Below are 115,343 nucleotides of genomic sequence, written 5' to 3'. Positions count from 1 at the left end.
CGATCATCTCGAACACGGATTCTATCCCTTTATCATAGAATTCCGTGACAAGTACGGTGTTCACGATGGCATCATTGCACATGACGGCGACATTACAGTTGCGTACGGCATATTCGCATCCGTTGAATGATATGGCTAATCCAGAACTGTCGTGAACGAGATCCATCGCGATATGATCGGTCATCGAACTTCCGATGTATGCTGTGGAGTCGAACTCGATGGATGTGTTGCGTCTGATCTCTAACGCAGAATACGATTTCTCGCGTGTGCCGATGGACAGTACATCTCTAAAATCCTCATAGATCTTCATCTTCGGGATCTCATCGAGGAATATCTCATCCAACCTGTTGACTATCGTCGCATCCTCATCCGATAGTATCTCTCCTTCTTCGAAGGTGTACTTCGTCTTCGGTACGCGAAGAGTGGATATCGAATTGGCGAAATCCCTCAATGCTCTGCATTCCTGTCTGTCGGAATCCTCGGAGTCGAACTCCACCTTCGTACAACTGATATTGGATGAAGGGAAACCCGTGATATCGCACAGGGCCATGGCCTGGTGTTCGAGTATGCCTGTGTTGATGAACGTAGGCATCAGCGAATTGAGATACATCAGACAACTGTCCGCATATGGTATCAATGTGAGATTCTTCTTCGCCTCTGAATAGGCAGCGAAATCGGTTAGACCGAACGCTTTCAGGAACGGAATCATCATCTTCACGGCGGTACCGTACTTCTCATCATCCCTTCCGAGTGCATTGGTCGTGATATCGAAGTATCTGGAGACGACGTCATGGAATTGGTCCCCGTTGCGTATGACGTATTTGCATAGGTCCCTGACGGAATCGTTGGATGTCAGTACGCCGCTACAGCTCATGAACAGTTGTGTTTCATTCCTGAGTCCGATCTCCTCTGACGGGTTGTATTCCATCTGACTCATCCCTCTATGTTCTTGTCGACCTGTTCACTTAGGTCGAACGGCCCTTCGAGACGGGTATCGCCTTTGTAGAGATTCTTCTCCTTGATGTGGACATTCCCGTCAGCGAATTGTCTGATGGTCTCCACTATCAATGGTAATTCGCGTTTCGCTCCATCCTCTCTGATCTTCTTGAAGAGAGGGAGTTCGATACCGATGTCGTCGATGATATCATCCAATGATCTATCCTTGAGTCTCTCATCGAGATCGGCCCAGAGTTCGTCATAACCCTTTCCGCGTATAGGGAATCTGCAGTATGTGAGCGCGGTGCCCCTGTCCCATTCCGGAGTGACTATATGCATCATAGCACCCTGTTCATCGGCACCCTCCCTTATCAGCTGCCAGATCACCTCTTGCCATGTTCCTTTCGGACCGGTAGGGAGTGCGGGATGCAGATTCATGAAATCATATTGCTCACAGGTCTCATCATCTATCCACAGCATATATCCGGCAAGGATTCCTAGGTCGAATCCGAGGTCCTGTATCCTCTTCCTTATCTCGATACCGTAGAGTCTCCTCCATTCCGATGGATCGGAATCCCACAGGTCGGGTCTGAACGTCTTCCATGATAATGTGATCAGCGGGATCCCATATCCTTCGACCATGTCGAAGAACATCTGTCTTTGATCCTTCTTCGGATTGGGTTCCTCGGTGTTGTCCCAATTACAGAATACGAATGAGAATTCAACATCGAGCGTACCATCATCCTTCCTTTCCATGACCTCACGCAGAAGATTGCGTGAACCGGGACCTCTTCCTGTTGAGAACCAACCGAGTTTAAGCATAGAAGGACGTATGCATCACCATTTATTAGGTATTCTCATACATCGAAGATGACCGTGACCGATGGTTCCTCTCTGTTGACTTCCATCATATGGTATGTCACAGCTTTGATCTCCGATCTGGCGTGATGCTTCTTGAGATCCAACGGTTCTCCGCGAGCGATGCATGATACGGAATCTCCCTTGAATTCGACATGGAACGAGTCGAATACGATGTTCTCGCAATCCATGATGAACAACAGTTCAGAGAGGAATGCGTAGAGTCTGTCGCAATCATCGCTCTCCCTAATCTCTATGGTACGTTCAACGACATCATCGATCCTCTTCACATCCACTATCTGATCGAACATGGCATAGGCAGCATTCTCGAAGCATTCCTCGAGGGTGGAACCGTTGCATTTGACCATGACATCCGCAGTGTGTTCGAGTCTCTGATATCTTTCAGACATACCGATCGGTCAGAGGGTATGTCCTGGTCCTTTATCATGTTGTCCGCATAGATGATTCTGGAATCTTGTCGCGAGATCGCGATTCTTAGGGCATCTTTATCTATTCATCATGCGAGTGATGTATCATGTATAGCTATACGATCAATCTGAGCGATGGGCTCATAGATATAGAGCATAGCTTCTGTTTCTGCGGCCCGATGGGGATACCGAAACACACGATGGCCGAGAATGTGATTGACGCATTGACCAATGTCTTCAATTCAGCGGTCGTGGAATGCACATATGATATCTCTGGGGAATGGATCGAGATCGTCGAGAACGAGACCGGTTCCGTGTACAGGCACATGATCACCAAGATCCAGGATTTCGATAGATTCCTCGGCGAGTTCGAATACAACGGGATCGAGATGATCGGTATCAAGGCGGATTTCGGCGAGTTGGATGACATTCCAACGGCATCAGGTATCTATGTGGCGAGGGCCGAATATCGTGATGATCCCCATATCTGGGGGCAGATGGAGAATCTCATCACCGATATCATGCCGTTGTACTACATATGCGGGACGATCGAGGAGTCATCCACCATGTAGGTGCATCTCTGATCATACGGGATCGTGTTGTTTAAAGAAAATCATATAAACAATGCAATGGAATAGACGGGCTATGCGCATCACAATCGTAGGTTGCGGGACAATAGGCTGTAAATTGGCCAGAGCAGCCGATAAGATGGATGAGGTCAAGAGGATCTACCTCATCGACATAGTGAAGGAGAAGGCAGAGCGTTTAGCTTCGCAATTGAACAAGGCGATCGTCGTGGAATCCGTTGAGGATGAATTATACCACTGCGATCTTGTGATAGAGGCGGCTAGACAGGACGCAGCGAGAGAGATACTCCTGAAGACAGCGTCACGCGGTGTGGACATAATGGTCACATCGGTCGGTGCACTCGTGGGAGATGATTTCAGAGAGATGATCTTCGAGAAGGCGAAGAGTTGCGACGCACGCATATTCATACCATCAGGAGCATTGTTCGGTACGGATGGACTGAGGGCGGCATCCAACGATGAGCTCGCACAGGTCAGCTTGGAATTCACAGCAGGAAAGGGTTCGCTCGCGCATGTCGAGTATCTCGAGAGCAATGGCGTGGATGTCAATAAGATCGACAAGCCGACAGAGATGTTCCGTGGGACCGCAAGGGATGCAGTGAAGCTCTTCCCTCGCAACGTCAACATCGCAGCCACCGTCGCCATTCTTGGAGTGGGTTTCGATAAGACAGAGGTCAGTATCGTATTCGATCCTGCTGCCGACACCAACACATACGTCCTGACGGTAGAGGGAAGGTTCGGAAAGGCTGTGAGCAAGACATCCAATGTCTATGCGCCTGATTCACCGAGTACATCCAATCTCTCATCATTATCCGCGATAGCGGCACTGAAAAGGATCGTAAGGAACGAGTGGGCAGGAATCTGATCAGACGTTCTGATATCATGAGCAGGGTCGAGAGGCTCATCGCCAATTCTGACGATGATGTGGACGTGATAGCCATAATGAATGGAGGGGAACCATTCCTGGACTCCACATTCTGGTACATCACTGAACAGTGTTCCGGTTGTTTCGAGGGTGCGATGGCATTCGTCAGCAGGGACGGCAGATTGGATGTCGTGGTCAGTCAGTTGGAGGCAGAGATCGCAAAAGGCGGAAAGGGTGATGTGCACGTCTATGCGACAGCCGAGGAACGCAATGATTACGTCAAGGATATACTGAAAGGTTGCAAGAAGGTAGGGATCAATTCCGATGCCGCTCTGTATTCCATGGTCAATTATTTCAAAAGGATGAATGATGGAATAGAGGTTGTAGATTCCCTTCCAGCCATCAACGCCACAGTGAATGTCAAGGAGAGGTCTGAGATAGATACGATCTCCAAAGCGTGCGATATCTCATCCAAGGTTGCATCCAAACTTCCGGAGATGATATTTGAAGGAGTATCCGAAGCCGAGGTCGCTTCGGAGATGGATGTGATGATGAGAAGATTGGGGGGTACGGGCAACGCATTCGATACCATCGCTGCATTCGGACCGTATTCTGCTGAACCTCACCACACTCCGTGCGATTATCGTTTGAAGAGAGGGGATGCCGCACTCTTCGATTTCGGTTCAAGATTCGGAAGATATTGTTCCGATCTCACAAGGACGATATTCTTGGGCGAACCGGTGGAGAAGCTGAAGCGCGCATATGAGATCGTTCTCAACGCACAGGAAGCTGGTATAGAGAGAATACGTCCTGGAGCGAAGGCATCCGAAGTCGATGCCGCAGCAAGGGAATTGATAGATTCCACTGAATTCAAAGGCCTCTTCATACACTCATTCGGCCATGGCATAGGGATGGATGTCCACCAGAACATCCATGTATCCCCAAGATCAGAGCATGTGCTTGAAGAAGGCAATGTGATCTCTGCCGAACCAGGGATATACATCCCCGGTGTCGGCGGTATAAGGATAGAGGATACGATCCTGGTGACTAAGGACGGATGCCGCAGACTCACGTCATACGACCATTCGTTCACTGTAGTCTAATTTCTCTGTTCTATCGTGATGCGTTGTCTGTCGCCTGCATCCTCCATCGAGGAGCAGTCGCCATCGATCCTCCCTATCTTTATGACAGGATATTTCGACACGGGTCTCCCATCATCCCCGCTCAACGGGGTGGGACCGAAGAACAGACATAACGCATGTGCTCTGGGCCAATATGCGATATCTCCTGCATCCAGAACGGTCACTTCCTCTCCTGATATGCCTATATCCGTCAGAGGGAATTCGAAATAGATCTCGCTGCCGAGCATGTTGGTGGTGGCGTGGAACGGTAATGACAGCCATATCGCATCCGATAGAGCGGAATCATCCAATGTGCCTGTGAACGAATCGTTCCTGGTCCTGATGACTATCTGTTTCATCCTCACTCCTTCCCGCCGAAGAACGTCTGCCTGACCCATCTGCCGACCTTCTCTATATCCTCGTCTGCATCCTTCTGTTGGAGGCCCCTCATTCTCTTGAGTCCGTTCCTGTAATCCTCCACCCACTCCTCAGCGAATTTACCTGATTGGATGTCATCGAGGATGGATTCCATTCCATCCCTTGTCTTCTCGGTGATGACGCGGTTCCTTCTGGTGAGTCCTCCGAACTCTGCTGTGTTCGATACGGAATTCCACATGCCGTTGATCCCTCTCTCCACGACGAGATCGGTCACAAGTTTCGTTTCATGCAATACCTCGAAATACGCCATCTCCGGAGGGAATCCTCTGCTGACGAGGGTGTCGTAGGCCATCTTGATCATCGCTGTGTAGCCTCCGCACAACACGGCTTGTTCTCCGAAGAGGTCGGTCATGGTCTCCTGTTCGAATCTTGCTTCGAACACACCTGGTTTGGTACAATTCATCGCTTTGGCCAATGCCAATGCGAGTGCTTTCGCATTCCCTGTGTGGTCGTGGTGTACGCAGATCAATGCAGGCACCCCATATCCGTTCTCGAACACCCTTCTGATCATCGGTCCAGGGCCTTTGGGGGCCATCATGATGACATCCACATCCTTTGGTGGGTGTATGAGGCCGTATGTGATCGCGAAACCGTGTGCGAACTCCAATGCGCATCCAGGTTTCAGATGATCCTTGATCTCCTTCTCATATATGTCCGCCTGTGCCTCATCCGGTATGAGCATCATGACGATATCTGCACCATCGGTGGCTTCGGATATGGACACAGGGGAGAATCCATCTTCCTTCGCCTTGTCGAACGATTTACCTTCCCTGACACCTATCGTCAGATCCAATCCTGAGTCACGGAAGCACAGTGCCTGCGCTCTACCTTGCGAGCCATATCCCAATACGGCGATCTTCTTTCCTTTGAGCAGACCTAGGTCCGCATCTGCATCGTTATAGATCCTCATCCGAATCCCTGATGGTGCGATTGAATATCGTTCGTTTATAATCTCTGTCCGTCGTCATGTGAAGAGCGTATGTCGCACGTATGTGTCGCAGGCGTTTGCGTACGATTATATCGTAGCGTGTGTTTAGGATGTCTAGGAGCAGATACCATGAAGGTAAAGGTCGGAATCAACGGATACGGAACAATCGGGAAGAGAGTTGCGACAGCCGTCAATCAGCAGGACGATATGGAGATAATCGGAGTAACCAAGACCAGGCCCACGTATGAGGCACAGCTTGCGATCCAGATGGGTTATCCGCTTTATGTCCCTGCGGATAAGGTCGATGATTTCAAGGCAGCAGGTCTTGACATCGCAGGTACCGTTGACGATCTCATCAGCAAGGCTGACATCATAGTGGACTGCACTCCAGGCAAAGTATCTGGAGAATACAAGGAGGCATACGCCAGGGCCGGCGTGAAGGCCATCTGGCAGGGCGGAGAGGATCATTCATTGACAGGCATCTCTTTCAATGCCGCCGCCAACTACAAGGAATCATGGGGCGCACAGTTCTCGCGTGTCGTCTCATGCAACACCACGGGTCTGCTCAGGACACTGTACCCGATCGACAAGAACTTCAAGATCAAGAACGGATACGTCTCGCTCATCAGAAGGAGTGCGGATCCGAACGATAGCAAAGCAGGACCGATCAATGCGATCGAACCTGTCGTTAAGATCCCTACGCACCATGGGCCCGATGTGCAGTCCGTATTGCCGTGGATAAGCATACAGACGATGGCTGTCAAGGTCCCTACCACACTCATGCACATACACACCGTCGTGTTGGAGCTTGAGAAGGAGACGACGACCGAGGAGATAATCAAACTCCTCAAAGAGACGCCTCGTGTCAAATTGGTCAAGGCGAAGGACGGCGTGAAATCAACTGCTCAGATCATGGATCTCGCAAGAGAGATCGGAAGGACACGCGGAGATATGTTCGAGATAGTCGTATGGGAGGACGGCATCAAGGTCGTTGGCAACACACTGTACTACTATCAGGCGGTTAATCAGGAGAGCGACGTCATCCCCGAGAACATCGATTGCATAAGGTCGATGTGCAAACTCGAGGAGGATCCCGCAAAATCCATCGCGAAGACGAACAAGGCGATGGGCATCTGAAAGTGATCTCATGAAGGATTTCCACACACTAGAGGATTTCAACTTCAAGGATAAGACCGTCCTGTTGAGGGTGGACATAAACTGTCCTCTCGACAGGGAGACGCTGAAGATAATCAACGATGCGAGGATAAGGCGCATCATCCCCACAGTGCGTGAACTGATGGGCAAGAGAGCTAAGGTGGTCATATTGGCCCACCAGAGCAGGAAGGGCAAATGGGATTTCACATCCTTGGAGCAACATGCGGAGAGGCTCTCGAAGAACCTCAACTACCCTGTGGAGTATGTGGATGATGTGATGGGCGATAAGGCTATGAAGGCGATAAGGGACCTTCAACCCGGTTCAGTCATCCTCCTCGGCAATGTGAGGGAATTGGATTCCGAGACCGCTAAATTGGATATGTTCGGACATGCCGAGGGAGAATTGGTCAAAGCACTCGTGCCCGTGATAGACTACTATGTGTGCGATGCGTTCGGTGCTGCGCACAGGTCGCAGTGCTCGTTGGTCGGTTTCCCGATCAAGGTGCCATCGGCTTCAGGCAGACTCATGGCAAAGGAGATCAGTGCTCTGAAGGCCATATTCGATGAACCGAGGAGGCCCTCAGTATTCATACTCGGAGGGGCCAAATTCGGTGATGCATCCGAGATGATCGATCATGTTCTCGGCACAGGTATGGCGGATACGGTAATGCTCGTAGGTCTCGCAGGGAACGCGTTCCTGTACGCACGCGGAACCAATCTGGGGGAGAGATCGCTCAACGTTCTCAAAGAGGAGTTGACGGATGAGAATCTTCAGGCCGCAAGGGACACGATGAGGAGATACGGACAGAGGATCCTTCTGCCATCGGATGTTGCGATCGAGAGGGATGGTGAGAGATTATCAGTCCTCGTAGGAGATCTTCCTGTGGATGAGCCCGCGATCGATATCGGTGATGCTACCATAGAGAAGTTCACTAAGGTCATCATGTCATCCAGGACATCATTCATGTCGGGACCGGCAGGGATGTATGAGAAGGATGGTTTCGGAGTGGGTACCAAAGCGCTCATGGAGGCGATGATAGACTCCAAAGGGCAATCGGTCATCGGAGGAGGTCACACCGTAGGCGCAGCGGATACGTTCGACCTAACAGACAGATTCTCCTATGTGAGTACTGGCGGAGGCGCATTGGAGACGTTCTTATTGGGACAGCCGTTGCCGGTAATCGATGCCCTAAAATATTCGTTCAATAAGTACCGATTCGATGACATTTGAGATCCACAATGTTGGAACTGTACTTGGCGGGGAGGCATTCCTCCTCGTCACTGAACAGAGTACTGCGTTGATAGATTCTGGTTTCGCATTCGGTGCGAAGGGCCTTGTGAAGAACATCGCCAAGATACTTGACGGCAGACCCTTGGATTACATATTGCTCACTCATTCACATTACGATCACGTATCGGGTGCTCAGGAATGTAGGAGGCATTGGCCTGATGCGAAGATCGTTTCAGCAGAACATGCTGCGAAAGTGTTCCAAAAACCGTCTGCCATAAAGACGATGATGAAGTTGAATCGCTCCGCTGCGAGGAACACGCATCACTTCCCGATATTCAAGGACAACATCTCAGGGATCAGCACGGACATGATCGTGAAGGACGGGGATGTCATAGATCTCGGTGACATGAAGTTGGAGGTATTGGAGACCCCTGGACACACATGGGATACCATAGCATTCTGGTCGGCCGAGGAGAAGTTGTTGGTCTCTAACGAGACCATCGGTGTCGCCGTGGATATCGATAACGTCACACCAGCTTGTCTCGTTTCATTCAAGAAGGCGGTGGAATCGATAGAGCGCGTAAGGGCACTCGCTCCGGAATCCATAGTCATGCCGCATTACGGTGTCGTCAGTGGCAGTGATGTATGCGCCAAGTATCTCGAGTCCGCTTATGCAGGTCACATGAGCTACAAGGATATGATCCTGGAAGCATATGATGGAGGTATGGAAGGCGATGACCTTCTCAAATACTCCAAGGACAGGCTTTGGGTCGGACCCATAAGGATCGGTCAACCAGAGGCGGCATTCGACCTCAATAACAAATACATCGTTCCTACGATAGTGAAGGAATTCCGTCAGTGATCATGTGTTGCCACGAAGTCATATGACTTCGTGGTACGCATCATCACTCTTTATCCACATCATCATCTCTCAACAGGCGTAGCCTTGTGTGTGCCCTAGTATAACATCTTGAGCCCTTTTGTCGCATCCATTCTAGATTATGCGAAACGATTATCGAGTACAGTCTTTGCCTGGTGACGTTTTGGTGATTTAATGGAACATATGTCTTATTCGATGAACGAGGGGATGGATCCTGTTATGAAAATGGAAAGGGAAAGGGAAGATGCCTTCTATAATCTGGATCGCTACGTGGACAGATTGTTGAACCGTGGGAGGAAGGAGACCACCATAACGTCCTATTATCAGGTCATACGCTCTCTGATCAATTTTCTAGCGAACAAACATCTTCATTGCTCTCCGAGATTGGTGGCCGAGAGGGAGATAATGGCAATCGTCAATGGATATCCGGTAGCGGATCTAAGCAAGAAGAGCTACCTGCAGGTATTTTCGAGATGGATGATGGTGATGGCGGACAACGATGTCGTCAGAAGGATGGATCTCCTGTGGCCTTCCTCCGACCGCCCCAGGAGGAAATGGGCTAACTATAACGAAGCTCTGAGGATGTTCAAGATCGAGGATGATCCGACAAACAGGATCATATTGGTCTTGGCGATGGATGAGGGCATGAGAGCGACCGAGATCGCTCACATGATGGTCGAGGACATAAACGAGAATTGGATAAGGGTCCGTGGAAAGGGACACAGGAATGGAAAATTCCGTTCGATACCAATATCCGATCGTGTCATCGAGACGATAGAGCAGTACATGGAGTATCGTAGCCGTCTGCTCATCGACAAGGAGGATTGCGGTTCCCTCATCTTAGGAAGGAATGGTATGCCTCTGACAGCACACGCCGTCACACAGCGCGTGATCCGTATGGCGAAGAAGAATGGTAATGATATCACAGCACATTCGCTCAGACGCAGATTCATAACGGATACATTGAACTCAGGTGTCAAGATCGAGGTGTGTTCGAAATTGGTCGGACATGAGAGTCCGATGGTCACCGCATCATACTATGACTGCGATCCCGAATTGTTATCGAATGCTATGGCGAAACGCCGTGAGTATCTGATGAGGGGCGGGATACAGAGCGAGAATTGGACTAAGAAAAGGAAGTGAGAGGGATGGGGTGACCCCCCATCACCTTCACTCAGACATCCAACGTGAATGTCTCGCCTGTGTTGGGGAGTATCACGTTGTAATCGGCGAGATCATCGAGGAACGATTCTCTCGTCTCGGAATGCATTATTATGACATTCCTCGGATTGCATGCTTTGACGAAATCCACGATCTCTCCATGATCAGCGTGTGCTGAGAAATCATATTTCTGGATCTCGCAGTTGATCTTCTGTATCTCTCCGTCGATCTTCACGCAACCCTCTTCCATGAGGAGTCTTCCGTTGGTGTCCTCTGCCTGATATCCTACGATGAGGACAGCGTTCTTCGGGTTGTCCTTCAGACGTTTCAGATATCCGAGTACAGGTCCTCCGTCGAGCATACCGCCTGTGGTCACAATGACTTCCGCCCTACCTGCGTCCTTCCTCATGTTGGCGTTGCGGACCTCGTTGAACTTCCTCTTCGCGACCTTCAGTGCCTTCGCATCAGCGAGATATTCAGGATAATCGAGGAACAGACGTGTGACCGAGCGTCCCATGCCGTCCACCCACATCTCATAACCAGCGTTCTTCAGGAGTATCATCAGTTCCTGTGTCCTGCCGACAGCGAAACTCGGGATCAGCACAGTTCCTCCGCGATCCACGACCTCAGCGACCTTGTTGAGGAATTCCTTCTCGACGCTCTTCCTCTCCGGGTGGTAGCGTCCGCCATACGTACCCTCGATGAATAGGTTCTCGCAATCGACGGGTCTAGCGCCGTCAACGAGCCTCTGCCTGAGCGTGTGTATGTCTCCCGAGTATAGGGTCTTCGTATCGACACCGAACTCGAACATCGCCGCACCTGGAACGTGACCCGCATGATGCATCGTGACCTCTATCTTGCCGAGCTCGAACGTGTCCCCGAATGTCATGGGCACGACGTTCTTCATCGTTCTCTCGATATCGCCTGTGGTGTATGGGAGAGGATAGTTCTCCGCTTTGGCGATCTTGAGCGAATCGTACATCATGATCTCTCCTACCTCTGCCGAGAGGGGTGTGGTGAAGAGTTCGCATCTGTCCCTTCCGCATATCTGAGGGACCATCCCACAGTGATCCAGGTGACAGTGTGTCAGGAGCATGTGGTCGATTCTCGTACTGATCGGCTGGGGGTACTCTGGCGGTTTGGTCGGACTCATCCCGTATTCGACGAGGAGGGTCTTTCCTGCCCCTTCTATGGTCATTCCCATGCGGCCTACCATCTCAGCACCGCCCAGGAATTTGAATTTCATTTCCATGGTATGTTCTCCTAATGGTTTATTGCCTCATTCGAGAGGACTTTGTGAAAAAGGATGAACAAGCCATCCTTTTGTACAGTGATTCGTGAATGCGCATATGCGTGGCGCGTGCGCTTTAATATGGTACGCGATGTATATTCTATATTTAAATCTAATATAGCAGATCTTCGCTGGATTGTTTAAATCGTTCTCAATAAAAGTTAAGCAGACGGCTTAAATATGAAGAATATCATAGTCTATCCGTCAGACGATCCTCTGGCAGGTGGGATGCATTTTGAGGATAACAGGTAGCGCTAGCCCGCGCAATGTGGGTGGTAAGATAAAGGGTGCAGCGGATACGATACTAGGTACTGGAACAGATACAGCTGATGTGGTCTGTGATACCCGTTCAGGAGCGCTATTGACATTCATCCTGTTATTCGTCGTAGGTTGGATCCCGACCATTGGACACATGGTGGCGGGTTATGTCGGAGGAAGGAGATCTGGTTCCCCGTATCGCGGGCTGTTAGCCACATCCGTTGCCACGGCATGCGTTCTGGTGATTTTGACACTGATAGCATTGTTCTTGGATTCCGTCAACGGTGCATTATCAGCGGATTATCAGGCAGCTATCGATTCCATCCGTGAGCAGTCGCCATTGTTGGCGGATCTTGCCGTACCTACCCTGGAATATCTCAGGGCGATGTTCGGCGGAGAGGGTCTTAAGATAGCGTACGCATCATATGCCATAACTCCTGTATTCGGTATCATCGGAGGTGTCATCTCCAATCAGATGCAGAAGGAATTGCGCTACATCATCCGTGTCTCAGGCGGAGCATCCAGTCAGCAGATCCGTTCCATGGAACGCCACAGACAGGGAAAGCCCATGGGATTCAATTATTCACAAGTGACCGCGCTCTCCACGGAACCATCCGTTCGTGCACCTGCACCGCAGGCGACGGCAGAGGTCATCAAGACACCCGATAACGTCAAGGCGAAGGTACAGACGCCGAAGGTAGTGGATACCACAGTGGATGCACAACCTGAGATGGCAAGCTCGACATCCGTGCAGAAGAGTAACCCGTTCGATTCGATCCTGTCTCTTCAGAAGAAGAAGATGGAACCCGTTGAGACGGCGAACACATCCACACTCGATGACGACCAATATCTCTGACAGCGACAGGTGTTGCCCATATATACGCGCACAATATTGTTTTATAGTCTCATTCGATAACCCCGTTATCAGAGGCGAATTAACTTGTTCTGTCCAGATTGCAAATCAATGGTCTTCCCCAAGGATGGAGGCTACTACTGTAAGAACTGCGATAAGCTTATCGAAGAGGAAGTCGAGAGTGAAGGATTCACGACCAAATCCAAAGCTAAGGAGACGGCCGTAGTATCCGATGGAGAGGCAGTACTTCCCAAGGCACGTGAGATATGTGCTAAATGCGGTAACACAGAAGCATACTACTACATGAGGCAGAACAGGTCAGCTGATGAGCCCGAGACGATCTTCTACCGTTGCACCAGGTGCAACTATCAGTGGAAGGTCTGAGGGAGAATAAGGAGACGGTGATGGAATGTTCAAGGCACAAATCAAAGCAGAGACATTGAAAGGACTTGTGAATGTCATATCTACCCTCATCGATGAGGTGAAATTCACCGTCGATCCAGAAGGAATGAGCCTGAAGGCTGTCGATCCTGCACATGTCGCCATGATCGAGCTCAGGATGGATGCTGGTGCATTCGAGAGCTATGAGGCGGACAATGTGGAGATCGGTCTCGATCTTGATAAGGTCAAAGAGGTCCTCAAGCTGTCCGGAGCGGGAGAGATAATCGCGATGGAGCTTGACGAGGAACGCGGAAGGCTCGTATTCAAAGTGGGCAACATAACGAGGCGCATGAATCTCGTGGATACCTCCAGCATGAGCGATCCCAAGGTCCCGCAACTCGAGCTTGCGGCGAACATCGAGGTACCTGTATCCGAACTCCAGAGGGGGATCAAGGCTTCAGAGAAGATCTCTGACCACATAACCCTGATCGCGGATACGGATTACTTCGAGCTTCTCTGTGAAGGGGACACCGATTCAGCGGATCTCAGGTTGGAGAAGGACAGTCTTGTCAGCATCAACGTGGAATCACAGGTCAGCAGTATGTTCCCGCTCGATTATTTCTCCAATCTGATCAAAGCGATGCCTTCGGACATCGTCGTCAAGATCGAATTGGATAACGACTATCCCGCCAAGTTCAACTTCAACGTTGCTGGTGACAAGGGAAGGGTCATGTATCTGTTGGCACCCAGAATCGAGAACGAATGATCCCTGGTGAGAGGATGGACAGCAAAGAGTTACAGAGGATGGCCAACAAGCTCAGGTTGCATGTCGTCGAGATGACATATGCGGCCAATTCAGGGCACCCAGGCGGTTCTCTGTCAGCAGCGGACATCATATCTGCTCTTTACTTCAAAGTGATGAGACATGATCCGAAGAACCCGAATTGGGAGGATAGGGATCGTTTCATACTGTCCAAGGGTCACGTAGCACCAGTCCTCTATGCGGCATTGGCGGAATCAGGCTATTTCCCGGTCGAGGATCTCATAACATTGAGGCAGTTGGGGTCCAAATTGCAGGGACATCCCGTACGCGGCAAGGTCCCCGGTGTGGAGATGTCCACCGGTTCACTCGGTCAGGGGCTCAGTATGAGCTGCGGGATCGCATTGGCTGGAAAGATGGATGGAAAAGATTACAAGGTCTACTGCATGCTAGGCGACGGAGAGCTTCAGAGCGGACAGAACTGGGAGGCTGCCATGTTCGCAGCCAACTACAAGCTCAACAACCTGATCGCGATAGTGGACCGCAACAGATTGCAGATATGCGGCGATACCGAAGAGGTCATGTCGCTGGAACCGTTGGTGGATAAATGGATGGCATTCGGTTGGGATGTCATAGAGACCGATGGTCACGATATCGACAAGGTGGTTGCCGCATTCGAGGAAGCGAAGGCGGATAGGGATTCGCCTGTCGTGATAATATTCAATACTGTGAAAGGCAAAGGCGTCTCATTCATGGAGAACAATCCGGGATTCCATGGTAAGGCCTGCAATGCGACAGAGTACAAGCAGGCTGTGGAAGAACTCAAGAAGGTGATCTGATGGGAGCCGCACAACGCAACTATTACGGTAAAGCACTCGCAAGATTGGCCAAGGAGAGGGACGATGTCGTCGTATTGGACGCCGACCTCGCAGGTTCAACGAAGACTTCAGAATTCAAGAAGGTCGCACCGGAGAGATTCGTGGAAGTGGGAATAGCTGAACAGGACATGATCGGTGTCGCATCAGGCCTCGCAGCATCAGGCAAGACTGTGTTCGCATCCACATTCGCCGTCTTCGCGACAGGAAGGTGCTGGGAGCAGATACGCTTGGCAGTCGCCTATCCGAAACAGAATGTGAAGATCGTCTCCACTCACTGCGGTATAAGTGTCGGTGAGGACGGAGCATCACATCAGGCATTGGAGGATATCGCTATCATGCGTGCCATCCCGAACATGGTGGTCATCTCACCTGCGGATGCACATCAGGCATACGCCGCTACGATGGCGATAGCTGAGGAGAGGGGACCTTGCTACATGAGGCTCGGACGTGCAGATTTCCCGCTGATATATCCAGAGAATGTGAAATTCGAGATAGGTAAGGCCGATATACTCAGGGAAGGTTCGGATGTAACACTCATCGGTACTGGACAGATGGTATCATACTGTCTTGACGCAGCCAAAGCACTGTCGGAGGAAGGCATATCTGCCGAAGTGATCAACATATCGACGATAAAACCGCTCGATGCGGATGCGGTCATAGGTTCCGTGAAGAAGACCGGTTGTGCGGTCACTGCAGAGGAGCATAGTATCATCGGCGGACTCGGATCGGCTGTCGCAGAGGCGATTTCCGTATCATGCCCTGTACCTCTAGTCAGAGTAGGTACGAAGGATACATTCGGTGAATCAGGCAAGGCTGAGATGCTGATGGAGAAGTATGGTCTTACAGCTAAGGATATCGTCAAGGCCGCCAAGGATTCAATTTCAAAGAAAAGGTGAATGTAATGAAGATTTTCATAGACACTGCAAATTTGGATCAGATAAAGGAGATCAACAGCTGGGGGATCGTTGACGGAGTCACCACTAACCCTAGTCTCATCGCTAAGGAAGGAGTGGACGTCAAGACAAGGATCAAAGAGATCGCAGAGATCGTGGACGGCCCCATCTCCGCAGAGGCCATGTCGATGACAGCTGACGAGATGGTGAAGGAAGGACGCGAGTTGGCCAAGATCCATCCCAATGTCGTGATCAAGCTCCCTATGTGCATCGAGACATTGAAAGCTACATCAAAGCTCAGGGAAGAGGGAATAAGAGTGAATGTGACACTCATATTCTCCGCACAGCAGGCATTGTTGGCAGCAAAGGCAGGTGCAGCATACGTGTCCCCATTCGTCGGACGTCTCGATGATATCGGAGAGTATGGTACGGATCTCATCTCCAACATCGTTCAGATCTACTCCAATTACGATTTCGATACAGAGATCATCGCAGCATCGATCAGACACCCCGTTCATGTGTTGGATGTATCGCTCGCAGGATGTGACATCGCGACCATCCCCTATGATGTGCTGAAGAAGATGGTATCCCACCCGAAGACGGATGAGGGTATACAGAAATTCATTGCTGATTACGAGAAATCGAAGAAGCAGTGATGTTATGTATGATGTCATCGTGGTCGGAGGCGGACCAGCCGGTACAATCACGGCTGACCTGTTGGCTAAGGATCATGATGTACTTGTCATCGAAGAACATGATGTGATAGGTAAGCCCGCACAATGTGCGGGTTTCCTATCCGTCGAGTGCGCGGATGCGTTAGGCATCGATGTACCGAAGTACAGTGTCATCGACGCATCCGATTTTATATTCCCTGACGGGAAGGTATTGACGATAGAATCCGATAGGCCGAGGATGATCGTCACCGATAGGGCAGTATTGGATCAGAGATTGGCTGAGAGGGCAGTAGGATCCGGTGCGAAGATATCTCTATCCACAAGATACATCTCCCATGCCGTGAAGGATGGTAAGGTCTCTGTGCAGACATCCAAGGGGATCATCGAATCGAAGATGATCATCGGTGCGGACGGACATTCGTCGAAGGTCGCATCGAGTCTCGGTAACAATGAACCGAAGGAGTACGTCAGAGGTATGGTCTTCGATATGGATCACAGATCCGAAGTGCAGAATAAGATCGATCTGCTTTTCGGGACGGATATAGCTCCAGGTTTCTTCGCATGGGTGATACCGTGCGGTGATTTCACACGTGTGGGTTTGTGCACGTCACGGAGTGCAGGTCCACCATCCGAATACATGAAGGTGCTTCTCAAGAGGTCCGGCCTGCAGGATGAGACGATCCTGAGGAAATACTGCGGGAAGATACCCATGGGCGGTCGGAGGACGACTTATTCTGATAATCTGATGTTGATCGGGGATGCTGCCGGCCAGATAAAGCAGATATCCGGAGGGGGACTCTCACCTATCGTCAGATCCGCACCCCATCTGAAGAGAATAGTCGATAAGGCATTCGAGAAGGATGATTTCAGCAGAAGGATGATGTCAGGATATGAGAAAGGTTGGAGATCGGAGATAGGCAAGGAGATCAGGAACGGTTGTCTCATGAGATCCCTGTACAAGAAGATGAACAACGATGATTTCTGCAAGATGTATCCTGCTTTCTCCGATGAGAGATTACGTCAGAGGATGAGAGACATTGATATAGACAACACGAGCAGTGTCGCCAAGTACGCTCTTATCAATCCGACGTTCATGAAGGTCGGATTACCGATAGGATTGAAGGTGCTGTTCAGATGAAGCTTGCGATGATCCCAGTGGAGGAGGCCTCGGAAACGATACCCCTCCTGATGAGGAAGGACCTCGTGAACCGCAATGCGAAGATATCGAAGGGCGATGGTTGTCGTTTGGTCCCGATACAGGATGGGAAAGAGGACATCGTATCGTCCATGGGTTATAGCATCACAGAAGGGGAAGCATACTCAAGGGATAGGATCCCGCCACAGGAGCGCATAAAGGCATCGTTATCGGATCTGCCGGAGGATGTGATCAGGGAACTGCCCATGAGGTGGGAGTATGTCGGTAGGATAGCGATCATAGTGCTGAAGGAATCCGCTGAACCGTATAAGGAGCGCATCGGTGATGTGTATGCTGAGGAACTCGGCATGGAATCCATATGCGTGGATCGTCAGGGCGTCACAGGAGAGTTCAGAAGACCTACCACGGAGATCATACACGGCGATAGGACAGAGGATGTCAGATTGGAGAACGGTGTGCTGTATGATATGGATGTGACCAAGGTCATGTTCGCCTCAGGGAATGTGGATGAGAGGGAACGCATGAAGGATCTGGATTGCAGCGGTGAGACGATAGTCGACATGTTCGCCGGTATCGGTTACTTCACATTGCCTTTGGCCAAGTTCGCTCATCCTTCGAAGATATATGCATGCGAGAAGAATCCGGATTCATATGAGTTCCTCGTAAAGAATGTCGAACTCAATGATGTGAAGGACATCGTCGAACCTATACTCTCGGATAATCGCGATCTCGATCTCGGGACACATTTTGCGGATCGCATATTGATGGGATACGTACAGATAACATCCGAATTCCTACCGAAGGCATTGGAGATGATCAAGCCTGGTGGGATGATACACTATCACGACACATTCTATGTGCACGAATATGAGGATAGGATCAAGGAGATATTCGACAGGGAATGCCCTGGAGGGTATGAGATCGAAAGTATCCACGAGGTCAAATCCTTCGCCCCGTCCGTATCGCACTATGTCGCGGATATCAGGATACTTTAGACGGATTCCCCGCAGCCCAATGCTGTGAGAAGCGTGTTCATCTTATCCCTGTAATCATCGCCTTCGGCTTTGATGAGCTGTTCGACGAATGGGAGCAGGAACTGTGAAAACTCTGCCTCATCATCCGTGTATTTGATCACATCGATGGATGCGATGTCACAGAATGCCTTGGCCATCGAACGCATCTTCTTGTCCTTCGGTACGATCTCGGATATGCATTCCTTCAGCATATCTGCGCCGCCGACCTTGTATGCCTTCGCATATGCATCCGCGTGTCTTGTTGCCTCCCCAGGTCTCTTGAACTCAGGGAGTTTGGACACCACATCATACGATATGTATTTCTGATGGGCTTCTTTGATAACCTGAGCAGGATTCATCTTCGAGGGATCGTTGAACGAGTTCGCGATGTCATCGTTGGTGAATGCCGCGATGATCCTGCGTGCATCACCCCATATGGAAAGGAGTGCATCGGATGCTTTGTTGTTCTTCGCGATGACGGATATCGAGGGATTCTCTGAGAGATATGTCCTGAGCGCGGTGATCTCGGCATCGCTCCCGACGAGATCGTTGAGGAACGATCCGACATCGGAACCGTAGTTCTTCGTTCCGATGATGTATGTAGCTGAATCCGAGCTCTTCAGTGAACCTATCTCGCCTCTCAATACCATATTCAACACATTCACATCGGTCATGATGCCGAGGGAGTATTTCTTGAGGTCATCGCCTTTGACAGGCGTTCTTCCTTCCGAACCTTCGCTGTGATAGCTGTGCTCCACGAACACCTCTATATCGTCGAGAGGATCCCCTCCGACGAACCTCGAGATCAGGAATTGGAGTGTGGACACGTCCTTCGCGCAATCCTTGCATATGCGGATCTCTGTATCCGCTGATTTCACTCTGATCACAAGTATGCCGTCAGAATCATGTCCGCAGGTTATCTCATCGTTATCGAATTCGTATGGGGTATCCCAGAATGTATCATAGATGTAATCCACAGGCATGTTCGGTTTCTTTGAACATACGATCTCGTCGCCGAAGGAATAGATGTGCAATCCTTTCCTCTTGGCTACACCGCTGTACATGAGAAGCCTGATCTTAGGGTCATTGTAATATTGCATGCCGATGAGCTTGTCATTGCCGACAGAGCCTCTCTGTGCATATGACACCTCCTCGCCTGCGAGTTTGGCCGTTGCTAGATAGGGTACGGATCCTGCGGCATAGAGCGATATCGTGGCGCAATACGCTTTGAAGATATCATCGTCACCTTTCGATGCCATCTTCACGAGGGCATCTGGATTGTCCTTGATCTTGTTGACCTTGGATATGGATGAGAACGTTCTATCGAACGGACAGAGGAAGCATTTCCCTGCACATTTCGGTCTTATCAGAGATGGATCCTCCCAAAGTGCCTTGGATCTTTCGATGATATCACTTTCGAGTCTCTTCGGTGTACGCTTTATGCCTCTGAGCCTCATCTTCTTTCCGGCCATAAGCGATGATATAGTAAATAATGATATAAATATGACCGATTGACGTTCAGGTCGTGTGAAGATGGCTTCGGATGAGATAGCAGCACACAGGAAGAAGGTCAGGGAGTTCATGGCCAGAGCACCATTCCATAGGAGGTCCCTGAATGAGGATGAGCTGTCATTGTATTGTTCCGCCTTGACGCATGACAGTTATTGCAGCGAGGCGTTGAATCTTCCGGAACCTGTTCTATTGCCATCGTACGAGCGTTTGGAATTCCTCGGTGACGCTGTCCTTGAGTTCATAGCATGTGAATTTGTTTACAAACACACGACATTGGAAGAAGGGAGCATGACCGATTTCAAGCAGGATATTGTCGCTAACAAGAAGATCTCTGACAGGGTGTTGTCATACGGATTGGATATCGATTCCGTTATGTTGGTGGGGCATGGTCATAGGAACGGCAGGAAGAACATCGTGGAGGAGAACATGCGGGCAGATTCTTTCGAAGCCCTCATCGGTGCGACATATGTTCTCTGTGGTATGGATGAGGCCAAGAGGATAGTGACGGAAGTCCTTGCGCCCAGCGTGGATTGATGTGGTCGAGCTTTTATATCACACAACCCGATGTGCGAGTATGGATGTTGAAGAGACCGCGAAGGCCATCAAGGATATGAGGATACGCGGAGCAGGCAGGATCGCAAGGGCCTGTGCATCTGCGTTGTATGAATTTGCGGATACATACAAAGGCGATGATAGGGAGACGTTGATGCATGACATCGAGGATGCTAAGGAGACGCTCATAGAATCTAGACCTACGGCGGTGTCCCTTTACAACGGTGTGATGGCATCGTTGAAGGGGATCGATAAGGAAACGGATGTCGATGCCATACTTTCGACCATCAAGGGTCGCGCAGAGGAATTCATAGACAATTCATACGAAGCGGTCAATTCGATCGCCGAATTGGGCTCCTCCATCATACGTGATGGCGATGTGATCATGACCCATTGTAACAGCAGTGCGGTCATATCCACACTGAAGAGGGCACACGAGCAGGGAAAGAACATCAAGGTGTTCGCCACAGAGACCAGACCATGGAGACAGGGTTTGATCACATCAAGGGAATTGGCGGATGCGGGCATAGATGTCACATTGATCGTCGACAGTGCAGCATGCCTCATGATGGATAACGTCAACAAGGTGTTCGTTGGTGCCGATACGGTCACCGCACAGGGTACGCTGGTGAACAAGGTGGGCACATCCCAATTGGCATTGGTGGCCCATGAGAAAGGGATACCGTTCTACGCATGTGCGGAGACATACAAGTTCTCCCCATTGACGCTCAATGGGGACGACGTCAAGATAGAGGTGCGTGACATAAGGGAGATAGCCAAGGAAGGCGAGGTGCCTGATACGGTGAAGATATACAACCCTGTGTTCGACCGCACGCTTGGAAGATACATAACATACTACATCACAGAGTTGGGGATGATATCCCCGTCATCAGCAAGGGAAACGATTGTAGAATTATTCAACGAGGATTGATTTGGAATGAAGACATATTCTTATCTCCATTTGGGAGAGGACATAGATCCGGATTCCTTCGTCATCTGCGATTACCGTGTCACCACGGAGATGCCGATGGAGAAGGCTGCAGAGGCTATCGCCGCGGAACAGTCCACGGGTACGTGGACAGGTATAACGACACTCAATGACGATGTGTTCGAGAAATATGGTGCACGCGTCAACAAGATCGGCAAGGATACGGTGCGCATAGCATATCCCGTGGCGGATTTCAGTCTCGAGGTGGGAGCGGTACCTCAGATCTTGAGTGTGATCGCAGGCAATCTCTTTGGATTGGAATCCATCGGCAAGCTCAGATTGGAGGATGTGTTCTTCCCGAAGTCCATGTTGAAGGAATTCAAAGGGCCCAAGTTCGGTATCGAAGGTATCAGGAAGGAATTGGACCGTCCGAAGAAACCGTTGGTAGGGACGATCGTCAAACCGAAGATCGGACTCCCTCCGAAGGAGTTCGCGGATTACGTTTATGAAGCCGGCAAGGGCGGATTGACCAATAGCAAGGATGACGAGACTCTTGTGGATCAGACGTTCTGCCCCATAGAGGACCGTACCGTCGCTGTAGCAGAGGCATTGGATCGTCTGGAGTCTGAGGGACACAAGATGATGCATGCGATAAACATCAGCACAGCGGGACACAAGATCCTGGAATTGGCTGACAAGGTACAGAGCTGGGGCGCGAGGGAGATCATGGTGGATGTCATCACCTGCGGATTCTCTGCGGTACAGGTACTGGCGGAGGACCCGTCGATAAAGGTGCCGATACACGTCCACAGGACGATGCATGGTGCGATGACGAGAGATCCGTTGCACGGAATATCCATGCTTCCGATAACGAAGATCGTACGTATGTGCGGCGGAGATGCATTACATATCGGTACGCTCGGGGTCGGTAAGATGTCTGGTGATCCGAGGGATCACCACAACCTCGATGCATGTCTCGATGACATCACCGTGCCTTATAGGACGGTGATGCCCGTATGTTCCGGCGGAGTTTACCCTGGTATCGTGGGCAGGATCATAGAGGCATCGGGTTTCGACGTTCAGATACAGGCAGGAGGAGGTGTCGCAGGACACCCCGGAGGCGTGATGAAGGGCGCCATGGCGATGTCACAGGCCGTGGATGCGGCATTCGAACACATCCCCGTAGAGGAATATGCGAAGGATCATGAGGAACTCCGCATAGCATTGGAAAAGTGGGGACAGAGATGAAGCTTATAGTCAACGCATACGATGTCGAATCCATAGAACCAAGGGCGATAATACACGATCGCGATTGTGTGGAGATCGGTGTCAAAGAGGGCGAACGCGTACAGATATGCGGTAAGAGGCAGTACGTCATGATCGCCAACAGGTCCGACAGTGTGGTCAAGAAAGGATGCATATTGGTCCCGAAGGACGTCATAGAGAAGATAGGTGCCTCCGAAGGGGACGAGGTCTCGGTGATGTTCTCGCCCAAGCCGGAATCCGTAAGGGGCATACGCAAGAAGATGGACAATCAGAAACTCACGAAGGATGAGATCAATTCCATCGTGGTCGATATACTTGAGAACAAACTCTCCAAGATCGAGATATCCGCATGGCTGACATCATTGTACATCAACGGCATGGATATCGATGAGATAGCTGATTTCACGAATTCCATGGTGGATACGGGTGAACGCATACAGTTTGAGCGTACACCTGTGTTCGATTTCCACAGTGTCGGAGGCGTTCCCGGTAACAAGGTCACGCCGATCGTGGTATCCATAGTGGCGGCCGCAGGCCTGATGCTTCCGAAGACATCTTCTCGCGCGATAAGTAGTGCGTGCGGTACATCCGATTTCGTGGAGACGTTCTGTAACGTCGAACTCGATGCCGATAGCGTCAAGAGGATATCGGAAGAAGTGGGCGGAGTTCTCGCATGGGGAGGTTCTATGAACCTCGCTCCCGTGGATGATATGGTCATAAGCGTTGAGAATCCGCTCGGCATCAATCCGAGGGCACAGATGTTGGCATCCATCATGAGCAAGAAGCTTGCGATTGGTGCTACACACCTTCTGGTGGATATCCCCACAGGCCCTGGTACGAAGGTCCCGACGATAGAGATGGCAAGGGCATACACACGCGATTTCATGGAACTCGGTGACAAGTTAGGTATGCATGTCGAATGCGCGGTCACGTATGGCGATCAACCTGTCGGCAGCGCCATCGGTCCGAATCTGGAGGCAAGGGAGTGCATACGTATCCTCGAAGGATGGGATCATCCATCTAGTGTGATCGAGAAGGCATGTGAACTCGCAGGCATCATATTGGAGATGGGTGGGATACCTAACGGTACGGAAGAGGCCGAGAGGATCCTGAAGTCCGGAGAGGCACTGAAGAAATTCAAGGAGATCGTCGTCGCACAGGGCGGTGACCCCAATCTCAAAGCCGATGATCTCAAACCCGGTAAGTACAAACTCGAGATCCTCAGCACATCCAGCGGATATGTCCATACGATAGATAACAAGGATCTCGTACAGATCGCCAGGGCTGCAGGCGCTCCAGGGGACAAGGGCGCAGGTCTGCTTATACTGAAGAAGAAGGGCCAGAGGGTCGAGAAGGGCGACGTGATCATGGAGATCTATGCCGATGTCGAATCCAAATGTCAGCGTGCCAAGGACATGTCGATAAGGCTCCAGCCGATCGATATCGAAGGCATGCTCATAGAGAAGGCTGGAAAGGCGATCAGATGAAGGCATTGTGCTTCACAGTCGATCTTGACAGGGATGTGAACATCCCTGTCAAAGGAAGACGCGAGGCAGGTTCCTTCGATAGAGGCAATGGTACACAACCAAGGTTCGAATCCACTGCTAGAGGGACAGAACTGTTGGTGGAGATGTTGGATTCGCTGCATATCGATGCGACATTCTTCGCTGAGGCGAGAGCACTCCACTCATCAGGAGCATATCAGCATCTGGATGGATATGAGGTCGCGATGCATGGCTTGGACCATGAGGATCTGACCGGTCTGAAGACAGGCATATCATTGGACTATGGGGAATTGAGGGAGATCGTGGAGAGATCTATCTCGATGATACGCGATTGCACGGGTATGAGTCCGAAAGGATTCCGTTCCCCCTACATGTTGGCGAACGAGGATCTCCTCTCATTCCTGCCTGAATACGGTATCACGTACGATTCATCATATTATGTGTATGCGGACAGTGTCGTCAGACCATATCGGTTGGATGGAGGTCTCTTGGAGATACCTGTCGTGAAGGCCAATGATGCTCTCGGTAATCCGATAACGTCATATCTTTGGCCTGTGCACGAGGGAAAGAGGCCCAAGGAGGACATCGTCTCAATGGCAAGGGGATTGGATGACGGTGTGTTCGTATTGGTGACGCATAGTTGGCATGTCTGTGAGACACAAGGTTCAGGGAAATTGGATGATGATAAGGTCAAGGAGAACATATCATCCATACGTTGGATCCTGGAGACACTGATAGATGAAGGATTCAGGCCGATGAGTATGGCTGAGGCAACTAGGACGATGTCGTGAATGTTCCGATCATATCAAGTCTTGATGGATCTTGATCATTTTCGAAGAAATGATGTTCTGTTTTGGTCTCTTCAGCGATTAGTGATAGGTTCATTCGTCGAATTCTCCGTTACGATATAATTTTTCGATGTTGTGACCTTTTCTTATCTCTCTTTCGGTGGAATCCGAGAATGATCTGATTCCATCCTTTCCTATGGTCATATAGCAGTCTGGGCGTAATATGTCATTACTGAGAAGTGCTGTGTTATTCGTTGTAAAGACGGCCTGGAAATCCATTCTCCCGGCAACGAATCTTAGCACATTCAATGCCATCTCATAGTGGTACTGTGCATCAAAGTCGTCCATATACAGGAATTCAACATCATCGAATCTTTTGCTCCAGTAGTAGAAGAGCATGAATGTCTTGGTCCCGGATGATGCTATGTTCTGGAAATTTAACCGTGAATTTTTGAACCGTTGAACGATCGTACCCGGCATACCTTGTATCTTTACACACTCGATATCGACGTCGATATCCCCTAATTCATTGAGTTGGCGTTTGAAATCATCCTCAAGTCCATTGTTTATGATGAAATCCGTTAATGTCTCACCATATCTATCGAGGCCGATGAATGAATTCCCTTCGATATCTGATTTGAAATACAGCATCTTATTGACAAAATTCATGATAAAAGACACTGGCGAATGTTCGTCCTGAACCGTATTGGATGATACGAATCTTAACACAGACATCGGGCCGTTCTTTATGTCGATCTGAAGATCATTGGCGCATTCGTTCTTCAAACGCGTATAATCAGATTCATCTCCATCTCTGGAAAAATATAATTCGCCATCAACTTCCAATCTCTCATACACTATTTCGAAAGGGTGTGCCTTTCTGTATTCATATCTGATCGTTCTATCGCCTTGTTTGAATTCATATTCGAACGTTGCATACTTCTCTGTGCTATCTCCATTAAGGAATGAAGCATCGTCTGTCTGATACGGGTTGTATTGATTGGACGTAAGGGTGACAACTATGTCGAATATGGCAAATCCAAGGTTTGTTTTTCCAGAACCATTCTTTCCAAGAACGATTATCTTGTTAAGGAGCCCATCTTTCACATATTTTTTGTTGAACTCATAGTTTCTGACATTATCGAATGAGATCTCAGTGCGTCCGTTAAAGTTCTTATAGTTCTTGACTGCGAATCTCTTCAACATACTATCACGTGCCGTAATTTTTTTACGGCATATTATTTCAGTCGCAGTATATAATGCATATCTTTACGGACAACTCTCGTATTCAGTGCGGGATGAAGCTAATAACTCCCTGTGTGTACGTAGGATCATTGATGTTTGAGAATTCTCCGATAGATCAGAATGCAGGCCCATCCCAGACGTCTTCCATTTCTTTTACGAACGCGGATGCGAACAACGGATCGTGCTCGATACCATCTTCCGAGACGTAGATGTCAGATCTTTCGAATTTGATCCTTCTTTTCACTCTGAAGATCTTATCGACTTTCGAAATAGAGGGGGCGTCTCTTTTCTTTCCGGATTTTACCTCAATGGCTGCAACATCGTTCCCAAGTTCGATGATCATATCTATCTCCATCATTCCAGGGCCGTTATTCTTGCGATAATACCACATGTGGAATCCTGATTTCATAAGATTCTCTGCGACAACGTTCTCCATTATAGCGCCGCTATTCAGCTCCACATTGCCTGAATAAAGGTCTTGTTTAGCCTGTCTTCCATACATCTCCATCAGCATGCCTGTGTCCGATAGATACACCTTGAATTGATCCCTTACCTCATGCCCTCTCAATGATTTCTCGATGGAGTTGAGCGAGTATACAAAATTACCATATCCTGCTCCCTCTATCCATAACATATTGCCTTTGTACTTCAAAGCGGAATTGCGACTTTTTCCACCATCCACTCTTGAAAACATGAATTTTTTATTAGAATTGGATAATTGTGCAGGGATGTTTTTGAAACAATCCAGGACCTTCACACGATTTATGCTCCTGTTGTAGCGATCGATATCCCTGTAGCAAGATTCCAACAGGTTCCTTTGCACCTTTCCCACGAGGGCATAATCCTTGGTGTCGATGAATGTCTGAACTGCTTCCGGCATACCGCCAACCAGCATGAAGTCCCTGAACAGTCTACTGAACACATCCATGAATGCGGGCCCGATTTCTTTCTTTTCCCTTATGGATTCGCGCAACTTGGAGATCTCGCTCTCCTTTATCCCATTGGCCCAGCAGAATTCCTCAAAATCCAATGCATACATCGTGATCTGTTCATCATATCCTGTGGGTTCTAGAGGCTCGATATCATTTTCAGATTTCCAAGAACCTTCGTCATCGAGATCCTTCGGTATGTCGACACCCAACATGGATCCTGAGGCTATCACATCATATCTTCCATCCAAAGTAAAGGATTTCAAAGCTTCTTTGGCACGCGGACAATCTTGGATCTCATCCAAGAATATCAATGTCGTTCCTGGTTGGATATCTACGTCGGGGCTGAACAGTCTCATCGCAGATATCAGAGAATCCACTTCCAGATCATTTTCGAAGATGTTCCTACTTGATCTATTCGTACTCAGATTGTACTCCACATAGTTCTCATAGTTGGTCTTGGCGAACTCTCTGATAGAGAACGTCTTTCCGACCTGTCTCTGTCCTTTCAATAAGAGGCATTTGTGTGGACGCCCTTTCCATTCAGACAATGTGTCGGAGATCTTTCTTCTGAGCATATTGCTATCATAATTCACATCGCATATAGATTTATCAGCTAATTTTTCTTTATCAATCAAGATTTATTAGCTAATTTTTCTGATTCAGAGATTTACAAAACATGATTATTCCATCAATAACCTCATCACAAGGGATTGTAAACTTACGACCGAGGTCAATGAGGTCGGAATGAGAAATCCATAGGGATCGAGTCATGTTTAAGACAATGAACACACTACAACAACATAGGGGATGATGATCGTAGTTTCAGAGAGATGGAACAACTCCGAAGTTACAAGAATCGAGACCGACTCCCTCTGATGTGTCTTTATATACATTTTGAACATTCGGTTAAGATAGGGTGCCCAGATGACATGCTCTTTAATCAAAGGAACCGACATATCCGCTGGAATCTACGATGAGATTAGAGACAGGATCGCAAAGTTGAGAGAATGCGGTGTCGTACCTGGACTGGCCGCTGTGATGGTCGGTAACGATCCAGCATCACAGGTATATGTCAAGGCCAAAGAGAAGAAATGTGCTGAATTGGGCATCAGATCGGAGATGATCTATCTCTCCGACAACATCACCGAGGAACATCTTCTCTCAAAGATCAAACAATTGAATGAGGACAAGATGATACACGGGTACCTCATACAACTCCCGCTCCCCGATCATATAGACACGGACAAGATCATCAATGCGATAGACCCGAAGAAGGATGTCGATTGTTTCCACCCTGAGAACGTAGGTAGGATGTTGGTCGGCGATCACGTGTTCCTTCCTGCGACACCAGGCGGTGTGCAGCAGATGCTCATCCGTTCAGGGATAAGCACCGAAGGAAAGCATATAGTGGTCGTCGGAAGAAGCAACATCGTGGGAAAACCGATGGCCGCATTGATGATGCAGAGAGGCATAGGGGGGGATGCAACGGTCACCGTCGTCCACTCAAAATCAAAGAACCTCTCAGAGATCACACGTCAGGCGGACATACTGATCGTAAGTATCGGTAAGCCACTATACATCAAGAAAGATATGATAAAGGAAGGTGCCGTGATCATAGATGTAGGCGTCAACAGGATAGATGATCCTGACAGCCCCAAGGGAACGAGGCTTGTCGGTGACGTGGATTTCGATGATATCAAGGATCATGTCTCCGCAATAACACCTGTTCCAGGCGGAGTCGGTCCGATGACGATATGTACTCTTATGGATAATGTGGTCAAGGCTGCAGAACTTTCAATTCAAGCTCAAAAGTGATAATATGATGAGAGAATGTGAGGAACACGGATATTTCCGTGACGAATATTGCCCGGTTTGCGGTGAAGAAGGAAAATTCATCATGAACGATTACGAGTTGGAGAAGCTCGGAAGGACAATGGCAGGCATACTCAGGCATGGGAGATTCAACCTCAAGATGGATGACCAGGGATTCGTGAGGATCAAGGACATCGTATCCAAGGTGAAGGAGAACAATCCGCGTATGCATTGGCTCAGACCACATCACATAATCGCTTTAGCAGACACGGATTCCAAAGGTAGGTATCAGGTCTCAGGCGATGAGATAAGGGCGACATACGGTCACACGATCCCATTGGATCTCAGGCTGGATACGGATAACATACCTGACGAGTTATACTACCCCACAACAGAGGAGGAGGCGGAGATCATCCTTGAGGCAGGACTCATGCCCTCCGACAGGTCGATGGTGCATCTCTCGTTAACATACGATGATGCTTTCGCCGCAGGCTCTGTGCGTGTAGAGAATCCGGTGATACTCGCGATCGATACGAATGCATGTTTCGATGCAGGTTATGACATCGGAAAGGCAGCCAAAACGGTATTCCTTTGCAAACAGGTCCCTGCCGAGTGCATGAGGATCATCTACGAAGAGGAGTTGGAGTAATGCCATATTCCTTGAAGCCTGAGGAGGTCCGCGAGAAGTATGGGCCTATGTTCAGTAAGGGCTTGTATACGATCGTCGATGAGGAGAACGGCCTCGCCAAGATCATAGAGGTATGTACAGCAAGAGGGCCGATGGAGTGGGATATCGTCAACAGGAAACGTACGGGCGGTGTCATCACAGACATAAAGCTTGACGGACACACCTTGATCATGGATGCCGTAGTGGGCGAGAAGGAATTGAAGTTCGGCCCTGCATCCGCTGAGCTTGGCGGACAGGGATTGGAGTCCCTCAAAGTTGTAGGCGACATGGTCCACACCAAATGGAGAGGTATCGCTGGAGCTAGTGTCGGTATCGGTGCGTGTCTCCCGCAGGCTGACGGTGTCATAGAGACGATATATCCTGACGATTTCAAGATCGGCGGAGCATACAGAGCATGTACGGAGATCATCACTCCGAAGATGATCAGAGTGATCATCGGTGTCGATGATACCGATACCCCACAACAGGGGGCATCATGGGTCGCATCACTGAAGATGGGGATGTCATGCCCATACGGAAGGTTCCTGGAGCACAAGATCGTACAGTTGAACCCGAAAGCACCCAACAAGACCACCAACTGCTGTTCCACAGCGGTATCATTCGCTGTCAAACCATCAGAATTGGATAAATTGGTGGATTATTGTAAGGAATTTATCAGGAAGGAATCATATTCCGACGATACCGTCATGACAGTATTCACAGGTCTGAAGCAGTCGGATGCTCTCGTAGAATGGAGTTGGAACGCGAAGAGCGTGCTTTACACCCCTGAGGAAGCGATCAAGGTCGCCGAGGAGAATGATGTGGAGATCATCTACATCACTGGTAAGAAAGGCGTCATCGGTGCTGTCGCAGCCATCGGTTGTTTCGATCTTGGCGTGAGGTCCGCAGGAGTCCCGGAGGATTTTGAGTAATGGGATTCACCGATTTCGTATCCAATGCCACGTACGACCTCTACGAGGCCAAGTTGGAGAAGGAGGTCCTCGAAGGTCAGATGCCGAAGCATGTCGCCATAATAATGGATGGCAATCGCAGATATGCGAAGGATGTGCTCAAGACGGATGATACCAGCGAAGGTCATAGACGTGGTAAGGATAAGGTGGAGGAGGTACTGAACTGGTGCCTCAAACTCAACATCCGTGTGCTGACGATATACGCATTATCCACAGAGAACTTCTCAAGAGAGGATTCCGAGGTGGACTATCTCTTGAAATTGATAATCGAGACGATGTATGAGTTGGCGGATGATGAGCGCGTCCACAAGAATCGGATACATGTGAGGATGATCGGTGACCGTGAATTGGCACCCGAACAGCTCATGGATGCTGTGAAGTGCGTCGAGGAACGCACCAAGGATTATGAGAACTACCGTTTCAATATAGCCGTTGCTTATGGAGGGAGACAGGAGATCGTGAGTGCTGTCAAGGAGGTCGCACGCAAGGTGAAGGATGGCGCGATCGACATATCCGATATCGATGAGAGCAGCATCTCCGGACATCTCTACACATCCGATGATCCCGACCCCGATCTGGTGTTGAGGACATCAGGCGAGTTGAGGTTATCGAACTTCCTGATATGGCAATTGGCTTATTCTGAATTATATTTCACGGATGTGTACTGGCCTGGATTCAGGTACATTGATTTCCTGAGGGCGATAAGGTCGTACCAACAGCGCAGTAGGCGCTACGGTACATGAGATGGAGGACTCAAGATGGCAGATGATATAATATTCTTACACGCACCAAGCGTTTACGACTTCAGAAAGAAGCCCATATTCTATGGGCCGGTCAGTGACGTGGTCCCATCCACGCCGGTGTTCGAGATGTATCCGATAGGATTCATGACGATGTCATCGCATCTCGAGGCTGCGGGATTCAGGACAAGGATAGTCAACATCGCTGTGCAGATGCTTCAGAGCAAGGATTTCGATGTGGAGAAACGCATCAAATCATTGCATGCGAAGGTCTACGCCATCGATCTCCATTGGATGCCGCATTGTCACGGTGCTGTGGAATTGGCAAAGATAGTCAAGAAGTACCATCCTGATGCCATAGTCGAGTTCGGAGGATTCTCATCATCATACTTCTACGAGGAACTCTTGGCGATGCCATGGATCGACATGGTCATGCGCGGGGATTCCACAGAGATCCCTCATGTCAAGCTGATGCAGGCGTTGGAGAAGGGATGTACTGATTTCTCGAATATCCCGAACCTTGCATGGAAGGATAAGGATGGTAAGGTCCATGTGAATGAGGTATCATTCATACCGGATGATCTGGATTGGGTGAAGTTCGATTACGGTACGATGATCAAGAACACCATGAAACACATGGACATAAAGGGTGCCCTCCCATGGCTTGGGTGGGACAAACTCCCTATGTTGTCCGTTTTCACGGTAAGGGGATGTTCGCTCAACTGTGCGGAGTGCGGAGGTTCGCATGAAGCCAATAAGAGACTTCTCTGTAGAGGAAAAGCAGCATTCAGGAGTCCTGAGAAATTAGCTGAGGACATAGCTGCGGCTGGAGATTACCTGAAGACGCCTGTCTTCATCATAGGTGATCCGAGACAGGGAGGGAAGGACTATGCCGAGCGTCTCTTCAAGAACATCCATGACCTTGGGGTCGATAATCACATAGCATTCGAGATATTCTTGCCTGCTGGTGACGAGTTCTTCAGCATGGTCAATCATTATATTGGGGAGTATTCGATGGAATTCTCACCGGATTCACATGATGAGGTCGTCAGATTGGCCATGGGCAAGGGTTATGACAACCGTTCGATAGAGAAGACGGTGACATCATCATTCAACAATGGATGTACTCGTTTCGATCTCTTCTACATGACAGGATTGCCATCACAGACGAGGGAATCCGCATTGGACAGTGTTAGGGCTGCGAAAGGATTGTGGGATTCCGTCAAGAAGGATGACGGACTCTTCATCTACAACGCACCATTCGCACCATTCGTCGATCCTGGGAGCAGGGCATTCGAGGATCCTGAGAAATGGGGATACAGATTCTTCGCAAGGACGCTGGAGGAGCACAGGACATTGCTTGAGAACCCATCATGGAAGCTCGTATTGTCCTATGAGACCAAATGGATGAACAGGGATCAGATCGCAGAGACATCGTATGACTGTGCGAACGAGCTTGCCAAGATAGAGTTCGAGGCCGGACGTATCCCTGAGGAGATGTACACCTCACGTGTGGAGAGGACAGAGTATGCACGTGATGTCATGAGAAGGATCGACGAGATCATGACGATAAAGGATGACGCCGAGCGTAATGATAAGCTCTGGGGAATCAAGAGGGAAGGTGAGGAATTGATGAACTCGACCATCAACAACAAGAAGGATCTCGATTGGCTTACCGGTTCCATTTGGTCCAATGCACCTCGCGTCGCAGCAGGATTGCTCAAATCCTATCTTCCATTCAACAGAGGTAAGAGAAGGATCTGTCAGTGACGGTCCCGTTACAATATTCTATATAATTATAATAATAAAAGAAGGGGCAAGGACATCAGTCCTTGCTCATCTCCTTCGATTTCACTGCGCTAGCTTTCACAGCATTTATCAGCGCGGCTCTGAGGTTGGATTCCTCGAGTACCTTGACGCCCTCTATCGTCGTACCTCCAGGGGAGCATACGCTATCTTTGAGAACATCGGGATGAAGGCCCGTCTCCAGGTACGTCTTGGCTGAACCGAGCATGGTCTGTGCTGCGAGTCTGAGAGCGAGATCCCTTGGGAGTCCCATCAGGACACCTCCGTCCGCAAGCGCATCGATGACCATGAACATGTATGCAGGGGAACTTCCACTCAATCCGGTGACAGCATCGATCTTGTCCTCGGATATCTCGAATGACATGCCTATCGCATTCAATATGGACTCTACGATCGTGGCATCCTCTCTTGTTGCATTGGTGCCCAAAGTGAAACTCGAAGCTCCTTCGAGTACTGTGCTGCAAACATTGGGCATAACCCGTACGAATTTACAGTCTGGCACATACTTTTCTAAGGTACTGATTTTGACCCCTGCGGCCACACTTATGATGAGCTTTTTCGTAGTTATGGCTTCGATATTCGTAACAAGAACATCCTTCACCTGATTCGGCTTCACGGCGATGATGATGACATCCGACCCCTCGAAGACCGGCTTAGCATCGAGGAAGCATTCTACTCCGATCCCCTCTTCGACCCTCTTCTTCGTGGATTCCGTTCTGCAGCATGCGATGATATCATCCTTGGCACAGAGACCTTTTGCGATGATGCCTTCCATCATGGCAGTCGCCATCTTCCCAGCACCGATGAAACCTATCCTCATAGACATGTTATCGATTAGACAATCCGTTCCTGCTGTTATATATTCTTGTCCGTCCACTTGCTTTTCCCCTTTTTAACCTATAATAATAGAACGTGCGCGAGAAAGGGTTTTAATAATTATATGGCCTGCATGAAGACCAATGTCACTAGTTGTGAATTATCTACCATGGTTCGTCCTGGCGATATTGTCGTTCGGGTTCGCACCATTGGCATGGTTCGTTTCGAGGTTCATTAGGCCTACGAGAGTAACTGCGTGGCAGGATAAGACCTATGAATGCGGTTCTGAACCTATTGGTCAGGCACGTGTTCAGTTCAGGTTCCAGTACTATTCGTTCGGTATCATCTTCGTCGTTTTCGACCTGGTTGCTACCTTCCTTATGGTCTGGTCCGTAGCTTTCTCGAGTCTCTCTGACATCGGGAAATGTTGGGTTATCCTGTTCCTCGGTATGCTTCTCTTAGGAGTGGCTTACGCTCTGAAAAAGGAGGAAACCATATGGATATGAGCCTTTACCCACATGCCGTTGCTATGAGCGCAGATGAGTTCATGACCTGGTCATCGGCAATGATCAACGATATGTTGAGCGCCGGTACCAAAAGGGCAGTCGACAAATTGACTGGTCCTGTATGGGCATGGGCTATGAGGAACTCAATGCACCCTCTGCATTTCGGACTTGCATGCTGTGCTATCGAGATGGCAGCAGCATCGGCACCGAAATATGATGCAGAACGTGTCGGTATGATCTACCGTTCTTCCCCTAGGCAGACAGATATCCTGCTCATCAATGGATGGATCTCCAAGAAGCTCCGTCCGGATATCAGGCGTCTGTATGAGGCTATCCCCCAACCTAAATGGGTCGTAGCTATGGGAGAATGTGCGATCTCCGGAGGTCCTTGGTATGATTCCTACAACATCATCCAGGGTCTTGATCAGATCGTTCCTGTGGATGTCTACATCCCCGGTTGTCCGATCAAGCCTGATGCGATGATCGATGGATTCCTACTTTTGCAGAAGAAGATCGACGCCTACTTCAGAAGAGGCGTATTCGCGGTGGATGATTGATCATGGATGCACCGAGTTATGAAGAGACGATCGCAATGATCAGGGGCACTTTCGGAGACAAAGTCGTCTTCAAAGAGTCCACTAAGAAGAATGTCAAAGCGATCAACGAGAAGAGAAGGATCTACATGTCGACGGATAGGGAGACCATCTACGACCTCTGTAAACTCCTCCACGACACACTCAACTACGAGCAGGCGACAAGTGTCTGTGCCGTCGATTACATCGATACGGTCCAGGTCGTTTACCATATAACGAACTACCTCACAGGCATCATGGTCGAGATCACAGTGGATCTGCCTGATGGAGATCTCCACATCCCGTCCGTTGCACTCATCTGGGAGGGAGCCAACTTCCACGAGAGGGAGACATATGAGCTCTTCGGAGTCATATTCGAAGGACACCCCAACCTCAAGAGACTGCTCACACCGACTTCCTATGAGTTCTACCCATTCAGGAAGTCATACAAACTGAGGGGGCAGGAGTAAATGACCGACAATCAGTATGAGAACCGTATGGATACGGACAAGATGTGGATCACGATGGGTCCGCAGCACCCGTTCTCACACGGACTTTGGACCCTCAGGATCAAGGCTGACGGAGAGATCGTCACCGATGCAGAGCCTGAGATCGGATATCTGCACCGCGGATGGGAGAAGGAATGTGAGAACAGGACCTACCCCAAGATCATTCCCATGGCAGACCGTCTCTGTTATTCAGCGTCGATGACATGGTCACACGTCTACTGTAAGGTCGTTGAGGAAGCATTGGACATCGAGGTTCCCGAGAGGGCACAGTACCTCCGTGTGATCGCAGATGAGATCTGTCGTATCCAGTCACACTTGATGTGGTTGGCTGCAGTGGGTACCGACCTTGGTAACCTGACAGTGTTCCTTTGGGCACTCAGGGAGAGGGAGTTCTTCCTCGATCTTAACGTCAGACTCTGCGGTCAGAGGCTTACTACCAACTATCCCCGTATCGGAGGTGTCAGGAACGATATGCCTTACTACTTCGAGAGGGACTGCATGAGATGCGTAGAGAGGTTCGAACAGGTCGGACTTCCTGAGATCCTCAAGCTTTCCACCGATTCCTCGCCGTTCGTAGGACGTATGAAGGGAATCGGATACATCACAGCCAAAGATGTCGCCAACTGGGGAGTCACCGGTCCGGCGATGAGGGGTTGCGGTGTCGATTACGATGTACGTAGGGACGATCCCTATGATGCATACGGAGAACTCGAATTCGAGGTCCCCGTCCTCAACAAGAACAGCACGAAGGGTGGAGACACCTATGACAGGTTCCTCATCAGGATTGAGGAGATGTATCAATCCTGTGAGATAATCAGACAGTCATTCAAGAAGCTCCAGAGCCTTCCGAAGGAAGCCCCGAGCCGTGTGAAAGTGCCGAGATGTGTTCCCGCAGGAACCCATGTAGCGAAGATCGAGGATCCCCGTGGAGAGAGTATAATGTATCTCGTATCCGACGGTACGGACAAGCCATACAGGCTCAAGGTCCGCAGTCCGATCTTCGTCAACGTCTCCGCATCCAAGCACATGGTGCAGGGAGTGAGGATCGCAGATATCCCATCGATCATGGCCATGATCGATATGTGTCTCGGAGAGACGGACAGGTGATGACATGGGATACAGCAGCATATTAGATTGGATTGTGTACAACAATCCGCTAGACAACACGCATTACCCCTTCGGTGATGTGTACAACCTGCCGTACGATATCGGTTACAAACTCAGTGAGGTCCTGTTGGGCCTTCTCGCATGGCTGATCAACCTGATCGTCCCTGGTAACTGCGTCTCGGAATTCCTTGTCGACGATGGAATGATGAACGGACTCACACTCGTGATGATGGCCGTCGTCATATTCGCCATCGGTTTCGTCATCAACCTGACGATGATCTGGGAAGAGCGTAAGATCCTCGGAAGGGTCATGGACAGGCGTGCTACAAAGATTGGTCCTCTCGGATATTTCCAGTGTCTGGCTGACGGTCTTAAGACATTCATGAAGGAGAACATCGCACCCAAAGCGATCGACAAGAAGATCTACTGGTGGGGCCTCTCGCTCGTCATCGGTACATCGGTCCTCTTGGCGTGTATGGTGCCTCTCTCCGAAAGGTGGTTCATCGTAGATTACAAGGTAGGTCTTCTGATCCTCTTCGGTATCTTCGCATTGGCGCCTTTCCTCATCCTGTGTGCAGGATGGTCACAGAACAACAAGTACTCCCTTATCGGAGGTATGAGGGCAGCCGAGCTTATGATCTCATACGAGGTCCCGATGCTCATAATCCTTGCCTCAACATGTCTCCTTGCAGGAAGTTACGGTATCAACGACATCATCAGCTTCCAGAATGACCACATGTGGTTCATCGTCCCTGAGATCATCGGTTTCTTCGTGTTCTTCATCTGCGCTATCGCAGAGTCGGAGCGTGTGCCTTTCGATCTTTCGGAAGCAGAGGCTGAGCTCGTCGAAGGATGGCAGACAGAGTATGCCGGTATGAAATGGGGTCTCATCATGTTGGGAGACTACTTCAGAGGATACGTGGCATGCGCATTCATCGTCATCCTGTTCCTCGGCGGATGGGCAATTCCCACATTCCCAACGGACTGGTGGGGTGCTGAGATCATGTTCGTACTGAAGGTCTGTTTCGTGTTCGCATTCTTCGCGATCGCAAGGGGTGCAATGCCTCGTGTCAGGACAGACCAGATCGTCAACCTCGGTTGGAAGGTCCTTATGCCTTTGGCCGTCGTTAACCTCGCGATCGTCGTCGCGATAAAGATGGTAGGGTGGATGTGATGCCGATGAAAATGTTAGACAAATACGCCAACAAGAAGTTCAGGGGCCAGGGAATAATCGTCCCCATGGTAGCATCCATCAGAAGGATGTTCAAGTCGACGATCCACAGACCCGTGACTATCATGTATCCCTACGAGAAAGAGTGGGTGCCGGATAACTATCGCGGACGCCCGGGTCTCGTATTCGACAAATGTCTGGGATGCGGTATCTGTGTCAGGGCATGCCCTACGACCTGTATCGAGTTGGTCGACGTGGCGGATGACGATGGTAACATGGTCAAGAGGCCACAGGTCAACGTCGGAAGATGTATGATGTGCGGTTACTGCGCAGAGTACTGTCCTGTAGACGCTATGACCACTACTACGGATTACGAACTTGCAGAGTTCACGAGACAGGGTCTCATCTACGATCCGAGAAGGCTCGCCTTCGAAGGAACGAACGAGATGATGGAGGTCCACCTCGAAGAGCACTTGTTGTCCAACCTCGCAAAGGGTGTAGAGGACAAGCCTACGGCATTCTACAAGACAGACAGACCTGTCCTTGAGGAATCGAAGTGCATCAGTTGTCAGAAATGTGCAAAGGTCTGCCCGGTCAACGCCATCGAGATGGTCGTTGTAGGTAAGAACGACAAGGGAAGGGACATAAAGCACCCCAAGATCGACAACACGACCTGTGTCTGCTGTGAGAACTGTATTATCAGTTGCCCCAAGGAGGCACTGAAGATTGAGGAGGTGCTGTGATGCCTACTGCAAACGACATCATCGACAGCGTTTGGGATGGATTGGTCTCGGCATGGGCTTGGATCAATGGCAACTGGGACGCAGTCGCATTCATCGTATTGGCATTGCTAGCAATACTTGCAGCAATTCATGTTGTAACATCGAAAGAGATCATGCACAGTGCGTTCTACCTGGCATTCGTCTTCGTCTGCGTTGCAGCGACGTACTACTTCTTGAACGCTGAGTTCATAGGAGCTGTCCAGGTGGTCGTCTATGTCGGAGCTATCACTATCCTTTACGCATTCAGCATCATGCTGACGAGAAGGACCATCAAAGAGGGTGATTCCGATGAGTAAGAAAGCGTTAATGGGAGGCGTCTTCGCATTGGCCATGGTGGCTATCATCATAGTCGGTGTAACGACGATCGATTGGGGATTCGAGACAAACGATGAACCTGTGAGCGTACCCTTCGCACCTGAAGCGGACGGTAGCCTCTCGCACGACAGTATCAACTACGTCCTTTTCGAGGAGTGGGGCCCTGTCATGTTGATCCTCGGAGCAGTCATGTTCGGAGCGATCATCGCAGGAGTGACGCTGTCCAAAGAGGATGATGATGAAGAGGAGGGAAAACAATGATTCCAATGGAATTCTTCCTCGTTTTCGCAGGCATCCTGTTCTGTCTAGGTCTCTACGGTATGATGACGACTGACAAGGCACTCGTCGCATTGATGAGCGTCGAGCTCATGCTCAACGCAGCCAACGTCAACTTCATCACGTTCGCAGCATACCACGTCGGAGCGGATGCAACGATCGGTAACATCTTCGTACTCATGTCGATAGCAATAGCAGCAGCTGAGGTCGCAGTCGGTATCGCACTGATCCTCAACGCATACAAGATCAGGGGATCCTCCAGCACGGATGATCTCACAACTATGAGGTGGTAAACATGATAATGGATTACGCATGGCTTATACCCTGCCTTCCGATCCTGTGCTTCGTCATAGTCGGTCTGTTAGGCTGGAAGATGCGCGAAGGTGGCGGATTCGTCGCTATCCTTGGTGCAGCAGCAGCCTGTGTGCTGTCAATACTCGTCGCTTATGAGTTCATCTCAGGCGATTACACAAGCTACACGTATGACATGAAATGGCTGATCATCGGTAATTTCGAGATCAACTTCGGAGTCTATATCGACGGCCTTACATGCATAATGATGCTGTTCTCGTCATTCATCTCCACGATGATCTTCGTGTACTCCATCGGATACATGGATGATCAGGGTGCGAAGAAGACGAGGTACTACGGTGAGATCTCACTCTTCCTTACAGGAATGCTTGGACTCATCGTCTCAAGCAACTTCCTCCAGATGTTCATCTTCTGGGAGATCATGGGACTCTGTTCCTACCTCCTGATCGGATTCTGGAGCTACGACCATCCTGAAGCCAAGGAGAAATCATCGGCCGCAAAGAAGGCTTTCCTCGTTACACGTGCCGGTGATGTCTGTCTTATGGGTGGACTGTTCATCATGCTCTACCTCTTCAAATCACTCGACTATGTCAACATCTTCGACATGTCAGCGATCCAGAGCGTAGCTGCAAGCGAGCCTATCCTCCTCACACTCGCAGGACTTCTCGTCTTCGGCGGTGTGATCGGTAAGAGCGCACAGTTCCCTCTGCACGACTGGTTGCCGGATGCGATGGCTGGTCCTACGACCGTCTCCGCACTTATCCATGCAGCAACGATGGTCAAGGCCGGAGTATATCTCACGGCAAGGGCGATGCCCCTCTACGTTTTCAACGCAGAGTACGGACAGAACGTGCTTCTGTTCATCGGTTTCATCGGTGGATTCACTGCAATATTCGCAGCATCGATGGCACTCAACAATTTCAACATCAAGAAAGTGCTCGCATATTCGACACTCTCACAGCTCGGTTACATGATCCTAGCTCTCGGAGCAGGAGGATGGTTGATGGCTGAAGGCTATGCCACAGGCGACCACCACCTCATCGCACTCGGAGCACTCGGTTACCTCGCAGGTGTCTTCCACATGCTGAACCACGCGTTCTTCAAGGGTCTCCTGTTCCTTTGTTCCGGATCGGTCATCCACTGTACCGGTACGGAGGACATGCGCCTCATGGGCGGACTGCTCAAGAAGATCCCGGTCACAGGTTGGACGATGCTCTGTGGATGTATCTCCATCGCCGGAGTCCCGATCTTCAGCGGATTCTGGTCCAAGGATATGGTCCTCGAGGCAGCCATGAATGCAGGATCGAACGGAGAGACATTCTTCGTCGTGCTCTTCGCACTCGGAATCGTCACAGCGTTCATGACAGCATTCTACATGTTCCGTATGTGGTTCATGACATTCACCGGAGAACCCGGAGAGAATGCAAAGCACTGTCACCATGAATCGAAGATCATGGTATCACCTCTTGTGATCCTTGCGGTATTCGCACTGTTCTCAGGACTCCTCGTGTTCGCAGGACTCGGCTCCCTCGTGGAGAACGCACTCACTGCCATGGGATTCCCCAGCATCGAGATGGAGACCGGAGAAGAGATCGCAGAGGCAATCTTCTCGAACGTATGGACATACGTATCCATCGCACTCGCATTGATCGGTATCCTTCTTGCGTACCTCATGTACACCAGGAAGGCCATCAACCCCGGAAAGTTCAACAGGAACGGAGAGTCTGCATTGTACAAGCTCCTTGCTAACAGGTACTTCTTCCCTCAGCTCTATGATCAGATCTCATGGAAGCTCGGTGCAGGTATAGCAAAGGGTGTGGATGCATTCGACAGGAACATCATCGACGGCACGGTCAACGGCCTGTCCAACGCAGTCATCGGAAGCGGTGATGTCGTCAGCAGGATGGAGACCGGACACGTACGTGACTACGCAACGGTCGTCGTTGCAGGAGTCGTGGTCCTGATTCTCGTATTCGCGATCGTATTCTGTGCGGGAGGTATGTAAAATGGATATGTTGATATTCCTACTCGCAATCCCGTTGATCGGAGCCGTTCTTACGCTCCTTATGGGCAATGAGAGAGCAAAATACGCAAAATTCGTCGCATTGGCATTCTCTGCGGCAACACTCGTCATCGCAGTGGCGCTCCTCTTCATGCAGGACGATTACGCTACAATGGGCATGAACGAGGTCTGGATCAAGACTGACTTCTTCCAGTTCAACTTCAAGCTTGCGATAGACGGACTCAGCATCCTCATGGTATTCCTCACGGCACTCCTTGTGTTCGTCGTAGGATTATTCTCATACGAGGAGAACGACAGACCGAACTACTACCACACGTTGCTCCTTCTCATGGAGCTCGGACTCATGGGAGTCTACCTCTCGGCAGACTACTTCCTCTTCTACATCATGTGGGAGGTAACACTGATTCCGATGTACTTCATGATCTCATGGTACGGAGGACCACGCAGACACTACTCTGCGATCAAGTTCTTCATCTACACGCACGTGGCATCGCTCGTGATGTTGCTCGGTATCTTCATCATGGTCTTCACAGCCGGAGGCAACTTCGACTTCGCAGCAGTGACCGACTACATGAGCACCAACACGGACAAGTGGTTCCAGACCGCAGTCTTCGGATTGCTGTTCTTCGGATTCATCGTCAAGATGCCTATCGTTCCGTTCCACACATGGCTTCCGGATGCACACGTCGAGGCACCTACTGGAGGATCAGTCCTTCTGGCCGGTGTCATGCTTAAGATGGGTTCCTATGGTATCATAAGGATCTGTCTCGAGAACTTCAAGATCGGTGCAGTCGAGTGGCAGTGGGTGATGATCATCCTCGGTATCATCTCGATGATCTACGGTGCATACGCATGTATCGGACAGACCGATCTGAAGAAGATGGTAGCATACTCATCCATCAGTCACATGGGTATGGTGCTCCTCGGTATCGGATGTCTCTCGGAGATCGGTATCGAATTCGCTGTCTTCCAGATGTTCGCACACGGACTCATCACCGCTATCCTCTTCATGGTCTGCGGTCTTGCAGGACACAACATCGGAACGAGAGAGATCCCTCTTCTCGGTGGATTGGCAACGAAGATGCCTAAGTGGGCATTCTTCATGATGTTCGGATTCATGGCATCACTCGGTCTTCCCGGTCTTGTCGGATTCGTCGCAGAGTTCGGTATCCTGTACGCATTCTGGGAGTTCATCGCGAACACGCCTCAGATGTGGATGCTCGTATTCGGAATGCTCTCGATGATGCTCACAGCAGGTTACTACCTCTGGGCAATGCAGAGGACACTCTTCGGAGATCTCACGACAAAGATCGACTTCGAGCACGGTGTACACGGTGGACCTGTCCACGATATCAGCAAGTATGAGTTCGCAGCAATGGCGATCATGATCGTATTGATCGCATTCTTCGGAATCATGCCTGACTACGCAACACGTTTCATCGAGGGCTATGTCTCGATGTTCGCGGGGGTGTTCTGATGGACGTATCATTCCTAACAACTATCTTCAGCGATGCACTGCCAATAGCACCTGAGCTGATCGTGATCGTCGGTGCATTGATCGCACCGTTGTTCTACTTCATCACGAAGGATGGAAAATGGTCAGCGATCATCGCAGAGATCGCTATCATCCTCGCAGCAGCAGTTGCAGCAATTGCACTTGCAGAGGAAAGCATACAGGGCACATACATGGGCCTGTTCAGCCTCGATGCATTCTCGGCATTGATGATGATCCTCTTCCTTACGGTAGTAGGTCTTGTGATCTTCATCTCGCCTCAGAGTGCAGAGACAACGAAACGCTCCGCCGGTGAGTACTACGCGCTCTTGCTCGTCGCACTCGCAGGTATGCTCTTCGTTGCAAGCTCGAACAACCTCCTGACGATCTTCATCGGTGTCGAGACTGTGAGTATCTCCTCATACGCTCTCGCAGCAATGAAGAAGAACGACCCGAGGGCAGCCGAAGCAGGTGTCAAATACCTGATTATCGGAGGTCTCTCCTCAGGACTCACACTCTACGGTATCTCAATGATTTATGGTCTCACCGGAAGCATCAATCTCGCAGAGATTGGCGCATCGATCGGTGCGATGGACTCATGGAACTTCCCGTTCCTGATCGGTCTCATTGCAATGATCGCTGGTTACGGATTCAAGATCTCGGCAGTACCGTTCCACATGTGGGCACCTGATGTGTATGAGGGTGCATCGACACCTGTCTCGACATTCCTGGCAACAGGTTCGAAGAAGATGGGATTCGTCGTGCTCTTCAAGATCTTCCTCGTGTTGTTCGTAGTCGCGAACGCAACGAAGTTCGGAACGGAGGAGATGCAGTACATCTTCGCCTTCATCGCAGCCATCACGATGACTGTCGGTAACATCGTTGCGATCTCACAGGAGAACATCAAGAGGATGCTCGCATACTCGAGTATCGCTCAGGCCGGTTACATCATGATCGCTCTCGCGGTCATGAGTCAGTACGCACTGACTGGTGGTCTCTTCCACATGTTCACACACGTGTTCATGAAGGGAGGAGCATTCATCATCGTCGCAGCATTGATCACAGCAGGTCTCGGAGAGAACATCTCCGATTACAAGGGACTCGCAAAGAGGGCACCGTTGGTTTCAGCATGTATGCTGATCTTCCTGTTCTCACTCGCAGGTATCCCGCCGCTCGCTGGTTTCATGTCGAAGTTCGTCCTCTTCTCGAGTGCGATCTTCGTTGACGGTGCTGTAGTCACCAAATGGCTCTGGCTCGGTCTCATCGCAGTCCTGAACTCAGCTATCTCGCTGTACTACTACGCAAGGGTCGTCAAGGCCATGTACGTGGATGCAGGAGAGAGCACAGAGAGGATCAAGATCAAACCAACACACACGATCGCAATGCTGATCTGTGTCGTTTTCGTGATCTACCTCGGTGTGTTCCCGGACGCATTGATCGATGCATGTGCAAAAGCAGCAGAGGTTCTGTTCACACCCTGATGTGAACAATCGGGCCGGTAACGGCCCGATCCCCAAACATCTTCAATATAATTCTACGGTCGATTCAATTAGTCCAATGAGATTGTACGTGAATGTCCGATAGGACAATGTCCGCTCGCTGGAAAAGAGTTTAAGTACGTCATTACTATCAACACACGATGGCACAGGCCTGGTATGATACGATATCCAAAGAACTCATCATGATCGAAGATGAGATTCATTCGGTGATCCGCTCCAACAATGAGGAGCTCAATGCGATGTGTCACTATACCATCGATTCAGGTGGTAAGAGGATCAGACCTGCCATGTGTGTCCTTGCATATTTGGCATGCGGAGGGAAGGACATATCAAAAGCAGTATCATTGGGTTCTGCCTATGAGATCGTCCATACAGCATCTCTCATTCACGACGATATCAACGATAAGAGTGAGATCAGGCGTGGAAGGAGGACACTTCACAAGGAATTCTGTGTGAGCAAGGCCATAGTCGCCGGTGATTACATGATGGCAAAAGGCTTCCAGGCATTGGGGGCTACAAGCAACGATATCGTGGATGTGATCGTCGAGGCCGCATCACGTATGAGCGAAGGTGAGTTCATACAGAAGGATTTCGAACACATCACCAAGGTCACCGAGGATGATTATTATGAGATCATCAACGGCAAGACCTCGAAGCTCATAGAGGCATGTGCGAAATCAGGTGCATTCCTCGCGGATGCCGAAGACAGATATGTCGATGCCATCGGAGATTACGCTCATGGTATCGGCATGGCATTCCAGATGATCGATGACACCTTGGATGTCATCGGAGACATCAATAATACAGGTAAGAGGGTAGGATTGGACCTCATCGAAGGTAAACCTACCTTACCGACGATCCTTGCGATGAGCGACCCTACATATGGGCCGAGGATAGCAGAGGTCTTCATGAAGACGGAGCCTTCTGAGGAAGAGGTATACGAGGCATTGACGCTCATCAGAAAGACGGATGCCATAGAACTCTGCAGACAGAAAGCGGAAGCGATAATCGATGAGGCCATCGAAAGGATCATGACGATACCTGAGTCGATATACAGGGATTCTTTCGTCTCTCTCGCTAAGTATATCATATCCCGTGATAGGTGATTCCATATGGACAGGCTTACCACAGACATACTCGTTGTGGGTTCCGGTCCCGCTGGTTCCACCGTTGCTAGATATGCAGCAGAGAAAGGCGTACAAGTGACATTCATCGAGAGAAGGCATGAAGTCGGTGTGCCTGTCAGATGCGGTGAATTCTTGCCTGATGTCGACGAGATAAGGACGATGTTCCCTCTCGCTGACGATCTTGAGGGTACGTTCGATCTCCCTAGTGAGATGAAGCTTATCGAGACTGACAGGATAAGATTGGTGAACCCTAAGAACAAGGCAACCGATATCCCGATGAATGGATACACGATAGATCGTGACAGATATGATCAATATCTTGCCGATGAAGCGATCAGATCGGGTGCGACACTCATCAAGGATTGTCTTTTCAAGAATATCGATGGTAACAAAGCTATCACCACTCAGGGTGAGATCGAGTACAAAGTGATCATCGGTGCCGATGGGCCTGGTTCACGCGTAGCGAGGTCATTGGGTCTTCAGAGGAATCATCGTCCGTATCCTGCGGTAACAGCACAGGCTAAGGGGGATTTCGATCCTATCGTCGTGATGTATTTCGGAGGCATAGCGCCTGGTGCGTACAGTTGGATAATACCTAAGAAAGGTCAGGCTAACGTAGGCGTTGGATTCTCACCTAAGTTTGCAGATGGTACACTTAGCGAATATTTCGATAAATTCGCTAAGAAGAACAATTTCGACATAATCACAAAGATCGAAGGCAAACATGTGCCTTCGGAAGGTCCGATACCTAAGACCGTATCTGGTAAAGGTATGGTCGTTGGTGATGCTGCAGGTCATGTCATATCCGTGAACGGAGGGGGAATACCTTTGGCCCGTATCGCAGGCCGTATCTGCGGGAATATTGCTGCAGATAATATTGTCTCAGGACGTCCTCTTCAGGATTATGAAGTGGAATGGCGCAGAGTGATGGAGAAGCCATTGAAGACTGCGGCATTCAATAAGAAATTGGCAGATACCTTCGCATTCAGCGGACCTGAATGGATGGTCACCATGTGCATGGGCATACTCGGAAAGAGACGTATGAACAATCTCATCAGATGCAAACGTATCTTCCCGTGATTCATTTCTTCCTGTGGGATCTCATGGGCGATCCGCATATAGGGCATTCATCCATCTTCTCTTTGTACCATTTCTTGCATCCGATGCATTGGTAGTTCCATCTCTCTACCTTCTTGATGCCTTTGGTACCGATGGCTTTGTAATCGATGCCCATTCTTGCGCATACGTTCTGTATGGAGAAGTCGTCGGAGTAGACGGTGCCTTGAAGATCCAATCCCAATGCGATGACGGTCATATCGACAGGAGATAATCTGCCTAGGTCACCGCTTTTCTTCGCCTCATCCTCTACCTTCTTTAATGATGTTTGTGTGCAATCCGATGTGCGGAGCATATCTCCCCAGAGATCCAATCTTGGATCCTTGTATTTTCTCAATTCGTCGATCACACCAGGCGGACAGATGCATTCCTCTTCAGGAAGGTTCTCCATGGAGAATAATGCGGAACTGTCAAGGATGATTACCATGCGCATAGGAAGTATGGCATGGATAAAAATGTGATGTGGGACCGAAGTCCCAACAAAGGTGTTTCAGCTCTTCATGTAGAAGTTGAGACCACTGCCGATGACTGCGAGTGCACCGCTAGCGATCATCATCCATGCGCCGGCCTCAGCATAGTCGAACATCTTGTATCCGCTGAAGAGTTCCCATGTTCCCCATACGACGACGAGGATGATGACCAGGATACCAAATATGAGTGATGCAGTGTTCCTGATCTTGGAGTCGATCTTCACACCGACCATAGGAAGTACATTGAGAACTGCGATCAGGATTGCAACTATCCATGCAATGAGAGGGCAGAGTCTCTGGAAGTCGTCTGTCTTAAGATCCTCAGTGGCGAATTCCATTCCCGTGTATGTCTTCGAAAGTGTTGTGATGAAGATATCGACACTGAAATCGAACCATGTGAGGAATATCGCGATGATACCAATCAATGCTCCGAGAAGGATCAAGAGGGTACCGATCGAGAATGGTCCTACCATATTCTTCTTTGCCATTTTAATTCCCTTCTGACCGTCCGTGGACGGTACGGGATTATATTGAACAACGCACTATTAAAACTATCTTATTTCGACAATCGGTGATTTATTTATCACAAAAGGATAAATAAGATGGATTGAAAAATAAGTGAAGATCAGTATTTCTTCACCATAGCCACAATGAATTATCAAATGATTTTGGTGATTGAATAAAACATAGGCTATATGTTTTTCTTTCACTATCTGGCTCATTTATTTTGACTATTGGATCGATGTCGATTATTTTTATTTTGGTCGTAATAGTTTTATATGACATAAGGCTAATAAGAGTATGGTATGTATTCTAAGGTCTATAGTCTGAATAGCTAATCGGACTGACGATCTGGGAACGACATACCATGAACGGGAGTTGTGTTATCACTCTCTTAATGAAACAACACGGAGCTGCAGAGAAATGGGACTTATGTTTTGTTCAATCACCGTGAATGAAGATAATAGAACCTTCTCTGGCGACTTCGAAAGGTGTGTAGAGCACCTTCAATTCGCTCCCGTTCGGAATACTTTAGCACCAGTTGGTGCAAACGCCGGGAGGTTCAGATCACCAAGCCTCTCGACGTATCTCCGAGAGAGGTAGAATAAAATGAAATCAACAATGAAATCGGCGTTCGCATTCATCGCGGTCGCCCTAATGATCATGGTCGCAGTCGTACCTATGGTCTCCGTATTCACTGAGGAGAACGGTGTCGATGCAGCGGCTTCAACAAATTCGGGAGTAAGCGACATCAAAGTCCAGCTCTTCGAGAAGAAAGATTCAACAGAGCCTGCTAGCTATTATGCAGATCTCATTTACTGTAGCAACAACACTCACAACTTGCCAAAATCCGTCAACGCCACACAATATGTGGAGATGAAGGGTGGAGTTTGGATGAACGTGGATGAGAAGAGTGCTGACTACGGAAAGTTCCTTACATACGGTAAGACTGGAATGACGACAGCACAGATTCTCGCACAATCAGAAGAAGGCGGAAATTGGTTGCCTCTCATCCAGGTGTCTGCAACATATAATTCAGCATTCAACTGGAATGTCTCTGTGACTAAGGATGGCGGCGCCTCATATGGGGAATCTGGAGATATCAAACTTCAAAAGGAAGGATATGATGGTACAAAATACTCATTCCCTGCAACTCAGGTCGTTTCCACAATAAAGATTTCACAGGCTGCTGCCACCGACAGTGCATACATGGGCCTTGGCGAAAATATTGTTGGCAAGTATGTCGTTGATGTAAAAGTCAACGGCGTCTCTGAGAAAAAAGAAACATTGACAATCGGCGATTATGTAAAAATCAGTGGAATTCTTTCTCCAGCATATGGAACTTATGCAATCGCAGGTGCAACAATCAAATACACCGTGGATGGAAAAGAAGAAACTGCAGTCTCAAAAGAGACCGGAGTATATGATTTCAAAGTCCTAAAGGGCAGTGTCGTGGTCTTTAAGAGTATTACATACCCTGGTGATGTGTTCACATTCAAGGGATTAAAGAGCCTTGGTACAGTAACATCTGATAAGGTTCTCGAGATCAAGGCGGAACAATCCGTTACAACTGTAATCGTGAATGACAATTCATCGACAGCTGTTCCAATCAAAGATGCAAAACTTACATTGTCATGGTATCAAGAGAAAGAAAATGGAAGTGGCAAATATTATGTCAAGTTGGTGTCTGGTGTAGCAAAAATCTGTGGAAATTCAGATAAAAATGGCGTAATTTCTGTCGCATACATCAAACCTACAGTCGAAGAGGGATACAAAGCAATTCTTGTAGGTACTGCTTCACTTGCTTCTGGCGATTACTACACATTCGATGCGAATTCTGTTACTCAGAACACAAGTGGTGAGGGTACCTCTATTGCATCACAACTTACAAAAGAAGGAACTAAGATCATCTACAGTGAATCAGAAACTTCACCAACATTCAAAGCAAAAGAATCAACATTGACTGTTACCGTGAAAGAAGCAGGCGATGAAAACTTTGTAGTGGGTGCTACTGTAACTGCGTCATTCTATGAAGTGAAAGATTCAACAACTTCAGGTAAAAAAGACATTAAATCACTTGCAGGTTCAATCAAATCCATCGGAACCACGGGTGAAGAAGGAACAGTTAAACTTACGTATGTCGCACCTACAGGTACAGCGGGCTACAGTGCATATATGCTGATCAGTGCAACATCTGCGCCTGGATTTACATTTGCTAATAAGATTGCATTGACTACGGGAAGCACTGTAGATACAATCGAAAAACAGATTGAGGGTTGTAGTGCGACAGTAGCTATTACTGCTGGTTCACCTAGTCCTGTTGTAAAAGCAAAAGAAACAGCATTTAGGGTGGATGTTAAAGCAACAAATGTACCTGCAGGCAAATCTGTAACATTCAATTACACAGATGGAATTGGTACGTCGGTCGTATCAGGAAAAGCAACTGCTTCGTCAAGTTATGTGACTGCATGTTTCTATGTCCTTAAAGACAAATCGCCTGCAATTACTGCAACACTTGACGGATATGTGCTTAAGTGTGGCAAATATACCACATGGACTGTTCCCACAGTAACAGGCGATATTTCAACACCAATTGAATTTGTCGCAACTTCCACAACAGAGACAATAAGTCTTGGCATACCGAATGTATATGGTAGTGATGGAAAAGTCACTAATGTATCAACAGGTCAGAGGTTTTCAGTATCACTTCCTAGTATTGCGGACAATAAACCTGTAACATTCGAATATACAGTTGATGGTGTTACATATAAGAACACAGTTCTTTCTAAAGATGGTATAGCTTCATTGTATGTCTACTCCTGGAATTCGATCATTGCATTCACATCTGTCACAGCACCTGGATATACAGTTTCCATTGTGGATGGTGCGATAGCTGATGGCCCTGCCAAAGTTATCAAAGAATACACAATCACATTCAAAGATGGATCAGCTGCAACAGCTAATGTTGTTGTAGGAATCGATGTCGCAGTCTACCTTGATGTGGATAAAGCACCTATAGCAACAGTTAAGGCAAATGCAATTGGTGTTGCTAAATTCAAGACAGAAGAAATAGGTGCAAAGATGGTGTACTTTAAGTGCAACGGTGTCTTTGTTAGCAAAGTATTTGTTGACACCACGTTTGCATATGATGTAGATATCAGTGCAGCGATTAAAGCAGCACCTGTCAAAGTGACAGAATATACTGTTAATTACTTCGCAACAGATGTCAATGCAAATGCCAGCGATTCAGACCACACTGCATACTCAATGATTATGGCCCCACAGATTGTCAATGTCGGTTCGGATGTCAAGATCAATGCACCTGAGGTTAGCGGATACAAATTCGTTGGATGGATGATGGACGGAAAGATTGTTAGCGCCGATGCGGAATACACACTCAATGTCACTACCAATCCATTAGAAAAGGTCAATGCAATATATGAGCAGCACCTTGTATCCGAACCAAAGGATGGCGGCATCGATTCGACAACATTGATCATCGGAATCGCAGCAGTTGTCATCGCACTCATTGCAGTGATATATGCTGTAATCCAGAAGAAGCAGTGATAATACAAAGAAGAGGGCTACGATGTCATCTTATTTTCATGTGAGGTATGGCATGTATTCAAACGAAGATGTGCCGTCGAATCATATGTTCGAACTTGATGATGTCGTGGACCTTTTCACCTCATTACATGAGGTGTCGCATACGAAAGAGAACCCAGAAGGAGGTCCTTGGTGATACCTTCATGATGTGAAGGATTGAGGGCCCCCAAGGGGGATAGAGCCGATTTCATTGAAGTTGGCCTGCTTACATACAATGTGGGCGGACGAACTAGGCACACTCTTCTGCCCTAGTGGTACATCACCACTTGGACGGAGGAATAGCCGAAAGAATTCGGATCTCCGATCCTTTCCAGAAGATAGGGTAGGAAATCTAAACATTTTGATCAAGGGAGACGAGGATTCAACGAATCCTCATTTCCCAATCTTTATTTTTTCAGTGTGCCACAGGATATTTATTACACATCGGCATTGTCGCCACATGGCTTGGGACATAAGGGTCGATGATGATGTAAGGAATTACATTTTAGAGCAGGAACAGGATTTTCGTGTGTGCACCGCATGCACAGGACCAGCACTCGTCCCGATAACTGTCAAGCCACCTAAGAAGAACGATCGCATGATCCCGATCGGGGATTATGTATTGTATATCTCTGCAGTACAGGCGATGTACATCAACAGAGTGTCGATGGATATGCTCTATAGCGACGAGGATATCGCTACTTGTTACGCATTCAATCGTGGAAGATATTATTGAATACGTTTAGCCGATGCAATGCAATCCTTGATCATCTGATCGAAATCGAATTTAGATTGCATAGCCTTGATCTTCTCAATGGATGCTTCTGTTATGGGTTTAACGGGAACTATTCCGCACCCAGAAGTGGGTATGATGGATAGATCATACGTTCCGATCTCTTTGGCTATTTCGATTATCTCAAGCTTATCCATTCCGATGAACGGACGGATGATTGGAAAATCCAAATCATATCCTTCCGCCCTTATGTTCCTGAGCGTCTGTGATGCGACCTGTCCCAATGAATCTCCCATAACGATCCCTGAACAACCATGCTGTATGGCGAACTCCTTAGCAACACGCTGCATCGTTCTCTTGCAGAAGACACATTGATATGAGTTCTCACAATTCTTGTGGATGATCGTCTGATTGACCTCATGATCGAATGAATATAATGGCATCTCCTGTCCGGTGATCTCAGATAATCTGGAAGCCAATAGTTTGACCTTATCCAATTCCTTCTCATCCGCATAGCATCCATTGCCCATATGCAGGAGGATTATCTCCGCACCCTGTTTGGCCATAACATAGGATGCTACGGGGGAATCTATCCCGCCAGACAAGAGGGATACCAATTTCATGTGTTGTACCTTCCGAACTCTATTCCGCCAACATATTCCTCGTCATCGCTCTCTTCATCGATTATCATGTTATAGAGTGCTCTGACGAACTCCTTCAATCCTTCGACCTCCTTCTTGAGGGAGTCTACTTGTCTTTGAAGATCATCCTCTGTCGTCATTCGATCACAACATCGCCGTAATCATCGGCGAGTTTTCTGTATGAGTTGCGCTCGCATTTAGGACAGAACAATTGCTTGTTACCTTTCCTGACGAGCTCTGATTTGCATTTGCCGCAGTATGAACGGATCACTCCGAGGTGAGCATCCTTCGTCGTCAACTGCAATGATGGTTTGACACCAGTGACCATAGCTCTGACGAGATCCCCCTTCCTGAGTTCCTTGGACACATCATCCGTATAATCAGGTGAGATCTTCGATACATGGATGGTCCCATAGGTCTCGCTTCCGATCCTCCTGCATGTTCCATCCTTCGCCAATACATTGGCTGTTGCCATCGTCTTCCTTATGTCCCCGATCGTGGCGTATACGACATCGCCATTCTTCAGGATATTCGGTGGATTTGGAGATATGACCTTGGCAACGCAATCATCGTCATCGAGGACAAGCGTACCTATCTGTGCGGCGTACACCATACCGTTCTTTGCGAATGTCCCTTCGGATGCCAGATATTCTTCTTCACTTGCAACTTCGTCTCCGGGGAACACTTCTTTCTTTTCGCTCATTGGAATCATCTTACCTTACGTTGACCACAACTATGTCAACTTCTTTCTTCTCTTTTCTATGAAAGGTGAACGTGTGGGGGATATTATACTTATAGGTCGCGTACGCGACTATCTCTCTTCCTTTCGATTCGATATATTCGTTGAGGAAATCCAATGTATCCGCCATATGGATGGAATATATCGAATCGGACAGTTCCATCGCCTTATCTAAGAACGGTCTGTCGGCACGTCTGTTCTGACATCCGAATGGTGGATTCATGAATGTCGTATCGGCACGATCGTTAACCTCAGTGACATCGCATTCTATCAATTCCACATCCACATTCAGAAGTTCGATGTTCTTCTTTGCGACATCCAATGCCGATCTGGAGATGTCGTATCCTCTGACAACATTCGCACCCAATAGTTTCGCACCGATGGAGAATATCCCTGTACCGCATCCGAGGTCGTTGACGGTCTTATCACACACATCGCCGTTCGCGTATGCTGAGAATAGGATGTCGGATGCTATGGTTGATGGGGTCGGATATTGTTCTAGGGCAGCAGATGGTTCATCGAATGGTGCCACACGCTGGAGTCTCATCTCCAGTTCCTTTCTTTTCACGGGACGTTCCAGGATGACACAGGTTATTATTTTTTCTCTTATCGAATGATGATGGTATCGACCATCATGTTTGAAAAGATATTAAGGTGAAACAGGACATTGTCCTGTTTCACTCAAAGAAGAAGTGTGATGGGGATTCAGGTTTCGGCGTGAAGCATTTCTCGCCGGTCATAACGAGTTCCATCGGGTATTTTGTAACCATGTCATCGATCAATGCCCTCATCGTATCCTCGAGCTTCTTTGGAGGCGATACGACCCTAGCATTCAGAACCAATTTTCCAGGTGTCTTGATGTATCTTGAACCATAGATCCCATCGACCTGCATCGTATCCTCGACGAGTGACATCTTCGCCGCTGATTCCTCAGATTCCACCAATACTTTAACATGAACGATCGACTTCGAACCATATTCTTTGGCGATACCCCTCATGATATCCGTTTCCAAGGAGTACATATCGATATCCTCCTTCGGTACGAGGTCGAATGTACCTGAATACCATCCGAGTTTTGCCTTCTCGAATGCGAATCCCTTGTTCTGTTCTCCTGTGGGTGTTTTGGTACTGATCTCATCCGAGAGAATGAAATCCATGATCTCATCCATATTCCTCAGATCCACGGATGAGGATTCGATCATCCTTATTCCGGGAAGGACTGTGTCGACAGCTTCCTTCACCTTCTCCAACGTATCCTTGTTCACAAGATCCGCTTTGGACAGGATCACTATCTCCGCCTCTCTGATCTGATGAGCAGGGATGATATCCACTACATCTTCCGTCCTGTTCTCCTTCTTCGACAGGATATCCAATGCTCTGACGCAATCCACAACGACCGTGAACGGTGCTACGCTGAACTCATCAGGATATAACGATCTCATTGGAGCTACGACAGAGCTCATGATGTTCGTGGATGTACCGATAGGTTCCGCGATTATGACATCCGGTTTTCCGGATGTCACCAATGTCCTAGCACTGGAGACGAAATTATCGAAATTGGTACAGAAGCATCCGCCCATGATATCGCGCGTATCAAAACCCGCATTCTTCGAATATTCGGTGTCGACGAGGACATCCCCCTGATCATTCATGATTATCGAGACGGATCTATCCCTCCTCTCTTTGAGTGATCTTGCGATATTGACTGCTAAAGTGGTCTTACCCGCTCCCAGATATCCTCCTAGGACGAGCATCCTTGTCTTACCGGATTCGTTCATTGACATCGACATCGCATGGTTGCATATAAACCGTATTATTTGAGTTCCGTATCAACCATATCCTACAGGAACATCGGATGACGATAGCACAGATTATCGGAACATTTCTTTCGTCATCATTATATTCCGTATCCATTTGCACTGTTCTGTGACCGAAGGGACAGAACAAAACAGGATGAGGCGACTCTTCGACAGATACAGATGGTCCATCTTCGCAGTGATGGTGACCGCATACTTCTTCGTATATTTTCAGAGGATAACGGTTGGTGTAGTGGGTTCCGACATTGTGGACGATGTCGGAGGGACCATCGGTGTTCTCAGCAGCGTATATTTCTGGACATACACTGCGATGCAGATCCCAAGCGGTCTGTTGGCGGATAGGTTCGGTCCGAGGATATCCTGCACTGTGTTCCTATCGATTGCCATGATAGGTTCTCTATTGACATCATTCGGGGACACCTTCGAGATTATCGTGATCGGTAAGGTCATGATAGCTGCAGGAATGGCCATAGTCTATGTTCCTTTGATGAAACTGATCTCCATATGGTTCCCTAAGCAGGATTTCGCTGTGTTGAACGGTATAGTGATAGCTGTCGGTAACATCGGTGCGATATCCGCTGCAGGACCATTGTCCATGTTGGCATCATTGATCGGATGGAGGGACGTCTTCCTGATATTGGGATTCGTCACAGGCCTCTTGGCTTTGTTATGCTTCATCATCGTTCGCGACCACCCATCCAGAAGAGGATTGCCTCCGGTGGAGGTGATGTTCGACGGAGCCGTCGATAGTACGGAGAGGTCGGCGGATAAGGTTCCTGTGTTGAAGGGATTGAGGACGGTATTCTCGGGCGGAAGGAAGTTCTGGACGTGTGCATTGGCGTACTGTTTCGTATACGGTACGATAATGGTCTATCAGGGTACATGGGCGGTGAAGTACTTCGATACCGTGTACGGATTCGCATTATCCGCATCATGGATGATCACATCACTCGGTATCGGCAAGATATTGAGTACGTTATTGATCGGAACGCTCACTACAAGGGGATTGATCCATTCCAAGAGGCGCACTATGATCATCGGAACATCATGTTTCACTGCGGTGTGGGCTGTGATCTTCCTTCTCTCAGGGGATGTGAATGAGTATTGGTTCTGGTTCGTCATGAGCACATTGTTCGGATTCTTCGGAGGTTTCATGACCTTATCCTTCACACAGATGAAGGAGTGGTTCCCAGTATCGATATCCGGTACAGCAGTCTCCGGAATGAATGTGTTCCTGTTCTTGGGTGCTAGTGTCTGCACAACGGTATCGGGAATGGTCATCGGCAGGGATTACACATTGGAGAACTTCTCCACCGTTTGGGGCATGATGCTTGTATTATCCATTCTCGCTGTCGTGATGTTGATATTATCCGTTGAGAAAGGGAAGGACGACGAGATCATCCACGCGGAATGAGTTCTTTTAAACAACGTTTCTTTCATTGTTTTAGACATTATGCTTTATAAATTATTATTATAGGAAAAACTGAAACAATTAAATAATTGCTGAAACGATAACTGGCCGAGGATAATATGGTAAAAGATCCAAAGGCTCTCATAGCAGTAGCCGTCGTTTTAATCATGATAGTCGCAGGAGTTGCTGTGGTTGTCACGAACAATAACACCAGTAACAAGAATCATGACGACCTAGCGGACATGTCATGGAATGAGATCGTCGATAAAGCAAAGGGGACCGATGTCACGATCGGATTCTATTTCGATGAACCTTGTCTGAAATGGTTCAACAACGTACTCGTCAAGGAAGCGAAGGACAGGTATGACATCAATCTCAAACAGGTTGGTTACAAGACGGATGTCCAAGCCATCAGCGAGTACAAGAACAGCGGTAAGGTATCATACGATTTCTTCTGGGGAAGAGCATCCAATTATGTGAACCTCATCAACTATGACGGTAACAATAACAGCCTCATCCTTCAGAGCGATTGGGAATCGAAGATGCCCAATATGAAATACTCCGATGGATTGGCAGACAAATCCTGGCAGGCCGCATACGAATCCGTGTATGGCGAAGGATCATACAACAGAACGGTCTCATCGGTAGCACCATTCTCTGGAAGCACAACATCATTCGTCTACAACAAAGAGTTCAATGACGTATCCATCGCATGGAATGAAGTCAAAGTCATCAGTCTCGATGATAAGGGTAAGACCAAGGCCACGAACATAATCAAGGTCGGAGAGACCGGAGATACGTTCAGCGGTGATGTGGACTCCACCAAGACATACAGTATCGATAGCGTCAGGAGCTATCGCGTAGCCAATCAGGATACGAATGCTAAAGTGTATTATGGACTTCCTCACAACTACACTGAATTGAACAGTTGGTCCAAGATCTACAAAGAACAGTTCTATCTCCCATCCGCACAGGGCGCTGCTAACTTCCATGTACAATTGATCCTTGAAGCGATGATCTATGAACTCGCATCGAAAGGTGATTCATGGGTCGCATGCACCGATGCCTCAGCCGATGTTTGGGACAAGGACCTCAAAGGTAAATTCGTCAAAGGCGATGATGCTGCCAACAAGGCAACATATATGGAGTACATCAACGGAAAGATACTCTCGAAGAAGAACATAACATCGGAACAGTATGCGAAGGAGATACCTTATGTCAAAGCATACCTCCAGGACACTGCACCATATTGGAATAAGACATACACAGGTACGGCTGGTGCGGTAACAGCACCTAACCAATCGCTCGTTGGCAACAAGGACACGAAGCAGAAGGATTTTGATGGATCGACGATCATGATCGCACTGAACTCCACGGAAACACTCGCTAACAGATCAGACATGTACAACTGTACGATCGGAGTGTATGCTCCGGACACGGTATGTTCTAACAGATGCGGACTCTTCCTCATGAAGGACACTCCCAACCCATACGGTGCGATAGTCATCGCCAATCTGTTCAACGACCCCGAGATGCAAGCATCGTACTATAGTGTCGCAGGTAACGGATACAACGTGGACCTTGATAAGCTCAGCAGCGATCAGCTGAAGAGTTTCGAGAGCAGATGGGCGGACTGGGATGCATTCGACAGACCGTATGTCAAGCCCGATCAGATCAAGTCCAACATGATCATGCCTGCCATAGGTTACCTCGAGGCGACCTTATCGAAGTGTATGGACGAATTTATTAAGGCATAAACGCAGTGACGACCCGGTGAAGAGATGAATCGCAGGAATGCAATGGATTTGCTACCAGCGCTACTATCTTCACTGGTCGTCCTCTTACTTTTCATCATACCTGTATTGTATTCGATCAAAGAGAGTCTCTTTGATTACAGGGGCACATTCGTAGGTTTCGACAATTATCTTAACGCTTTGGATGACATCTATTTCCAGGATGCGTTCATCTACACACTGAGGATAACGCTCATCTCCATCGTGATAACGATGGTATCTGCAGTCATATTGGCGATGGCCATACGTAAAACATTCATCGGGAAGAGATTGACATTATTTTTGCTTCAATTCGACGTATCCATGCCAGCGGTCACATGCGCATCCATGATGCTCATAGCATTCTCGCAGACAGGTTTCACAAGCAGTCTTTTCTACAATCTTGGATTGATATCGTCATATTCGGAATTCCCGAACATCTTCATCAATCCGAATGGTCATGGATTGATACTATCGGTAGTATGGATGTTCATACCGTACATCGCATTATCATTCCTAGCTGTGTTGCATTCCATATCCAACGATCAAGAGGATCAGGCAGCTACGTTGGGCGTCAGCAAGATGAAACGTTTCATCTACATCACATTACCGTCGCTCAAATCTTCCATCGCATACACATCGGTACTGTGTTTCGCATGCGTATTCGGTTCATTCGAGCTCCCATCATTGGTCGGAAGGGAGCATTCTTTGGTCACACTCGCATATTACTACTATTCCGATGTTCCGCTCATGATGCCGGAGCATATGGAATCATATGCTATCTCCATAATCCTGTTCATCATAACGATGGTCGTCTCATCCATCCTGATGTATTATTCATTGGTCTCAAGCAGGAGGAATGATCAATGAAGCTAAAGAATCCGATGAGGTCCATAATCATCCTATTCACGCTCATCGTGATCGTATATCCTGTGATCCCGTTGTTCATCCAATCCATAGCAGGAGATTGGGATTACAGGGAATTGTTCCCAAGCAGTCTCACGTTGGACAATTACATCTCGATAATCGATACATACAACATCCCTGAGGTGACGTTGAACAGTATAATCATCTCATCGGTGGTCGTTGTGATATCCTTGATATTGGGGATATTCCCCGCGAAGTACATAGGCACAAGGGATTTCAGAGGAAAGACCTGGGTGCAGGTATTGACGATGATGCCGGTCATGGCACCAGGGATCATCGTTCTGTTTGGTATCGGAAGGATATTCGCAGAGTTAGGGATCTACAGGACATACATGTCGCTGATCCTGTCGGAAGTGGTCTTCCTGATACCATACATGATAATGGTGTTGGTGCCTGTCTTCAAGAACTATGATCGCGGCATAGAGGATCAGGCCGCGACATTGGGTGTCGGAAGATTATCCACGTTGATGAATGTGACATTCCCTTCCATAAGGTCGGGTGTAGCCGTCGCATGCATGTATGTGTTCATCAGTTCATGGGCGACATATCTTGCAGTCGGGATGTACGCTCCCATCGATTTCGAGACGATGGGCCTGATAATGTATCCAGCCATCAAATTCGGTCAGGTGTCCGACAGCATGCTTGCAGCACTGACGATAATATTCTTCATCCCGTCCGTACTGTTCCTTTTGATATCCACGTGGATAATGGGAACGGATAAGGTCAACAATCAGAGGGTCTGAGATGAGTTTTCTTTCTATAAAGGATATAACAAAGACATACAGAGGTTCCAAAACCCCATGCATCGAGAATCTCGATCTCGATGTCAAGGAAGGGGAGATCGTGGTGATGCTAGGGCCATCAGGTTGCGGTAAGACCACATTGCTCAAACTGATCGCAGGATTGGAGGAACAGGATTCCGGTACGATATCCATCGACGGAGAATGCGTCGACAGGATAATGACAGAGAGAAGACCGATCTCCATGGTCTTCCAGAAGCCCTATCTTTTCAAGAGTATGACAGTATTCGACAACATATCGTTCGCACCGAAGGTCACCGGTCAGATCAAAGGGAAGGATGAATTGAGGGCTGAGACCCAAAGATACATCGACATGGTCAAACTCACAGGGTTCGAGGACCGTCCCGCAACACAATTATCCGGAGGTCAGGAGCAGAGGGTGTCATTGGCAAGGGCGTTGATCGTCAAACCGAAACTCCTACTGTTGGATGAACCGTTGAGCGCATTGGATGCCAGTCTGAGGGTGGAGATGCGTACGGCGGTGAGGAAGATATGCAAGGAATTGGGTCAGACCGTCATATTCGTGACGCACGATCAGGAGGAGGCGGTCGCTGTAGGCGATCGCATAGCATTGATGATCGATGGTCGCATCGAACAGTTCGCTTCGCCTGAGGAATTCTATACACGCCCAAGATCGATAACCGTAGCACGTTTCTTCGGATGGAAGAACGAGATCCCATGCAGATTCGATGGCAATGATGTCCTTGAATCCCCGATAGGCAGATTCAGGATCGATGGTCGCACATCCGATCCTAGTGACATGATCATGGTCATGAGGCCGGAAGCATTCTTCGAGAGCTCCAACGGCCCTATCATCGGGAAGGTTAAAGAGGCATACTACATGGGAGTCAGGGTGGATTATGTGGTGGAATGCAACGGATACGATCTCAACGTATCCTTGGATACGAGCTATCTCAGACGCCCTGGTGATGATATAGGATTGGATGTCAACATGAGCGGTGTCTGGGCGGTGGACTGTGAATCCGATATATCATTCACACAACAGACAGACTCAGAAAAGGGTCTGAAAGGGATATTCTCGATATTCAAAAAAGATAGGTCATGAACGATATCCTTTCACGGTATCGATCATCGTCTTGATCTTCTCATGGGATAATCCCCTATCAACAGAACAAGAGCATGTGAAGATCATATTCTCTATCTTCGATGTGGAATCCAAATGTGTTTTCGTATCATCGATCACTCTCCTCACATCTCCGAGTGCGATGGTCGTGAACGTATCCAATCCGCCCATCAATGAGAATTTCGGGAACTTTTTCCTCAATACTTCTGGATCATTGTATTCCCCATAGTAAAGACAATCTAACTTCAGATTGCGTATAGCTCTCTGTGCCGTACCGCTATCGGATATCTTTCCATGTGGATGGAAACATACGTTCGTATCATATCTGCGTATACGTTTGATCAATCCCTCCATCGTTGGGAATGATAGCTTTTCGAACATATCGGTACCGATAACATCTATGTTGTCATACGCCCCGGATATCAGACACATATCAGGCAACACTTCATCCATCACAGCCTCAGCGACATGCCAATCCACTCTTGACGTGAATCTCAGAAGATCATCGACGTAGTCAGGTTCGCTCATCGTATCCATGAGGAACTGTTCGAACCCCCTCATACTCGCAGCAACGCTGATGGGGGACGGTATGTGTTGGACCAATGCCGCATCTGTGCTCTCACGCACTATCCTGTGAGAAAGGATCACTTGATCAATGGATTCTCTCGATACGTTGAACTTCTTCTTCCTGTAGATCAAGTCGGGATCATCACTGAGAACGTTCTTGGTGGTGTACATGATGCCATGTGACGGATACTCCACCTTGTTCCCTAATTCCCTTGTATCTATCCATACGACGGAACCGTTCACAGCATCTGTGCCAACGTATCTTTGGAGAGCGAGAAGCGATCTTGCTGATTTCTCTCCATCTAGACCGTTCACGAACAGTTCATTCGTAGTGTATCCTGCGATATCCATGCCTAATGTGACATCGAACAGATATGTCGGTCTGTTCTGTGTCCCTTCACATCTCACTGCGGATATGAACTCATCCTTTGGCATGGTATCCTTCAGCGAATTTAGAGTATATCTTTTGTGATCTCGATCGCCCTGACGCAATACTTCGGGCATACGTCCGTGAGCACCTTTCTCTCTTGTGCCTTCGCCATATCCTCTTCCAATCTGAGGTCAAGACCAAGCAATCCAGGGCATGTCAACGATCCGAATTCTTTCACGAATGAATCGATGAACTCCTGCCTCTTCTGCAGACACAATCCTTTGCGGGCCATATCTCCAGGTTCAACATTCCCGTATTTGGCACCGATGGCCATGAACGCTCCGCTCACAGCACCGCATATGGTGCCCTGCATCATGCCCACGCCGAAACAAGATGCCAACCTCTTCCCTTCCTCCTCGGTCATACCGATCTTTGGAGCAAGTCTTGAGAATACGGCCATGGAGCAATCGAACCCTTCGCCGAATCCCTTTGCGATATCCTCTTCCATCGTCATGTCAGATCGAATGTACAATCATATTGGCAAATATAAAAATGTATTATTTTATTCAAAAATAAACCATTATATCTACCCTTAAGCATATAACGGCCCATGGATGCTAGTGTAAGGTCTTTCATCGATGATGCGTTCGAAAGGAGCAAAGTCGATCACAAGAGTATAACGAAGGATGATGTGTTACGTATGTTGTCCCTCGACCCGCATTCCGAGGAATGCGAATACCTTGGAAGCAAGGCGCGTGAACTCGCCAGGATAAGGTCGAACAACAAAGCCAATCTGACCACGGCATTCGGTATCGACTATCGTCCATGCAAGGCTAGCTGTACGTATTGTTCGTTCGGAGAGAGGTGGGGTCTGATGGATGGACTCGATATGGAAATCTCTGTCGAGGATATCATCGACATGATACGCGAACAGTATTCCAAAGGCTACAGGAAATTCACATTGAGGACAACAGAATACTATCCCGTCGAGAAACTCTGTGCGATGGGTAAGGAGATACGTGAGAAGATACCAGGCAAGTATGGGCTGGGAGTGAATACAGGGGAGTTGTCCGCAGAGGATCTGAAGGCGCTCCACGAATCAGGATTCAACAGTGCATACCACACATTACATTTAGGCGAAGGGATAGACACGATCTTCAAACCGATGTTCAGATTGAGGACCATGAGCAACATCAGGGATTCGGATCTGAACCTCACATGCGGTATCGACCCCATCGGTATCGAACACACCGATGAGGAGATCGCAAGCACACTGATGATATTGAGGGATTACGAACCCATGTCCATCTGTTCCATGAAACGTATCAATCCTAAAGGTACGCCTGTGGAATCGATACCAGAGGTCGATGCTACAAGAGTAGCTCAGATCGCCGCTGTGATCAGATTCGCAAGCGGAGGCAACGTAGCTTCCGTTCCTCCGAACAAGAAGGCCATTGAATGGGGTGCGAACAGTACGACGATAGGTACGGGTTCGAATCCGCGTGACAGTGTCCACGACCCATCCACGATAGGGGATTGGAGATTCGATTTCGAGGATGTCAAGCAGATGTTCTTGGATTGTGGTTACGATATCTGAGGTGGAAAGATGAGATGCGAGTGCGGTGAGGAGCTGAATAGGATAGAGAGTACGATGCACGATTGTACAGTCTGCGGTAAGTACACGAATGTCGCATACGCATGCACCAACGGACATTCGATGTGTGCGGAATGCGTCGAACCTCACATCCGTGCAAGGGTCAAGGAGATATGTGAAGCATCAGAGTCGAAGGATCCTCGCTCGATCCTAGATTCGTTGCTGTCCGATGATCTCATCTCCGAACGTGCACTCAGATATTATCTCATCATAGGGCCTGCATTGGTGACCGCCTACAGGAATTCTGGAGGGGATGTGGATCTCGACAAGGCATTGGACGAGATCATGCGCAGAGGCTCCATGATACCAGCGAAAGCATGCGGTCATGCAGGCAATTGCGGTTCAGCAACATCCGCAGGGATATTCTTCAGCGTCATTGCGGATACGCATCCATTGAAGGAAGAGAATTGGGGCGAGGTTCACAGACTCACAGGAAAGTGTCTGATGGATCTCGGTTCAATAGGCGGGCCCAGATGTTGCAATCGCGGTGCGAACATCGCTATGAGGAACGCTGTCGATGCAGTGAAGGATGTCATGGGCATCGAGATGGAATTGAATGACGCTGGATGTCATTTCAAGAATGACGTATGCATTGGCGATAGATGTCCGTTCCATTCCAAGTCATGATTCAACGATACACACAACAAACGAGGGATACCAATGGATGATAGGATCAAAGCATTGATCGATGGGGCCAAAAGGGCCGTACTAGGACCTGATGATATCGATAGGGATACGATTATCTCATTATTGGATATCGAACCAGGTTCTGAGGAGTTCGTATATCTCGGTAAAGTCGCAAGGGACGTCTCAAGGTTCTTGGTGATGAATCAGGCCAAGGTAGGGACATCGATCGGTCTCGATCTATGTCCATGTTCGGCAAGTTGTGATTTCTGTTCGCTTGGGGAGAAGTGGGGTCTCGTCAAGGAATGTGCTGAACTATCGGATGACGCGGTCATCAGGATCGTTCGCGAGAAACACGCGGAAGGATACTATCAATTCACTCTGAGGACAACGGAATACTATTCCATCGAAAGGTTGGGCGAATTAGGGAAGAAGGTCAGGGAAGAGGTCCCCGGAGATTACTTCCTCACAGTCAACACCGGGGAGTTGACCGTTGACGATGCTAGATATCTCAAGGGATGCGGATTCACCGCAGCATATCACGTCCCGAGATTGGGCGAGGGAAGATACACACCATTCTCGTTGGAGGAGCGTCTGACCACGATGAGGAACATCAAGGCCGGCGGCCTGATGTTGACCACAGGTCTGGATCCTATCGGACCAGAATTCACGAACGAGGAGTTGGCTGACAAGATAATCGAACTCAGGGATGAGGGGCCTGTGGGCATATGCGTCATGAGGCGCGAGAGCGTCCCCGGAACACCATTGGGCGATATGGCCGAGATATCGGATGAGAGATTATCTCAGATAGTCGCAGTGGTCCGTCTATCATTCAAAGGGAACATCGCAGCCCATCCAGCTAATAGGATGTCCATAGGATTCGGTGCCAACAATGCAGCGGCAGAGATAGGTGCCACACCGCGTCAGGATAATGAGAATCTCTCTGAATGGATACATAAGCATGATGATATCAGAGGGATGTTCATGGAGGCGGGTTATGAACTTGTCTCCAAAGAACATTATGGTAATGGAAGAAGATGATGGTGGGTGTGACCCCACCCGTCTGTTTTAACAGCAACCGCTGTTGCATTTGCACTTGCAACCAGTGGACCTGCATTCGAAGATCCTGTCGTTGAAGTATTTGTTCAACAGGCACATCTCCGTCTCGTTGATCTTGTAGTGGTCCCAATCGTCGCCTTCTACGACGTCGATCAATCCTGAGATCACAAGATCCGATACCATCCTGTCCACGCCTTCCTTGTCGAGCTTGAATCTCTCTCCGATCTTGCATCCGCAGATCTCTGCGTTGGATGATATCATCTCAAAGATCTCAAGGTTCTCTGCACTGCCCAATGCCTTAACGATTGCAACTATGTTGTCTGCTGCCATGTATATTATATCGACGGACTATTATATAGATACTTCTCTATATAGGCAATTATCGATATTAGTTGCAATCACAACTTGGATTGAAAACGGGTATGTTCGACACATCGATAGAACCGAAGAATGAGATGAGTTCCTTCATGTTCTCTTTATTGATCGAATACCTCATCCATTGAGCATCCTTCCTCGAATTGACGAGTCCGCTGTCCACAAGGATCCTCATGTGGTGTGATAGAGTGGGTTGGGAGACCTCCAGCTGTTCAAGTATCTTGCATGCACATGTCTCTCCGTTCAAGAGCATCTTGAATATGCGCAAGCGATTCTCATCGGCCAGAGCCTTCAACATCTTGACTGTATCACTCATGAGGAGCGATTAGCATGACGTCAGATATAGACTTATTGAAACATATCGATATGGAATTATTCCATACGGGCATACTCCTTCAAGTCTGCCCGTATGACAGAATGCCGAAAGGAGGCAGAATCACGGTAATTATTCGTTATTCCTAGACAATGGATGTTAGTGATGTCGTAGCGGCTTCTGTGATATCTCAATGAGGCCATCATTATTTAAGTTTTTAGTGAAATAATATAGAATTTACTCAATCAAGCCAACAGGACAGCTTTGTATCCAATCTCCGTCATAGATCACGGAACCATCCTTGGCGTAATGGATGCCATGGCCCTCCATCTTGTCATTGGCGAACCATCCTACGTATACCTCTCCGTTGGACCAGACGAGTCTTCCTTTCCCATGCATCTTCCCGTTGACGAATTCACCTTCATAGAACGTACCATCGGCCCATTCGAGCTTACCTACGCCCTCTCTCCTGTCATCGACGAAATCGCCTTCGTATCTCTTTCCGTCAGCCCAGACGAATAGACCGTTGCCATTCCTCGCACCGTTGGAATACTCTCCTTCGTACACGTCACCGTTCTCCCATGTGAATACGCCGACACCATCCTCTACGGGTTCGCCGTCCTTCTCTATGTATTGCCCCACATAGACGCCGTCGTTATAGGTGATCCTGATGACCTTGAGGTTGTCCATGTCATTGTGTATACGGACGAGGATAATAATCTGACGTTTGAGATATGCTATCTCTCAACAGTTCTTGCGATTGATGAGCACCGCGATCACGAAGAACAATGCCGTCATACCGAATACATACAGTATGCTCATCATCGGCGTGAAATCACATCCGAACATCGTGAGCTCGTATCCCATGGTATTCCACACATCGGCATAGGTCTCCAAAGGTGCACCGCCCATCACGACATCGAACGATTCCGTACCGAGGGCACGGTGCATCAGTGATGCCATATGTGTCGCAGGCACCATCGTACTGATGTTCTGCATGACGGTATCCATCGTGCCTATCGGCATGTATGTGCCTGTGAGGAAACCTATCAGTACGCTCAATATGGTGTACATCCCCGTGAATGCACCCGCACTTCTCATCTTGCATACGATGGTATAGACTATCATCGAAGATGATAGCGAAGCAGGTATGGTCAATACCAATGTCAGAAGGATGCCTGTCATGGATACTTCAGTTCCACTTGCGACCAGGAATATCACTGAGATGATGAACGTGATGACGCTCATGATGAGTCCGATGACGAATGTGCTCAGTACGTAGGATACTGAGATCTTCAATGGAGACATAGTTGTCATGAGTCCATCCAGATACTTCCCATCGACCTTATCCTGGACCATGGTCTGGAATGCGCCTGCGGTGGTCGTGACCGATACAATCGCGATGACACCAGAGAGCACCCAAGCATCAACCATGCCCTTCACTGCACCCTCCTCATATGGGAATGAAGCGGGCATGGAGCTTATTATCGAATCGACCAACATGTTCCTCAGGAATATCAAGTAGAGGAGGATGACTATCAATGCCCCCATCAGGGAGAATATGACTGATGACTTGTCCCTGAAATAGATGAGGCAGTTCCTTCTCACGAATGCGGCCATATCACTCATAGGGATCACCCCTGGTGATATCTATGAATGCATCATCCAACGTTCCTGTCCTGACCTCGAATGATGTCAACAGATCCTTCACCGATTCTATGATCGGGAGGGAATCGAATGATGTGGTTATCGGGATTATGATGGTATCCTTGTTGATGGTGTATCCTACGTCCATCGAATCCAATCTAGCAATAAGTGCATCGCGATCCTTCGGGATCGCCTTGATGTAATCTGTGCAATGTTCTTCCTTCAACCTCTCCGGAGTCCCGTGTGCGATGATCGTTCCGTCCTTTATTATCACGATATCATCCGCATAGGCGGCTTCCTCCATGTAATGGGTGGTGAGGAATATCGTCATCCCTGATCTTCTGTTGAGATCGAATATCGTGTCCCATAGGGATTTTCTGCTCTGCGGATCCAATCCTGATGTTGGTTCATCCAATACGAGCATCCTCGGATCATGTATCAACGCCCTGGCGATGTCGACCCTTCTCTTCTGACCGCCCGATAGTCTCCCGTATCTGCGACCGCGTATGTCGGTCGCATCGACCAATCCCAATACACGATCCGTAGACCTTTTCAGTTCATCTCCCTTGAGACCATACATCGCACCCTTGAGCGAGATGTTCTCTTCGACGGTAAGATTCGGATCGAGCATATGATCTTGGAATACGACACCGATATCCATCTTCGCATCGATCGGATCCTTTCCGAATATCCTCACAGATCCTGAATCATATTTCAACAGGGAACATATGATGGAGATCGTTGTACTCTTTCCGGCTCCGTTCGGCCCTAAGAATGCGAAGAAATCACCTTCATTCACATCGAATGATATCCCTTTGACAGCCTCGGATTCGGCGTATGATTTCCGCAATCCGTTGACGGAGACAGCTAACATGGCCGTTGCACGACCTCATATCCGTATGAAACTATCGGTACTACTCATCGTCTTTTTCTCTGGTTATGATGTAGCATCGGGCGAAAAGATCCATCTTGCTATCAATCGACGAATGGGCACGGGACAGAAAACGTCGAACGGACATCTTCTACAGAAAGAACTCTTAAATTCAGACAAATCTGCAAAATCACATATTGGTAAATGTAAAAACATTAATATGTTATAAATTGATAATACTTATAGCGCATACCCACAGTACTTTTTCACAACGTGGACTTCCTGTGGGTCACTGTTCTTGTTTTTCGCTCCATTTGACAAAACCGATGTACGTTAATGTAAGATTGACATCAGATTCGACTATCTTCAAACGGTCTCTGTTCACATATGTCCATTTCAATACTTCTGTAGCTTCATCGGGTGAAAGAATCCCTTTGTATGTACAGTAAAATATGGCTATTGCCCGCTTGTAATTTGGAAGAGTTTCGATATGTTTTTTCAAGTCTTCTGCTGTTCTGATAGATTTTCCACCGAGAATATTTTGGCAGGCACTGCTTGTGATTTTTCTATCGAATTGGTCTTTCTTTATTTCGGTGTATTTTTTTTAGGAATTCTGAATCGATATAGATGGATTTGTCCACCTGAAGTAGATAATGGTAAATCGGCACATATTGGTCTTTTCTGTAAACATTCCTGGCGTTAAGGAAATGGTTGACAATAGCATCGGGGTTGTATTCGGAGGTATCTGTCAGGATATAGTTTACCAGATCTTCGCCCTTCATGTTTGGTATGTTTTTCAATAACATGCGCATATAATTCTGGTCCGTAATAGCAATAACTTTCCCTTCAACTGAATTAAATGTTGAATCATTCATTCCTAATAAGATATACCCTGAGTCATCGGGTTCAGTAGAAATCACAATTTTCTTAACCAATTTTCTGAATTTTCTTATCATTGAGGGGGAAGTACTGGGTTCCATGCATGATAGTTCTTTGAAAATCGATTCAAAATTGTCCGTTTCGATTGAACGGATGGTCAATCTGTTACCGTGTTCACCGAAGCTGTAAGGTTTGATCATGAGGTCATTTTCACCCGGTTTATACGAAACAAATATGATGCGGGATTCGAATTTTGCTAATTTATTTGGACTTAGAGCAGAAGCAATGTCGTTCAAGATTGCCCTTATATCCGGATCTTCCAGGGAATAACCCATAATTAGCACGGGATAGTCGCATAATACTGACATAATATTCGCAGACACAATAGCAGATTTTTTTTCGAACGATTTGTAATCCTCGACGTTAAGAATCATAGAATTGGGGTTGTTTGCTGTTCCATGTATTTTGTAGATTTCTCCGATGCCCTGGGATTCTGGATCATAATAATCGGAAACATCAGAGTATACTGCAAATTTTCCCTGAAAAATTTCTTTTTCGAGGAAATCATCATAATTAGTAGTAATCACACAGGGGATTACATTTGCAATCTTTCTGAATAGTTCTATCTCTCCTAGACACTTATCATCGGTACGCAGTTTGTAATTTTGAACTTCGGAAGCTGCCAGGATTTTTAATGAATCCATTCCTTCTTCGTACTGTTTGTACTCTTCTTCCGTAAAAAACTCGGATGCATTCAAAGTTTTGTTTTTAAACGAATCAATTAGGTACTTCTCGAGATCATAGCACAGATAAGGCAAATGTGTAGTGAGTCCATCCGATATCTTGTTTTTATTAAATTCGAGTTTGGCACCGCTTTCATATGCGAGAAAATCGCCATTGCTCATGCCCATTCTGGTAGCTAGTGCTTTTAATAGACCTACCCAATCCTTTGAACCCTCAAGATATCTCAAAGATATGCCCGATCCAATAATTAGGGCCGGAGGACGGTTAAATTCTGAAAAAAGAGTGCTATCCATAAGATTGTATGTCTGTTTTCCTTATTAATCTCTCTTTATGAGTTACACTGTGTAGCTTCAATTCTGATTCCTATTCTGACCACCAACAGTGAAAGCCTCTTTGGTTGTTGGAAATGTTTTTCGAAAAAATACCTAAGTGGGGGAGGGGAGAGATAATATAGATATATAAAGCGGGCGAGAGGTAGTCGATTACTTTCTTTCCCCCATAATTTGGTGGTGATCAAATTTCAGGAAATTCTGTCGAATTCTCCGAAAAACCACAAAAATCTCGGTTTCGGATATGGTGGACCCGGCCGGATTTGAACCGGCGACCTCCGCCGTGTGAAGGCGACGTCATAACCCCTAGACCACGGGTCCGTGAGTCGGATTAAGGTTATTCCGTATTTAACCCTTATTTACGACCAGTGGGCCTATCAGATACATCCATGAGAACTGGAACGCACATCACACATTCACGGTCAATCTGCTGAGCGGTGTACCCGATGAATAGTGTCTGGAGTACACCTCTTTGCATTTGTGTATCTTTGAGAACATCCTGTGGGCAGCGGTCTCTGAACCATAGACCTTCCAACATCCGATACATTTCGGGCATCTTCCGTTGTTCTCTATGAATCCTCTCACATCATCCAACGGATATCCCAAGAAGATGCCGATCTCGTGAGGCAGACAGCCATTCTTTTCTATCATATCCTTAAGGGATGACAATAACGTCGACGTATCTTTCACGTCATATCCTTTTTTGGATAGATAATCGATGGATTCCGTATCCATCCTTTCGATCAGATTGGTCCTGTGGGTGTAGACTATCGTTCCGCAACCCATCTCAAAACATGTTATGGTGACACCGCGGGGATTGAGTATGTCACTAAGGCGTTTCGTTTCGAAGGCAATTTCGCTGTATGGGCAGCCAACCCTGAATAAGCTGCCGCATTTTATCCCCGCGAGTGTCGGGGCGCATTGTTCCACGATGCGCTTTTCTACCATCAATTTAGGAAAGGCTAAATTCATATAAATAATTTAGGCTTGACTAAAAATTGAGATAAGATTTAAGACTTGATACACATACATACGAAGCATGGCAGATACACTCAAATTCACCGAACCGAAATTGGATAACGAAGAGGATGCAGCATTCGCCAAAGCGATCGATGTCGTCCTCAGTACCGGGAAGTCGGATTACCCTAGTTATATCGGTGGATTGAAGGTCGCATCAGGGATGTCGGCCGATGTATTCAGCCCGATAGACAATACGATAATATTCGGAACATACCAAGAACCCGAAGAAGGTCTCGTGGAGAGGGCCGTATCCGTCGCCAAAGAGGCATTTGCCAAGTGGAGCAAGGTGAGTGTGGATGAGAGGATATCGATATTCGAGAAGGTCGTCGCAAAGATCGAGCAGCAGAGGTTCAGATTGGCGGCCATGGTATCCATCAGCGTGGGCATGGACAAGACATGCGCACTCGAAGAGGTGGACACTTTAGTATCTGTCATAAGGAACGCATGTTCCGATCTGAAGAAGAAGGATGGTAAGGCACAGGGTGTGTGGGCAGTACTGTCATCATACAACTCTCCATTGGCCGCACCGATAGGATACGCATCCGTAGCGATCCTCGCAGGTAACACCGTCGTCATGACGCCATCCGTCCACTCTACACTTCCTGTATATTATATGTATAATGTATTGGTAGAATGTGGCGTACCCGACGGGGTACTCAATATCATCACAGATTCTACAAGCAAATCATCCGAGGATCTCGCCAATAACCTCGATGTTGTCGGCGTAGCTGCATCCGGTTCAGGCGAGAAGATGGAGGATCTGATGTTCCTTCAGGCGGATGATGAGTTGAAGTTCATCAACGAGATCAAAGGGATGAATCCTATCCTCGTGTACAAACCGGCGAACATGAAATCCGCGGCAAAGGCCGTATTGGATGCCGCATTCAGATTCAGCGGACAGTTGATCAGTTCCTGTTCAAAAGTCATCCTCATAGAAGGACAGCAACAGGAGTTCGTCAAGAACATACTCGCAGAAGCCAATTCCATGAAGATCACCGACCCCACGACACCTGATGCATACACAGGTCCGGTCATATCAGAGAGGAAAGTTGCGGATTTCAAAGATATGCTCGATTCCGTAAAGAGTAACGTCATATTCGGCGGTAAGAGGATCAAAGATCCGATGACCGAGAACGGCTACTATGTTCAACCCGCGATAGTCATGGGGCTCGATGATGAGCACGATCTCAACAACATGGACAGTGCATTACCGATATTGTCCATACAGGTGGCATCCGACCTCGATGATGCGATGGACATAATCAATTGTACAGAATACGGATTATCAGCAGGTATCATCACCAAGGATGAGGCTGTATCGAAGAGGTTCGTGGAAGAGGCCGATGCGGAATATGTCTTCGTGAACGATCGCAAGGTGCCGACAGCGGCTTCCAAGGCGATCGTGAATAATTTCATGGATTGATGTGACAGGGTATGCCTGACGGTGTGGATGTACTACTGGGCAATCAGCGTAAGGGCGTGGTCGCATTGGCCATCCCGCTATGCCTTGCATTCCTGATACAACAAGCGAACAGTTTCATCGATACGCTATGGGTATCGGGACTTGGTTCCAAGGAATTGGCAGCTATAGGTATCGTCGCACCGATATACACCGCATTGGTCGGTGCAGGGACAGGTCTTGGTATCGGTATATCATCCGCGATATCGAGGAGCATAGGCAGAGGCGACAGAGCACATTGCGACAGGGTCGCAGGCCAAGGTATCATCCTTACGGTCGTGACATCGATCATACTCACAGTTTTTCTTATAACAACAGCTGAACCCGTTCTCTTGATGTTCGGAGCACGCGATACCATCAGTGAATGCCTTAGTTACGCATATCCGTTGTACATCTGCACATTGTTCCTCATCCTGTCGGGTGTACTATCAGGCATGTTACGTGGAGAGGGTGCTGCAAAGCGTTCGATGTATGTTCAAGTGTTATGTGCAGTCCTGAACATGATCCTGGATCCGATAATGATCTATGGATTGGGCATGGGCATAACAGGTGCGGCATGGGCCACATCGATATCATTCATGATCTCCATCGTACCGGGGATATATTGGTATCTCGTGAGGAGGAATACCTTTGTCTCATTGAAGAAAGAGGATTTCGTAAGGGACAGGTCCACGATGAAGGAGATCATGTCCGTGGGTTTCCCGGAGATGTTGGAGCTTTCCATAATGAATGTGTTCACACTGTTCCTGAATTTCTTCATCGTGATAGTCGGTGGGACGGATGCCGTTGCCGTATACGGTGTGTGCATGAGAATATTCATGCTATTGATGACGCCTGCTCAGGCGATAGGCGGCGCATTGGTGTCGATATGCTCTGCAGAATACGGTATGCGTAGATTCGATATGATCAACGATGCATTCAGATTCTCGATACATCTGTCATTGATCATCACCACAATACTGACGATCATCCTCTGTATCCTGAATGGATTGTTCACAGGTATGATCACAGGATCCAGCGGCATGCCGTACATGTACGATTCGATGTACAAACTCGTTGCGATATGTGCAGTGTCGATGATACCATTCGCTTTGGTGTATGTCGGTTCCGGTCTATTGCAATCATTGAACAAGGCAGGCCATGCGATGGTCAACACATTGTTCAGGAATATGTTCCTCGTCCTCTGTTTCGCAGTGGGAACGTATGTGATCGGGACATTGGATGCCGTGTGGTATGCCAACATCGTGGCGGAGATCGTCGGAGGTTCGATGATGTTCATCCACGCAAGATACATGTTCAAGCAGGTATCGGCAAGGATCGGATCCAATAATCCATCCAATGCGTGATATCATAGCAAGGACATCAGTACGAATTCTCTCGCATAAAGGAATGTCAATATCGTCGGTATCAGAAGACATCCTGTAAGGTATACCCTCCCGATATCGAATCTTATGGGGATGAACCCGATCATGGTGGATACGATCAATATGAAAGTCCCATAAGGCCCTGTGAATGACGCTACCAACACGATTATCAGGATCAGACATAGACGATTGACCTTCGAGATGTCGAATCTGGAAACGATATCGCACATCACCATACCACAACGGATCGTCATACGATATGCGATGAACGTTGCGATGGCAGCGGTCGTCAGCAATATCAGGAATCTCTCATTCAGTATGCCGATGACATCATCGCCAAGGATATCCTCCACGACCATCATGGCCCCAGATCTTCCCTTCCCTGATACCGACAACGTTGTGAGCATCATTATCGCGGATGCCGACCCGATCGATGCAGTCATAGAGATGAAATCCTCCGCTCTCTTCACAGAGGAGAACATCGTACCGATTATCGAACCCGTGGTGGATGTGATCCCTGGGAACCATCCCGTGAGACTTCCCATGAGCACACCCTTGATCCCAGGGATAGGAGATACAGGGAATTCATCATCATCGTATTGTTCAACGACCTCACTCTTCTTCAGCGATTCCAACATCGCAGGCATACCGAACAATCCGGACAGCATAGGGAAGAGTAACGTACCATCGTCCATGATGCCATTGCAAGGTATATCCAGATCCATGCATGCCAATCCAAGGCATCCTGATATCAGGAGTATGATGATACTCATGATCATCCTCTTGATACCCTTCTCATTCATCACCAATATCATCACGACAGCACAGAGGACGAATGCCGTTATGCTGTCCAGATAATCCCCCAGGCCATTCATCAGAAGGAATTGCAATGGGATGGCGAGAACGATCGATACGCATGAACCTACGCAACTGCCTATCGCAGCGGATCTCACCGCCACCATTCCGCGACCATCATTCAACAGCCTGTGTCCAGGCAACATTGATACGACATCATCGGGATCCGGTGCACCTGTGAATACTGACGGTACATAATCCACTGATGAATGCACTATCGTTGCAGACACTATGCAACAGCATACCGCTATCGGAACATATCCCGTTGGAATGAACGGTTCCAACACACATTCCATCGGCCCATATGCTGCCAACATCATCGTCGCTAAGGTATTGACATGGATACCTGGTACCATTCCGGAGAATGTCCCCATCGCAGCACCTATGAGTGACATGGTGACGATCATCAGGACGATGTCTACGATCACACATCCGATGACCTTATGCCCATGGTTATAATCGAGATATTACAGTTAGTCCCGTTCCATTTCTCACAAGTCATTTATACGCATGTGCGATAGCAACCCCTCAGATATCATGGATGTCGAAGAAAGATACGCGCTGATAACAAGGAATGTTCAGGAACTCACCACGGGCGAAGAGCTGAAGGCACTCCTCGCTAAGGAGGGCTATCAGCCTACAGCGTATATCGGATTCGAACCGTCCGGTCTCGTCCACCTCGGATGGGCATTGGTCGCAGCGAAGATCAAGGATCTTTGCGATGCAGGGATCAAGGTCATAATCTTCTGGGCAGATTGGCACGCATACATCAATGATAAGCTCGGCGGGGACATCGAGAACATCCGCATATGTGCAAAATACTTCGAGGATTGCTTCATCGCACTCGGAGTACCTAGAGATAAAGTGGAGTTCAGATATGCATACGAGCTCTTGGACGGCATAGACTACTGGGAGAAAGTGATCAAAATCGCGAAGGTCACATCACTCTCAAGGGTCAAGAGAGCGATGACCATCATGGGTCGTTCCGAGAACGATGCCGATCTTGATACATCGAAGATCTTCTACCCCATACTTCAGGCAGCGGACATATTCTACTTGGATGTGGACATATCCTACGCAGGATTGGACCAGAGAAGAGCGAACATGCTCGCACGTGATGCAGCCGACAAACTCGGATGGAAGAAACCCATCGCATTGCACACACCTCTCCTCCCAGGACTCAAGGGCGGACAGAGGATGGATCCCGCAATGTTGAAGAAGGAGGACGCGGACATCGACACATCATTCAAGATGTCGAAGAGCGACCCCAACGCAAGCCTTAGGATCCACGACACTCCAGAGGACATCAGGAGGAAGATGAAGAAGGCATTCTGCCCTCAGGAGAGGGAGGATGAATCCATCAACCCTGTGCTCATGGTCTGTAAGAGCATCATATTCCCCAAACTTGGAAAGATCGAGATAACATTCCCTGAGAAATTCGGAGGAGGTTCAGCCGTCTACAACAGCTACGAGGAACTCTCCGAAGCATACTTCAGCGGTAAACTGTTCCCTTCGGATCTCAAGAGCGGTGCAGCAGAGGGACTTATAAAGGTCCTTGAACCGGTCAAAGAATACTTCGATGAGCACCCTGAGAACTATGAGGCGATGCAGAGGGTCCTCAAGAAACTCGGTAAACTCTGAATCACTCATCAGGGTCGTCGGAAACGACTTCCCTGTTCTTCTTTATCTTTCTGAACTCATCCATCGTTCTGGAATTACATATGTGGAGCATAGCCTCCACATCACCGATCCCAGAGAGTCCTGCGGCACCATCGTGGCCACCACCATCTGTAGTGGTCTCATAACCGATGCCTTTGATTATCTCTCCAAGATTGATCCCTCTGCGGACCATCTCCTGTGTCGCCCTTGCGCTGAGACGGAAATTATCATCGCGCTGTGATGCTACGAACGCTACATCCGCACCGGCCGCCATCAATGCTCTGCATCCGGATGCTTCGAAGCTACCGCCATACGAAGTGGCGACTATCATATCTCCGACACGTTCGAACTTGGATCTTCCGATGCATTTCATGTTGGCTACACGTTCGGACATGCTGGCCTCGGTGCGTGTCAGTGCCAATGCCTCATCCATCTGGATGCCTGTCTTCTCCAAGATATATGCAAAATCCTTCAATAGGACATAATCGCCATATTGGAAGTGTCCCGAATCGGTGAGCATTCCCCCAAGGAGCATCAATCCTACATCACGTGTAAGTTCGATACCGTTCTCGCGTATGATATCGAGTATGATCTGAGCGCATGCACATTTGTCAGGGTCGCAATAGAAATCATCACACTTCCATTTCCCTGAAGGCAGGTGATGATCGATCACAAGACAGTTCGCAGGTATGCTGAAGCCCTCCATTCCGAACTGTTCAGGGGACGATGTATCGACGACAACAACAAGATCATAATCATTAAGGTCGCACTTCTCGATGACATCGAATCCTATCTTCTCCTGTACGAATCTAGATACGCGATCGATGCCGCAAGGTGCGTAGATGTCACATGTCGGAAAACATCTTGAGATCGCATAGGCAGACGATATGGCGTCCATGTCGGCATTGCCGTGGACCATTACGACCTTCTTCCCACCCTTCAGTTTATTCGCGATCTCTTCGTACATCAGTCGAGGAGATTGAATCTAGATATAAAATAACCAGCTTTTTTGTAGTCTGAAGATGTGAGGATTTGAGAACACCATCATTCTATGTCCTCTTTTAAAACCAAGGTATCATGCTGTGGGTAGGGCCCGATGATCGATCCATCGGACCCATTTCCCTGATCAGCGCCTCATCGCAAGCACTGCGATAAGTAAGAAGACAGCGGCACCGCCGACCACCACATAGAGGTTCTTGACGCCATCGATCATCTCTTCGTCCATGAATTCCTTGGTCTTATCAAGGAACTTGTCGAATGTCTCTTTGATGGTGTCGAGCGTACCCTCCTTTATGGGTGCGTCAGACCACTGTGCATAGAGTGTGAGGTTCTGACTGATCGTGATCGTCTCTCCACCCTTGTATGCCGTCCCGCTTCCATTCTTCGCTGTATTCCAACCATTGAATGAGAAGCCTTCTTTAGTTGGTTTTGCGGATGAGATCTTGGTCACGCCCGTAGCATCAGTCGAGATGCTACCGGGTCCGCCCTGACCACCGTTGTTGTCATACGTCACAACGTACGTGACAACAGTGCCTGCATCCGCGATCCATTTCGCATGGAGTGTAACGTCTCCGGTAATCGGAGTGTTGTTCCACTTCTCGGTCAACCTGCTATCGAGATACCATCCGCCGAAGGTGTAACCGTTCCTCACTGTTGTTGGGATCGTTGGTGTCGAACCTACTTTCACAGTCATCGGGCTGATCGCTGTTCCGCCATATGTTGAGAAGTTGATGGTAGCATCATCTCCACCGTATTTGTTGGGGGCAAGAGGTAATGGAAGTGAGAATCCGTATCTGGTCGTTGTACTCGTGTTGTGCGACACAGCGGTCGTGAGTCTGTTGTCATCCTTGGTATTCTGACCGACAAGGAGGTATGTGTGACGCAGATTGTTACCACTGCCTCCGACGGGATCATCCCATGTGACATCCACAGTGTACCATGAATTACCAACATAGACGAGGTTCCACATGTGTCCATCTGCTCCATTGCCATTATTCGCAAGGCCTACGACCATCACACAAGGGATGTCATAGTAATCACATGCCATCTTTAACGATTTCGCATATCCTTCACAAACTACTCTGTGGTCTCCGACCAAGGCTTTGTACGGGCTACGGATGGAATTATTTGTAACTCCTGAGGATTTCTCAGCATTCAATTCGGTCGTAGCATATGTCAATAGATTGACCAAATAATCGTGGATCTTTGTTATCTTTTCATCAGGGGTCCCTGTTGTGGCGCCTATCGATTTGATGACATTATTGATGGCAGCGTTCTTTGCGGCTGTATTCTCATCATCGATCACAAACGTGATCTCTACATTCTTCACCATTTTTCCAGATGAAGTACTCTTGTAGGTGGCCGATGAACAATACATGTCAGGCCTTTCCAGATGTAAGCAGTTGATCAATTTGCCGAAACTGTTTTTCAATTTTGCAGAGTTACCACCAACACAATCATCGTAGAGTCCGTTGATCTTGCTTTCCGGTATGGTGACAACGACTTCTTTACTACCGTTGTTGGTCTCCAACAGTTTATCATAAGCATATTTCATAGGAGCATCCAGTTGGTTATAGTACCACCTGGATGATTCCTCTACACTCATTGCTTCAGTGTCATCATCGTAGATCGATACTGTGAAAGGTATCGATGCGAGAAGCATGACGGTCACTAGCAAGAATGCGTACGTTTTGCCATGTGCGGATTTCATAACCTCATTATGAAGTGATTATTAATCCATTTATCGACATGGACCAAGGAAAAAACTTCCATTTTATGACTTAAAGTTCATAAATCGATTGAAAATCATAAAAAAGGGTTGGAATGGAAAGGGTTTCATTCGGATTTCTGGCCCATCGCTTTGTTGAGGGATTCCTGCATACTCTCGTATTTCTCACGAAGAGCAACTTCCTGGCGTTCCATGGATTTCACACGGACCTCCATGGTCTCCTTACCCTCTTCAAGCTCAGCTTTTACCGAATCTTTGTTGTCGACCTTGATCATGAGCGATCCTACGTTCTTGTAGACATCGCCTGTTGCCTTGTCAAGTTCGCTGATGGTCCTCTCGATCTCTTTGATCTGTGCGTCCATCTGAAGTTTCTGCGAGGATACGGCCTGAAGCTGTTGCTGGAGCTGTTGGAACTGAGCAATCTGATTCTGCAATTGGGGACTGATGCTGTTCATTCAATTCACCTTTGCTATTCTGCTGATATCTTCGGTTATGCGTATACATCCAAGGTATGAATTGAGTGCAGCTCTCATCGCCGTAGTGTCGTTCGCTTCTATCCTGATCACAGCTTCATTGTCTGAACCTGAGATCTCGACATGCGTACGGGGTAACTCGCGCCCTGCTTCCGGTCTCAAAGAAGAGATGATAGTCTCCGCATCAGCGGAAACTATCCTCAATTCTGCACTCAACATGATCGTACTCAGTCCGACTTCAGGACTTTCTTGACGTTAGGTCTCTCCTTGAAGAAGATCTTGGATCCGCACTTCTCACACTGGAGTCCCAACGCATTGACATTCCTGATAGGTTCGTTGCATTTAGCACATCTGTACAATCAAATCACCTCTGGATCGAATCACTCGCCGATTGTTGCCTTCTTAAGGTCAGGTGAGTATGCGCCAGCTGCGTATTTTGCACCGCAGTGTTTGCATGCCCAGATGCCTGAGCTCACTCTCTTGACTGAGGTGTGGTGGCACACGGGGCATTCATGACTCTTCTTCTGGTTGGCTTCGATTGTCCTCACTCTGTTACGAACGACGACACCGTACCTTGCACCAAACCTTCCGGCTGTACCGGCTTTCTCTGTTCTCTTTGACATCTTTATCACCCAATGATCTTTCTGATCTCTTTGCCCTTTGCGACGGCCGCATCAAGGCACTGGCTGAGCTCATCGAGTGTGATTGAGCCCTTTCCGCCCTTCTGCATCGCCCTGAAGTTGCCTTTGTCATCGGTCGTGATCGTCAGGCGAGCAGTTGAGATGTGTTCTTCGTCGAAATTCGGGTCTAATATTAAAGTGTTATCTATCTTACTTGCTGTGATCGAGATAGGCGTACATGTGATCGGGAGTGGTTGGTTCTCACCGAGCTCATATTGCTCATAGGGGATCACGGCAGTCTTCAATGCGAGCACTGCTGCGAGGTTGGCGGCATCGAAGAGATTTCCATCATAGTCGAGAGCGTACATGTCGATGAAGCACATCCATACCTTCACACCCTCTTCCACACAGAGTTTCTCTACATCCACCATCTTCGATTCGCGTATTCCACGGTCAACGACACGTGCGAGCTCGATCGCATCCTCTCCTGGCGGACCGCTCTCGAATGATGGGTGCGCCATCGGCAGGAATTCCATTCCTGTGGTGAGGACTCCTTCCCTCGGGGTGTCCGGGAATGGCGTACCAGGTATGATCTTCACACCCGCGATGACCTCTGTCTTTCCGAGTTTGACCCTCGCGGATCCGTCTGCGGATTCAATGCAGTTGGTGACGTACGAGATGTCCCTGTAGTCTGTGAATCTGCGTCCGTCCTCTCTCTTTCCATCTTTCAGGAGCTTCACGATGTGGTCGCGTTTGATCTCTGATATGACGATATCACTCATCTTCCTCGACCTCCTCTTTCTTTGTGCTGTACCTTCTCTTCAAGGCATCCTTCTGGATGTCGTAGAGTTCATGACATGCGCCCACTGCCATGGAGATCGCTTTGTCGAACTCTTTCCTTGTCATGTTACCATCCATCTGAAGGAGAACGATCTCATCCGTTGACGGTACGATTGCGATAGGGACATCGGCCTCTCCGTAGTTGTCCTCTTCTTTGTTGAGATCGAGGAGGACCTTTCCATCTGCCTTACCTGCAGCACATGCGGGAACGATATCCCTCATGGGTATTCCTGCATCAGCCAATGCGACAGAGGCTGCTGTGAGTCCTGCACATCTTGTACCTGCGTTAGCCTGAAGGATCTCGATGTAGACATCGATGGATGCACGGGGGTAGAGTTCTGTCAGAACGACATTCTCCAATGCCTCTGCCGTGATCTTCGAGATCTCGATGGATCTTCTGTCCGGTCCAGGTCTCTTACGGTCACTGACCGAGAATGCCTGCATATTGTATTTGCACTGTATGATCGCCTTGTTAGGGTTCTGAAGGTGCCTGGGGTGGCATTCCCTGGGGCCGTAAACGGCTGCAAGGACCTTGTTCTTCCCTATCTCTACGTAGGCTGAACCGTCCGCATTGTTGAGAACTCCAGCCTCTACTTTGAATTGTCTGTGTTGATCGGCGGTCCTGCCGTCAATCCTGATTCCTTTCTTGTCAACTAAAACCATGTCGGTGTGTCCGCTCATAATCATTCCTCCCCTGCACCAGGTAGTCTCTCCTCGATGAGGGCCTTCACTTTCTCAGTGAGATTTCCTTTCTGCGAGTTCTCTTCGATATATCTTATAGCATCGGCAGCGACCTCTGCGTTCTCATCGTCGCCGTCGATCCATATCCTGCCGTTCTGTCCTATGAATATGCGGCAGTCGGTCATGTTCTTGAGCATTTGGATCATTGATCCGCTCTTTCCGATGATCCTTGAGACCTTACAGTAAGGTACGTCCACGATCATTCCGCCATCGAGTTTTCTAAGGCCGGAGTCATTCATGGTGACCTGTATCTTCTTACTTTCATCGACCATCAATATCTTGAGGAGAACAGCGTCTCCGACGTTCAGATATTTGGATGTGTCTCCGAATTCCACTTTCCACGGCACTTCATTGACATGAAGGGGCGCCGGATATGGTGCACTGATGTCCACCATCCAGTTGGATGCTGCGATGTCGTTGATGATTCCGATCACCGTGTCGCCTGTCGATGGCATGTACACGCCACCGATGGGCATGACGCTGATCCCGTTCTGTGAGTAATTCTTCACGCCGAGGATCGCAGCATACAATTTGCCGTCTCTCTCGTATGTGTTGTCGCCACCCTTTTCGCCTCTTGTGCTGAGGACGTCACCGGGCACCACGATCTCACGAGATGGTCTGGCATTCCTTTTTTCCATTTTATCACTTCTCGAATGTAATTTCGCTCACTGTATCAATCTGACCTCAGAATGGCCCTTGGTCCTGTTGTTGAGCTTTGTTGTAAGTTCTGTAATGAGTCCTGCAGGGATCTCCATGACGCCGATCCATGATCCGTCATTGGTCCATTCCTCCCTTTCCACGACCCCATAACCTGCAAGGTCACCGTAGCATTTCGCATAATCGTCCCCTTTGATCCTTATGGCCACCCTGCTCTTCTCGAACTTGATAGGTATCAATGGCCTCAGGAGATGCATGGCCTCTTCGACCTGTTTCTCCACGGATTTGAATGGATCGACGTGGAATTTACACTCCTCCAATGCCAATTCTATCCTTGTAGGCGGGTGGGGTAGTTTCGTCTGAGGGTTGATCGCATTGGCGGAGATGTATGCGACGATCTTCTTCCTCTTGATCTCGAGCATCTCCTTCCTTTGCTCAGCGGTTATCTGCACCTCTCCCTTGGAGATGATCTTGGATGCGATCTCGCAGATATCGCTGGTGCCGAATGCTTCTTTGACCTTCTCTTCTGCAGGTCTCGTACCTTTTCTGGCGTTGTTGAAGACGTCCTCTACAGCCATGTAGTCGACGAGGTCCACTTCCTTGCCCTGCTTTATGAAATTCATCACAGCAGGGTCCAAAAGGATCTCGAACGTTTCGCCATGAGTCTCAAGGCGGGCAACGATCGCGTCTTCAAGATTCACCATGGCAACACCTTTCACTCTTTGCCGATGAATGCAGAGATCTCATCATCGGTGAATCTTCTGAAGGGTTTGTTGACCGTGACGATACCTGCTTCCATGGTCTGAGGTGTGGGCTTATCGTCCGTAGCGGCAGCGAGTGCCTTGAGTCCGAGGGCCATTGCCTCATCCAGGGTCATGTCGTCCTTGTATTCCTTCTCGAAGACGTCGAGTACGACCGGGCGACCCGAACCGATGCATCCTGCCTTGTATGCTACGAGTGCTCCTGACGGATCGGTCTCAAAGAGGTGTATCCCGAGATCATCGGCACCTGCTACGAGGAGTGCAGTACCGAACGGGCGTCCTCCGCCGTATTGTGTGAAATACTGTTTGTAGTCGCAGACCTTCTTCACGAGTCCTTCAACAGTGATGTTCTCGTTGTATGTGAGTTTGTGGTTCTGAGCATTCTTCCTGGCTTCATCGACGAGTACCCTTGCATCGGCGACAAGGCCTGATGTTGCACAGCCGATGAATTCGTCGATGTTGTAGATCTTCTCGATAGACTCCGGTTCAACGAGTCTGCTGGAGACATGCTTGTCCACTAACAGGATCACACCATCCTTGAATTTCAGACCGATGGTGGTCGTACCTTTCTTGACCGCTTCACGTGCGTACTCGACCTGGAAAAGCCTTCCGTCGGGTGAGAACACAGTGATACCTCTGTCATAGGCCATTTGTCCTGGTTGCATTGTTTTAGCTCCTTACAATGGATGGTATCGCGACGTTGTATAAAGTCATTCGTGTACCTTATTTACGCGCGGGTACTTTGGTACGTTTGAGCACCTCATACTTGTCCCGGAGCGTCCTGAGGGTTCCTGAGGTCTTGATAGGCACTGCGGACTCATCAGCTAGCCTGAGGGTGTCGATATCATTGCACACGTCATCGGGTGTCGACCTTATCACAGCCCACCCTTCGGCACACTGAACGACATATGGCGCATCACCTCCTTTGAGTGCACGCAACTTCGAGATGAGTGCCTCTCTTGTCAGTTCCGCATCCACTTTGAATGCGACATATCTCCTGCGACCTCTGACGGATTTCACGACCATTGCCCATCACAAATCATTCGTCGTATCTATATGTTGCACTGCATTTCGAGCATTTATCGTTGCTGAAGTGCATCTCATGGCCGCAGATGCACCTGAACGTACCATCCTTCCACGGGGTCACGGTGTTGCATGATGGGCATATATTCCCATCCAATTGTTCGTGGCATGCGTAACATTCGCCTTTCCTGCTATCGCGTTCCGTCATGCTGTTCGATGCAGCTTTACAATACGGGCATTCTCCCGTTCCGTCGATGCAATCGTTGTGAAAGACCTTCCCGCAACTGCATTCCTTCACGGTGTCCTCTTCCACCTTTCCGAAGCAGATGTCGCACTTGGCATCCACCGTGTCCATGTCCAAAAAATGAGTAGGTTTTCTCATCGATTGGCCTTCGACATCCTTTCTCGTACGGTTTTTTCTCAGGATCAGGAATGAGGTGAGGAACAATGCAACGAATATCGCACATAGCACATAGTATGTCTGTGCCAGTACGTTCAAGGAGATGTTCATACCGCCCTCGACCGATTCTTTGATTAATATACTTTATTCGTTCAATTAATTCGAATACTGGCCACTGTTCATCCATATTTTATATCCGATTATCGGAACTAATTTTATTTTTTCAACAATTTCATTTGTAGCATTACCTATTGAGGTAATTTATTTGATAATACATTTTTTACATATCTGGCTATGAAATTTTTAGGATTAACTCAATAATTGTTGGGAAAGAAATAATTTGGTTTTTTAAGAGCCTTTAATAAATGTCATGTATGATATATAATAGTTATTTAGAAACGATTAAAATACCTCAACAGATACTCTATCCTCGTTCCAAACTATACAAATAGTAACGGAGGCAAAGATTTGACTAAATCAGCGTTGGTTATTGGTGCAGGAATTGCAGGTATCCAGGCTTCGTTGGATCTCGCAGGAAGGGACATCCACGTCTACCTCGTAGACAAAGACCCCACCACCGGTGGAAAGATGTGCCGTCTTGACAAGACATTCCCCACGAACGACTGTTCAGCTTGTATCCTTTCACCTAAGATGGCAGATGTTGCCGGCCATCCGAACATCACGACACTCACTTATACTGAGGTTATGAAGGTCGATGGAAAGGCAGGAGATTTCAAGGTCACAGTCAAGAAGAAGCCCAGATACGTGGATCTCACGAAATGTACAGGCTGCGGTGACTGTATCGCAAAATGTCCTACGAAGAATATCCCTGATGAGTTCGAGTACGGTCTTTCCACAAGGAAAGCGATATACATCCCTCACGCACAGGCAGTTCCCAGGGTCGCATTGATCGATCCCAACTACTGTAAGAAGATTCTTGCAGGAAAGTGTGGTGTCTGTGAGAAGACTTGTCTTAAGGGTGCAATCAACTATGAGGACAAAGAGGAAATCGAGGTTCTCGATGTAGGTTCGATCGTTGTAGCAACAGGATTCCAGGTTTGGGACGCTAACATTGCAACGGAATACGGCTACGGCAGATACGACAATGTTGTAACATCCATGGAATTCGAGAGGATGATGTGCGCATCAGGTCCTGACCACGGACACATCAAGAGAAGGTCCGAGGATCACGAGGAGCCCAAGAAGATCGCATTCGTCCAGTGTTGCGGTTCAAGGTCCGAGAAGAAAGGATGGAAGAAATACTGTTCATCCGTCTGCTGTATGTACGCGACCAAACAGGCAATGATTACAAAGGAACACGCAGATGTTCAGGAAGATATCTTCTTCATGGACATCAGGTCCTATGGTAAAGAGTTCGAGGCATACATCCACAGAGGAGAGGATCAGTACGGCATCAACATGCACAGGTCCTCACGTGTCTCAAACGTAGAAGAGAACGCAGACAAGACACTCACGGTCAACTACACAGATGCGAATGGAGACCCCAAATCGGATGTCTTCGACCTCGTAGTCCTCTCAGTCGGTCTCAACCCGCCTGCAGGAGCAGAGGAGTTCTCCAAGATCCTTGGAATCAACCTCAACGAGTACGGATTCTGTGAGACCTCGGTCTTCCACCCACTTGAGACATCAAGAGAGGGAATCTATGTATCTGGTGCATTCGCAGCACCCAAGGATATCCCGACAACTGTCGCAGAGTCCTCAGGAGCAGCAGCGAAGGCAGGAGCATGCATCGTAGATGCCAACTTCGAGCCTTGCGCACCCAAAGAGTTCCCCGCAGAGAAGGATGTCGCAGGAGAGGAGCCCAGGATCGGAGTTTGGGTTTGCGAATGCGGTATCAACATCGGTGCGACCGTCAACGTCCCCGAGGTTGCAGACTACGCAGCAACACTCCCCGGAGTCGTCTACTCCACAAAGACAATGTACGCATGTGCACAGGACACACTCCAGGCAATCTCCCAAGCAATCCAGGAGAAGAACCTCAACAGGGTCGTCGTCGCATCATGCACACCCAGGACACACGAGCCCCTCTTCAGGAACGCTTGCCGCGAAGGTGGACTCAACCAGTACCTCTTCAACATGGCCAACATCCGTGACCAGTGTTCATGGATCCACATGCACGAGCCTGAGAAGGCCACACTGAAGGCAAAGGACCTTCTGAGGATGGCAATCGCAAAGGCACACTACCTCGAGCCTCTTGAGGGTGCGAAGATTCCCGTCACGAACGCAGCAGCAGTCATCGGTGGAGGTATCACAGGTATGACCACAGCTCTCGACATCGCCGCACAGGGATACCCCGTACACCTCGTCGAGAGGGCAGGACAGCTCGGAGGACACGCACTCCAGTTCAGGCACTCAGAGGACGGAGTCGACACAGCAGCATTCGTCAAGGATCTCGTCGACAAGGTCAACGCGAACAAGCTCATCACAGTCCACCTCAACTCAGAGGTCAAGGACATCCCGGGATTCGTCGGAAACTTCAAGCTCCAGCTTAAGGACGGATCCGAGTACGACGTCGGTGCAGTCATCCTCGCAATAGGAGCGACACCTTACGTGCCCACAGAGTACAACTACGGAAAGGACTCCAAGGTCATCGTCAACCTCGAAGCAGAGAGGATGATCGCAGAGGGCAAATTCAACGCAAAGAACGTCGCATTCATCCAGTGTGTCGGTTCAAGGTCTGATGACGTGAAATACTGTTCACGTGTCTGCTGTGCAACCTCACTCAGGAACGCGATCAAGATCAAACTCGCAGATCCCACAGCGAACGTCATGATCTTCCACAAGGACATCAGGACATACGGATTCCGCGAGGAGATGTACAGAAAGGCATCAGAGGTCGGTGTCAGATTCCTCAGGTACCGTGACACGGATCCTCTCCCAGAGTATGATGGTAACGTCGTGAAGGCATTCGACACGATCCTCGGTAAAGAGGTCGAGGTCCCTGTGGACTGCGTCGTTCTCGCCAACGGTATCAAACCCGACAGAGAGGAGAAGGAAGAGATCGCAAAGATGCTTAAGGTCCCGATCAGCAAGGACGGATACTACTTCGAGGCTCACCAGAAACTCAGGCCCGTCGACTTCGCAACAGAGGGTGTCTTCGTTGCAGGTCTCGCACACTGGCCCAAATTCATGGACGAGTGTCTCGCACAGGCATCAGGAGCAGCTTCAAGGGCACTCACGATCATCTCGAAACCATACCTCGTTTCAGAGGGTATCATCGCTTCAGTCAACGAGACATACTGTGACGGATGCGGTGTCTGCGAGGGATGCTGTGAGTACAAGGCAATCTCTATCATAGAGGTAGATGGAAAGAAGAAGAGCAGCGTCAACGCAGGTCTCTGTAAGGGATGCGGATGCTGTGTCGCAGCATGTCCGTCAGGAGCAATGGAGCAGAAAGGATTCACATCCCAACAGATCATTGCTGAGATCGATGCATGTCTCGACTTCCCTGTTGGAGGACAGTGATTATCATGGCAGATTTCGAACCAAGAATCGTAGCTTTCTGCTGCAACTGGTGTTCATACGCCGGAGCAGACGGTGCAGGAGTTGCAAGGCTTCAGATGCCTACCAACTTCCGTATCATAAGGACAATGTGCTCTGCAAGGGTCGACCCTGAGTGGGTCCTCAGGTCATTCGCAAAGGGTGCTGACGGAGTCATCATCCTCGGATGCCACCCCGGTGACTGCCACTACATCGGCGGTAACTACAGGGCAAGAAGAAGGATCGCACTTCTGAGGATGGTCCTCGAGCAGTACGGATTTGACCCCAAGAGGATGAAACTCGAGTGGGTATCCGCATCAGAGGGAGAGAAATTCCAGAAGACGATCGTAGAGTTCGTCGACACCATCAAGGCACTCGGACCTACACCTCTCAAGAAGGAGGAGTGAAAATGGGATTCTTTGATAAGATATTCAAGAAGGGCAAGAAGGCCGAGAAGGAAGCAGCTCCCGCAAAGAAGAAAGCGGCACCCGCCGCAGCTCCTGCAGCAGCACCTTCCGCAGGCGGATACGTTGCAAACTCCCCCATCGAGGGATACGTCCCCGGTCTCGGAGCACCTGCGAACGGAAAGATCAAGATCGCACTCTACTGGGCAGCAGCTTGCGGTGGATGCGATGTCTCGATCCTCGACAGTGATGAGAAGGTCCTCAACATCGGTGCGATGGCAGACATAGTCATGTGGCCTATCGCAGCAGATGGAAAAGAGAAGGACATCGAGGCAATGGAAGACGGTTCCATCACAGTATCGCTCATAAACGGTGCAGTCAGGAACTCAGAGAACGAGCACATGGTAAAACTCCTCAGGAAGAAATCCAAGCTCGTCATCGCTTACGGAACATGCGCATGTTTTGGAGGAACACCTGCCCTTGCCAACCTCGTTGGCGACGGAAAGGAGATTCTCGACTACGTATACGACAAGACTCCCTCATCGGCTGATTTCCAGGCAGCATACCACAAGGACAAGCCTGTCATCCCCCAGACATCAACACAGGTGCCTGAAGGAGAGGTCACACTCCCTGTGTTATATGACACAGTGAAATCACTTGACCAGGTCATCGATGTCGATTACAGCGTCCCCGGATGCCCGCCCACACAGGAAACGATCGGAAAGCTCCTCAACGCACTTGTCGACTTCGTCTACAACGGTGTCCCGCTCCCACCAAAGGGAACGATGATCGGTGTAGAGGACAAGACACTCTGTGACGAGTGCCCCAGGCACAAGGAGAACAGGAGAATCGAGGCAATCTACGAGCCTTACCAGGTCAACGTGGATCCGGATCTCTGTCTTCTCGATCAGGGTATCCTCTGTCTCGGTGCAGCTACTGTCGCCGGTTGCGGTGCAAAATGTACCATAGTCGGACAGCCTTGCCGTGGATGCTACGGACCAACAAAGGCAGTTCAGGAACAGGGAGCATCAATATTCACAGCGATCGCATCATTGTATCCTGTGCTTGACGATGATCCCACATGCGGAGAGGACAAGATCGCGGATGTCATGTCGAACATCAAGGATCCGCTCGGATACTTCTACGCATTCACAATGTCTAAGGCATTGATCAAATCAAAAGTCAAAGAAGGAGGTCAGTAAATGGCTGGACCTATCATTTGGGATGAGAAAACAAAAGCGACAGGAAAGAAGATCACTGTCGACCCGATCACACGTCTCGAGGGTCACGGAAAGATCGAGATCTTCCTCGACGACAGCGGAAACGTCCAGAACGCATACTGGCAGGTCCCTGAGGTCAGAGGATTCGAGAGATTCTGTGTCGGAAGGAAGGTAACAGAGCTCAACCAGATCACTGCAAGGCTTTGCGGTGTCTGTCCTGGAGCACACCACCTTGCTGCAACGAAGGCGATCGATGGATGTTACAACGCAAAACCGACCCCCACAGCATTCAAGCTCAGGGATCTGTTCTACAACGCACACTTCGTGCACAGCCACATCGCGCACTTCTACGCATTGGCAGCACCTGACTTCGTTCTCGGTCCTGCATCACCTGCAGCGAACAGGAACGTTCTCGGAGTTGTCGGTGCAGTCGGACTCGAACTCGGAGGAGCAGTCCTCAGGGCAAGGTCCAAGGCACAGAGGATCCAGGCGATCATCGGTGGAAAGGCAACACACCCCCTCATGGGAGTTCCCGGTGGAGTCTCAACGACTATCACGAAGGAACAGCAGAACGAGATCAAGAGCTACGCTCAGGATCTTGTCGACTTCGCAAAGACCTCGATGCAGGTCTTCAACGATGTCGTCCTCGGAAACAAAGAGTACGTGGACATCATCGCCAACAAGGATCTGTACTACCAGGAGTCCTACTACATGGGTCTCGTCGGTAAGGACAACGCACTCGAGTTCCACGATGGACCTGTGAGAGTCGTTGACCAGAAGGGTGCAGAGTTCGACAGATACGATGCGTTCGATTACCTCGACCACATCTCAGAGGCTGTCGAGCCCTGGTCATACGAGAAGTTCCCGTACTTGAAGAAAGTCGGATACAAGGGACTGTACTCAGGACCTGACAACGGTCTCTACCGTGCAACACCGCTCTCAAGGCTCAACGTGTGCGACAAGATCAGTACGCCTATCGCACAGGAAGAACTCGAGAGGTACCGTGGATTCTTCAAGGACCTCGGAGTACCATGCGAGAACGGAAAACCGATCGTCAACTTCACACTCGCAACACACTGGGCAAGGATCATCGAGATGATCTACGCTGCAGAGAGGTGTCTCGAGAACGCGAACGATCCGGACATCACCAACAGTGATATCAAACAGACGGATCTCGTACCCGGAGGACGTGGAGTCGGTTGTGTGGAGGCACCGAGAGGAACACTCACACACGACTACACATGCGACGAGAACGGTATCGTTACAGCATGTAACCTTGTTGTCGGAACGACCAACAACAATGGACCTATCAACGTAGATGTCTGCAGGGTTGCGAAAGCACTCATCAAGAACTACGACGTCTCACCCGGTCTGTTGAACATGGTCGAGATGGCATTCAGGGCATACGACCCGTGCAACTCCTGTGCGACACACAGCCTGCCCGGACAGATGCCTTTGACAGCTGTTATCAGGAACAGTGACGGTTCAATCTACGACACTGTTTCACGCGACTAAACACATTATTGGGGGGCGAAAGCCCCCAAATATAATATTAAACTCAGCGACCCCTGGGGCCTCTTCTAAGATTTCTCATCTCATAGCGATCCTTGACCATGATATCCTTGCGTTTTCCAAGGTCTATCCCGTCAAGGAGGAACATGTGCGCATTATCAAGATCGAGGAAGGTTTCATTTATCAAAGGACCAAGGAAATTCCCGTTGCATATATTCATGGGCGATCCTCCAAGCATCCTGTTGAATGATGGTGTGATGATGAATGTCTTGGGGAATGTCTCATATCTTCCCCCTCCAGAGATGAAATTCCCCCGTACCCAACATGGTTCGGTGGTCTGGTTGCCGACACCATCCTTGAACATGACCGCAGGGTGTTCGTGGGCCATAATCAGCGTATCGGATCTCATGACATCCTCATTCGGCCAAGTATGTCCATGTATGAAGCCGACATCATCGATCCTCATTCCAGAGGATGGTCTGATCCTTATCCCTGAGGGGATGAAATCCTCTATGTTCGTATCGTGATTCCCTCTGACGATATCTATGTTGCTGAATCTTTCACGTAACTGCTCGAAGAAATCGGGGATCTCTCTGTATTCCTGTTTGGATGAACCTGGAACGGAATCCTTCACATCGCCGAGTACGATGAGATGATCGCAATCGTTAGAGTTCTCCAATATGCAGTTCAGCATATCCTTGGTCTTCGATGTAAGATTGAATCCTTTTTTCAATAGATGTGATTCGACACCGATATGCAGGTCGGATATGACCATGATGTCATTGACCTTCAGAGCAGGGATGCCATATATCGGTTGTATGTCGGCCATACGATCACATTAGTTCCTTCGAGATCACTTTGGCAACATAATCGATTATGTCCGTTGCTAAAAGTCCAAATGAGAATTCCTCAAAGGCCAAGTCCCCCGCTTTTCCGCAGATATATGTGCCTAAACAACAGGCATCGAAAGGTCCCATACCCTTTGATAGCAATCCAGAGATGATACCGGCAAGAACATCTCCTGTTCCGCCAGAGGTCATACCTGCGTTGCCTGTGATGTTCGTACGTATCCTCGTGCCATCAGTGATGATGTCCTTTTCACCTTTGAGAACAATCACCGAATCAAGTTCTTTCGAAGATTCCATCTGGTCCATGTCGCCGCACAATCTTATGTATTCCGAGTGGTGCGGAGTGTAGATCGTTGGAGCGTTCCTTCTTATGTGTTTTCCGGACATCGCAGTGATGGCATCCGCATCTATCACGATCGGTCTCTTGCATTGTGTGCAGAATGAACGGACAGCACTGATCGTGCTTGGATCCGTACCGAGTCCAGGACCGATGAGGACGGAATCACATTTTTCAGACAATTCCAATAATGTATTGACAGATTCCTCTGTGACGTGATCTCCTGGAAGTTTATGCATTATGAAGATGGGGGAGAATGACGATATCTCTGTGAATGATGATTCTGGTGTAGCGACATGGATCAGATCTGTACCCACACGTGCCGCAGCCAATGCCGACATCGCCGGTGCGCCTATGTATGGGCCTCCGCCGATGACCAAAAGTCTTCCATTCTGTCCCTTATGAGAATCATTCCCGGATCTTGGATATCTTATCATATCTCCTGGACCAACACGGTCATATGCCTCACTCGGGATGCCGATGTCCGCGATGATGATCGTTCCGCAATTCGATTCATCCATTCCTTCTTTGATGTCGTGGAATGTCACGGTTATATCAGGAACAACTGCACAATTCGTACCAAGGCCAGAGGGTACATCGCATGATATGATCATCTTGCCGGATTGATTGATCCCCTCTATGCATCTTGCATATTCTCCTTTGATATCCTTGTCGATACCGGTTCCAAGTAAGCAATCCACGATGACATCATATCTTTCGATCAATGAATCCGAATACGGTTCGATCTTGATCTTTTTAGAATTCTTGATCGCTAGAGGACTCTTCGGTTCTTTGATGAAGGTCGCATCCGCTGAAAGATATCTTGCAGCAACGAATCCATCGCCACCGTTATTCCCGGTCCCGCAGATGAAAAGTACCTTCTTCGATGGGAATTTATCGGAGATTATCTCCGCGAGTTCTTTTCCAGCATTCTCCATCAATGACTCTACGCTGATACCCAAATGTTCTGCGTTGCCATCCAATGCCTTGGCGTCAAGTATGGAGATCATGAAGTCTAAATGCGGTTACTCGTATAAATCTATCAAGAGTTCTTTACGAGTGTTTCACCGATCTTAGACAAAAGGGTTGTTTTCTTCATCTTCCCTTTCTCTACGCGGACACATCCATTCTTCTCATTGGAATTGGATGGATATGCAGCATCCTCTATTATCTTGTACTCAAGATCGAGGATCATGGCGCCCTTAGCTATGATGTCCAGGTCGGGCTTATCAACACAAAGAGACTTAGGAAGTCTCCTTCCTTCAGCACGTGACCTGCTTATGTCAAAATATTCGGGCCATAATACAATCGCATTATCGTCGTCGTACGCCATGTTTACCAGAAAGGAAGTGTATTGTAAAAGGTTTGGCGTGCTTACGCGAGCAGGATTGCGTTAACACTTCCATCCTGGCCAGGCCTGGATGTAACAACAGCTTTGCTTCCATCTTCAAGGTCGATCGTTGCGCCCTTGTTCAAGATGTTACGCTGGATGTAGTTCGGGTCTGCCGGGTTTGCACTGACATTGACGATCTTCATCTTCGTTACTTTGCCGCTGTTCTTGTCAACAACATTCGCATATTCTGCTACAAGCATACCAACCTTGACATTTCCACCGGCTCCGCGGTACTGTTTCAGTGACTCTGCACCGAGCTTAGTGAACTGCTTCTCTCTGCCGATTTCGAATTTCCTCTTGTTAGCACTGGGGACACGCCTGCCTCCAGTGGGCTTTCTGTTGGATTTTCCCTGCCAAATTGCCATGATTACCGAGACCCTCTAACATCGAACTGTATATAAATCTTTCATCTCGCTATATAATCACAGGAGGTCTGATGATTCTACAAGCCTAGCATTGATGGCATCATCATTCAGTTCAAGAATCGCTGCATGTCCTTCTTTAGCAGGACCGGGGTTGATGAACAATGTGTCATTGATCTTCAGAATGCCTATCGCCTCATGTATGTGTCCAGAGAGAGCAACTTTCGGCTTGTATCTCTCGACGATCTTCTTTATCGCAGTGCTTCCGACATGAAGTCCCGACGGGATCTCATCGAGTATCCCGTTGGATGGGGCATGCGTCATCAGTATGTCGATGCCTTCACAGATCTTATCGAGATCGGATTCGATAATGTCTTCCTCTATCTCGAATGGCGTGTGGAAGATTGTAGGGTTGCTGCCTCCGTATGCTGCGAATTTGATGTCACCAATGGAGAATGCTTTTCCATGTACGCTGTGGCAGACGTTCTCAGCTTTAGTGGGCAGATCCAACGGGTCGCAGTTACCGGGTATGAAATACACATCCTTCTTGAATCTCTTCAAGGTGTTCACGCCTTCCTCACTCGTTCCAAGATCAGTGACGTCACCAAGGAAGAGTATGGCGTCGATGTCATCCGTTTCAAGTCTCTCGATCCACTCGAACGCTGAGCACTGGTTATGAAGATCTGTTAGTACGAGGAATTTCATGATAATGAATGTGGATTCGATTATTAGACAAAATCGATTGTTTTTCTACAGTTATATAAACCATATCTGTATTTTGAGTAGCATGGATAATGCACGTTTGAACAAGATTAAAGGGCGTAAACTCGGCGAGATCGTTCTTTACGCAAGTATGATCGCACTTGAGCCTGAAGAAAGGAACGAGTTCGTAGAACTCATAGGTGAGATCAACAGGGATGTCAATGACATAGATGGATTGTTATCCGGTTCCCAGAGTTCTGAGCATGATCCCATCGTAAACACGAGATACATTGAGAGACTCTCCACACATGAACTCGATGATGAGAGATATCTCAACGAGCTGAGAACAGGGCAGACGCCCGTTGTTGAGGATATCGTCGAAATGGTCGTTGACGATGATATTGTCGTTTCACCTGTGCCTGAGGAGATCCCATCCTCTGATGAAGTTACGGGTTCAGAGGATGATGATGTTGATGAACCGTACATGCAGCCTTTGTTCACAGAGGATGACGAGAACATGTTGAGAGAGATCAGGGCGATGAAGAATTCGAAGGTCGATCTCTTCATCGAACGCGAGTTGGCTGGTAATTTCAAAGAAGAGGCGTGTGAGGATGTCATCCGTTTCACGAAGATCGACATGAGGCTCATAGATCTCCTTCTGGAGCTCGATTATTCTGATAGGGGTAGATTGGAATCGAATCTGAAGACACTTGTCGATATAGTCAATGGCATGGATGCACCGAAGTACGGAAAGCTCTATGTCAATTCACTCAACAAAGAGGAAGCGAAGCTTGAGGTAAGGTATAACGAATTCATCGATAAAGTGGATGAACTCGTTAAGGAAAGGTTCCCAGAGATCGTCCCGGATGCATTAGCGACCGAGTGATCCTATCAATTCAACTTCTCACTAAACTCCTTATTTTATTATATATTATAATACAGAATAAATTCAAAATAAATTGTAATGCGGTATGTCGATCGCTACAACCCTCTGATGTAGATTTGAAATGATCGATCGAACGATCTTTTTAGGGATTGATAATAGAATAGAAATGGCGTGGGGGGCGAGATTCGAACTCGCGAGTCCGTACGGACATTAGATTAGCAGTCTAACGCCTTACCAGGCTGGGCCACCCCCACAAGGTAATCTGCTGTAAGCCGTTCTCATATTAAACATTCTCCACATGCTTTTCGTCCGCTTTTTCTGCAGATCTTTCTTGTTCTTTCTATAACGCGCCAGATCGCCATCGTGGTGCTGTTTATCAGATGAAATATGCCATTTTTTCGGTGATTATATCGAAATGTAGGAAAAACAATAACCAATTTTTTTTCATGACAGATAAGTATAAGTAGAGAAGCGCATAACGGGGTAATGCGCGGTGCAAGACACCAAGCACACGAGTAAAGTCGTGGGGTGTGATGGTCCAAAACCATTATATACTCCTTCGATATACTCGGAAATGCGCGGCTGAAACCGACAAGCGTTTCAGACGGCAAAGATGGAGAATCAAGATCTCCGCCGACATCACGGCGTGTTCTCTTGTATTCTGACGTTCGATGCTACGAATGTTCCGTTAGACGGAGCATCGTAATGAGTGTGCCGTTTAGCGGGACAATAGGTGAAACGTGGTAAACTGCCAGTTTCAATTTCATCCATCATAAATGACGTTTGAATAGTCAAAATTGATTTGACTCCGGTTGATCCTGCCGGCGGCCACCGCTATAGGAATTCGATTAAGACATGCGAGTCGAGAGTCGTAATGGACTCGGCGGACTGCTCAGTAACACGTGGATAACATGCCCTAGAGTGGAGGATAATCTCGGGAAATTGAGAATAATACTCCATAGATCATGAAATCTGGAATGATTCATGGTTCAAAGTTCCGGCGCTCTAGGATTGGTCTGCGGCTTATCAGGTTGTAGTGGGTGTAACGGACCCACTAGCCAGTGACGAGTATGGGCCTTGAGAGAGGGAGCCCAGAGATGGATTCTGAGACACGAATCCAGGCCCTACGGGGCGCAGCAGTCGCGAAAACTTCACAATGGAGGCAACTCCGATGAGGGAATTCCTAGTGCTAGTACATTAGTATTAGCTTTTCTTTAGTATAGAACGCTAAAGGAATAAGGGCTGGGTAAGACGGGTGCCAGCCGCCGCGGTAATACCCGCAGCCCAAGTGGTGGTCGATTTTATTGAGTCTAAAACGTTCGTAGCCGGTTCATTAAATCCTTGGGTAAATCGGGAAGCTTAACTTTCCGACTTCCGAGGAGACTGGTGAACTTGGGACCGGGAGAGGCAAGAGGTACTTCTGGGGTAGGGGTAAAATCCTGTAATCCTAGAAGGACCACCGGTGGCGAAGGCGTCTTGCTAGAACGGATCCGACGGTGAGGGACGAAGCCCTGGGTCGCAAACGGGATTAGATACCCCGGTAGTCCAGGGTGTAAACGCTGCAGACTTGGTGTTGGGGACCCTTCGGGGGTGTTCAGTGCCGGAGAGAAGTTGTTAAGTCTGCTACTTGGGGAGTACGTCCGCAAGGATGAAACTTAAAGGAATTGGCGGGGGAGCACCGCAACGGGAGGAACGTGCGGTTTAATTGGATTCAACACCGGAAAACTCACCAGCAGCGACTGTTACATGAAAGTCAGGCCGATGACCTTACTAGATTTTCAGAGAGGTGGTGCATGGCCGTCGTCAGTTCGTACCGTAAGGCGTTCTCTTAAGTGAGATAACGAACGAGACCCTCACCAATAATTGCTACTATGTCGTCCGCGATGTAGGCACATTATTGGGACCGCTGGCGCTAAGTCAGAGGAAGGAGAGGTCAACGGTAGGTCAGTATGCCCCGAATCTGCTGGGCTACACGCGCGTTACAAAGGGCGGGACAATGGGCTCCGACGCCGAAAGGCGAAGGCAATCTCGAAACCCGTCCGTAGTTCGGATTGTGGGTTGTAACTCACCCACATGAAGCTGGATTCCGTAGTAATCGCGAATCAACAACTCGCGGTGAATATGCCCCTGCTCCTTGCACACACCGCCCGTCAAACCACCTGAGTTGGGTTTCAGTGAGGCTATCTCTAATTGGGGTATTCGAACTGAGATTTAGCAAGGAGGGTTAAGTCGTAACAAGGTATCTGTAGGGGAACCTGCAGATGGATCACCTCCTACGCAGAGTGGGGTTAACCCCCACTCTCAAAACATATAAGCGAATTTACATTGCAAGGAAGTCTCAAACGAGTACTTCCCGCAATTCCTTGGTAGTTTATCACGCACTAAACGTAGCATCGAACGTCACTTGTATTTTCTTTTCTTCAATTTCTACTACTTTAGTCCATTTTGTCACTTTGTCATTGTGAGCATCGAACAACATATCTTTTAATCTAGTATCAATTCTACATGAATGATAGCTAGTTTCGATATTGTTTTGGATCAGATTTATGAGAAGTGGTAGTCCCGTCCGGATTCGAACCGGGGTCGCCGGCTCCAAAGGCCGGCATGATTGACCACTACACTACGGGACTATCGTTCTGCCCTATCGAATTAAATTATTTAATCATTGATGGTTGACGATCCTTCCGACGAGGTGTGTGGGAGCACTTCCTGTGATCTCAACATCAATGAATGTGCCGATAGGGATGTCAGCCTCTATGCCGATCGGCCTATAATTCCTATTCCTTGCGATCATTGTTCCAGGCCTTCCGTTTTCTGTCACCAGGGCCCTGTATCTCTGACCGATCAGTGTACTGTTTATATCGCCCTCCACAGACATCTTCGTCTCTGTAAGCTCTGTGGAGCGTTCTTTAGAAATGTTACCGTGGATCTGGTTCTTCATCGTAGCAGCATCAGTTCCCGGCCTTACAGAGAAGCGGGTTATGTTGACGGTGTCCGCATGGAGATCCTTGATGAGTTTGATGCTCTTCTCATGGTCCCTGTCGGTCTCACCGGGGAATCCGGTTATCAGATCCGTCGCTATACTTATGTCGGGATATCTCTCCCTCAGGCGATTGACGATCCCCATGAAACGATCGACGGTGTAATGTCTTCTCATTCTCTCCAATACTGAATTGCTACCGCTTTGTACAGGTATGTGCAGGAATCTGTAAACCCTCTCGTCCTCCATGACATCCATGAGATCGTCAAGTATGCGATCGAGATTGTTGGGATTCATCATGCCGATCCTTATCCTGTATTCTCCTTCGAATTCCAGGAATCTCCTAAGAAGTGTTGGTAGATCGGTATCTATGTCACGACCATAGCATGCAGTATCCTGTGCTGTAACAAGTATCTCCTTCACACCCGAATCGAGCATGGATTTGAATTCATTCAGAAGTTCATCTTCCTGATAGCTTTTCAACACGCCTCTCGCGAATCTCGTTATGCAATAGGAGCAGTTGCCGAGGCAACCCTGTGCTATCGGCAATATCGCAGAGGCTCCGAACTTGTAAGTCTCTGTACAAGGGGCACATCCGAATGCACTCTCCACCTTCCCACTGAAGAGATCGTATTGATCCGGCGGTATTATCATCGATTCAGGTAGGCGTATGGATATCCTCTTGGGTTGTACTTTGGCCATACAACCGGTGACGATGATCTCCTTCCCTTCCTGTTTCAATTCACCCATCCTATGGACCATCTTCTTCTCGGTAGTATCCACTACGGTACAGGTATTGAGGATGACGATGTCGGCCTCATCAGGAGAATTAACCCTGGTGTGGCCGAGACTCTCCATCTTCTTGGAGAGCTGTTCACCCTCGCCAAAATTCATCGTGCAACCATATGATTCCACGAAATATCTCATATGGACCTCAGCGTGTAGCCGCCTCAGTGGTCAATGAACCGAACGCAGTCTTGGCGGAGATATTCGTGATCTTCGCATGTACGGTGGTTCCCTTCACAGTTCCAGGGACGATGACGACATAATCCATCATCTTACCGATACCATCACCTTTCTTTCCGACATCACTGATGAAGACCTCTACTATGTCCCCTTCCTTCAGTCCGTTGTGCGTATCGGATCTGGATCCTTTCTTGACATTGACAGGCCTGTGTGCACCACATGCCTCACATTCGAGAACGAGGGTCCTTCCTTCCTTGACCATCTTCGTATCGGGACGGCCGCATTCGGAACAGATGACGAAAGTGTCCGTGTATGATTGGATCTTATCCGCGATATGTCCGGGGCTGATTTTGGATTTCAAGATGACCCTGCGACCCTCGAGATTTCCTGGTGTTCCCAATTCCCTGAGGAGATATTGCAGGACGTGCTCAGGCTCTCTTCTGAGTGTGTCTGTGACGTCGATGAAGTTCCTGATCACTGTGGTCTTACCTTCCTGAAGCACATCGAGTTCAGGTATTACGAATCTCTCGTGTGATTCTGCCACTTCAGGCAATTGTTCTTTGGCTCTGTCGAGCAATGCGAAATAGTCTTCATCTGCTGTCATAAGGATTCCTCTTGTCTGCCCATATATATCGTATTTAAAAAGCTTATGCGCGCGCGAGGCAAAAACGGATGCAATCCGTTATGTAGTTCGCTATACACGGATAGCAGTTATATACAAGTTGATTATAGGTGAAATCAGATCATGTCCGAGGATTGCATATCCTTTAAATAGGATAACAATAATCGCGACGTTACTTCAGATAATATTATGAGGTGAAAAATTGGGTAGAGGTCTTTATACCGCAAGAAAACTCAGGACTGACAGGCAGCAACATCGCTGGCTGGACAGGGCATACAAGAAGAGAGTACTGAAACTTAGGGAGAAATCCGATCCTCTTGAGGGTTCATCACAGGCACGCGGAATCGTCCTGGAGAAGGTCGGAGTTGAAGCAAAACAGCCTAACTCCGCTATCAGGAAATGTGTGAAAGTCCAGCTCATCAAGAACGGACGTCAGATCACAGCATTCGCGGTTGGAGACGGAGCTATCAACTTCATCGATGAACACGATGAGGTCATGGTCGAAGGTATCGGTGGAAGGATGGGCCGTTCATACGGAGATATTCCTGGAGTCCGTTACAAGGTCATCAAGGTCAACAACGTTTCGCTCAATGAGATGGTCAGGGGAAGGACTGACAAACCGGTAAGGTGAATTCAATGGAAGAGAAAGCACTTATGTTCGGAAAATACGATCTGTCCGAGGTTACAGTCGCCGATGGCGGACTGGCAAAATACATAGACCTCACCCCCACAAATGTTCCTCACTCGGGCGGAAAGCATGCAAACAGGTGGTTCGGAAAGTCAAAACTCTGCATCGTTGAGAGACTCATCAACAATGTAATGAGGACCGAGAAATACACCGGAAAGAAACTCAAAGCTTACGCAGCTGTATCTGAAGCATTCGATATCATCGCTCAGAAGACAAAGGAGAACCCTGTGCAGATCCTCGTCAACGGGCTCGAGAATGCAGCACCCCGTGAGGAGATCACAAGGCTCCAGTTCGGTGGTGTCTCAGTTCCTAAAGCAGTCGATATCTCCCCTCAGAGGAGGCTCGATATCGCACTTCGCAACATGAGCACTGGATGCGTCAAAGCATCAACAAAGAACAAGAAACCTATTGCAAGCTGCATCGCAGATGAGATCATGCTTGCTGCAAAGGGAGATATGACATCATTCTCAGTCGCTAAGAAAGAAGAGATTGAGAGGGTTGCACAGTCCGCCCGCTGATCATAAAGAAACAAAGGTGGGATTATGGGCAGAAAAGAGGACAATGTAAAGTACGCAGTCACTCTGATGAAGACACAGCAGTTCATCAGGAACATCGGTACTGCAGCACATATCGATCACGGAAAGACAACATTCTCCGATAATCTGATCGCAGGCGCAGGTATGATGTCATCAGAACTTGCTGGAGAACAGCGTGTTCTCGACTTCGATGAGCAGGAGGCTGCACGTGGAATCACGATCAATGCAGCATCAGCATCGATGGTCCACGAGTTCGACAGTCAGAAGTATCTGATCAACCTGATCGATACACCTGGTCACGTTGACTTCGGTGGAGACGTCACAAGGGCAATGAGGGCACTCGATGGTGTCTTCATCCTATGCTGTGCTGTCGAAGGTATCATGCCTCAGACCGAGACCGTCATCAGGCAGGCACTCAAAGAGCGTGTCAAGCCTATGCTTTTCATCAACAAGGTCGACAGGATGATCGTTGAGCAGCAGGTCACACCTGAGATGATGATCGAGAAGTTCTCGCACATCGTCGCTGAGTTCAACAAGAAGATCGCAACGATCCTCCCCGCACCTCTCAACAAAGAGTGGCAGGTAAGTATCCAGGACGGAACGGTCGCATTCGGTTCAGCATACAACAACTGGGCTATCTCCGCGACCTACATGAAGAAGAGCGGCGTCTCATTCAAGGACATCTTTGAGTACTGTGGAAAGGAAGGCGGACAGAAAGAGCTCGCTAAGAAGATCCCTCTCCACGAAGTAGCACTCGAGATGGTCATCAGACACATCCCCAACCCTGTGGATGCACAGAAGATCCGTATCCCTACCATCTGGAAGGGAGACCTCAACACATCCATCGGAAAGCAGATGCTCGCTTGTGACTCTAACGGTGACGTATCACTCATGATCAACAAGATCATCATGGATCCTCACGCAGGAGAGGTCGCAATCGGAAGGCTCTTCTCAGGAACAGTCAGAAAGGGTATGACACTCTACATTTCAGGACAGCCCGCACCCCAGAGGGTACAGGGTGTCGCATTGATGGTCGGTGCAGACCGTATCGCAATCGAGGAATGTGAGGCAGGAAACATAGTCGCACTCACTGGATTGAAAGATGCGATCGCTGGTTCGACAGTTTCAACACTCAAGGATATGGAGCCTTTCGAGAGGATGGCCCACTACTCCGAGCCTGTCGTTACGAAAGCCATCGAAGCAAAGAACATGAAAGATTTGCCTAAGTTGATCGAGGTCCTCAGGACGATCGCTAAAGCCGACCCTTCATTGAACATCGAGATCAACAACGATACCGGTGAACACCTCATCTCAGGAATGGGTGAACTTCACCTTGAGATCACAGAATACAGGATCATCAACGAGCAGGGAGTCGACATCGTCTCATCTGCACCTATCGTCGTATATCAGGAATCCGTCAAAGGAAGGAACCCCTCAGAGTTCGAGGGTAAATCACCCAACAAGCACAACAAGTTCTACTTCATCGTAGAGCCTTTGGAAGAGGGTGTCAAGGAAGCCATCCGCAAGGGTGACATTGATCCTGAAGCGAAGATCAAGGACCCGAAGGCCCTCGCAAAGATCCTTGCTGATGCAGGAATGGACTCAGAGGAAGCAAAAGGTATCGTAGCATTCAAAGGAAACAACGTCCTTCTCGATTGCACAAAAGGTATCCAGTATCTCCACGAGACAATGGAACTCATCAAGCAGTCCTTCGAAGAGGCCATGATGAAAGGTCCTCTCGCAGGAGAGAAGGTCGCCGGACTCAAAGTGAAGCTCATGGATGCAAAACTCCACGAGGATACAATCCACAGAGGTCCTGCACAGGTCATCCCCGCAGTAAGGGATGGTATCTATGGTGCGATGTGTGACGCAGGAAGGATCCTTCTCGAACCTATGCAGAAGGTATTCATCGCTGTGCCTCCAGATTATATCGGAGGAGCGATTAGTCTCATCAGTCAGCGCCGTGGAACCATTCTCGACACAGGATCAGATGGTTCGGATTCAACAGTATCCGCACTTTGTCCTGTCGCAGAGATGTTCGGATTCGCAGGCGACGTTCGCGGTTCCACACAGGGACGTGCGATCTGGTCAACAGAGAACGCTGGTTTCCAGCAGATCCCACCAGATCTTCAGAAGAAAGTCGTAACTGAGATCAGAACAAGGAAGGGAATGACGCCCGAGCCTTATGATTCGAAATACTATGCAGGTATCTGAGGCTTAAACTTAAATACAAAACACTATATGGAGCAATTCAGGCTTAAATTAATCCTATAAAGGAGGAAAAAAACATGGCAGAAAAAGAGCACATGAACTTGGTCATCATCGGACACGTCGACCACGGAAAATCCACCCTTACGGGAAGGATCCTTCTCGAGACCGGTGCAATCGACCCGCACATCGTTGAGAAATACAAGAAAGAAGCAGAAGAGAAAGGTAAGGGTACCTTCTACTTCGCATGGGTCATGGACGGACTCAAAGAAGAAAGGGAGAGGGGAGTTACTATCGATGTCGCACACAAGAGATTCTACACCGACAAGTACTACTTCACAGTCATCGACGCACCTGGACACCGTGACTTCGTTAAGAACATGATCACAGGTACCTCACAGGCAGACGGAGCAATCATCACATGCTCTGCAATCGAGGGACCTCAGGCACAGACAAAAGAGCACATCTTCCTTGCAACAACACTCGGTGTCAAGCAGATCATCGTTGCAATCAATAAGATGGATGCAGTCAAGTACGACGAAGCCAAATACAAAGAGGCAGTCGACGCAATGAAGAAACTCTTTGCAATGATCGGAAACAAGGCAGAGGACATCCCGTTCATCCCTGTATCCGCATACGTGGGCGACAACATCAAAGAGCTTTCAGCAAACACACCCTGGTACAAGGGCCCCACGCTCCTCCAGGCACTCGACAACTTCAAAGTCCCCGCAAAGGAGACAACAAAAGCACTCAGGCTTCCTGTTCAGGATGTCTACACAATCACTGGTATCGGAACAGTCCCTGTCGGACGTGTTGAGACCGGTGTCCTCAAGCCGAAGTCAAAGGTCATCTTCATGCCTTCCAACGTCGTTGGAGAGGTTAAATCAATCGAGATGCACCACGAGCAGATGCCCGAGGCAGTTCCTGGAGACAACGTCGGATTCAACGTCGGTGGAGTCGCAAAGAACCAGATCAAGAGGGGAGATGTCGCAGGACCTGTTGACAACCCGCCTTCAGTTGCAAAGACATTCACAGCACAGATCATTGTGCTCAACCACCCGTCTGTCATGACCGTTGGATACACACCTGTCTTCCACGTTCACACAGCACAGGTCGCATGTCAGCTTGTTGAGGTCATTTCTGCACAGCGTGCAGGTAAGAAGCTCGAGGATCTCAGCTTCCTCAAGAACGGTGACAACGCAATTGTCAAGTTCAAACCCACCAAGCCTCTCGTAATCGAGCCCGCTAAAGACTTCGGTCCTCTCGGAAGATTCGCTATCCGTGACATGGGACAGACAGTCGCAGCAGGTGTTTGTGTCTCAGTTGAGAAAGCCTGAAGGTAATCTCAATGTCACAGCGCGCAAGGATTTCACTGAGCGGAACAGACCCGCAGAAAGTCGACAGCGTCTGTACCCAGATCAGAGGAATCTCTCAGAAGACTGGAGTTCAGATCCGTGGACCGGTTCCACTTCCTACAAAGAAGTTGAAAGTCCCCTGCAGGAAATCACCCGACGGTGAAGGCAGCGAGACATGGGACCGCTGGGAGATGAGGATCCACAAGAGACTCATCGACCTCGATGCTGACGAGCGTGCTTTGAGGCAGCTCATGAGGATTCAGGTCCCCGATGGCGTGAACATCGAGATCGTCCTCCGCAACGCATAAACTCATTTAATCTAATTCCAAGGGGGATTTCCCCCTTTAGGAATATATTATTATAGCGATTTCCATTTCGACGTATGTGTGATACCTCTGGTTATCAACAGTTGTCACCAGATAGTAAGAAATCCATGTACATTGGAAGTCTGATATGGGCGATCATCTGTCTATTAGCAGCTTCTATCGCTGAATTTTTCCTAATGTCTGCAGATTTCTACGAAACGTGGGTGCTGTACATCATCGTAGGCATCGTAGCGATTATCATTGTATTCTTGATGATACGTCCAATCCTATTCTATGATCACTATGCATATATTGTGAATTCTGAGAAAGTGGACATCAGAAGAGGAATATTCACAATAACCACGACGATGGTCCCTATCGAGAGAATTCATCAGATCGAGATAAAGAAGGGCCCGATAAACAATCTGTTCGGACTTTCTGATGTTTATGTGATCACTGCAGGCGGTGCGGCTTCGATACAATATCTGAAACAGGATGTTGCTGAAGAGATAGCCGATGAATTGAACAATGTCGTGAACAAAATCATCAGATCAAGGGATAATCAATGATAGAATCCATAAGGAATCATCCATCCGTTGTGATAAAGAATTGTCTTTTCTCTGTATTCGCACTTGCAGTTTTGGCAATCATGACGATGGATGAACAACCCAAGATTTCTGTATTGCTCATCGCTTCTTCTCTTGTCGTTGTTGTAATAATGATCAGGGCCTGGAAACTGACGACCTATTCATTCATGGATGATCGTATCGTCGTTAAAAAGAGAACTGCTTTCAAAGCAGATAGGACGATTCCTTATGAGAGATTATCATCTGTTAATGTCGTCAGAGGGGTGTTCGAAAAGATATTCGGCACAACCATCCTTCAATTCAATGTGAATTCCGGTGTGAACGCTAGTGTGCCCGAGGTATCGATATGCGTTAAAGATGATGTAGCTAAGCGCATCAAAGCCTATGTCACCATACACATGTACAATCATGACCCTGTGAGTGAAGAGAAGGTGGAGTATGAGTACATCGCATCATTCTCGCCGATACAGGTCATTCTCCACAGTATCCTGTCACAATCCACATATACTCTTCTTGTCGGTTTCTTCTTTCTTGTATACGGTATCTTCAGCTCGATATCCGATGTTGTTGGCAGCAAAGCAATCCTTTCTTCGACATTGTTGCTATTCATCATACAGACAATAGTGCCCATCCTAGGTCAGATCATACGTTATTTCAATTTCAAAGTCTATCGTGACGAGGATACGATCTATCTTCAACATGGCCTTCTGACCAATTATCGTTCATCGTTCGATATAAGCAGAGTCAACGCATTCTCGATAAAGAAACCGTTCTTTGCAAGGATCATGGGTATGGCATACTTGGAGACCGATGTCGTTGGTATCAATGCCATATCCAATGATGTCACGCCAACATTATGTCTAGTCATGAAGGAGAAGAAATTGGATGAAATCATCAAGCGTCTAATCCCTGAATTCACATATCCTCAGGAGATCACAAAACAATCACCTGGTGCTAATTCACTCATTTTTGGCAAATCCGCTGTTGCTGCTGCACTTTTAACATTCATAGTTGCATTATCCATCGTGATCTCTTCAATGGACCTCCTTGATGAATTCTGGGATTCGAATCCTGGTTTTGAAGGTCTATTCGTTATCACAGCTATTTTGACATACTCTGTTTTGATGATTCTCCTCATCCTCGGTTGGAGGTTGTCCGTTCGTAACAAAGGATATTCATGCTGTGAGGATAAGTTCACTTTCTACATCGGCGTGTTGGATCTGGAGGAGGTGACGATAAGGTATGATTGTGTGCAGATACTCGAGACCAGTTCAGGTTATTTCGCAAGGCGTAAGGGTTTATCGAAATGCACAATCTCCATGCTGTCATCATCTGGAACGAAATCGGTCAAATCTGGCTATTTCAGAACGGATATCTTCGATGACATCAGTTTCAAGCTCTTGACAAGGATCAAAGACGGTCACTATTTTGGAAACAAAAATAATCAATGATCTTTAATTTGGAGAATCAAACTTCATTTGACGTAACTTTGATGTTAATGGATCATCGAATTCAGCATAATAGTATAATAATAAAGTTTATATACGGTTTATCTATCACAAGAATTGTTGGGCTGGTAGATCAGCTGGAAGATCGTCTGCTTTGCAAGCAGGAGGCCGCGCGTTCAAATCGCGCCCAGTCCACCATCTTTTTACGATTTGTTTTGACATTAGCCCAGTCTTTACATCGGGTTTAGTGTGTTCACGATTCAATAAAAATTGAAAAAAGGAAAGAGGTTGTTTGAAAGGGTTTATTGAGCCGTTCAGAATTTTCCGACGACTGCTTTGATACGTCTGACGCCAGCTGCTGAACTCTCTTCCTTCAGGATCTTGAATCCTTCGAGTTCTCCAGTGTGGCTGACGTGAGGTCCACCACAGAGTTCACTGTCGATGTCGCCTATCACATAGACTTTGACGATCTCTCCATATTTGCTGTCAAAGACACCGATCGCTCCAGAAGCTTTCGCTTCTTCCTTCGTCATCTCTTTGCAAACGACAGGTATGTCCTGTTTGATCGCATCATTGACGAATTCATTGATCTTCTGCAACTCTTCAGGTGTGAGTTTTCTGTCAAAATTGAAATCGAATCTGAGTCTCTCTGCAGTTATGTTGCTTCCTTTCTGTCTGATGTTCGGATCAACAACTTTTCTGAGCGCAGCATGGAGGAGGTGTGTTGCAGTGTGGAGTTTTGTTGTCTCCACGCTGTGGTCAGCAAGCCCACCTTTGAATGTCTGATTCGAATCCATCCTGGATTTGTCTTGGTGTTCTTTGAATCTCGCTTCGAAATCCTTCATATCGACTTCAAGACCTCTCTCTTTCGCGAGTTCGGCTGTGAGTTCGATGGGGAATCCATATGTGTCGAACAATCTGAAGACGAGTTCTCCCTTCATGACCTTCGAATCACCGTTCTCTGCGACCATCTCATCGAATTTCCTAAGACCTTTTGTAAGGGTCTTCTGGAATTTCTCCTCCTCAGCAGTCAGTGATGAGTATATCGAATCCTTGTTCCTGACAAGTTCAGGATATGCATCTCCGAACTCATCCACAACGACTTCTGCGATCTTCTGCATGAACAATCCATCGTAACCGAGTTTGCTCATATTCCTGGATGCTCTCCTGATGAGCCTCCTGAGGATGTAGCCTTGTCCGACCTTTGCTGGAACGACTCCGTCAGCAAGGATGAATGTCGCTGCTCTGATATGGTCGGCAACGATCCTGAAGTCCTTGATGTACGGCTCTTCATATGGTTTTCCGCAGATCTCTGAGATCTTGGAGATTATCGGTTGGAATATTGTAGATTCATAGACTGAGGGAACATTCTGAAGGATACGGCACACCCTTTCCAGACCCATGCCTGTATCGACATTCTTCTGTGCGAGCGGAGTATATTTCCCATCCTTGTCCTTGTTGTACTGCATGAACACGTTGTTCCAAATCTCTGTGTACTTGCCGCAATGGCATGAAGGTCCACAATCAGGTCCGCATTTAGGCTGCCCGTTGTCGTAGAATATCTCGGTATCCGGTCCGCAAGGTCCTGTTACTCCCGCTGGCCCCCACCAGTTGTCCGCTCTTCCGTAGAAGAATATCTGATCATCCTTCAATCCATGTGATCTCCAGATCTCCGCGGTCTCCTCATCTTTGGGAATCCCATCTTCGCCTGCGAATGCAGTGACTGCGAGTTGTTCCTTCTTGAAACCCAACACATCGGTAAGGAAATCGAAACTGAATCCAATGGATTCCTTCTTGAAATAATCTCCAAGTGACCAGTTCCCAAGCATCTCGAAGAATGTAAGGTGACTTGCATCGCCTACATCATCAATATCTCCTGTCCTGATGCATTTCTGATAATCGACGAGTCTTTTGCCCATGGGGTGTTTCTCCCCAAGAAGGTATGGTACCAACGGGTGCATACCGGCGGTTGTGAATAGTACTGTGGGATCATTCTCCGGAATGAGTGATGCGGAGTCGATATGTGCATGTCCTCTTTCCTCGAAGAATTTAACAAAAGCTTCTCTTAATTGTTGGGCATCCATGTGCTCATCTCTAATAATCCCGCGCATGTGGTACTTATTTAAATATAATTCCACATGTGGCAGAAGGTATTTTCAAAAGAGTTCAGAGAGGATCTTTTCGATATCCTTGTCAGATATGATCACTCTCTTTCCTTCTGACCTCAGTATATTCAATGGGGCAGAACCGATCTCTTTGACGATGACGGTGTCGCAATCCTTCAGTTTAGAGATTATCTCCCTTATGTGGTCGCTGTGGGATTGACCATATGTGTTGCAGCTTATGTCTATCTGAATCTCATCGACGATCTTGTGACCTTCGTAAATGACGAATCTTTTCGTATTTCCAAATCCACCGTCGACAGCAATTCCGGACTCGGATGCGATAGCTACCCTTTTCGCCCTATCATCAGAAATGGTGATGGGGTTGTTCTCGACGCTCGGTCCGCAGCCTGAACCGCATGGTCTTGTCCTGACGAATTCATTGGATCTGTCGTCATCAAGGAGTCCGATGGCATCGGCCCTGCATTGTCTGCAATGACGCATCATCTTGATGTCGGATGAACATATATCAAGCAGTTTTTTCCTTTCTTCTGGCGTAGGAGCTTCGATATTCGAGAATTTTGTACCCTCTACAGGTATTAATGGAAGGATGTTGACGATGTACACACCAAGTCCTTTCACCTTCTTCACAACGTCCGGGATATGTTCGGAATTGATCCCTGGTATGAGTACGACATTCACTTTGACGATCATGCCTTTCTTGACGCAGAGTTCTATCCCTTCGATCTGATTTCTCAGAAGTATCTCTGCAGCTTCCTTCCCTTTGTAGCATGTCCCGTTCCACATGACGCTATCGTAGATGTCTTTCGTTATCTCGGGGTCGATACCATTCATCGTTACAGTTACGAACCTAACACCGGATGAATAGAGTTCGTCAACATAATCTGGAAGCCTTAGACCATTGGTGGAGATGCACAATGACATCTCGGGGAATCTGTCCTTTACGATCCTTATCGTCTCGAATGTGGATTCATTGGCTAAAGGGTCACCAGGTCCAGCGATCGCGATGACCTTCAAAGCAGGTATCTTCTCCTTTACCAAAGTGATCTTTTCAATAGCTTCATTGGGAGAAAGTACCTCGCTGGTCACACCAGGTCTGGATTCATTGCAGCAATCGTATTTCCTGTTACAATAATTGCATTGTATGTTGCATCTGGGAGCAACAGGGAGGTGCATTCTTGCGAATTTCTTATGTGCATCCTCATTGAAACATGGGTGCGTCATCAGCGATTCTTTCAGAGCTTCTGATTGCTGCATACGTCCGATATACATATCGTTCTATAAATTCACGTTGTTAAGTTACTAGGATGGTATGCTTCACTAGTCTTCCTTATATTATATAATATAAGTAATGAATGAAATATGTCGCATCGATGAATGGTGCCCAAGGTATAGGGAGGATCATGTCCGACATCAATGCGGATGTCCCCGTGAATAAACATACGCTATTGGATTGTATCGAGGGCAATAGGACATACAAGACTAGGTCGGGACACACGATCGAGATGGATCCTAAGGAGATCGAATATCTCTCCACCATATGCGATCAGATCGACCGCATGTATCTCCGCCTCCCAATCTTCGTATCGACGGACATTACCGGAGAAGAGACATGTTGGAAGGTGGATGGACGCATAGAATGTAAGATCATAGCTAAAGTTCTTGATCGCGCATGGCATGATGAGGAGACGATCAGGATCTTTCCTTCCGATTATCGCGTTTTATTGAAAAGATTGCCCACAACGACCGCAATTCTCTATCTTTGATGAATGATTTTTTTGTTCATCAAAAACGTATAAATATAAGTTGATTGTACAGGGGTATGCGCGATGTGTACCATCGTGTGGTTCGCTGAAAGGCGAGCTATGAAATCACTGTGAACTGACTGGTTGGCCAGAAGTATTATATACTACTCCGCTAATCGGGAACTTCGCCGGAAGTCGTAAAGGCTTCTGAATAACGATCAAGTGAAAACATGCACCCGACAAGAGGTCCTTGTTCGGGGAAGTGGCATAGGGCTCCGTATATGGAGGATGAGAGCGGAATTAGCCCGATGATTGCCAATCATACGCAACCTGGACGTGTGCTAGATCATACGCCAGCGGCGATGCTACGCCGCATGGGGGATGGTTCGGCTAGAGCGCTGAAGAAGGTCGTGTCAAGCTGCGATATGCGTCGGGTAGGTGCATGAAGCCTATGATCCGACGATTACCTAATGGGACTTCCTATTCTTCGGAATAATCAGTAATGATTGGGAACGCGGGGGATTGAAGCATCTTAGTACCCGCAGGAAAAGAAATCAACAGAGATACCGTTATTAAAGGCGATCGAACGCGGTATAGGACAAACTGAATCCCCATATGAAAGTATGGGGAGATGTGGTGTTTTGGACTCTTTTACTCCTTAGCAACAAGATTCAAAGTGTGCTGGAAAGCACTGCCATAGAGGGTGATAGCCCCTTAGAAGAAGTGTTGTATGGAGATTTTTGAGTATCCAGAGTAACGTGTGTCGGATATCACGCGTGAATTCGGGAGACATTCACTTCCAATCCTAAATACGTCTCTAGTCCGATAGTGCAGTAGTAGCGCGAGTGAAAACTGAAAAGTACCCTTTACGGGAGGTTAAAAGACCTGAAACCATGCGGTTAAAGATTTATATAGCATCAAAGGGAAGAAACCATAATGGTGGACCAGTGTTATATTGTTCGTTTCGAAAAACGAACCATGGAGTTCTGATCATTGGCGAGGTTAAGTACTGAAGTACGAAGCCGAAGGGAAACCGATTGTCCGCAGTTTTTAACGAGGGACAAGGTGTGCTCGCCTGGAGTCAATGGTGCGGATACCCGAAGCCGGTCGATCTATGCCTGAGCAGGATGAAGCCTCTCGAAGGGGAGGTGGAGGTCCGAACCAGTTCTGATGTGCAAATCGTTTGGATGACTTGGGTGTAGGGGTGAAAGGCCAATCTAGGCCGGGAATAGCTGGTTCCCCCTGAAACTATTCGCAGATAGACCTCGGTCGAGGTAGAATGTGAGGTAGAGCACCGATTAGGGATTTAGGGGAAGAAATTCCTCGGTTCCTTGTCAAACTCCGAACTTGCGTTCGCTGTAGACACCGGGTGTGAGGCCATCCGGGGTAAGCTTGATGGCCATAAGGGAAACAACCCAGACTAAAGTTAAGGTCCCTAAATTTCGGTTAAGTGTAATACGAAATGGCGTCGGCAGTCTTAGACAACCGGGAGGTGGGCTTAGAAGCAGCCATCCTTCAAAGATAGCGTAACAGCTCACCGGTCGAGATTGTGGGCCCAGAAAATGGACGGGGCTAAGCCGAGTACCGATACTTTAGAAAACAGCAATGTTATTTGGTAAGGGGGCGTGGTGCATGGGCAGAAGTGGGGCCGTGAGGTCCTGTGGACCGTGTACCAACGAGGATCATGGTGTGAGTAGCAGCAAAGTACGGTGAGAATCCGTACCGCCGCAGGGGCAAGGGTTCCTTGGCAATGTTCGTCAGCCAAGGGTTAGTCGATCCTAAGGTAGTCCTTAATCGAGACTATCGAATGGGAAACAGGTTAATATTCCTGTACTAGTAATTTCTTTGCCTATATTTTGACAGATCGGGATAGTTGGAGTATAATTGTCTTTATATTGAAGTGCCGAAGTCTCTGAAGGACCGTAATGGTGAGAAGGAGATGAATTCATGATCAGGGGGGCGTAGGCCCTCTTCCGATGATTCCTGGTTTCCGTGAAAAGGAATATAGGGTCAACTTTACTAATCGTACCAAGAACCGACACAGGTGTCCCTAGGTGAGTAGCCTAAGGCGTGTTAGCATAATCGAGGCGAGGGAACTCGGCAAATTAGCCCTGTAACTTCGGGATAAGGGGTGCCAGTTGCGTGAGTAACTGGTCGCAGTAACAAGGGAACTCCGACTGTTTAATAAAAACATAGGTCGCTGCTAGTTCGAAAGGATGTGTATAGCGGCCGAAGCCTGCCCAGTGTCGGTATCTTAAATTCTGTTTCAACGGAACGAAGGACCGATAAACGGCGGGGGTAACTATGACCCTCTTAAGGTAGCGTAATACCTTGTCGCTTAATTGGCGACTTGCATGAAGGCTCAACGAGAGTTCTACTGTCCCCGCCTCGACGCTAGTGAAAACAATCAGTCTGGTGCACAATCCAGACCCCTCCATCTGAAAGCGAAGACCCCATGGAGTTTCACTACAACCTGTTGTTGTGATATGAATTTGCATGTGTAGGGTAGGCGGGAGCCGTTACCCAGGAAGGAGCGCTAGCTTCTCTCCGAGACACCGATGAAACACCGCCCTTGCGAATTTGTACCACTAACCTTTACGAAGGGACAGCTATAGGCAGGTAGTTCGGGTGGGGCGCCACGCCCTCAAAAAGATAACAAGGGCGCCCAAAGGTTAGCTCAGTTAGGTCAGAAATCTAACGAAGAATGTAAAGGTAAAAGCTAGCTTGACTCGGAATCAGACAATAGGATTCGGAGATAGGAAACTAAGGCTTAGCGAACCAATCAACCTCCTGAGTGGGGGTGATTGATGTCAGAAAAATTACCCTGGGGATAATTGAGTTGTCAGCAGCAAGAGTTCATATCGACCTGCTGGCTTGCTACTTCGCTGTCGGCTCTCCCTATCCTGGTGGTGCAGCAGCTGCCAAGGGTGGGGTTGTTCGCCCATTAAAAGGGATCGTGAGCTGGGTTTAAAACGTCGCGAGACAGTTTTGTTGCTTTTTGATGGAGGTGT

114 protein-coding genes, 4 tRNA genes and 2 rRNA genes (1 of these 120 running past the window's edge) are annotated in these 115,343 nt (G+C 48.3%); 68 read left to right on the top strand and 52 right to left on the bottom strand.

Translation table 11 applies throughout. The features are described from left to right. The 3 genes in view from ACI2NF_RS01445 to ACI2NF_RS01435 are tightly spaced (at most 35 nt apart) and all read right to left on the bottom strand, a layout consistent with a single transcriptional unit that may run on beyond the window. On the bottom strand, positions 1-928 hold the 5' portion of the coding sequence (locus ACI2NF_RS01445) for a hypothetical protein (protein ID WP_400210976.1). The gene continues 188 nt to the left of window position 1, outside the view; the window shows 928 of its 1,116 coding nt (coding positions 1-928); its start codon is at positions 926-928; its stop codon lies off the left edge, out of view. Between the two features lie 5 nt (positions 929-933). Further along, positions 934-1,758, bottom strand: a complete 825-nt coding sequence (purN, locus tag ACI2NF_RS01440) for a phosphoribosylglycinamide formyltransferase (protein ID WP_400201832.1) — start codon at positions 1,756-1,758, stop codon at positions 934-936. A gap of 35 nt (positions 1,759-1,793) precedes the next feature. Beyond that, positions 1,794-2,204 (bottom strand): archease, encoded by a 411-nt coding sequence (locus ACI2NF_RS01435; protein ID WP_400149664.1) that lies wholly within the window; start codon positions 2,202-2,204, stop codon positions 1,794-1,796. 125 nt (positions 2,205-2,329) lie between these two features. Here ACI2NF_RS01435 and ACI2NF_RS01430 point away from each other — a divergent pair, with 125 nt between their 5' ends. The 3 genes from ACI2NF_RS01430 (at position 2,330) to ACI2NF_RS01420 (ending at position 4,777) form a co-directional block, all read left to right on the top strand. Further along, positions 2,330-2,794 carry a hypothetical protein gene (locus ACI2NF_RS01430; RefSeq protein WP_400148519.1) on the top strand — a complete coding sequence of 155 codons (465 nt, stop codon included), beginning with the start codon at positions 2,330-2,332 and terminating at the stop codon, positions 2,792-2,794. A 73-nt stretch (positions 2,795-2,867) separates the two neighbouring features. Continuing rightward, positions 2,868-3,674 (top strand): aspartate dehydrogenase domain-containing protein, encoded by an 807-nt coding sequence (locus ACI2NF_RS01425; RefSeq protein ID WP_400148518.1) that lies wholly within the window; start codon positions 2,868-2,870, stop codon positions 3,672-3,674. Between the two features lie 17 nt (positions 3,675-3,691). Continuing rightward, positions 3,692-4,777, top strand: coding sequence for a M24 family metallopeptidase (locus ACI2NF_RS01420; RefSeq protein WP_400150092.1), 1,086 nt, complete (start codon positions 3,692-3,694; stop codon positions 4,775-4,777). Here the strand turns inward: ACI2NF_RS01420 and ACI2NF_RS01415 are convergent. Continuing rightward, complete coding sequence (locus ACI2NF_RS01415; protein WP_400151276.1) at positions 4,774-5,154, bottom strand: cyclophilin-like fold protein; 381 nt, start codon at positions 5,152-5,154, stop codon at positions 4,774-4,776. The two genes, ACI2NF_RS01420 and ACI2NF_RS01415, sit on opposite strands and share 4 nt — an antisense overlap. 2 nt (positions 5,155-5,156) lie before the next feature. Next, positions 5,157-6,143, bottom strand: coding sequence for a ketol-acid reductoisomerase (ilvC, locus tag ACI2NF_RS01410; protein WP_400150089.1), 987 nt, complete (start codon positions 6,141-6,143; stop codon positions 5,157-5,159). A gap of 147 nt (positions 6,144-6,290) precedes the next feature. Between ilvC and ACI2NF_RS01405 the strand changes: the two genes are divergently transcribed. From ACI2NF_RS01405 to ACI2NF_RS01390, 4 genes are all read left to right on the top strand, one after another. Next, positions 6,291-7,298 carry a type II glyceraldehyde-3-phosphate dehydrogenase gene (locus ACI2NF_RS01405; RefSeq protein ID WP_400148512.1) on the top strand — a complete coding sequence of 336 codons (1,008 nt, stop codon included), beginning with the start codon at positions 6,291-6,293 and terminating at the stop codon, positions 7,296-7,298. A gap of 10 nt (positions 7,299-7,308) precedes the next feature. Beyond that, positions 7,309-8,547: a phosphoglycerate kinase gene (locus ACI2NF_RS01400; RefSeq protein WP_400148511.1), complete on the top strand. Its 1,239-nt coding sequence runs from the start codon at positions 7,309-7,311 to the stop codon at positions 8,545-8,547. Next, positions 8,537-9,409 (top strand): MBL fold metallo-hydrolase, encoded by an 873-nt coding sequence (locus tag ACI2NF_RS01395; protein WP_400150087.1) that lies wholly within the window; start codon positions 8,537-8,539, stop codon positions 9,407-9,409. Before ACI2NF_RS01400 ends, ACI2NF_RS01395 begins: the two co-directional genes overlap by 11 nt. A gap of 237 nt (positions 9,410-9,646) precedes the next feature. Next, a complete protein-coding gene (locus tag ACI2NF_RS01390) occupies positions 9,647-10,570 on the top strand; it encodes a tyrosine-type recombinase/integrase (RefSeq protein WP_400148508.1) in 924 nt (307 codons plus the stop codon). 31 nt (positions 10,571-10,601) lie between these two features. Here the strand turns inward: ACI2NF_RS01390 and ACI2NF_RS01385 are convergent, their stop codons facing one another. Further along, positions 10,602-11,840, bottom strand: coding sequence for an MBL fold metallo-hydrolase (locus ACI2NF_RS01385; protein ID WP_400210975.1), 1,239 nt, complete (start codon positions 11,838-11,840; stop codon positions 10,602-10,604). Between the two features lie 262 nt (positions 11,841-12,102). Here ACI2NF_RS01385 and ACI2NF_RS01380 point away from each other — a divergent pair, with 262 nt between their 5' ends. The 8 genes from ACI2NF_RS01380 to ACI2NF_RS01345 all read left to right on the top strand — a co-directional run bounded on the left by ACI2NF_RS01380 (position 12,103) and on the right by ACI2NF_RS01345 (position 18,727). After that, positions 12,103-12,993, top strand: coding sequence for a hypothetical protein (locus ACI2NF_RS01380; RefSeq protein ID WP_400148504.1), 891 nt, complete (start codon positions 12,103-12,105; stop codon positions 12,991-12,993). 84 nt (positions 12,994-13,077) lie between these two features. Continuing rightward, positions 13,078-13,374, top strand: a complete 297-nt coding sequence (locus tag ACI2NF_RS01375) for a transcription factor S (protein WP_400148502.1) — start codon at positions 13,078-13,080, stop codon at positions 13,372-13,374. A gap of 25 nt (positions 13,375-13,399) precedes the next feature. Beyond that, positions 13,400-14,137 (top strand): proliferating cell nuclear antigen (pcna), encoded by a 738-nt coding sequence (gene pcn / locus ACI2NF_RS01370; RefSeq protein ID WP_400148501.1) that lies wholly within the window; start codon positions 13,400-13,402, stop codon positions 14,135-14,137. A gap of 14 nt (positions 14,138-14,151) precedes the next feature. Continuing rightward, positions 14,152-14,970 carry a transketolase gene (locus ACI2NF_RS01365; RefSeq protein ID WP_400148499.1) on the top strand — a complete coding sequence of 273 codons (819 nt, stop codon included), beginning with the start codon at positions 14,152-14,154 and terminating at the stop codon, positions 14,968-14,970. Next, complete coding sequence (locus tag ACI2NF_RS01360; protein WP_400210974.1) at positions 14,970-15,905, top strand: transketolase family protein; 936 nt, start codon at positions 14,970-14,972, stop codon at positions 15,903-15,905. The genes ACI2NF_RS01365 and ACI2NF_RS01360 overlap by 1 nt, the downstream gene beginning before the upstream one ends. Positions 15,906-15,910: 5 nt before the next feature. After that, the gene (gene fsa / locus ACI2NF_RS01355; RefSeq protein ID WP_400148495.1) at positions 15,911-16,558 is read left to right on the top strand and encodes a fructose-6-phosphate aldolase; all 648 of its coding nucleotides are present in this window, start codon (positions 15,911-15,913) and stop codon (positions 16,556-16,558) included. Between the two features lie 4 nt (positions 16,559-16,562). Next, positions 16,563-17,714 (top strand): geranylgeranyl reductase family protein, encoded by a 1,152-nt coding sequence (locus ACI2NF_RS01350; RefSeq protein WP_400149956.1) that lies wholly within the window; start codon positions 16,563-16,565, stop codon positions 17,712-17,714. Then, positions 17,711-18,727 carry a class I SAM-dependent methyltransferase gene (locus ACI2NF_RS01345; protein WP_400148491.1) on the top strand — a complete coding sequence of 339 codons (1,017 nt, stop codon included), beginning with the start codon at positions 17,711-17,713 and terminating at the stop codon, positions 18,725-18,727. Before ACI2NF_RS01350 ends, ACI2NF_RS01345 begins: the two co-directional genes overlap by 4 nt. Here ACI2NF_RS01345 and ACI2NF_RS01340 read toward each other — a convergent pair. Continuing rightward, positions 18,724-20,217, bottom strand: coding sequence for a hypothetical protein (locus ACI2NF_RS01340; protein WP_177971238.1), 1,494 nt, complete (start codon positions 20,215-20,217; stop codon positions 18,724-18,726). The two genes, ACI2NF_RS01345 and ACI2NF_RS01340, sit on opposite strands and share 4 nt — an antisense overlap. Positions 20,218-20,278: 61 nt before the next feature. Here ACI2NF_RS01340 and ACI2NF_RS01335 point away from each other — a divergent pair, with 61 nt between their 5' ends. The 5 genes from ACI2NF_RS01335 to ACI2NF_RS01315 are packed head-to-tail and all read left to right on the top strand — an operon-like array spanning position 20,279 to position 25,299. After that, positions 20,279-20,791, top strand: a complete 513-nt coding sequence (locus ACI2NF_RS01335; protein ID WP_400148556.1) for a ribonuclease III domain-containing protein — start codon at positions 20,279-20,281, stop codon at positions 20,789-20,791. 40 nt (positions 20,792-20,831) lie between these two features. Beyond that, positions 20,832-21,740, top strand: a complete 909-nt coding sequence (locus tag ACI2NF_RS01330) for a ribose 1,5-bisphosphate isomerase (RefSeq protein ID WP_400152408.1) — start codon at positions 20,832-20,834, stop codon at positions 21,738-21,740. A 6-nt stretch (positions 21,741-21,746) separates the two neighbouring features. Continuing rightward, positions 21,747-22,985, top strand: a complete 1,239-nt coding sequence (locus tag ACI2NF_RS01325) for a RuBisCO large subunit C-terminal-like domain-containing protein (RefSeq protein WP_400148486.1) — start codon at positions 21,747-21,749, stop codon at positions 22,983-22,985. Beyond that, on the top strand, positions 22,982-24,490 hold the full coding sequence (locus ACI2NF_RS01320) for an AMP phosphorylase (protein ID WP_400148484.1): 1,509 nt from the start codon (positions 22,982-22,984) through the stop codon (positions 24,488-24,490). The genes ACI2NF_RS01325 and ACI2NF_RS01320 overlap by 4 nt, the downstream gene beginning before the upstream one ends. Beyond that, positions 24,487-25,299 (top strand): polysaccharide deacetylase family protein, encoded by an 813-nt coding sequence (locus ACI2NF_RS01315; protein WP_400151568.1) that lies wholly within the window; start codon positions 24,487-24,489, stop codon positions 25,297-25,299. The genes ACI2NF_RS01320 and ACI2NF_RS01315 overlap by 4 nt, the downstream gene beginning before the upstream one ends. A gap of 90 nt (positions 25,300-25,389) precedes the next feature. Here the strand turns inward: ACI2NF_RS01315 and ACI2NF_RS01310 are convergent, their stop codons facing one another. Together ACI2NF_RS01310 and ACI2NF_RS01305 are read right to left on the bottom strand one after the other, a co-directional pair. Continuing rightward, positions 25,390-26,502, bottom strand: a complete 1,113-nt coding sequence (locus ACI2NF_RS01310; RefSeq protein WP_400196589.1) for an ATP/GTP-binding protein — start codon at positions 26,500-26,502, stop codon at positions 25,390-25,392. A 154-nt stretch (positions 26,503-26,656) separates the two neighbouring features. After that, a complete protein-coding gene (locus ACI2NF_RS01305) occupies positions 26,657-28,048 on the bottom strand; it encodes an ATP-binding protein (protein ID WP_400210973.1) in 1,392 nt (463 codons plus the stop codon). 349 nt (positions 28,049-28,397) lie between these two features. Between ACI2NF_RS01305 and ACI2NF_RS01300 the strand changes: the two genes are divergently transcribed. The 5 genes from ACI2NF_RS01300 to ACI2NF_RS01280 are packed head-to-tail and all read left to right on the top strand — an operon-like array spanning position 28,398 to position 33,433. Further along, entirely contained in the window at positions 28,398-29,288 is an 891-nt protein-coding gene (locus tag ACI2NF_RS01300; protein ID WP_177971223.1) for a bifunctional 5,10-methylenetetrahydrofolate dehydrogenase/5,10-methenyltetrahydrofolate cyclohydrolase, read from the top strand. Positions 29,289-29,292: 4 nt separating this feature from the next. Beyond that, the gene (locus ACI2NF_RS01295) at positions 29,293-29,934 is read left to right on the top strand and encodes an RNA 2'-phosphotransferase (protein ID WP_400146814.1); all 642 of its coding nucleotides are present in this window, start codon (positions 29,293-29,295) and stop codon (positions 29,932-29,934) included. Further along, positions 29,934-30,884: a tRNA(Ile)(2)-agmatinylcytidine synthase gene (locus ACI2NF_RS01290; protein ID WP_400146812.1), complete on the top strand. Its 951-nt coding sequence runs from the start codon at positions 29,934-29,936 to the stop codon at positions 30,882-30,884. The genes ACI2NF_RS01295 and ACI2NF_RS01290 overlap by 1 nt, the downstream gene beginning before the upstream one ends. Further along, positions 30,884-31,666 (top strand): polyprenyl diphosphate synthase, encoded by a 783-nt coding sequence (gene uppS / locus ACI2NF_RS01285; protein WP_400146810.1) that lies wholly within the window; start codon positions 30,884-30,886, stop codon positions 31,664-31,666. The genes ACI2NF_RS01290 and uppS overlap by 1 nt, the downstream gene beginning before the upstream one ends. A gap of 15 nt (positions 31,667-31,681) precedes the next feature. Continuing rightward, entirely contained in the window at positions 31,682-33,433 is a 1,752-nt protein-coding gene (locus tag ACI2NF_RS01280; protein ID WP_400210972.1) for a TIGR04190 family B12-binding domain/radical SAM domain protein, read from the top strand. Positions 33,434-33,488: 55 nt separating this feature from the next. Here the strand turns inward: ACI2NF_RS01280 and proC are convergent, their stop codons facing one another. Continuing rightward, on the bottom strand, positions 33,489-34,295 hold the full coding sequence (proC, locus tag ACI2NF_RS01275) for a pyrroline-5-carboxylate reductase (RefSeq protein WP_400210971.1): 807 nt from the start codon (positions 34,293-34,295) through the stop codon (positions 33,489-33,491). 133 nt (positions 34,296-34,428) lie between these two features. Here proC and ACI2NF_RS01270 point away from each other — a divergent pair, with 133 nt between their 5' ends. The 14 genes from ACI2NF_RS01270 to ACI2NF_RS01205 all read left to right on the top strand — a co-directional run bounded on the left by ACI2NF_RS01270 (position 34,429) and on the right by ACI2NF_RS01205 (position 47,056). After that, positions 34,429-34,791, top strand: a complete 363-nt coding sequence (locus tag ACI2NF_RS01270) for an NADH-quinone oxidoreductase subunit A (RefSeq protein WP_177971211.1) — start codon at positions 34,429-34,431, stop codon at positions 34,789-34,791. Further along, positions 34,782-35,348 (top strand): NADH-quinone oxidoreductase subunit B, encoded by a 567-nt coding sequence (locus tag ACI2NF_RS01265; protein ID WP_177971208.1) that lies wholly within the window; start codon positions 34,782-34,784, stop codon positions 35,346-35,348. Before ACI2NF_RS01270 ends, ACI2NF_RS01265 begins: the two co-directional genes overlap by 10 nt. A 2-nt stretch (positions 35,349-35,350) precedes the next feature. Further along, entirely contained in the window at positions 35,351-35,833 is a 483-nt protein-coding gene (locus ACI2NF_RS01260; protein WP_400149349.1) for an NADH-quinone oxidoreductase subunit C, read from the top strand. Beyond that, entirely contained in the window at positions 35,834-36,979 is a 1,146-nt protein-coding gene (locus ACI2NF_RS01255) for an NADH-quinone oxidoreductase subunit D (RefSeq protein ID WP_400201818.1), read from the top strand. Positions 36,980-36,983: 4 nt separating this feature from the next. Next, positions 36,984-38,153 (top strand): complex I subunit 1/NuoH family protein, encoded by a 1,170-nt coding sequence (locus ACI2NF_RS01250; RefSeq protein ID WP_400149347.1) that lies wholly within the window; start codon positions 36,984-36,986, stop codon positions 38,151-38,153. A 5-nt stretch (positions 38,154-38,158) separates the two neighbouring features. Beyond that, positions 38,159-38,893: a 4Fe-4S binding protein gene (locus ACI2NF_RS01245; protein ID WP_400149345.1), complete on the top strand. Its 735-nt coding sequence runs from the start codon at positions 38,159-38,161 to the stop codon at positions 38,891-38,893. After that, positions 38,893-39,228, top strand: a complete 336-nt coding sequence (locus tag ACI2NF_RS01240) for an NADH-quinone oxidoreductase subunit J (RefSeq protein WP_177971200.1) — start codon at positions 38,893-38,895, stop codon at positions 39,226-39,228. The genes ACI2NF_RS01245 and ACI2NF_RS01240 overlap by 1 nt, the downstream gene beginning before the upstream one ends. Beyond that, positions 39,221-39,508 carry a hypothetical protein gene (locus tag ACI2NF_RS01235; RefSeq protein ID WP_177971198.1) on the top strand — a complete coding sequence of 96 codons (288 nt, stop codon included), beginning with the start codon at positions 39,221-39,223 and terminating at the stop codon, positions 39,506-39,508. Before ACI2NF_RS01240 ends, ACI2NF_RS01235 begins: the two co-directional genes overlap by 8 nt. After that, a complete protein-coding gene (gene nuoK, locus ACI2NF_RS01230) occupies positions 39,505-39,816 on the top strand; it encodes an NADH-quinone oxidoreductase subunit NuoK (protein ID WP_177971196.1) in 312 nt (103 codons plus the stop codon). Before ACI2NF_RS01235 ends, nuoK begins: the two co-directional genes overlap by 4 nt. A 2-nt stretch (positions 39,817-39,818) precedes the next feature. Next, complete coding sequence (locus ACI2NF_RS01225; protein WP_400151581.1) at positions 39,819-41,840, top strand: NADH-quinone oxidoreductase subunit 5 family protein; 2,022 nt, start codon at positions 39,819-39,821, stop codon at positions 41,838-41,840. A 1-nt stretch (position 41,841) separates the two neighbouring features. Then, a complete protein-coding gene (locus ACI2NF_RS01220) occupies positions 41,842-43,335 on the top strand; it encodes a complex I subunit 4 family protein (RefSeq protein ID WP_400146786.1) in 1,494 nt (497 codons plus the stop codon). Continuing rightward, positions 43,335-44,831, top strand: a complete 1,497-nt coding sequence (locus ACI2NF_RS01215; protein WP_400146784.1) for an NADH-quinone oxidoreductase subunit N — start codon at positions 43,335-43,337, stop codon at positions 44,829-44,831. The genes ACI2NF_RS01220 and ACI2NF_RS01215 overlap by 1 nt, the downstream gene beginning before the upstream one ends. Positions 44,832-44,989: 158 nt before the next feature. Further along, positions 44,990-45,955 (top strand): polyprenyl synthetase family protein, encoded by a 966-nt coding sequence (locus tag ACI2NF_RS01210; RefSeq protein WP_400210970.1) that lies wholly within the window; start codon positions 44,990-44,992, stop codon positions 45,953-45,955. Positions 45,956-45,961: 6 nt separating this feature from the next. Beyond that, on the top strand, positions 45,962-47,056 hold the full coding sequence (locus tag ACI2NF_RS01205; RefSeq protein ID WP_400210969.1) for a geranylgeranyl reductase family protein: 1,095 nt from the start codon (positions 45,962-45,964) through the stop codon (positions 47,054-47,056). Position 47,057: 1 nt separating this feature from the next. On the opposite strand, the gene ACI2NF_RS01200 is transcribed toward ACI2NF_RS01205, so the two are convergent. After that, positions 47,058-47,519, bottom strand: coding sequence for an NOB1 family endonuclease (locus ACI2NF_RS01200; protein ID WP_400201814.1), 462 nt, complete (start codon positions 47,517-47,519; stop codon positions 47,058-47,060). 63 nt (positions 47,520-47,582) lie between these two features. Then, positions 47,583-48,050: a hypothetical protein gene (locus ACI2NF_RS01195; protein ID WP_177971733.1), complete on the bottom strand. Its 468-nt coding sequence runs from the start codon at positions 48,048-48,050 to the stop codon at positions 47,583-47,585. A 676-nt stretch (positions 48,051-48,726) separates the two neighbouring features. Here ACI2NF_RS01195 and ACI2NF_RS01190 point away from each other — a divergent pair. Beyond that, positions 48,727-51,630 (top strand): hypothetical protein, encoded by a 2,904-nt coding sequence (locus ACI2NF_RS01190; protein ID WP_400210968.1) that lies wholly within the window; start codon positions 48,727-48,729, stop codon positions 51,628-51,630. 478 nt (positions 51,631-52,108) lie between these two features. Continuing rightward, the gene (locus ACI2NF_RS01185; RefSeq protein WP_400147559.1) at positions 52,109-52,384 is read left to right on the top strand and encodes a hypothetical protein; all 276 of its coding nucleotides are present in this window, start codon (positions 52,109-52,111) and stop codon (positions 52,382-52,384) included. Here the strand turns inward: ACI2NF_RS01185 and ACI2NF_RS01180 are convergent. The 5 genes from ACI2NF_RS01180 to ACI2NF_RS01160 form a co-directional block, all read right to left on the bottom strand. Then, positions 52,378-53,004: a tRNA sulfurtransferase gene (locus tag ACI2NF_RS01180; protein WP_400210967.1), complete on the bottom strand. Its 627-nt coding sequence runs from the start codon at positions 53,002-53,004 to the stop codon at positions 52,378-52,380. The two genes, ACI2NF_RS01185 and ACI2NF_RS01180, sit on opposite strands and share 7 nt — an antisense overlap. Beyond that, entirely contained in the window at positions 53,001-53,162 is a 162-nt protein-coding gene (locus tag ACI2NF_RS01175; protein ID WP_177971729.1) for a hypothetical protein, read from the bottom strand. Before ACI2NF_RS01175 ends, ACI2NF_RS01180 begins: the two co-directional genes overlap by 4 nt. Continuing rightward, entirely contained in the window at positions 53,159-53,725 is a 567-nt protein-coding gene (locus tag ACI2NF_RS01170) for an exosome complex RNA-binding protein Csl4 (RefSeq protein WP_177971728.1), read from the bottom strand. Before ACI2NF_RS01170 ends, ACI2NF_RS01175 begins: the two co-directional genes overlap by 4 nt. 10 nt (positions 53,726-53,735) lie before the next feature. After that, positions 53,736-54,329 (bottom strand): METTL5 family protein, encoded by a 594-nt coding sequence (locus tag ACI2NF_RS01165; RefSeq protein WP_400210966.1) that lies wholly within the window; start codon positions 54,327-54,329, stop codon positions 53,736-53,738. Between the two features lie 109 nt (positions 54,330-54,438). Next, positions 54,439-55,539, bottom strand: a complete 1,101-nt coding sequence (locus ACI2NF_RS01160) for a GTP-binding protein (RefSeq protein ID WP_400210965.1) — start codon at positions 55,537-55,539, stop codon at positions 54,439-54,441. 148 nt (positions 55,540-55,687) lie between these two features. On the opposite strand from ACI2NF_RS01160, the gene ACI2NF_RS01155 reads away from it, so the two are divergent. The 5 genes from ACI2NF_RS01155 to ACI2NF_RS01135 all read left to right on the top strand — a co-directional run bounded on the left by ACI2NF_RS01155 (position 55,688) and on the right by ACI2NF_RS01135 (position 61,554). Next, a complete protein-coding gene (locus ACI2NF_RS01155) occupies positions 55,688-56,992 on the top strand; it encodes an MFS transporter (protein WP_400210964.1) in 1,305 nt (434 codons plus the stop codon). A 116-nt stretch (positions 56,993-57,108) separates the two neighbouring features. After that, positions 57,109-58,746, top strand: a complete 1,638-nt coding sequence (locus ACI2NF_RS01150) for a hypothetical protein (protein WP_400147574.1) — start codon at positions 57,109-57,111, stop codon at positions 58,744-58,746. A gap of 24 nt (positions 58,747-58,770) precedes the next feature. Continuing rightward, positions 58,771-59,631 (top strand): carbohydrate ABC transporter permease, encoded by an 861-nt coding sequence (locus ACI2NF_RS01145; protein ID WP_400147577.1) that lies wholly within the window; start codon positions 58,771-58,773, stop codon positions 59,629-59,631. Then, on the top strand, positions 59,628-60,431 hold the full coding sequence (locus tag ACI2NF_RS01140; RefSeq protein ID WP_400147580.1) for an ABC transporter permease: 804 nt from the start codon (positions 59,628-59,630) through the stop codon (positions 60,429-60,431). Before ACI2NF_RS01145 ends, ACI2NF_RS01140 begins: the two co-directional genes overlap by 4 nt. Position 60,432: 1 nt before the next feature. Then, on the top strand, positions 60,433-61,554 hold the full coding sequence (locus ACI2NF_RS01135) for an ABC transporter ATP-binding protein (protein WP_400147583.1): 1,122 nt from the start codon (positions 60,433-60,435) through the stop codon (positions 61,552-61,554). Here the strand turns inward: ACI2NF_RS01135 and ACI2NF_RS01130 are convergent. Continuing rightward, positions 61,549-62,574: a uroporphyrinogen decarboxylase family protein gene (locus tag ACI2NF_RS01130; protein WP_400147586.1), complete on the bottom strand. Its 1,026-nt coding sequence runs from the start codon at positions 62,572-62,574 to the stop codon at positions 61,549-61,551. The genes ACI2NF_RS01135 and ACI2NF_RS01130 overlap by 6 nt on opposite strands. A gap of 17 nt (positions 62,575-62,591) precedes the next feature. Continuing rightward, positions 62,592-63,023, bottom strand: coding sequence for a C-GCAxxG-C-C family protein (locus tag ACI2NF_RS01125; protein ID WP_400210963.1), 432 nt, complete (start codon positions 63,021-63,023; stop codon positions 62,592-62,594). Between the two features lie 96 nt (positions 63,024-63,119). Between ACI2NF_RS01125 and ACI2NF_RS01120 the strand changes: the two genes are divergently transcribed. The 3 genes from ACI2NF_RS01120 to ACI2NF_RS01110 are packed head-to-tail and all read left to right on the top strand — an operon-like array spanning position 63,120 to position 65,828. Continuing rightward, positions 63,120-64,106 carry a radical SAM protein gene (locus ACI2NF_RS01120; RefSeq protein WP_400210962.1) on the top strand — a complete coding sequence of 329 codons (987 nt, stop codon included), beginning with the start codon at positions 63,120-63,122 and terminating at the stop codon, positions 64,104-64,106. A 9-nt stretch (positions 64,107-64,115) separates the two neighbouring features. Continuing rightward, on the top strand, positions 64,116-64,790 hold the full coding sequence (locus tag ACI2NF_RS01115) for a DUF5714 domain-containing protein (protein ID WP_400210961.1): 675 nt from the start codon (positions 64,116-64,118) through the stop codon (positions 64,788-64,790). A 33-nt stretch (positions 64,791-64,823) separates the two neighbouring features. Beyond that, a complete protein-coding gene (locus tag ACI2NF_RS01110) occupies positions 64,824-65,828 on the top strand; it encodes a radical SAM protein (protein WP_400210960.1) in 1,005 nt (334 codons plus the stop codon). Between the two features lie 27 nt (positions 65,829-65,855). Here ACI2NF_RS01110 and ACI2NF_RS01105 read toward each other — a convergent pair whose 3' ends face one another. The 8 genes from ACI2NF_RS01105 to ACI2NF_RS01070 form a co-directional block, all read right to left on the bottom strand. Next, positions 65,856-66,176, bottom strand: coding sequence for a hypothetical protein (locus tag ACI2NF_RS01105; protein WP_400147597.1), 321 nt, complete (start codon positions 66,174-66,176; stop codon positions 65,856-65,858). Between the two features lie 58 nt (positions 66,177-66,234). Beyond that, on the bottom strand, positions 66,235-66,537 hold the full coding sequence (locus ACI2NF_RS01100; RefSeq protein WP_177972044.1) for an ArsR/SmtB family transcription factor: 303 nt from the start codon (positions 66,535-66,537) through the stop codon (positions 66,235-66,237). A 234-nt stretch (positions 66,538-66,771) separates the two neighbouring features. Continuing rightward, on the bottom strand, positions 66,772-67,224 hold the full coding sequence (locus ACI2NF_RS01095) for an MORN repeat-containing protein (RefSeq protein ID WP_400149768.1): 453 nt from the start codon (positions 67,222-67,224) through the stop codon (positions 66,772-66,774). Between the two features lie 54 nt (positions 67,225-67,278). Further along, positions 67,279-68,163: an ABC transporter permease gene (locus tag ACI2NF_RS01090; protein ID WP_400151612.1), complete on the bottom strand. Its 885-nt coding sequence runs from the start codon at positions 68,161-68,163 to the stop codon at positions 67,279-67,281. Then, entirely contained in the window at positions 68,156-69,055 is a 900-nt protein-coding gene (locus ACI2NF_RS01085) for an ABC transporter ATP-binding protein (protein WP_400210959.1), read from the bottom strand. The genes ACI2NF_RS01090 and ACI2NF_RS01085 overlap by 8 nt, the downstream gene beginning before the upstream one ends. Positions 69,056-69,618: 563 nt before the next feature. Next, positions 69,619-70,968, bottom strand: coding sequence for an SIR2 family protein (locus ACI2NF_RS01080; protein WP_400210958.1), 1,350 nt, complete (start codon positions 70,966-70,968; stop codon positions 69,619-69,621). Positions 70,969-71,249: 281 nt separating this feature from the next. Then, positions 71,250-71,325 (bottom strand) — tRNA-Val (locus ACI2NF_RS01075). A gap of 87 nt (positions 71,326-71,412) precedes the next feature. Next, positions 71,413-71,952, bottom strand: coding sequence for a DUF3793 family protein (locus ACI2NF_RS01070; RefSeq protein WP_400147612.1), 540 nt, complete (start codon positions 71,950-71,952; stop codon positions 71,413-71,415). Positions 71,953-72,043: 91 nt separating this feature from the next. Here ACI2NF_RS01070 and ACI2NF_RS01065 point away from each other — a divergent pair, with 91 nt between their 5' ends. Both ACI2NF_RS01065 and ACI2NF_RS01060 read left to right on the top strand, forming a co-directional pair. After that, complete coding sequence (locus tag ACI2NF_RS01065; protein WP_400210957.1) at positions 72,044-73,447, top strand: aldehyde dehydrogenase family protein; 1,404 nt, start codon at positions 72,044-72,046, stop codon at positions 73,445-73,447. 11 nt (positions 73,448-73,458) lie between these two features. Continuing rightward, entirely contained in the window at positions 73,459-74,829 is a 1,371-nt protein-coding gene (locus ACI2NF_RS01060) for an MATE family efflux transporter (protein WP_400210956.1), read from the top strand. 2 nt (positions 74,830-74,831) lie between these two features. On the opposite strand, the gene ACI2NF_RS01055 is transcribed toward ACI2NF_RS01060, so the two are convergent. Beyond that, the gene (locus tag ACI2NF_RS01055) at positions 74,832-76,130 is read right to left on the bottom strand and encodes a tripartite tricarboxylate transporter permease (protein WP_400210955.1); all 1,299 of its coding nucleotides are present in this window, start codon (positions 76,128-76,130) and stop codon (positions 74,832-74,834) included. Positions 76,131-76,239: 109 nt separating this feature from the next. Here ACI2NF_RS01055 and ACI2NF_RS01050 point away from each other — a divergent pair, with 109 nt between their 5' ends. Beyond that, a complete protein-coding gene (locus ACI2NF_RS01050; RefSeq protein WP_400209573.1) occupies positions 76,240-77,343 on the top strand; it encodes a tyrosine--tRNA ligase in 1,104 nt (367 codons plus the stop codon). A 1-nt stretch (position 77,344) separates the two neighbouring features. Here the strand turns inward: ACI2NF_RS01050 and ACI2NF_RS01045 are convergent, their stop codons facing one another. The 13 genes from ACI2NF_RS01045 to ACI2NF_RS00985 form a co-directional block, all read right to left on the bottom strand. Next, positions 77,345-78,328 (bottom strand): DHH family phosphoesterase, encoded by a 984-nt coding sequence (locus ACI2NF_RS01045; protein ID WP_400147626.1) that lies wholly within the window; start codon positions 78,326-78,328, stop codon positions 77,345-77,347. Positions 78,329-78,487: 159 nt separating this feature from the next. Continuing rightward, the gene (locus tag ACI2NF_RS01040; protein ID WP_400149753.1) at positions 78,488-80,071 is read right to left on the bottom strand and encodes an InlB B-repeat-containing protein; all 1,584 of its coding nucleotides are present in this window, start codon (positions 80,069-80,071) and stop codon (positions 78,488-78,490) included. A 125-nt stretch (positions 80,072-80,196) separates the two neighbouring features. Beyond that, positions 80,197-80,544, bottom strand: a complete 348-nt coding sequence (locus ACI2NF_RS01035) for a prefoldin subunit beta (RefSeq protein ID WP_177971745.1) — start codon at positions 80,542-80,544, stop codon at positions 80,197-80,199. Then, positions 80,545-80,781: a KEOPS complex subunit Pcc1 gene (locus tag ACI2NF_RS01030; protein ID WP_177971746.1), complete on the bottom strand. Its 237-nt coding sequence runs from the start codon at positions 80,779-80,781 to the stop codon at positions 80,545-80,547. A gap of 8 nt (positions 80,782-80,789) precedes the next feature. Next, positions 80,790-80,921: a DNA-directed RNA polymerase subunit P gene (locus ACI2NF_RS01025; RefSeq protein ID WP_048112863.1), complete on the bottom strand. Its 132-nt coding sequence runs from the start codon at positions 80,919-80,921 to the stop codon at positions 80,790-80,792. Positions 80,922-80,942: 21 nt separating this feature from the next. Beyond that, positions 80,943-81,185 carry a 50S ribosomal protein L37ae gene (locus tag ACI2NF_RS01020; RefSeq protein WP_177971747.1) on the bottom strand — a complete coding sequence of 81 codons (243 nt, stop codon included), beginning with the start codon at positions 81,183-81,185 and terminating at the stop codon, positions 80,943-80,945. A gap of 5 nt (positions 81,186-81,190) precedes the next feature. Further along, positions 81,191-81,964: an exosome complex protein Rrp42 gene (gene rrp42 / locus ACI2NF_RS01015; RefSeq protein WP_400206314.1), complete on the bottom strand. Its 774-nt coding sequence runs from the start codon at positions 81,962-81,964 to the stop codon at positions 81,191-81,193. Continuing rightward, positions 81,957-82,706: an exosome complex exonuclease Rrp41 gene (rrp41, locus tag ACI2NF_RS01010; protein ID WP_400147647.1), complete on the bottom strand. Its 750-nt coding sequence runs from the start codon at positions 82,704-82,706 to the stop codon at positions 81,957-81,959. The genes rrp42 and rrp41 overlap by 8 nt, the downstream gene beginning before the upstream one ends. Further along, on the bottom strand, positions 82,706-83,401 hold the full coding sequence (rrp4, locus tag ACI2NF_RS01005; protein ID WP_400147635.1) for an exosome complex RNA-binding protein Rrp4: 696 nt from the start codon (positions 83,399-83,401) through the stop codon (positions 82,706-82,708). Before rrp4 ends, rrp41 begins: the two co-directional genes overlap by 1 nt. A 27-nt stretch (positions 83,402-83,428) precedes the next feature. After that, positions 83,429-84,124, bottom strand: coding sequence for a ribosome assembly factor SBDS (locus ACI2NF_RS01000; protein ID WP_177971751.1), 696 nt, complete (start codon positions 84,122-84,124; stop codon positions 83,429-83,431). A gap of 11 nt (positions 84,125-84,135) precedes the next feature. Further along, positions 84,136-84,846 carry an archaeal proteasome endopeptidase complex subunit alpha gene (gene psmA, locus ACI2NF_RS00995; protein WP_177971752.1) on the bottom strand — a complete coding sequence of 237 codons (711 nt, stop codon included), beginning with the start codon at positions 84,844-84,846 and terminating at the stop codon, positions 84,136-84,138. A gap of 58 nt (positions 84,847-84,904) precedes the next feature. Further along, the gene (locus tag ACI2NF_RS00990) at positions 84,905-85,207 is read right to left on the bottom strand and encodes a hypothetical protein (protein WP_400196946.1); all 303 of its coding nucleotides are present in this window, start codon (positions 85,205-85,207) and stop codon (positions 84,905-84,907) included. Positions 85,208-85,220: 13 nt separating this feature from the next. Continuing rightward, positions 85,221-85,715 (bottom strand): hypothetical protein, encoded by a 495-nt coding sequence (locus ACI2NF_RS00985; RefSeq protein ID WP_400210954.1) that lies wholly within the window; start codon positions 85,713-85,715, stop codon positions 85,221-85,223. Positions 85,716-86,072: 357 nt separating this feature from the next. Here ACI2NF_RS00985 and ACI2NF_RS00980 point away from each other — a divergent pair, with 357 nt between their 5' ends. The 4 genes from ACI2NF_RS00980 to ACI2NF_RS00965 are packed head-to-tail and all read left to right on the top strand — an operon-like array spanning position 86,073 to position 92,244. Next, a complete protein-coding gene (locus tag ACI2NF_RS00980) occupies positions 86,073-89,090 on the top strand; it encodes an FAD-dependent oxidoreductase (protein ID WP_400148085.1) in 3,018 nt (1,005 codons plus the stop codon). A gap of 5 nt (positions 89,091-89,095) precedes the next feature. Then, a complete protein-coding gene (locus ACI2NF_RS00975; RefSeq protein ID WP_177971755.1) occupies positions 89,096-89,512 on the top strand; it encodes a hydrogenase iron-sulfur subunit in 417 nt (138 codons plus the stop codon). A 2-nt stretch (positions 89,513-89,514) separates the two neighbouring features. Beyond that, positions 89,515-90,711: an NADH-quinone oxidoreductase subunit B family protein gene (locus ACI2NF_RS00970; RefSeq protein WP_400148083.1), complete on the top strand. Its 1,197-nt coding sequence runs from the start codon at positions 89,515-89,517 to the stop codon at positions 90,709-90,711. Then, on the top strand, positions 90,712-92,244 hold the full coding sequence (locus ACI2NF_RS00965) for a Ni/Fe hydrogenase subunit alpha (protein WP_400148081.1): 1,533 nt from the start codon (positions 90,712-90,714) through the stop codon (positions 92,242-92,244). A 43-nt stretch (positions 92,245-92,287) separates the two neighbouring features. On the opposite strand, the gene ACI2NF_RS00960 is transcribed toward ACI2NF_RS00965, so the two are convergent. From ACI2NF_RS00960 to ACI2NF_RS00940, 5 genes are read right to left on the bottom strand one after another with little or no spacing between them, the layout of a single operon-like run. Continuing rightward, the gene (locus tag ACI2NF_RS00960) at positions 92,288-93,070 is read right to left on the bottom strand and encodes a metallophosphoesterase (RefSeq protein ID WP_400148080.1); all 783 of its coding nucleotides are present in this window, start codon (positions 93,068-93,070) and stop codon (positions 92,288-92,290) included. A 4-nt stretch (positions 93,071-93,074) separates the two neighbouring features. Beyond that, positions 93,075-94,436, bottom strand: coding sequence for an NAD(P)H-hydrate dehydratase (locus ACI2NF_RS00955; protein WP_400151956.1), 1,362 nt, complete (start codon positions 94,434-94,436; stop codon positions 93,075-93,077). 32 nt (positions 94,437-94,468) lie between these two features. Next, positions 94,469-94,759, bottom strand: coding sequence for a signal recognition particle subunit SRP19/SEC65 family protein (locus ACI2NF_RS00950; protein WP_177971760.1), 291 nt, complete (start codon positions 94,757-94,759; stop codon positions 94,469-94,471). A gap of 41 nt (positions 94,760-94,800) precedes the next feature. Next, positions 94,801-95,184 (bottom strand): 30S ribosomal protein S8e, encoded by a 384-nt coding sequence (locus tag ACI2NF_RS00945; RefSeq protein WP_400148076.1) that lies wholly within the window; start codon positions 95,182-95,184, stop codon positions 94,801-94,803. 57 nt (positions 95,185-95,241) lie between these two features. Beyond that, the gene (locus ACI2NF_RS00940; RefSeq protein ID WP_400151954.1) at positions 95,242-95,886 is read right to left on the bottom strand and encodes a metallophosphoesterase family protein; all 645 of its coding nucleotides are present in this window, start codon (positions 95,884-95,886) and stop codon (positions 95,242-95,244) included. Positions 95,887-95,968: 82 nt separating this feature from the next. Between ACI2NF_RS00940 and ACI2NF_RS00935 the strand changes: the two genes are divergently transcribed. After that, entirely contained in the window at positions 95,969-96,769 is an 801-nt protein-coding gene (locus ACI2NF_RS00935; protein ID WP_400151952.1) for a hypothetical protein, read from the top strand. A 167-nt stretch (positions 96,770-96,936) separates the two neighbouring features. Here ACI2NF_RS00935 and ACI2NF_RS00930 read toward each other — a convergent pair. Beyond that, positions 96,937-97,023, bottom strand: a tRNA-Ser gene (locus ACI2NF_RS00930). Between the two features lie 551 nt (positions 97,024-97,574). Here ACI2NF_RS00930 and ACI2NF_RS00925 point away from each other — a divergent pair. Then, positions 97,575-99,044, top strand: a 16S ribosomal RNA gene (locus tag ACI2NF_RS00925). A 279-nt stretch (positions 99,045-99,323) separates the two neighbouring features. Here ACI2NF_RS00925 and ACI2NF_RS00920 read toward each other — a convergent pair. The 3 genes from ACI2NF_RS00920 to ACI2NF_RS00910 form a co-directional block, all read right to left on the bottom strand. Further along, a tRNA-Gln gene (locus ACI2NF_RS00920) sits at positions 99,324-99,399 on the bottom strand. Positions 99,400-99,431: 32 nt separating this feature from the next. Next, the gene (locus ACI2NF_RS00915) at positions 99,432-100,676 is read right to left on the bottom strand and encodes a tRNA (N(6)-L-threonylcarbamoyladenosine(37)-C(2))-methylthiotransferase (protein WP_400196943.1); all 1,245 of its coding nucleotides are present in this window, start codon (positions 100,674-100,676) and stop codon (positions 99,432-99,434) included. Between the two features lie 7 nt (positions 100,677-100,683). After that, positions 100,684-101,319, bottom strand: a complete 636-nt coding sequence (locus tag ACI2NF_RS00910; protein ID WP_400147166.1) for a translation initiation factor IF-2 subunit beta — start codon at positions 101,317-101,319, stop codon at positions 100,684-100,686. 220 nt (positions 101,320-101,539) lie between these two features. Between ACI2NF_RS00910 and ACI2NF_RS00905 the strand changes: the two genes are divergently transcribed. The 8 genes from ACI2NF_RS00905 to ACI2NF_RS00870 all read left to right on the top strand — a co-directional run bounded on the left by ACI2NF_RS00905 (position 101,540) and on the right by ACI2NF_RS00870 (position 108,662). Next, positions 101,540-101,968 (top strand): 30S ribosomal protein S12, encoded by a 429-nt coding sequence (locus tag ACI2NF_RS00905; protein ID WP_177971889.1) that lies wholly within the window; start codon positions 101,540-101,542, stop codon positions 101,966-101,968. Between the two features lie 5 nt (positions 101,969-101,973). Beyond that, complete coding sequence (locus tag ACI2NF_RS00900; RefSeq protein WP_177971890.1) at positions 101,974-102,543, top strand: 30S ribosomal protein S7; 570 nt, start codon at positions 101,974-101,976, stop codon at positions 102,541-102,543. Between the two features lie 24 nt (positions 102,544-102,567). Further along, positions 102,568-104,775, top strand: coding sequence for an elongation factor EF-2 (locus tag ACI2NF_RS00895; RefSeq protein WP_400210953.1), 2,208 nt, complete (start codon positions 102,568-102,570; stop codon positions 104,773-104,775). A gap of 74 nt (positions 104,776-104,849) precedes the next feature. Next, positions 104,850-106,106: a translation elongation factor EF-1 subunit alpha gene (gene tuf / locus ACI2NF_RS00890; RefSeq protein WP_400152368.1), complete on the top strand. Its 1,257-nt coding sequence runs from the start codon at positions 104,850-104,852 to the stop codon at positions 106,104-106,106. Between the two features lie 11 nt (positions 106,107-106,117). Next, positions 106,118-106,432 carry a 30S ribosomal protein S10 gene (rpsJ, locus tag ACI2NF_RS00885; RefSeq protein ID WP_177971893.1) on the top strand — a complete coding sequence of 105 codons (315 nt, stop codon included), beginning with the start codon at positions 106,118-106,120 and terminating at the stop codon, positions 106,430-106,432. 74 nt (positions 106,433-106,506) lie between these two features. Then, positions 106,507-106,998, top strand: a complete 492-nt coding sequence (locus ACI2NF_RS00880) for a PH domain-containing protein (protein WP_400149714.1) — start codon at positions 106,507-106,509, stop codon at positions 106,996-106,998. Then, positions 106,995-108,467 carry a PH domain-containing protein gene (locus ACI2NF_RS00875; RefSeq protein ID WP_400149715.1) on the top strand — a complete coding sequence of 491 codons (1,473 nt, stop codon included), beginning with the start codon at positions 106,995-106,997 and terminating at the stop codon, positions 108,465-108,467. The genes ACI2NF_RS00880 and ACI2NF_RS00875 overlap by 4 nt, the downstream gene beginning before the upstream one ends. Before the next feature lie 119 nt (positions 108,468-108,586). Further along, positions 108,587-108,662, top strand: a tRNA-Ala gene (locus ACI2NF_RS00870). Positions 108,663-108,778: 116 nt separating this feature from the next. Here the strand turns inward: ACI2NF_RS00870 and ACI2NF_RS00865 are convergent. Beyond that, positions 108,779-110,548, bottom strand: a complete 1,770-nt coding sequence (locus ACI2NF_RS00865; protein WP_400210952.1) for an alanine--tRNA ligase — start codon at positions 110,546-110,548, stop codon at positions 108,779-108,781. Between the two features lie 72 nt (positions 110,549-110,620). Then, positions 110,621-111,844: a nitrogenase cofactor biosynthesis protein NifB gene (gene nifB, locus ACI2NF_RS00860; protein ID WP_400210951.1), complete on the bottom strand. Its 1,224-nt coding sequence runs from the start codon at positions 111,842-111,844 to the stop codon at positions 110,621-110,623. 98 nt (positions 111,845-111,942) lie between these two features. On the opposite strand from nifB, the gene ACI2NF_RS00855 reads away from it, so the two are divergent. Together ACI2NF_RS00855 and ACI2NF_RS00850 are read left to right on the top strand one after the other, a co-directional pair. Further along, positions 111,943-112,353 carry a DUF61 family protein gene (locus ACI2NF_RS00855; RefSeq protein WP_400147186.1) on the top strand — a complete coding sequence of 137 codons (411 nt, stop codon included), beginning with the start codon at positions 111,943-111,945 and terminating at the stop codon, positions 112,351-112,353. Positions 112,354-112,685: 332 nt separating this feature from the next. Beyond that, positions 112,686-115,343 (top strand): 23S ribosomal RNA (locus tag ACI2NF_RS00850); the annotation flags it as partial.

Source organism: Candidatus Methanarcanum hacksteinii (assembly GCF_964305265.1).
Classification (GTDB): Archaea; Thermoplasmatota; Thermoplasmata; order Methanomassiliicoccales; family Methanomethylophilaceae; genus Methanarcanum; species Methanarcanum hacksteinii.
Note: the sequence above shows the minus strand (reverse complement) of the source record. Positions and strands in the feature narration are given on the sequence as shown.

Excerpts from the sequence above, each read along its gene's own strand:
- purN (WP_400201832.1), bottom strand. The coding sequence starts at position 1,758 with ATGCTTAAACTCGGTTGGTTCTCAACAGGAAGAGGTCCCGGTTCACGC.
- ACI2NF_RS01435 (WP_400149664.1), bottom strand. The coding sequence starts at position 2,204 with ATGTCTGAAAGATATCAGAGACTCGAACACACTGCGGATGTCATGGTC.
- ACI2NF_RS01430 (WP_400148519.1), top strand. The coding sequence starts at position 2,330 with ATGTATAGCTATACGATCAATCTGAGCGATGGGCTCATAGATATAGAG.
- ACI2NF_RS01425 (WP_400148518.1), top strand. The coding sequence starts at position 2,868 with ATGCGCATCACAATCGTAGGTTGCGGGACAATAGGCTGTAAATTGGCC.
- ACI2NF_RS01420 (WP_400150092.1), top strand. The coding sequence starts at position 3,692 with ATGAGCAGGGTCGAGAGGCTCATCGCCAATTCTGACGATGATGTGGAC.
- ACI2NF_RS01415 (WP_400151276.1), bottom strand. The coding sequence starts at position 5,154 with ATGAAACAGATAGTCATCAGGACCAGGAACGATTCGTTCACAGGCACA.
- ilvC (WP_400150089.1), bottom strand. The coding sequence starts at position 6,143 with ATGAGGATCTATAACGATGCAGATGCGGACCTAGGTCTGCTCAAAGGA.
- ACI2NF_RS01405 (WP_400148512.1), top strand. The coding sequence starts at position 6,291 with ATGAAGGTAAAGGTCGGAATCAACGGATACGGAACAATCGGGAAGAGA.
- ACI2NF_RS01400 (WP_400148511.1), top strand. The coding sequence starts at position 7,309 with ATGAAGGATTTCCACACACTAGAGGATTTCAACTTCAAGGATAAGACC.
- ACI2NF_RS01395 (WP_400150087.1), top strand. The coding sequence starts at position 8,537 with ATGACATTTGAGATCCACAATGTTGGAACTGTACTTGGCGGGGAGGCA.
- ACI2NF_RS01390 (WP_400148508.1), top strand. The coding sequence starts at position 9,647 with ATGAAAATGGAAAGGGAAAGGGAAGATGCCTTCTATAATCTGGATCGC.
- ACI2NF_RS01385 (WP_400210975.1), bottom strand. The coding sequence starts at position 11,840 with ATGGAAATGAAATTCAAATTCCTGGGCGGTGCTGAGATGGTAGGCCGC.
- pcn (WP_400148501.1), top strand. The coding sequence starts at position 13,400 with ATGTTCAAGGCACAAATCAAAGCAGAGACATTGAAAGGACTTGTGAAT.
- ACI2NF_RS01365 (WP_400148499.1), top strand. The coding sequence starts at position 14,152 with ATGGACAGCAAAGAGTTACAGAGGATGGCCAACAAGCTCAGGTTGCAT.
- ACI2NF_RS01360 (WP_400210974.1), top strand. The coding sequence starts at position 14,970 with ATGGGAGCCGCACAACGCAACTATTACGGTAAAGCACTCGCAAGATTG.
- fsa (WP_400148495.1), top strand. The coding sequence starts at position 15,911 with ATGAAGATTTTCATAGACACTGCAAATTTGGATCAGATAAAGGAGATC.
- ACI2NF_RS01350 (WP_400149956.1), top strand. The coding sequence starts at position 16,563 with ATGTATGATGTCATCGTGGTCGGAGGCGGACCAGCCGGTACAATCACG.
- ACI2NF_RS01345 (WP_400148491.1), top strand. The coding sequence starts at position 17,711 with ATGAAGCTTGCGATGATCCCAGTGGAGGAGGCCTCGGAAACGATACCC.
- ACI2NF_RS01340 (WP_177971238.1), bottom strand. The coding sequence starts at position 20,217 with ATGGCCGGAAAGAAGATGAGGCTCAGAGGCATAAAGCGTACACCGAAG.
- ACI2NF_RS01335 (WP_400148556.1), top strand. The coding sequence starts at position 20,279 with ATGGCTTCGGATGAGATAGCAGCACACAGGAAGAAGGTCAGGGAGTTC.
- ACI2NF_RS01330 (WP_400152408.1), top strand. The coding sequence starts at position 20,832 with ATGGATGTTGAAGAGACCGCGAAGGCCATCAAGGATATGAGGATACGC.
- ACI2NF_RS01325 (WP_400148486.1), top strand. The coding sequence starts at position 21,747 with ATGAAGACATATTCTTATCTCCATTTGGGAGAGGACATAGATCCGGAT.
- ACI2NF_RS01320 (WP_400148484.1), top strand. The coding sequence starts at position 22,982 with ATGAAGCTTATAGTCAACGCATACGATGTCGAATCCATAGAACCAAGG.
- ACI2NF_RS01315 (WP_400151568.1), top strand. The coding sequence starts at position 24,487 with ATGAAGGCATTGTGCTTCACAGTCGATCTTGACAGGGATGTGAACATC.
- ACI2NF_RS01310 (WP_400196589.1), bottom strand. The coding sequence starts at position 26,502 with ATGTTGAAGAGATTCGCAGTCAAGAACTATAAGAACTTTAACGGACGC.
- ACI2NF_RS01305 (WP_400210973.1), bottom strand. The coding sequence starts at position 28,048 with ATGCTCAGAAGAAAGATCTCCGACACATTGTCTGAATGGAAAGGGCGT.
- ACI2NF_RS01300 (WP_177971223.1), top strand. The coding sequence starts at position 28,398 with ATGACATGCTCTTTAATCAAAGGAACCGACATATCCGCTGGAATCTAC.
- ACI2NF_RS01295 (WP_400146814.1), top strand. The coding sequence starts at position 29,293 with ATGATGAGAGAATGTGAGGAACACGGATATTTCCGTGACGAATATTGC.
- ACI2NF_RS01290 (WP_400146812.1), top strand. The coding sequence starts at position 29,934 with ATGCCATATTCCTTGAAGCCTGAGGAGGTCCGCGAGAAGTATGGGCCT.
- uppS (WP_400146810.1), top strand. The coding sequence starts at position 30,884 with ATGGGATTCACCGATTTCGTATCCAATGCCACGTACGACCTCTACGAG.
- ACI2NF_RS01280 (WP_400210972.1), top strand. The coding sequence starts at position 31,682 with ATGGCAGATGATATAATATTCTTACACGCACCAAGCGTTTACGACTTC.
- proC (WP_400210971.1), bottom strand. The coding sequence starts at position 34,295 with ATGTCTATGAGGATAGGTTTCATCGGTGCTGGGAAGATGGCGACTGCC.
- ACI2NF_RS01270 (WP_177971211.1), top strand. The coding sequence starts at position 34,429 with ATGTCACTAGTTGTGAATTATCTACCATGGTTCGTCCTGGCGATATTG.
- ACI2NF_RS01265 (WP_177971208.1), top strand. The coding sequence starts at position 34,782 with ATGGATATGAGCCTTTACCCACATGCCGTTGCTATGAGCGCAGATGAG.
- ACI2NF_RS01260 (WP_400149349.1), top strand. The coding sequence starts at position 35,351 with ATGGATGCACCGAGTTATGAAGAGACGATCGCAATGATCAGGGGCACT.
- ACI2NF_RS01255 (WP_400201818.1), top strand. The coding sequence starts at position 35,834 with ATGACCGACAATCAGTATGAGAACCGTATGGATACGGACAAGATGTGG.
- ACI2NF_RS01250 (WP_400149347.1), top strand. The coding sequence starts at position 36,984 with ATGGGATACAGCAGCATATTAGATTGGATTGTGTACAACAATCCGCTA.
- ACI2NF_RS01245 (WP_400149345.1), top strand. The coding sequence starts at position 38,159 with ATGAAAATGTTAGACAAATACGCCAACAAGAAGTTCAGGGGCCAGGGA.
- ACI2NF_RS01240 (WP_177971200.1), top strand. The coding sequence starts at position 38,893 with ATGCCTACTGCAAACGACATCATCGACAGCGTTTGGGATGGATTGGTC.
- ACI2NF_RS01235 (WP_177971198.1), top strand. The coding sequence starts at position 39,221 with ATGAGTAAGAAAGCGTTAATGGGAGGCGTCTTCGCATTGGCCATGGTG.
- nuoK (WP_177971196.1), top strand. The coding sequence starts at position 39,505 with ATGATTCCAATGGAATTCTTCCTCGTTTTCGCAGGCATCCTGTTCTGT.
- ACI2NF_RS01225 (WP_400151581.1), top strand. The coding sequence starts at position 39,819 with ATGATAATGGATTACGCATGGCTTATACCCTGCCTTCCGATCCTGTGC.
- ACI2NF_RS01220 (WP_400146786.1), top strand. The coding sequence starts at position 41,842 with ATGGATATGTTGATATTCCTACTCGCAATCCCGTTGATCGGAGCCGTT.
- ACI2NF_RS01215 (WP_400146784.1), top strand. The coding sequence starts at position 43,335 with ATGGACGTATCATTCCTAACAACTATCTTCAGCGATGCACTGCCAATA.
- ACI2NF_RS01210 (WP_400210970.1), top strand. The coding sequence starts at position 44,990 with ATGGCACAGGCCTGGTATGATACGATATCCAAAGAACTCATCATGATC.
- ACI2NF_RS01205 (WP_400210969.1), top strand. The coding sequence starts at position 45,962 with ATGGACAGGCTTACCACAGACATACTCGTTGTGGGTTCCGGTCCCGCT.
- ACI2NF_RS01200 (WP_400201814.1), bottom strand. The coding sequence starts at position 47,519 with ATGGTAATCATCCTTGACAGTTCCGCATTATTCTCCATGGAGAACCTT.
- ACI2NF_RS01195 (WP_177971733.1), bottom strand. The coding sequence starts at position 48,050 with ATGGCAAAGAAGAATATGGTAGGACCATTCTCGATCGGTACCCTCTTG.
- ACI2NF_RS01190 (WP_400210968.1), top strand. The coding sequence starts at position 48,727 with ATGGTCGCAGTCGTACCTATGGTCTCCGTATTCACTGAGGAGAACGGT.
- ACI2NF_RS01185 (WP_400147559.1), top strand. The coding sequence starts at position 52,109 with ATGGCTTGGGACATAAGGGTCGATGATGATGTAAGGAATTACATTTTA.
- ACI2NF_RS01180 (WP_400210967.1), bottom strand. The coding sequence starts at position 53,004 with ATGAAATTGGTATCCCTCTTGTCTGGCGGGATAGATTCCCCCGTAGCA.
- ACI2NF_RS01175 (WP_177971729.1), bottom strand. The coding sequence starts at position 53,162 with ATGACGACAGAGGATGATCTTCAAAGACAAGTAGACTCCCTCAAGAAG.
- ACI2NF_RS01170 (WP_177971728.1), bottom strand. The coding sequence starts at position 53,725 with ATGAGCGAAAAGAAAGAAGTGTTCCCCGGAGACGAAGTTGCAAGTGAA.
- ACI2NF_RS01160 (WP_400210965.1), bottom strand. The coding sequence starts at position 55,539 with ATGAACGAATCCGGTAAGACAAGGATGCTCGTCCTAGGAGGATATCTG.
- ACI2NF_RS01150 (WP_400147574.1), top strand. The coding sequence starts at position 57,109 with ATGGTAAAAGATCCAAAGGCTCTCATAGCAGTAGCCGTCGTTTTAATC.
- ACI2NF_RS01145 (WP_400147577.1), top strand. The coding sequence starts at position 58,771 with ATGAATCGCAGGAATGCAATGGATTTGCTACCAGCGCTACTATCTTCA.
- ACI2NF_RS01140 (WP_400147580.1), top strand. The coding sequence starts at position 59,628 with ATGAAGCTAAAGAATCCGATGAGGTCCATAATCATCCTATTCACGCTC.
- ACI2NF_RS01135 (WP_400147583.1), top strand. The coding sequence starts at position 60,433 with ATGAGTTTTCTTTCTATAAAGGATATAACAAAGACATACAGAGGTTCC.
- ACI2NF_RS01130 (WP_400147586.1), bottom strand. The coding sequence starts at position 62,574 with ATGCCAAAGGATGAGTTCATATCCGCAGTGAGATGTGAAGGGACACAG.
- ACI2NF_RS01125 (WP_400210963.1), bottom strand. The coding sequence starts at position 63,023 with ATGACGATGGAAGAGGATATCGCAAAGGGATTCGGCGAAGGGTTCGAT.
- ACI2NF_RS01120 (WP_400210962.1), top strand. The coding sequence starts at position 63,120 with ATGGATGCTAGTGTAAGGTCTTTCATCGATGATGCGTTCGAAAGGAGC.
- ACI2NF_RS01115 (WP_400210961.1), top strand. The coding sequence starts at position 64,116 with ATGAGATGCGAGTGCGGTGAGGAGCTGAATAGGATAGAGAGTACGATG.
- ACI2NF_RS01110 (WP_400210960.1), top strand. The coding sequence starts at position 64,824 with ATGGATGATAGGATCAAAGCATTGATCGATGGGGCCAAAAGGGCCGTA.
- ACI2NF_RS01105 (WP_400147597.1), bottom strand. The coding sequence starts at position 66,176 with ATGGCAGCAGACAACATAGTTGCAATCGTTAAGGCATTGGGCAGTGCA.
- ACI2NF_RS01100 (WP_177972044.1), bottom strand. The coding sequence starts at position 66,537 with ATGAGTGATACAGTCAAGATGTTGAAGGCTCTGGCCGATGAGAATCGC.
- ACI2NF_RS01095 (WP_400149768.1), bottom strand. The coding sequence starts at position 67,224 with ATGGACAACCTCAAGGTCATCAGGATCACCTATAACGACGGCGTCTAT.
- ACI2NF_RS01090 (WP_400151612.1), bottom strand. The coding sequence starts at position 68,163 with ATGAGTGATATGGCCGCATTCGTGAGAAGGAACTGCCTCATCTATTTC.
- ACI2NF_RS01085 (WP_400210959.1), bottom strand. The coding sequence starts at position 69,055 with ATGTTAGCTGTCTCCGTCAACGGATTGCGGAAATCATACGCCGAATCC.
- ACI2NF_RS01080 (WP_400210958.1), bottom strand. The coding sequence starts at position 70,968 with ATGGATAGCACTCTTTTTTCAGAATTTAACCGTCCTCCGGCCCTAATT.
- ACI2NF_RS01070 (WP_400147612.1), bottom strand. The coding sequence starts at position 71,952 with ATGGTAGAAAAGCGCATCGTGGAACAATGCGCCCCGACACTCGCGGGG.
- ACI2NF_RS01065 (WP_400210957.1), top strand. The coding sequence starts at position 72,044 with ATGGCAGATACACTCAAATTCACCGAACCGAAATTGGATAACGAAGAG.
- ACI2NF_RS01060 (WP_400210956.1), top strand. The coding sequence starts at position 73,459 with ATGCCTGACGGTGTGGATGTACTACTGGGCAATCAGCGTAAGGGCGTG.
- ACI2NF_RS01050 (WP_400209573.1), top strand. The coding sequence starts at position 76,240 with ATGGATGTCGAAGAAAGATACGCGCTGATAACAAGGAATGTTCAGGAA.
- ACI2NF_RS01045 (WP_400147626.1), bottom strand. The coding sequence starts at position 78,328 with ATGTACGAAGAGATCGCGAATAAACTGAAGGGTGGGAAGAAGGTCGTA.
- ACI2NF_RS01040 (WP_400149753.1), bottom strand. The coding sequence starts at position 80,071 with ATGAAATCCGCACATGGCAAAACGTACGCATTCTTGCTAGTGACCGTC.
- ACI2NF_RS01035 (WP_177971745.1), bottom strand. The coding sequence starts at position 80,544 with ATGAACAGCATCAGTCCCCAATTGCAGAATCAGATTGCTCAGTTCCAA.
- ACI2NF_RS01030 (WP_177971746.1), bottom strand. The coding sequence starts at position 80,781 with ATGTTGAGTGCAGAATTGAGGATAGTTTCCGCTGATGCGGAGACTATC.
- ACI2NF_RS01020 (WP_177971747.1), bottom strand. The coding sequence starts at position 81,185 with ATGTCAAAGAGAACAGAGAAAGCCGGTACAGCCGGAAGGTTTGGTGCA.
- rrp42 (WP_400206314.1), bottom strand. The coding sequence starts at position 81,964 with ATGAGTGATATCGTCATATCAGAGATCAAACGCGACCACATCGTGAAG.
- rrp4 (WP_400147635.1), bottom strand. The coding sequence starts at position 83,401 with ATGGAAAAAAGGAATGCCAGACCATCTCGTGAGATCGTGGTGCCCGGT.
- ACI2NF_RS01000 (WP_177971751.1), bottom strand. The coding sequence starts at position 84,124 with ATGGTGAATCTTGAAGACGCGATCGTTGCCCGCCTTGAGACTCATGGC.
- psmA (WP_177971752.1), bottom strand. The coding sequence starts at position 84,846 with ATGCAACCAGGACAAATGGCCTATGACAGAGGTATCACTGTGTTCTCA.
- ACI2NF_RS00990 (WP_400196946.1), bottom strand. The coding sequence starts at position 85,207 with ATGGTCGTGAAATCCGTCAGAGGTCGCAGGAGATATGTCGCATTCAAA.
- ACI2NF_RS00985 (WP_400210954.1), bottom strand. The coding sequence starts at position 85,715 with ATGAACATCTCCTTGAACGTACTGGCACAGACATACTATGTGCTATGT.
- ACI2NF_RS00975 (WP_177971755.1), top strand. The coding sequence starts at position 89,096 with ATGGCAGATTTCGAACCAAGAATCGTAGCTTTCTGCTGCAACTGGTGT.
- ACI2NF_RS00970 (WP_400148083.1), top strand. The coding sequence starts at position 89,515 with ATGGGATTCTTTGATAAGATATTCAAGAAGGGCAAGAAGGCCGAGAAG.
- ACI2NF_RS00965 (WP_400148081.1), top strand. The coding sequence starts at position 90,712 with ATGGCTGGACCTATCATTTGGGATGAGAAAACAAAAGCGACAGGAAAG.
- ACI2NF_RS00960 (WP_400148080.1), bottom strand. The coding sequence starts at position 93,070 with ATGGCCGACATACAACCGATATATGGCATCCCTGCTCTGAAGGTCAAT.
- ACI2NF_RS00955 (WP_400151956.1), bottom strand. The coding sequence starts at position 94,436 with ATGATCTCCATACTTGACGCCAAGGCATTGGATGGCAACGCAGAACAT.
- ACI2NF_RS00950 (WP_177971760.1), bottom strand. The coding sequence starts at position 94,759 with ATGGCGTACGACGACGATAATGCGATTGTATTATGGCCCGAATATTTT.
- ACI2NF_RS00945 (WP_400148076.1), bottom strand. The coding sequence starts at position 95,184 with ATGGCAATTTGGCAGGGAAAATCCAACAGAAAGCCCACTGGAGGCAGG.
- ACI2NF_RS00940 (WP_400151954.1), bottom strand. The coding sequence starts at position 95,886 with ATGAAATTCCTCGTACTAACAGATCTTCATAACCAGTGCTCAGCGTTC.
- ACI2NF_RS00935 (WP_400151952.1), top strand. The coding sequence starts at position 95,969 with ATGGATAATGCACGTTTGAACAAGATTAAAGGGCGTAAACTCGGCGAG.
- ACI2NF_RS00915 (WP_400196943.1), bottom strand. The coding sequence starts at position 100,676 with ATGAGATATTTCGTGGAATCATATGGTTGCACGATGAATTTTGGCGAG.
- ACI2NF_RS00910 (WP_400147166.1), bottom strand. The coding sequence starts at position 101,319 with ATGACAGCAGATGAAGACTATTTCGCATTGCTCGACAGAGCCAAAGAA.
- ACI2NF_RS00900 (WP_177971890.1), top strand. The coding sequence starts at position 101,974 with ATGGAAGAGAAAGCACTTATGTTCGGAAAATACGATCTGTCCGAGGTT.
- ACI2NF_RS00895 (WP_400210953.1), top strand. The coding sequence starts at position 102,568 with ATGGGCAGAAAAGAGGACAATGTAAAGTACGCAGTCACTCTGATGAAG.
- tuf (WP_400152368.1), top strand. The coding sequence starts at position 104,850 with ATGGCAGAAAAAGAGCACATGAACTTGGTCATCATCGGACACGTCGAC.
- rpsJ (WP_177971893.1), top strand. The coding sequence starts at position 106,118 with ATGTCACAGCGCGCAAGGATTTCACTGAGCGGAACAGACCCGCAGAAA.
- ACI2NF_RS00880 (WP_400149714.1), top strand. The coding sequence starts at position 106,507 with ATGTGTGATACCTCTGGTTATCAACAGTTGTCACCAGATAGTAAGAAA.
- ACI2NF_RS00875 (WP_400149715.1), top strand. The coding sequence starts at position 106,995 with ATGATAGAATCCATAAGGAATCATCCATCCGTTGTGATAAAGAATTGT.
- ACI2NF_RS00865 (WP_400210952.1), bottom strand. The coding sequence starts at position 110,548 with ATGGATGCCCAACAATTAAGAGAAGCTTTTGTTAAATTCTTCGAGGAA.
- nifB (WP_400210951.1), bottom strand. The coding sequence starts at position 111,844 with ATGCAGCAATCAGAAGCTCTGAAAGAATCGCTGATGACGCACCCATGT.
- ACI2NF_RS00855 (WP_400147186.1), top strand. The coding sequence starts at position 111,943 with ATGAAATATGTCGCATCGATGAATGGTGCCCAAGGTATAGGGAGGATC.